Genomic DNA, 115,343 nt, shown 5'->3' with positions numbered 1-115,343 from the left:
GGTCGGCGCGGAACACCGCCGCCGAGAGGTTGGCCTGCACGGTGTGCAGGCCGGCGCGGAACGCGGCCGTCGCCGAGGGGTCGACGAGCGCATCGAGATCGGCGGGGGTGCCGTCGGTCAGGACGCGTGACAGCGAGGTGAGCATGTCCCGCACGCCGGCGGTTCGCTGTTCCAGATAGATGTTCGTCGTGGTCTCCGACGTCGTCGGCGATGCTCCCGGACTCGACGGCGACGTGGTCGACGATTCGCCCCCGCACGCCGACAACCCCAGTGCGACAACGATGATGACGATCACGCACGGCAACGCGGGATGGCGGATCGTTCCGCGACGACGATCGGCGCGGCGACGGGTCACCTCGGAACTGCTCAGTACCGACGACCGGCGTTGAACGGCCCGGCGTCGTCGATCGGCACGACCTTCACCGGAACCCCGAAGGTCGAGGCGTGAATCACGTAACCGTCGCCCACGTACATCCCGACGTGGTGGGCATCGGAGTAATAGATGATGAGGTCGCCGGGCTGCAGATCCTGCCGCGCCACCGCCGTCCCCGAGGCCATCTGCGCCTCACTGGAACGCGGCAGCGTCTTGCCGGCCTGCTTGTACGCCCAGACCATCAGTCCCGAACAGTCGAACGAGTTGGGACCGGTCGCACCCCACACATACGGATCACCGATACGCGTCAGCGCGGCCTGTACGGCCACCAGCGCCGGGGAGGTGCCCCGCGGGATCGCGGCCGGGTCGAAGTCGAATCGGGGGCCGGCCAACGCGGCGAGTTGCTTGCCGGTCATCGACTGATAGATGACCCGGATCTGCGCCGCCTGCAACTGCAGTTCGGCCTGACGCTTCTGCAGGTCACCACGGACCCGCTCGGCCTCGGTGACGGCCTGGGTGGCCGTCGCCGCGGTGGCGTTGGCCTCGTCGCGGGCCGACACCGTCTGCGCCCGGGTCTTCTTCAGAGTCGCGAGTTGGGCCGCGGTCTGCCTGGAGACCATTTCCAGCCCCGACATCTGATCGAGCAGGGACTGCGGCGAATCGCTGGTCAGCACCGCGTAGAGGCGATTGGAGCGGCCACCCATATAACTGACCCGGATCAGCGAGTCGAAGCGCTGCTGCACCGACGACAACGTCGCCTCGGACCGATCCAAGGTCGTCTGGGCTGCTGCGGCGGCCTGGCGGGACTGCACGACGATGCGTCGCTGCTTGTCGTACTCGATCTGTGCGTTGTGCATGGCCTCGGCCGACTTCTCGGCCTCCTGGCTCAGCGCCCGGTACCGGGTCAGCAACTGATCGGCGGTCTGCGGTTGCGCGGCGGCCTCCGGCACACCGACCAACCCACCGAGCTGCGCCATGGCGATCACGACCGCCGCGAGGACGGTCGTGAGGACCCATCGGGCCGATCCCATCACGCCGCTCGTCGATCCCGCTCTCACGGTTGTCACCACACTCCCTTGCTACCCCGTCGCTCGGCCACATCCCGATAGGTGGACGTCATCCCCCGCCGACGACAGGCTCGGGCGAATCGCGCTGTGCGCGATCCGCCCGATACATGTTCACACGTCCAACCGGTACGTGGACTCAGTACCGCCGAACTCCCACCAGCGACCACTCCTTGACCGATGCCTTCTGCACCGGCACGCCGTAGGTCGAGGCGTGGATGAACTGGCCGTTGCCGATGTAGAGACCCGCGTGTCCGCCACCGTTGAAGATGAGGACGTCACCGGGCTGGGCGTCGGCGTAGTTCACCGCACGGCCACCGCCGAGCTGGCCGTAGCTGTCACGCGGGAGGGTCTTCCCGGCCTGCTGGTAGGACCAGTAGACGAGACCCGAGCAGTCAAAGGCGTTGGGTCCGGCTGCGCCGTAACTGTACGGGGCACCGATCTTGGTTTCCGCGGCCTGGACAGCCTTCTGTCCCGCGGTCAGCTGCGGGGTGATGATTCCGCCGCCGCCGGGCCGGAACTGGCTGGGAACCTGGTTCTGGTCGACGCCGGGCAGCGTGAACTTCCCCAGGTTCGGGATCTCGATGGTGGCGCTGGGCGCCGGAGCCGGTGCGGCCAGGGCCGGACCGGCGGCGACAGCAAGCGAGCCGACGGTCAACGAGCCCGCGATCATCGCCTTCTTGGCGACGCCTCCGCGATTCGGCTGTTCCAAACGATGTTTGGCCACGAAAGAGGTTCTCCTTTTGTTCTCCCCTGACCGCCTACCGAGTTAGCTGTCGGGTTCGGGCCGAGAGAATGGCCCTACACACCCGGGCACAGCCGTGCCCAGGGCGCGATTCACCCCAATCCGGATTGCTCCGAAAACGTGTGGTTCCCCGGTTCGCCCGTCGGGCGATTGAGCGGTGATCTCCGCAGACCACTTCTGTTGAAGTAGGACGCTCCGCGAAGGTCTCGGAAAGGTTACGAAATCGGATGCGTGTCTGTCCACTAGGGGACAAAGTGCCCTTGCCGCCCGGAAATTCACCCCGCGCGCAGAATCGTCAACCCCGGCCGCGAATCAGGCCCACACGCTGGGCCGATGCCCGCCCTTGCCGATCGTGCAGCCTCGGTGCTCGCCATCGAAGCAGCCATGAACACATCGATGGCCGAACCGATCTCGGCGTCGGCGATCGCGTGCCCGCCGCCCCCGTTCACCGCCACCAGAACCGACCCGTCGTCGCTGGTCGCAGGGGTGATGAGGACGTTCATCATGCAGCCGTCACACGCGGTGCGGCGACCTGGACAACTACTGCAGTCGATGTACATCTGTGATCTCCATCTCATTTGCGGTCTCTGGCCGTGTCGACGCCGGATTCCCCACGCGGACACCCCGAGTCATGCCTCGGGGGTCATGTCTCGGGGGCCACGTCTCGCGTGACGCCGTTGCGCCGTGCGATCCGCCATCGGGAACACACGCTAGAGATGACCACCGACAGTTTTCGCCGATGCCGCGATCGACGACGACGTCGGCCCGTGGAGAGGAGTCCTTGTCGGTGGTGCGAACTAGTGTTCGCGCCGTGGTGGGAGATCCCGTTCAGTTGTCCTTCGCCGACCTGATGACCGCGGCCGGCCGCGGTGGTGATGATGTGGCCGCCGACCCGACCTTCGGCGAGGAGTCCTTGTTCGACACGACGTTCGTGGTCGTGGACCTCGAGACGACCGGCGGTGATCCCGCCCGCGACGCGATCACCGAGATCGGCGCGGTCAAGGTCCGCGGCGGTGAGGTGATCGGGGAGTTCGCCACCCTGGTCGATCCCGAGCGGTCGATCCCACCCAAGATCGTCGCGCTGACCGGGATCACCGAGGCGATGGTCTACGACGCCCCGCGTATCCCCGAGGTGCTGTCGTCCTTCATCGAATTCGCCCGCGGGTGCCTCCTGGTCGCGCACAACGCGCGCTTCGACACCGGCTTCCTCCGGCACAACGCCACCCGCCTCGGGCGGGAGTGGCCGTTCGTCACCAGCCTGTGCACCGTCCGACTGGCACGTCGCGTCCTCACCCGCGACGAGGCACCGACGGTGGGGCTGGGTGCGCTGGCGGAGTTGTTCGACGTGTCGGTCCGGCCCACACACCGGGCACTCGACGACGCGCGCGCCACCGTGGAGGTGCTCCATCACCTCCTCGAGCGAATCGGGAATCAGGGCGTGCGAACCTACGGCGACCTGACGGCCTACCTGCCGCGCGGGAACCCCCGGCTGCGGGCCAAACGGCATCTGGCCGACGCCCTCCCCGCCCGACCCGGGGTGTACCTGTTTCGCGGACCCTCTGACGAGGTCCTCTATGTCGGGACCGCGACCGATCTGCGCCGGCGGGTGATGTCGTACTTCACCGGTTCGGACCCGCGGGCCCGGATCGGCGAGATGGTCTCGTTGGCCACCCGGGTCGATCACGTCGAGTGCGCCCACGCGCTCGAGGCGGGGGTGCGAGAGTTGCGGCTCATCGCCGCCCACACGCCGGCCTACAACCGGCGCTCGACGCAGCCGCACCGCGGCTGGTGGATCACGCTGACGGCGGAGCGCTTTCCGCGGTTACAGATCAGCCGCACCGCCACCGACGATGCGGTCGGTCCGATCCCCAACCGCACCCGCGCATCCGAGATCGCCGATCTGATGTCCCGGGCATCGGGCCTGCGCACCTGTCGGACGCGGCTGCCCGCGTCCGCCGGCCATCACTGGTGCCGAACCGCCGCCGACGGTGGCGACCTCATCGGCGGGTGTGCGGCGGCATCCGAGGGCCCCCTGACCCTGCCGGACTACCTGCCCCGGGTGCAGGCCACACACGACCTGATGACCGGCCGCACCGTGGCCTTGCTGGATTCGATGGTGGCCGAACTCGACCGGCTCACCGACGCCCAGATGTTCGAGACCGCCGCGCGGCACCGTGATCGGGTCGCCGCGACCATCGAGGTGCTGGCGCGCACCCAACGCCTGGCGTCGCTGTGTCGCGTCGCCGAGATCGTCGTCGCCCGACCCGACGATGCCCGCGGGTGGGAGCTGGCGGTGATCCGGCACGGTCGACTCGCGTCGGCCGGCATCGCCCGACGCGGGGTGGCCCCGATGCCGGTGATCGACGTGCTGACCGCGTCGGCGGAGACGGTCATCCCCGCCGACGGTCCGCTGACGGGGGCCTCGCCCGAGGAGGCCGCCCTGCTCTACCGGTGGATCAGCGAACCGGGGGCGCGCATCGTCACCACCAGTGAGCCGCTGTGGCTACCCGCCGGTTCCGCCCAGGGCCGCACGAGGTGGGCGGCGTGTGCCCGGCATGCCGCGGAATCCGGTGGCCGTCGGCGGTCGCGTCCCGTGCCCGCCCGGACCCCGGTACCGGCCCCGCCGGTACGCCGGACGGCGTCCCCGACGTCCGGCGCCATCCCGGCACCACCGGCCCGGCGCTCCCGAACACCGATGGACCCGAACACCGATGGACCCCGGAGCACTGACGGGTCCCCAGAAATGCTGATGGGCGGAAACAGTGACCGGCCGGAACACTAGGCTGATCCCATGATCACCGCCATCGTCCTGATCCACGCCGATGTCCATCAGATCCCGGAGACGGCGCAGGCCGTCGCGGACATCGCCGGAGTCGCCGAAGTGTACTCGTGCGCGGGCGATGTGGATCTGATCGCCAAGATCAAGGTGCGCGACCACGCCGAGATCGCCGACGTGGTGACGGGACGGATCAATCGGCTGCCGGGGGTCACCCACACCGCCACCCACATCGCGTTCCGCAGTTACTCCAGTTCCGAGGTCGAGGGCGGGTTCTCCATCGGCGAGGAGTGAACGTCTCCGGGTGCGCGTGAGCCCACCGACCCCGGCTCGCCCTACTACTTCTCCGCGAGTTCGCCGGACAGCGTGGCCCAGCGATCCAGCAGCGCGGCCGCCGCACCCGAATCGATCGTCTGGGCCGCCCGCGCGATCGCCTGCGCCATCGCGGCCCGCAGCCCGGCATCGTCGAAGGGTTCGGTCATCTCCGCCGACACGATCGCGCCCGCCGCGTTCAGCAGGACGGCGTCGCGGACCGGTCCGTGCTCACCGGCGAACAATTCGCGGGCGATGCCGGCGTTGACGGTGGCGTCGCCGCCCTGCAGTGCCGACAGTTCGACGAGGTCGATTCCCCACTCCCGCGGATCGAGGGTCAGTTGGATCACGCGTCCGCCGACGACCTGCCACACCGTGGACGTGGTGGTCGTGGTCAGTTCGTCGAGCCCGTCGTCGCCACGCACCACGAGCACCGTCGCATCGCGTTCGGCGAACGCCTGCGCGAGGACACCGGCGAGATCGGCGAACGCGCATCCGATGAGTCCGCGGCTCGGCCGGGCCGGGTTGGTGAGCGGCCCGAGCACATTGAAGACAGTGGGGATGCCGATCTCGCGCCGCGGCGGACCGGTGAATCGGAAGGCCGGATGGAACACCGGCGCAAAACAGAACCCGATGCCGATCTCGTCGACACACCGGGCCACCTGATCCGCTCCGAGTCCGATGGTCACCCCGAGCGCCTCGAGGACGTCGGCACCACCACTCTTCGACGACGCCGCGCGGTTGCCGTGTTTGACCACCGCGACCCCGGCTGCGGCGATGACGATGGCGGTCATCGTCGAGATGTTCACGGTGTGGGAGCGATCGCCGCCCGTGCCGACCACGTCGATGGCCGGTCGCGTCACGTGCACGGGCACGGCGTGCTCGAGCATCGCCGCGGCCAGCCCCCGCAACTCCGCGGGCGCGGCGCCTTTCATCTTGACGCCCACACCGAACGCCGCGATCTGTGCTCCGGTCGCGCCGTCGGTCATGATCTCGTTCATCGCCCATGCCGCCTCGTCGGCGCTCAGATCGATGCCGTCGGTGACCCGGCCGAGAATCTGCGGCCACGTGTGGGTTTGCGCGCTTTTCACGTCAAGCACTCTATGGCATGTGCTCGGACGCCCTCAGCCGGTCGCGGCGGGTGAGCGCATCTCGCTCGGCAACCCGAATGCGTCTCCGGCGACGGACCGGTGATCCCCATCGGACCACACCCACCGACCGACCTACCCCGTCGACCGAATCACCTACTGCCGAATTGCCTACTGCCGTTGCAGCACCTGCCAACCGACCACCGTGCCGCCGTGTCGCGCACCGAGACTCGCCATTCGGGATCGCTCCTGGGACAGGTGCAGCGCGTCGAGCAACTGCGCACGCGCGAGGACCACGATCTCCGACCCGGACCGCATGACGACGGAGGCGGTGACCGTCGCCAGATCGGCTGCGTCCGGCCGGGTTCGGGCGTAGCCGTCCTGTGCGGCCAGCGCCACGGCCTGCGTCACGCGGTCATGGGGCAGCACGACGAGGTGTCGCACCACCGCCTGTTCCTCCGGCCGCCACGCCGAGGCCTCGAGCACCGCCGAGCTCGACGCGGCGTCGTCGACCGAGACGGCCACCACCACCAGATCGGCGTCGTCGATCCGCAGGCCCGGCGCCGGGCCGCGGCGGCCGAATCGTGTTGCCATGCGCTGCAATCGGGTCGGCTCGATCGGACGCCCGTTGACGTCTCGCGGGCCGCTCGCGGCGTCGTCGTCGAATGAGGGGGTCATCCCTCGAGCAAACCACGTCCCGGGCACCCCCACGGACACGCCGACGGGTCGGTGACGACATGCCCCGACCAGCGAGAAGAGAAAAAGTTCCGACCAATCTCGGACCCAAGTGGTCACCGCGTACTACGAACCGTCATACTTCACTCTGTGACTAGCGCTGTAGGTACCTCGGGAACGGCCATCACCGCGCGCGTGCACTCACTCAACCGCCCCAACATGGTGAGTGTCGGCACGATCGTGTGGCTGTCCAGTGAGCTGATGTTCTTCGCTGGCCTCTTCGCGATGTATTTCGTCGCGCGAGCCAATGCCAATCCGGAGCAGGGCTGGCCGCCGGAACCGACCGAGTTGAACCTCGCGCTCGCGATCCCGGTGACCACCGTCCTGATCCTGTCGTCGGTGACCTGCCAGATGGGCGTGTTCGCCGCCGAGCGTGGCGACGTCTTCGGCCTGCGGCGCTGGTATGTCCTCACCTTCCTGATGGGCGCCTTCTTCGTCTGCGGCCAGGGCTACGAGTACTACCACCTGGTGCACGAGGGAACGACGCTCTCCTCGAGCGCGTACGGCTCCGTCTTCTATATGGCGACCGGCTTCCACGGACTCCACGTGATCGGCGGTCTGGTGGCCTTTATCTTCCTGCTGATCCGCACCAAGTTGTCGAAGTTCACCCCCGCGCAGGCAACCGCGGCGATCGTCGTGTCGTATTACTGGCACTTCGTCGACATCGTGTGGATCGCCCTGTTCGTCACGATCTACTTCATCCGATGATCCGCCGAGTCGACGGTCGTCGAGAAGACTCCGATCTTCACGCGGGATGACCCCCGCACAGCCCAGAGTCCGTCCGCTAGTAGAGAGACCAAGATGAGTTCATCTCCACCGCGATCGTCGGATAGCGACGCAGCAGACGCCGTCGACACGGTCGCGTCGTCGACTCCGTCGCCGACCGCGGCACGCAAGGCGAAATCGCGACGCAAGCTGCGTCGGCGTGCCAGCGGCACGCTCCTGCTGCTCGCCGGCCTGTTCATGGCCGGCATGATCGCGTCGCTGCTGACACCGAAGCCGCAGGTTGCCACCGCCGACGTCGACAACGCCGCGCTGATCACGGCCGGCAAGCAGCTGTACGAGACCTCGTGTGTGACCTGCCACGGCGCGAACCTGCAGGGCGTGCCCGACCGCGGTCCGTCGCTGCTCGGTGTCGGTGACGCCGCCGTGTACTTCCAGGTGTCCTCCGGTCGTATGCCCGCCGCTCGCGGTGAGGCCCAGGCGCTGCGCAAGCCGCCGAAGTTCACCACCGCGCAGATCGACCAGCTCGGCGCATTCGTGCAGTCGCAGGGCGGTGGCCCGACCGTGATGTACGAGCACAACCCGGACGGTTCGATCAAGACCGAGAACGGCGTGCGCGTCATCGCACAGGAATCGCTGCGTGGTGACAACCTCGGCCAGGGTGGCGAATTGTTCCGTCTCAACTGCGCCTCCTGCCACAACTTCACCGGTCGTGGTGGTGCGTTGTCCGGCGGTAAGTTCGCTCCCCCGCTCGACGGCGTGAAGGAACAGCAGATCTACACGGCCATGCTGACCGGCCCGCAGAACATGCCGAAGTTCTCCAACCGCCAACTCTCGACGGAGGAGAAGGAGAACATCATCGGCTTCATCAAGTACGTCACCGAGTCCAAGCCGCAGGGTGGCTTCGGCATCGGCGGATTCGGCCCGGTCAGCGAGGGCATGGTGATGTGGTTTGTCGGTGTCGTGGCAATTGTCGCCGCCGCGATGTGGATGGGATCTCGAGCATGAGCGCCAGCGGCAAGGACGTCCCCACCAAGGACGAACTCGATCAGATGAGCAATGACGATCTCGTCAAGCTCGGCACCAACCTCGACGGGGTGGAGATCATCCACCGCGGCGAGCGCTATCCCGAGCCGGGCACCGGCGTCGAGAAGCGCGCCGAGCGGCAGGTCGCCATCTGGCTGACCATCGCCGGGATCTCGGCCGTGGCCTGCTTCGTGATCTTCTGCTTCAACCACTGGCAGTTCGTCATGCCCAACGAGCCGAATTACTGGTGGTACACCCTCAACACGCCGTTGCTGGGCATCACCTTCGGCCTGTCGATCCTCGCGATCGGCGTCGCCCTGGTGCTGATCACCAAGAAGTTCCTGCCGTCGGAGATCTCGGTGCAGGACCGTCACGACGGTCCGGGTTCCAGTGACGTCGACAAGGCGACCATCGTCGCCGAGCTCAAGGACACCGGGACCACCTCCACCCTGGGTCGTCGCAAGATGATCATCGGCAGCGGCATCTTCGCCTTCGGTGCTCTGGCACTCACCGGCACCGTCGCCGCGCTCGGCGGGTTCATCAAGAATCCGTGGGCCAAGCGTGACGACGCACCGCTGTGGAACTCCGGCTGGTCGCCGATCTACAACTCCAAGACCGACCCGAACGAGACGGTGTTCCTGCGCCGCGACGTCGGTGATCCGCTGCGGGTCGCCCTGGTGCGTCCCGAGGATCTGGACTCGGGCGCGATGGAGACCGTCTTCCCGTGGCGCGTGTCCGACGGTCTCGGTGAGACCGAAGAGTCCCGCCACAAGCTGATCTGGGGTCTGCGTTACGTCAGCAACCCGGTCATGTTGATCCGTCTGCGTCCCGCCGACGCCGTCAGCGTGATCAAGCGCAAGGGGCAGGAGAGCTTCAACTACGGCGATTACTTCGCCTATACGAAGGTCTGCAGCCACCTCGGATGCCCGACGTCGCTCTACGAGCAGCGCACCAACCGCATCCTCTGCCCCTGCCACCAGTCGCAGTTCAATGCCCTCGACTCCGCCAAGCCGGTCTTCGGACCCGCGGCCCGGGCGCTGGCGCAGCTGCCGATCACGGTGAATGATCAGGGCTATATGGTCGCCAACGCCGCCATCAACCGCGGCAACTACATCGAACCCGTCGGACCGGCATTCTGGGAGCGTGACTCATGACCATCGCCGACCGCATGGCAACGCAGGCCGAAGAGGTCGACTCGCGGTATCACCTCGCCGCGGGCATGCGTCGCCAGATCAACAAGGTCTTCCCGACGCACTGGTCGTTCCTGCTCGGTGAGGTCGCGCTCTACAGCTTCATCATCCTGCTGCTGTCGGGTGTGTACCTGACCCTGTTCTTCGACCCGTCGATGAGTGAGGTCATCTACCAGGGCGACTACGAACCCCTCAAGGGCGTGATGATGACGCGCGCCTACGAGACGACGCTGAACATCTCGTTCGAGGTGCGTGGCGGCCTGTTCGTCCGGCAGATCCATCACTGGGCGGCCCTGCTGTTCGCCGCGTCGATCATCATCCACATGGCGCGCATCTTCTTCACCGGTGCGTTCCGTCGGCCCCGTGAGGCCAACTGGATCATCGGCTGCCTGCTGCTGATCCTGGCGATGTTCGAGGGATTCTTCGGCTACTCACTGCCCGACGACCTGCTCTCCGGCACCGGCGTCCGCGCCGCCATGAGTGGCATCGTGCTCGGTCTTCCGTTGGTGGGCACCTGGATTCACTGGGCGTTGTTCGGTGGTCAGTTCCCCGGCGAGATCATCATCCCGCGCCTGTACGTGCTGCACATCCTGCTGTTCCCGGGCATCATCCTGGCGCTGATCGGTGCTCACCTGGCGCTGGTCTGGTACCAGAAGCACACTCAGTTCCCCGGCCCCGGCCGCACCGAGAAGAACGTCGTCGGCGTGCGCATCATGCCGGTGTTCGCCGCCAAGGGTGGCGCGATGTTCGCGATGGTCACCGGCATCCTGGCGATCATGGCCGGTATCTTCCAGATCAATCCGGTGTGGGTTCTCGGCCCGTACAACCCGGCGCAGGTCTCGGCAGGTTCACAGCCCGACATCTACATGATGTGGACCGACGGTCTGGTACGTCTGATACCCGCGTGGGAACTCTATCTGGGCCACTACACAATTCCGTCGGTGTTCTGGACGGTCGTGGTCATCACGCTCATGTTCGTCGGGATGTTCGCCTACCCGTGGATCGAGAAGCGCCTGACCGGCGACGATGCGCACCACAATCTGTTGCAGCGTCCGCGTGACACCCCGGTCCGCACCGGTATCGGAGCGATGGCGTTCTCCTTCTACATCCTGCTCACGCTGATGTGTATGAACGACATCATCGCGTTGAAGTTCCATGTCTCCGTCAACGCGGTCACCTGGTTCGGGCGTATCGGCATGATCGTCATTCCGCCACTCGCCTACTTCATCGCCTACCGGTGGGCACTGGCGTTGCAACGCAGCGACCGTGCGGTGCTGGCCCACGGCATCGAGACCGGCATCATCAAGCGCCTGCCGCAGGGCGAGTACATCGAACTGCATCAGCCGCTCGGCCCGGTCGACAGCCATGGTCACCCGATCCCGTTGCCGTACGAGGGCGCCGCGGTCCCGAAGCGGATGAACAAGCTCGGTTCCGCCGGTGCACCGGGCACGGGTTCGATCCTGACGGCCGATCCGCCGGAGCAGCAGACCCGCAACATCGCCCACGAGCACGAGCAGGAAATCGCCGAGACCAAGGCCCTGCGCGAACTCCAGGCCAAGGGCGGCAATCCGCTCGAGGACTAGTCCAGGGCGAGAATCGCGCCCGCACAATCGAATACCGAGGTCCCCGCTGGGACGCCCACCTGCTACAGGTACATCCGGGCGTCTGAGCGGGGACCTTCTCGTCGGCGTTCGCCACGCCCCTCCCCTCCCCCACCCACTACCTCCACGACGGCACACCTGCCGATACGGTGAACCCATGCCCCGCATTCCACTCGGTCGCCGGCAGAGCCGCGCGGTGAGCCGCCAGATCCGCAAGGTCACCCGCGGCATGGGTTCACTCGACTCCGCGATCTACGACTCGATCGCCGGATCGCCGAGTCCGCTGCTCGATGCGACGATGCCACCGCTGACCCACGCCGCCGACCACAGCAAGCTCTGGTTCGCGATCGCGGTGGCCATGGGTCTCAGCGGCCGACCGAACCTGCAACGCGGCGCGGTCCGCGGAGTGGGTTCGCTGGCGGTGACCAGCGTGTTGACCAACCAGTTCGCCAAACGTGTTCGGCGACGCCCACGTCCCTCGTCGTCGCTGGTTCCGGTCCCACGACGAGGACGGTCGATACCCCGGTCGAATTCGCTGCCCTCGGGACACTCGGCGAGTGCCGCGGCCTTCGCCACCGGGGTCGCCATCGAGAGCCCCGTTGCGGGTCTGGCCTTGTCCGCGTTGGCCGGGCTCGTCGGACTGTCGCGGGTGGCCACCGGCGCGCACTACCCCGGTGATGTCGCGATCGGACTCGGCATCGGCGCGGCGGTGGCGACCGCCGGAGCGCAGGTCGCCCCACCGATCGTGCGCCGGCGCATTTCCATTCCGGCGCCGACCACCGTCGACGGACCTTCGATCGGCGACGGCACCGGCGTCACCGTGCTGGTGAACCCATCTTCCGGGCAGGGGTCCGGCGAACAGATCTGCCGCCGCATCGTCGACGAACTCCCGGGGGCCGCCATCGTCGATCTCTCCACCCTCGACGATTACGCCGCGGCCGCCCATCGCGCGGCGGAGTCCGCGCAGGTCCTGGCTGTCGTGGGTGGCGACGGTACCGTCGCCACCGTCGCGTCCGCGGCGCTGACAGCCGACATCCCGCTTGCGGTGTTCGCCGCGGGAACCTTCAACCACTTCGCCCGCGACATCGGCACTCCCACCGCCGACGACACCCTCGCCGCGATGCGCGACGGGCGCATCTGCCGCGTGGACGCCGCCCGCCTCAACGACGACCGGGTCATTCTCAACACCGCGTCGATCGGGGCCTATCCGCATTTCGTCCGCACCCGCCAGCGCGTCGAGAGCCGCACCGGCAAGGCGATGGGCTCGGTCATCGCCGCCGTGCACGTGCTCCGGCATTCCCGCCCACAACGTATCCGCGTCAACAACGAGGACCTCGACGTCACCCTCTTCCTGCTGGGCAGCTCGATGTACGGGTCGTCGGGATTCGCACCGGCCCGCCGTGAACGCCTCGACGACGGTCTCCTCGATGTCCGGTTCCTCGTCGCCGGGCCCCGCTTCGCCTTCCTGCGCGTCGTCTACGGTCTACTGACCGGACGTCTGCAGCGATCACAGGCCTACCGGGAGATGCAGGTTCCCGAGTTCACCTTCACCGCCGATGAGCCCGTGGTGATCGCGCACGACGGCGAAATCGGCGAGTCGTACGACGAGGCCACGATCACCGTCTTCTACCGCGCACTGCAGATCTACGGATCGAGCATCACCCCTCGCTGACAGTGCCCACCCCCGACACTGACAGCGCTCTGTCCGACGTTGACAGCGCTCTGTCCGACGTTGACAGCGCTCTCGAATGCGTTGACAGCGCCGTCTTGGAAGTCAGGTGAGAGCGCCGTTGATGTGGAACGCGCTCAACGTTCATGGCGGGTGCACCAGACAACACAACAGCCGCATCCCCACGCGGGGAATGCGGCTGTATGTAGCAGCTTTCAGTGCTTCTCGGTCAGTGCTTTTCCGGGCCGACGTGGTACTCGAACACCAGGCCACAGGCGCTGCCGATGATGCAGGCGGCCGCGAAAATGGCCAGCCAGATGTTGCCGGTGGCGAAGGCGATCGCAAACATCGCGGCCGAACCGGCGATGAGGATCGGCCACCACGAGTGCGGACTGAAGAAACCGAGTTCGCCTGCGCCGTCCTCGATCTCGGCATCCTCGTAGTCTTCCGGACGGATCTCGACGCGACGGGCGACGAACCGGAAGTACGTGCCCGCGATCAGCGTCAAACCACCACTGAAGAACATGGCGACCACACCGACCCACTCGACGCCACGCGAGGTGAACACTGTGCACAGCGTGTAGATGATGGCGGCGAGGAAGAAGAACGCCGTGAGCAGCTCGAAGAGCCTCGCTTCAACCTTCATTGGACGTCACGCTCCTTGAGGGGTGCAGCCGGGGATACGGGTGTTGTTCGGGTCGCCGGTGGCGGTGGCGGTGCCATTACTCTTGCGACGGGTGTCGAACGGGACGGTCACCACGGACTCGGGCTGCTGGCAGATCGCCTGCAGCGCTTCACCGTTGGTGGCGTCCGGATTCGTGTCGCGGTAGCGCAGGTACCGCTCGAAATCGGCCGGCGAGACCGCGCGGACCTCGAAGTTCATCATCGAGTGGTAGGTGCCGCACATTTCCGCACAACGCCCGACGAAGGCGCCCTCACGTTCGATCTTCTCGATCTGGAAGACGTTGTCGGTGTGGTTCTGCTCGGGGAAGGGCATCACGTCGCGCTTGAACAGGAACTCGGGGACCCAGAACGAGTGCACGACGTCCGCGGCGGCCAGTTCGAACTGGATACGCTGATCGGTCGGCAGCACCAGCACCGGGATCGTGGTCGAGGTACCGAGCGTCTCGATCTTGTCGAACCGCAGGTAGTTACGGATGTCGTCGTCACGTCCGCCGGCCGGACCCGGAAGGGGCTCGCCGTGATGGGTGTTCTCCTGCAGCTGCAGATCAAACGGACTGCCCAGCGCACTGGGGAACTCGGTGCGTTGGCCACCCAACTCGGCTTCGCGGTAACCGAACTTCCAATTCCACTGGAAGGCGGTTACATCGACGACGACCTTCGGATCGTCGGTCTTCTTCTCGACCTGGTTCTGCACGATCACGGTGAAGTAGAACAGGACCGCGATGATGACGAAGGGAATGGCGGTGTAGGTCAGTTCCAGCGGCACGTTGTAGGCCGTCTGCCGCGGGAACTCGTCCTTACCGTCCTTGTGGCGATGGAAGGTGATGGTCCAGAAGATCAGGGCCCACACCAGGATGCCCATCAGCAACGCGGCGATGACCGACCACGTCCACAGCTTGCGCATCACCTCGGCCTCGGGGGTCACACCGACCGGCCAGCCAAACCGCACGATCTCCTCGCCGCTGCATCCCGTCATCAACAGCGCGCCGACGGCGAGGATCGCGACGATCCCGAGCCGCTTCACCGTCCGCGACGCGGACGAAACACGTCGGGCCGGGGGCCGTCCACCGTGTGCCAATTTCACGCCTTCCTGCTCGCTCGTCGCGACGGGACGTCGGACGAGTCGCATGCCACATGACCTGCCTGGACGCGCCACATCCGCCGACTCCCGGCCCGATCGGCCGAACGCCCACGGACACCACGATTCCCACCGTGGCCGCGCCCATGTACTACGCAGCGTAGACCAACTCCCGGGAACTTTTTCGGTTGGGGTGGATCAGCGCGTCGAATTCCGCAACCCCGCCCCCAGAAGGCCTGTTCGCGTGGGATTCTGCGCACCGGCCGGGCCATGCGATCCGGCCCCTCCGGCACCGATACGGCATACTCGGACGCGGCCGGGACGCCGTGCGCCCGGAACCGTTCCATCGAGTGACAAAGGGTGACGTATCTGGTGTGTGGCTTGCTTGGTCTGCTGACCTCCGACGGTTCGGCGGCCACCGCCGTCGACCTCATCGCAACGGCCTCGCACTGCATGCGCCACCGCGGCCCCGACGAGCCGGGCACCTGGCACGACGACGATCTCGTCCTCGGGTTCAATCGACTGTCGATCATCGACATCGAGCACTCCCATCAACCGCTGCGGTGGGGGCCGCCGGAGAATCCCGAGCGCTACGCCCTCGTGTTCAACGGGGAGATCTACAACTACCTCGAGATCCGCGCCGAACTGGCCGCCGACGAGCACGCCGTCTTCCACACCGAAGGTGACGGCGAGGCCATCGTCGCCGCATTCCATTACTGGGGACCCGACGCCGTCCGGCGCCTACGCGGCATGTTCGCGTTCGCGATCTGGGACACCGAGACCCGCACCCTGTTTCTCGCACGCGACCCGTTCGGCATCAAACCCATGTTCCTCGCGACCGGGCCCGGCGGCACCGCCTTCGGCAGCGAGAAGAAGAGCGTCCTCGAACTCCTCGACCGGCTCGCCCTCCCCCACGATCTCGACCCCCGCGCGCTCGAGCACTACACCGTGCTGCAATACGTTCCCGAACCGGAAACCCTGCACGCCGGCATCCGCCGGCTCGAGTCCGGCTGTCATGCGACCCTCCGGCCAGGGCAGCCACCCTCGGTCACCCGCTACTTCGCACCGCAGTTCACCGTGCGCCCGTTCACCCACGCCGACCGCCAGAAGCGCTACGACGAGATCGCCGACGTCCTCGCCGACTCGGTGGCCAAGCACATGCGCGCCGACGTCACCGTCGGCTCGTTCCTGTCCGGCGGCATCGACTCCACCGCCATCGCGGCCCTAGCGATCCGCCACAATCCCGACCTGATCACCTTCACCACCGGATTCGAGCGCGACGGCTACTCCGAGGTCGACGTCGCCGTCGAATCGGCCGAGGCGATCGGCGCACGCCACATCGTCAAGGTCGTCGACGAGAACGAATTCATCGCCGCCCTCCCCAAGATCGTCTGGTACCTCGACGATCCCGTCGCCGACCCCGCCCTGGTGCCCCTGTACTTTGTCGCCGCCGAGGCGCGCAAACACGTCAAGGTGGTGCTCTCCGGCGAAGGCGCCGACGAACTCTTCGGCGGCTACACCATCTACAAGGAACCACTGTCGCTGGCGACATTCGACAAACTCCCGGGCTCTCTGCGCCGACTCGCCGGACGGGTCTCCGACCGGATCCCCGAGGGCACCCGCGGCAAGAGTCTGCTGCACCGCGGTTCACTGACCCTCGAGGACCGCTACTACGGCAACGCCCGCAGCTTCGACGACGCGCGCCTGCGTGCCGTGCTCAAGGAGTACCGTCCCGAATGGACCCACACCGACGTCACGGCACCCATCTACGCCCGCAGCCAGGGGTGGGACCCCGTCGCCCGGATGCAGCACATCGACCTGTTCACCTGGCTGCGCGGCGACATCCTGGTCAAGGCCGACAAGATGACCATGGCCAACTCGCTCGAACTGCGCGTGCCATTCCTCGACCCCGAGGTGTTCAAGATCGCCGAGGCACTGCCCTTCGACGAGAAGATCTCCCACGGCACCACCAAATACGCACTGCGCAAGGCGCTCGAACAGATCGTCCCGCCGCATGTGCTGCACCGCAAGAAACTCGGCTTCCCCGTGCCCATCCGCCACTGGCTGGCCGGTGGCCAGATGTACGACTGGGCCCGCGACACCATCACCACCTCACAGACCGAGCACCTGCTCAACAAGCCCGCCATCCTGGCGATGCTCGACGAGCACCGCGACGGCGTCGTCGACAACAGCCGACGCCTCTGGACCCTGCTGATGTTCATGGTGTGGCACGCGATCTTCGTCGAAAAGACCCTCGTCCCCGACATCACCGATCGGACGTACCCGGTGAGATTGTAATTTGGCGCCGGCTCCGCCGGCGCGTGCCCGGCGGGCCAAAGCACCACGTCTTCCTCCTCATCGCATCGTCGCTTCGCTCCTCGCTCTTCGTCGTGCAGACGTGGCGCGCCCGCCGGGCGTGGTCGTCCAGATGAGTGCCGGGTGGGCGCTGGCTAGTTCGGCACCCGCCGCGGGCGTGGTGAGCGGGTTTGCGAGGACTCACCACGACGAAAACCTTTGAGCGACACGCACAATCGGCCCACCTCGCGAGTCCGCGCCGGCAACGAGCCAGTCGCGTCGGGTCTGCACGACGAAGAGCGGGCGAAGCCGCCGCGTTGAGCTCCGTCGAAATGATGCGCTGAGGAGGAAGACCCGACGCCAAAGCCTGGCGTGTTGGCGGCGCGGACTCTAGAAAACAGCAGCGATTTCTTTGGCCGCCTCAGCCCCGTAGGCGCCTTCGATGCGCGCGATGGCCGCGTCGTGATCCCAGTTCCAGTCCTGCGTGGACACCGTCTCCAGGACGAGCACCGCGACCATCGAACCGAGTTGCGCGGCGCGTTCGAAGCCGAGTCCCTTGCTCACCGCGGTGAGGAAGCCCGCGCGGAAGCCGTCGCCGACGCCGGTCGGATCGACCTTGGCGGTCTCCGGGACCACGGGGACGTGAATGCGACTGCCGTCGCGCTCGATGATCTCGACGCCGCCGGCGCCGAGGGTGGTGATGCGGGTGCCGACCATCTCCGCGACCCGATCCTCGGTGAGTCCGGTCTTCTCGCGCAGCAGTCCCCACTCGTACTCGTTGGTGAACAGGTACGTCGCGCCGTCGATGAGGGTGCGGGCGGCCTCGCCGTCGAGACGCGCGAGCTGCTGCGACGGATCGGCGGCGAACGGGATGCCCAGGTCGCGGCATTCGGCGGTGTGGGCGACCATCGCCTCGGGGTCGTCGGCGCCGATCAGGACGAGGTCGGGTGTCGCGGTCTGCGCGATCACGTCGGCCAGCGCGATCTCGCGGGCCTCACTCATCGCCCCCGCATAGAAGAAGGCGAGCTGCGCCATGGCCTCATCGGTGGTGCAGGTGAATCGGGCCGTCTGATGCTGATCGGACACGCGCACGGCCTGGCAGTCGACGCCGCGCTTCTCGAGCCATTCGCGGTAGTCGGCGAAGTCGGCGCCGACCGCACCGATGAGGACCGGTGCGCCACCGAGTTCTCCCATCGCATAGCAGATGTTGCCCGCCACACCGCCGCGACGAACCACGAGATCCTCGGCGAGGAAGCTCAACGAGATGTGATCGAGGTGATCACCGAGCAGTTGCTCGGAGAACTTGCCGGGGAACTTCATCAGATGGTCGGTCGCGATCGAGCCACACACAAAGATGCTCACGGGTCAGATCAGCCCTTCATTCGGTCCACGTTCAACGACCCTTCACGCTACCGACCGGACCGTCGACGCAAACGACCGCATCCCCACCCGATCCATTCGGGTGGGGATGCGGTCGTGATCGCTCGAGTCGGCGGGGCTCAGTTGAAGGAGTCGCCGCAGGCGCAGCTGCCGGTCGCGTTCGGGTTATCGATGGTGAAACCCTGCTTCTCGATGGTGTCGACGAAGTCGATGGTCGCTCCCTGGACATACGGGGCGCTCATCCGGTCGACGGCGAGGGTGACGCCGGCGAAGTCGGCGGTGAGGTCACCGTCGAGGCTGCGGTCGTCGAAGAACAGTTGGTACCGCAGGCCGGCGCAACCGCCGGGCTGGACGGCGATCCGCAGCGACAGATCGTCGCGACCCTCCTGATCGAGCAGTGCCTTGGCCTTCGAGGCGGCGGCGTCGGTCAGGATGACCCCCGTGTCGGTCACGGCGCCGGATTCGTTCTGCACGGTCATCGATGCTCCTCAGTGCTTGTCAGTACCCGTCTGAAGTACTTGCTCTCATGTATTTCTCGAGGCCGGCCACCACGGTCGCCGGTTCCTTCGGGGCTGGTCCGTCCGAACACCCCCGCGCACGTACGCGGGACGCACGTTTACACGCTTACGCCATCAACGGTACCTTGTCGCCCGGTATTCCCGCCGGAGGCGAGTGGTTCACCGGCAACACCGCGGCCCTGAGCTCAATCCCATGCCTCGGCGATCGTGGTGACCATCGACTCGAGTTGATGATCGGCATCGTCCATCGCGAGCTGCACCGAACCGGCATGATCGACGATGGCGTACGCGGCCGCGATCCCGGCACCCGCGATCTCCTCGGCGCTCAGCGCCACCTGTCCCGCGACGACGACGGTCGGGACCCCCGCGGCCTGTGCCGAGGAGGTCAGCGCCGAGACGACCTTGCCCTTCAGCGTCTGCGAATCGAACTTCCCTTCCCCGGTGATCAGGAGATCGGCTCGCGCCATGTCCCCATCACGGTCGGTGGCCTCGGCGACCACCGACGCACCCGAGATCCGCCGACCGCCCAGCGCCAGGAGCGCGGCACCCAACCCACCGGCGGCGCCGGCACCCTCCTGCGCGCTGATGTCGCGACCCGCCATGGTCGCCAGCACCCGGTTCCACTGGGTCATGCGTTCCTCGAGTCGCGACAGGGCGTCGGCGTCGGCGCCCTTCTGCGGGCCGAACACCGCGACCGCACCGCTCGGACCGAGCAAGGGATTCTCCACGTCGGAGGCCGCGACGATGTCGACGTCGGCACATCGGGCCTTCGCCTGCGCCGGACCGCCGAGGGCGTCGATGAGTCCGCGTCCGCCGTCACTGCTCGCGCTGCCGCCGAGTCCGACGACGATCGAGGTGGCACCGGCGGTCAAGGCGGCATCGACGAGTTGTCCGACCCCGACGGTGTCGGCGGCCAATGCGGTGCGGGGGGTCGGCGCACCACCGAGTTGATGCAGGCCGCATGCCTGGGCGCATTCGATGTAGGCGACCGGCCGCTGCGGGTCACGATCATCGAGCAGCCACTGCGCGCTCACCGCCGCACCCAGCGGGCCGGGGACGGTCTCGGTGTGCACGGTTCCGAAGCGATCGGCGAGCACCGCGACGAAGCCGGGGCCACCGTCGGATTGGGGTGCGTGGACGAGGTCGTCGTCGGGGCGCGACGCCGACCATCCCCGGGCGATGGCGTCGGCCGCGGCCACCGCGGTGAGGGTGTTTCCGAAGGAGTCCGGTGCGATCAGGATGCGCATCGCGCCCCCCGCCCGCCGATGTGGAATGCCCATGCCGCCATGCGCGGCAAGTATAGGGAGGTCTGCGCATCGCGGCAGCGCGGATCACCTACGCTCGAAGTGTGAAGCTGCCATGGAAGAAGGACGATTCCGCGCCGGCGTCCGGTGCCGACGAGGCGTCGGATGTCGATGATGCGACGGGTTCGGTGGATCTCGCCAAGTCCGAGCGGGGCAGCGCGTACACACCGGGTAAGGGGCGGCCGACGCCCTCACGCAAGCAGGCGCAGGGACGTCGACGCGGACCGGTGGCGCCCCCGCCGACGACCCGCGCCGAGGCCCGCGCCCGCAAGAAAGAGCTCAAGAGCTCGATGAGCAAGGAAGAGAAGAAGGCGGTGGCCGCCGACCGTCGGGCGCAGCGTCTCGAGCAGCGCGAGAAGATGATGGCCGGCGACGAGCGGTATCTGATGCCGCGCGACAAGGGTGACGTGCGCCGCTACACCCGCAACATCGTCGATTCCCGGCGCAATTTCGCCGGGTTGTTCATGCCCTTCGCGATCGTGCTGATCGTCGTCATGTTCGTGCCGTCGATCGCGGTGTACTCGACCTTCCTGCTGGTCGCCTTCGTCGTGCTGATGGCGATCGACGGCGTGATCCTGGGCCGGCTGGTCAGCAAGCGGGTGCGCGAACGCTACCCCGACAGCACCGACGGCGGCCTCAAGCTCGGCTGGTATGCGTTCACCCGCGCGATGCAGCTGCGTCAGATGCGGGCACCCAAGCCGCAGGTGTCCGTCGGCGACGAGGTCTGACGGTCTCAGATGGCCACATCGGGGACACGCACCCTCGTCCTGGGCGGCGTGCGGTCGGGCAAGTCGACCTTTGGCGAGTCACTGCTCCGCGCAGCCGACCGGGTCAGCTACATCGCCACGGGTCCGACCCTGACCTCGGACGCCGAGTGGACGGCTCGGGTCGAACGGCACCGCGCCCGCCGCGACGCGCGCTACACCACCGTCGAGACCACCTCGCTCGCCGAGCACCTGCACGCGAATCCCGACGGCGCCACCCTCGTCGACGACCTCGGCAACTGGCTCGCCGCTCGGCTGGATGCGACGCAGGCCTGGTCGGCACCGGTTGCCCCGGACCGGGCGGCCGAGACCGCCTACCTGTGCGCCGGGATCGCCGCGCATCGTGGCGATCTGGTGCTCATCAGCTCCGAGGTCGGCATGTCCCCGGTGGCCCCGACGCCGGCCGGGCGCCTGTTCCAGGACGAGTTGGGTGCTCTCAACGAGGCGGTGGCCCGGGTCTGCGACCGCGTGGTGCTGGTGGTCGCGGGCCGCGTCGTCGAGCTCGCCGTTCCGCCGACGGTGTCCGCTCCCGCCCCGGTGCCGGCGACAGCCACCCCACCGACAGCGCCCGAATCGTCGTTGACAGCGCCCGAAACGTCGTTGACAGCGCCCGAAACCCCGTTGACAGCGCCCGCGATTCCACTGACAGCGCTCGATCCGACCGACGCCGAGGTCTTCTCGGCGATCGCCCCGCCCGATGAGGATGTCGCCGAGGCGGCCCGGGCCCGTCAGCGGGACCTCACCAAACCGGTCGGATCGCTGGGCCGCATGGAGGAACTCGGGGTGTGGATCTCGGCGTGCCAGGGGGTGTGCCCGCCACGGGCGATCGAGGCACCGTCGGTGGTCGTGTTCGCCGGCGACCACGGCGTCGCCCGGTCCGGTGGGGTGTCGGCCTACCCGCCGGAGGTCACCGCGCAGATGGTCGCCAACATCGCCGGCGGGGGCGCCGCCGTCAACGTCCTCGCCCGCCGATGCGGTGCCCACGTGCGCGTGGTCGACATGGCGGTGGACGCCGACACCGCACCCGAGGTCTCGACCTACAAGGTGCGCCGTTCGAGCAACGATCTCCGTATCACCGATGCCCTGACGGTCACCGAGGCGCGGACCGCGATCGCCGCCGGACGCGCCATCGCCGACGACCTCGTCGACTCCGGCACGGATCTGCTCATCGCCGGCGACATGGGTATCGGCAACACGACGCCGTCGGCGGTCATCATCGGCACGCTGACCCGGCACGAGCCGGTCGAGGTGGTCGGCCGCGGCACCGGCATCGACGATGAGGGCTGGATGCGCAAGACGGCCGCGATCCGCGACGGGATGCGCCGCGGGCGCAGGCACCGCAGCGATCCCCTGGCTCTGGTCGCGGCGGTCGGCGGTGCCGACATCGCCGCGATGGCCGGCTTCCTCGCGCAGGCCGCCAAACGGCGCACCCCGGTGATCCTCGACGGCGTGGTGGTCACCGCCGCGGCGCTGATCGCGATCGAGATGGCGCCGGGCGCCACCCGGTGGTGGCTGGCCGGACACCGGTCGGCCGAACCGGCGCATTCGATCGCGTTGGAGTACCTCGACCTCGAACCGCTGATGGAGTTGTCGATGCGACTCGGCGAGGGTACCGGCGCGTTGACCGCACTGCCCACGGTGATCTCGGCGGTCGACGTCATGCGCTCCATGTCGACGTTCGGCGAGGCCGGGGTATCCGGCGCCGACGCCGCGGGTCCGGATACCGACGCCGGCGACGCCAGCCCGGATTCGACTGCGCCGCAGCCGATACCGACCAGCTGAGCGACTCGCCGATGCTCACCGTGCGCGGCGTCGTCGTCGCCTTCTCGTGGCTGACCGTGCTGCCGGTGCCGCATCGTTGGACACCCTCCGATCCGGACCGCGCGACCGGGCGGGCGGTGATGGCCGCAGTACCCGTGGTCGGCATGGCCCTCGGCGCGCTCGTCAGCGCACTCGCGTGGGGTCTGTCGCACACCGACGCACCACCCGCACTCATCGGAATCCTCGTGGTGGCCGCACTGGCCCTGCTGACCCGAGGGATGCACGTCGACGGTCTGGCCGACACCGCCGACGGCCTCGGCTGCTACGGACCGCCGGAGCGGGTCGCCGAGGTCATGCGCTCGGGTTCGGTGGGACCGTTCGGGGTGGTGACGCTCATCGTGGTGATCGCCGCCGAGATCGTCGGATTCGCCACACTCACCGCCGAAGGCCGTTGGTGGGAGCTGGCTTTCGCGATCACCCTGGGGCGGGTCGCCGCGGTGATCGCCACCCGCCGGTCGTTGCCGCCGGCCCATGAGAACGGTTTCGGATCGATGGTGGCGGGCACTCAGCGAGTGTCAGTCGCTCTCTGGTCGATCATCGCCGTCGGGGCAGGCGTGATACTCGGCGGGTGCACGACCGAGGCGTCGGGATTCTCGATGTCGGGATTCTCCCTGTCTGGATTTTCGATGACGGGAGCCACCCAACTCGGCGTCATCACGCTCGTCGCACTCGCCGTGACCTGGGTGTTCTCCGCCCACTGTGCGCGGCGGATGGGTGGCATCACCGGCGACGTGCTCGGTGCGGTCATCGAGATCGGCACCGCGGTCACGCTCGTCGGCATACTCCTCTGACCGCACCCCGCCCCTCGGCCGTCGGCGACCTCAGGCGTCGGCGCGGGCGTTCAGTTCGTACGAGTTCGCACCGTCGAGCGCCTCACGGATGATGTCGGCATGCCCGGCATGCCGCGCGACCTCGGTCATCAGATGGTCGAAAACCCAACGGGCATTCCATGAGTCGAGATCGTCGGGGAACCACGGCGCCTCGGGTACCGGAACCCGCGTGTCCAGGTCGATCCCCGCGACCCGCGCGGGCACCGAGTCGAGAACCCGGTCGTAGATCGTCAGGACCTCGTCCAGGGTCAGTTCGGGAAGTTCGGCGCCGCCGAAGAACCCGTCACCCAATCCCATCCGCTCGGACACCGAGACGATCACGTCCCGGGTCCGTGGTTGCGGTGCGATCTCGACGGCGTTGATCCATTGTTCGACGCCCTGGGCGATGTGGGTGAGCAACCCGAGGATCGACAGCGCGCTGGGCACCGGTGTCCGTCGCGACTGCTCGTCGGTGAGCCCGTGAGCGCTGGTCCGCAGTTGACCCATCTGCTGAACCAGGAACCGGGCGATGGCGTCGTGCTCGTCGGTGACGGGCGGGGCGAGAAAACCCATGATGTTCTCCTCTGATCGGGGCGATGCTGCCACCAGCATCGCGCGCATTGCGGACAATGTGCGTCCGCAATGCGCGCGAGGGAGAAATCCGGGGTGAAACGTCCGGCTCAGTGCCGGTGGGGCCCTGCGCTCAGCGCCGGTAGAGCTCCGTCATCCAGCCGTGGGTGTCGGCGAACTTTCCACGCTGGATGCCGGTGAGGGTGTCGCGCAGTGCGAGGGTCACCTCACCCGGTTGACCGTCGCCGATGGCGTAATCGTCGGTCTCGCTCTTGACGTGGCCGACGGGGGTGATCACGGCGGCGGTGCCGCAGGCGAACACCTCGGTGATGTCTCCGGAGGCCACGCCCTTGCGCAGTTCCTCGGTTGAGATCTTGCGTTCCTCGACGGCGAATCCGGCATCGATCGCCAGGGTCAGCAGCGATTCCCGGGTGATACCGGGCAGCAGCGATCCGGTGAGCTCCGGGGTGACCAGGCGCGCATCGGCACCGGAACCGAACACGAAGAACAGGTTCATGCCGCCCATCTCCTCGATGAAGCGGCGCTCGATGGCGTCGAGCCACACGACCTGATCGCATCCCTTGGCGGTGGCCTGCTGCTGGGCGAGGAAGCTCGCGGCGTAGTTTCCGCCGCACTTGGCGAAGCCGGTGCCGCCGGGCACCGCGCGGACGTACTCGGTGGACAGCCACACGCTGACGGGCCGGATGCCGCCGGAGAAGTAGGCGCCGGCCGGTGAGGCGATGACGCAGTACCGGTATTCCGACGACGGCGCGTTGACGCCGAGTCCGGCCTGCGAGGCGAACATGAACGGGCGGAGGTAGAGCGCCTCTTCGCCGCCGGCGGCGGGCACCCACTCGTTGTCGGCGTCGAGAAGTGCGCGCAGTGAGCCGAGGAAGTCCTCGACCGACAGCGGCGGCATCGCCAGCCGTTCTCCCGACCGCTGCAGACGCAGGCCGTTGGCCTCCGGCCGGAACGCGGCGATCGAGCCGTCGGGCTGCCGGTAGGCCTTGAGGCCCTCGAAGACCTCCTGCCCGTAATGCAGCACCATCGCCGACGGGTCGAGCGCGATCGGACCGTAGGGCGTCACCTTCGCGTTGTGCCACCCGCGGTCCACGTCGTAATCCACCATCACCATGTTGTCGGTGAAGTACTTGCCGAAACCGGGCGCGGCGAGAATGTCCGCGCGCTGCGACTCCGACACCGGATGGGGATGCTCGGTACGGGTGAACTGCAAGGTCATTGGCCAATGGTACCGCCGCCGGGCAACGTGTTTCTCCCCCGCCCGTCGCGTGCGGTGAGCGGACGCTACACGTGCGACGGCACGAACGGCGGGATGAGCACCTCGACGGGGAGCTCTCGCCCGCGCACGTCGACGACGATCTGCGCACCCTTGCCGACACCGGACGCGGTGTCGATCAGCGCGAGCGCGATGCCCTGTTTCAGGGTCGGGGAGAAGGTGCCGGACGTGCATTCTCCGATCACCTCGCCGCCGGGTCCGCCGAGCACCGCACATCCGGCCCGGGGCACGCCGCGACCGGTGGCGCGCAGACCGTAGAGCCGGCGTTTCGGTCCGGCTTCCTTCTCCGCCAATAGTGCTGCGCGACCGAAGAATTCGGGTTTGTCCCAGCCCACCGCCCAACTACACCGCGCCTGGATCGGGGTGATGTCCACGGACAGTTCGTGACCGTGCAGCGCATACCCCATCTCGGTGCGCAACGTGTCGCGGGCGCCGAGGCCGGCGGGCAGGCCACCGGCCGCGCTGACCTGACTCAGCAGGGCGTCGAACACCGCGCCGGCGTCGTCCCACCGCGGCAGGATCTCGTAGCCGCGTTCGCCGGTGTACCCGGTCCGGCACACCCGCACCGGGTAGGTGGCGTCGCCGGCGGACAGGCCGGCATCGGCGAAGGCCATGTACTCCATGTCGGTGGGCAGACCGACGGCGGCGAGCACCTCGGGACTCTTCGGTCCCTGCACCGCGAACACCGCGAAGTCGCGGTGCTGGTCGGTCACCGTCACCCCATCGGGGGCGACGGCCGTCAGCGCCGCCACCACCGACGCGGTGTTGGCGGCATTCGGCACCAGGAAAACCTCGTCGGGCCCGACGAGATAGGCGATCAGATCGTCGACGACGCCACCGGAATCGTTGCAGCACAACGTATATTGAGCCTTGCCCACGCCGATCTTGCCGAGGTCGTTGGTGAGCGTGGCGTTGACGAAGTCGGTGGCTCCGGGCCCGGCCACGAGCGCCTTGCCGAGGTGACTGACATCGAAGATGCCGACCGCCTCGCGCACCGCGGTGTGCTCGGCGACGGTGCCCGAATACGACACCGGCATGTCCCACCCACCGAACTCGGCGAAGGAGGCGCCGAGGGCCTGATGACGGTCTGCGATCGGTCCGGCCAGAAGCTCAGTCATGGCCTAGAACCTACCGCGTCCACCCGGACCCGCCGCAGCGTCCGTCAGCGCGGGAGTCCCTCATCCGGCGGCCGGCACACCGAAACCCTGCACTCCCTCGTCGTCGCCCAGATCGGCGGTGTGCAAGGTGATGCCGTCCGGCGGCTGATTGCCACCGACGGTGCTCACCCGATCGCCGTCGACCGCGACGACGATGTTGGTGTGCTGCCCCCACGGGCTCGGGTGGTCGTAGACGACGATGTCGCCGGGTTGCGGACGGTACTGCACGCCACGCCAGCGGCCGGAATCGCGCAGATAGTCCGTCAGCGTCGCCACACCCGGGATACGCCAGGAACCGGAGTTCGGATTGCGCAGCGGCACACCGGATTCGCGCATCACGGCACTGACGAAGTCGGCGCACCACGGTTCGTCGACGCCCTCGGAGAAGGTGGTCGCGGGCGCGTTCGCGTCGTATTCGCGGTGAACGGCCTCGATGATCGCGCGCCGCCGCGGGTCGAGCGCGGCGGTGTCGACGGCGGGGAAGGCGGGCCGGGCCGACGGCACCAGCCCCCCGACCGCCCGCGACAACGGATCGCCGTCACCGCCCACCGCCCGCACCCCGATCACCGCGGCCACGCAGGCGACGACGAGCAGCACGCCGATACCGAGGGCCCATCGCGTCCGCGACCGTGGCGAGTTCACCGCAGATCTCACCGTGCCGAGAATAGAAGGACGCGGTGACCCCGGCCGCAACCCTCCGACGCGCGAATGACGGGCCACCCGGGCGACGTCGCTGTGGCAATGTGGACCGGGTGAGCAAGAACGAGAACGTCGACCGCACGCGCGGCCCCCAGATCACCCTGACCACGTCGCTCGACAAGAAGGACGAGGCACTCGTCGTGGGCCTGTTGTCGGCCGCCGGCGATACCGACGACTCCCCCACATTGCTGCTGGCCGCCGACGTCCTCGACGACGCGCAGGCCGCCCAGATCAGCGCCGGGCTCGCGGCGCTCGGCGCGACCGGATCGCACGGCGAGGTCACCCGGATCGCCGCGCCGGAATCACTCGGGGTCTCCGTCGTCGTGGCCGTCGGCCTCGGCGACGAGGCGTCGGCCGACGATCCCGAGAAGGTGCGTCAGGCCGCCGGCGTGGTGGCCCGCGCCCTCGACGGTTTCGATCAGGTCGCCACCACCTTGGCCGCCGCCGACCTGCAGGCCGCGACCGAGGGCCTGTTCCTCGGCGCGTACCGCTTCGACGAGTTCCGCTCGGAGAAGTCGGCACCGAAGAAGCTGCCGCCCACCACCATCGACCTGCTCGTCGATTCCGCGTCCAAGACCGCGAAGGCCGATCTCGCGCACGCGCTCGCGGTGGCCGATTCGGTGGCGATCGCCCGCGACTTCGTCAACACCCCGCCGAGTCACCTGTATCCGGAGGAGTTCGCCGAACGCGCCCGCGCCCTCGGATCGAAGGCCGGCCTCAAGGTGGAGATCCTCGACTTCGACTCCCTGGAGAAGGGCGGCTACGGCGGCATCGTGGGTGTCGGCAAGGGCTCGTCGCGCCTGCCGCGCCTGGTCCGTCTCAGCCACACCGGCAAGAAGTCGGCCAAGAAGGTCGCCCTCGTCGGCAAGGGCATCACCTTCGACACCGGCGGCATCTCCATCAAACCGGCCGCCAACATGGATCAGATGACCTCCGACATGGGAGGTGCGGCCGCGGTGATCGCCGCGACCATCCTGGCCGCGCGCCTGGAGTTGCCGGTGTCGGTGACCGCGACGGTGCCGATGGCCGAGAACATGCCGTCGGGAACCGCGCAGCGCCCCGGAGACGTGCTCACCCAGTACGGCGGCATGACCGTGGAGGTCCTCAACACCGACGCCGAGGGCCGGCTGGTGCTGGCCGACGCGATGGTCCGCGCCGGCGAGGACGACCCCGATTATCTGATCGACACCGCCACCCTGACCGGGGCGCAGATGGTGGCCCTGGGCACCCGCACCCCCGGCGTGATGGGGACCGACGAGTTCCGCGATCGCGTGGCGACCCTGTCCCAGGAGGTCGGCGAGAACGCCTGGCCGATGCCGCTTCCGGCGGAACTGCGCGCCGATCTCAAGTCCCGTGTCGCCGACATCGCCAACGTCACCCCGGCCCGCTGGGGCGGCATGCTCGCGGCCGGACTCTTCCTCAAGGAGTTCGTGCCCGAGGGAGTGCAGTGGGCCCACATCGACATCGCCGGACCCGCTTTCAACACCGGCGGCCCCTGGGGATACACCCCCAAGGGTGGTACGGGCGTACCGGTTCGGACGATCGCACGGGTCCTCGAGGACATCGCCGAGAACGGCTGAGGCGGGGTCGCCGCGGGGCGCGGCGACAACAGGCCGGCCGTGGCGGCGGTCAACACACGGGCACCGAATGTTCGGACACGTCAGGACTGGCCGACCCTCGCCGGGTAGGGTTTAGCCGGAGGGCGGCCGACCACCCAGACGCCGCCCGGGACCGATGGCGCACACACCGTCGGCCCACCGGATCATCGGACCCACCGCGTCGAGTTCAGGAGTCAACAGCAATGGCCTTCTCCGTCCAAATGCCCGCCCTTGGTGAGAGTGTCACCGAGGGGACAGTCACCCGGTGGCTGAAGGAGGAAGGCGACACGGTCGAGGCCGACGAGCCCTTGCTGGAGGTCTCCACCGACAAGGTCGACACGGAGATCCCCGCCCCCGCATCGGGCGTGCTGACCAAGATCATCGCCCAGGAGGACGACGTCGTCGAGATCGGCGGCGAACTGGCGCTGATCGGTGAGGCCGGCGAGTCCGCGGGCGATTCCGACGACTCGGGCTCCGACGATTCGGGCTCCGAGGATTCGGCCGGGGGCGACGAGCCCACCGACGCCGGCGAACCCGAAGAAGCTGCCGAAGCACCGTCGACCGAGGCCGACGCCCCCGCCGAGAAGCCCGCCGCCACCGGCGGCAGCGGCGCCTCCGGAACCGATGTGGTGATGCCCGCCCTGGGCGAGTCGGTCACCGAGGGCACCGTGACCAACTGGCTCAAGGCCGTCGGCGACGAGGTCGCCGAAGACGAACCGCTGCTGGAGGTCTCGACCGACAAGGTCGACACCGAGATCCCGTCACCGGTGGCCGGCACGCTGCTGGAGATCTTCGCGCAGGAGGATGACGTCGTCGAGGTCGGCGGCAAGCTCGCGGTGATCGGCGATGCCTCCGCGGCCACCTCCGCTCCCGAGCCGGAACCCGAACCGGAACCCGAGCCCGAGCCGGAACCCGCGAAGGAAGAGGCCGCGCCGGCCCCGGCCAAGACGGAGGCCGAACCGGTCAAGGTCGAATCTGCTCCTCCCGCAGATGATTCCAATGATCTGCAGTCGACGCCGTATGTGACGCCGCTGGTGCGCAAGCTGGCCGCCGAGAACGACATCGACCTGTCGAGCCTCAAGGGCACTGGTGTCGGTGGTCGCATCCGCAAGCAGGATGTGCTCGCCGCGGCCGAGGCCAAGAAGGCGCCGGCCCCCGAACCCGAGGCGCCTGCCGCTCCGGCACCGGCAGCCGCTCCCGCCGCCGCCGCGCCGAAGGCGTCCCCGGAGGTCAACCCCGACCTCGCGGCGCTGCGCGGCACCACGCAGAAGATCAACCGGATTCGGCAGATCACCGCGAAGAAGACCCGCGAGTCGCTGCAGACGAGCGCGCAGCTCACCCAGGTCTTCGAGGTCGACATGACCAAGATCGTGACGCTGCGCAAGGCCGCGAAGGATTCGTTCAAGGCGTCCGAGGGGGTCAACCTCACCTTCCTGCCGTTCATCGCGAAGGCCGTCGTCGAGTCGCTCAAGCTGCATCCGAACGTCAACGCCTCCATCGACGAGGACAAGAAGGAGATCACCTACTACGACAAGGTGCATCTCGGTATCGCCGTGGACACCCCGCAGGGACTCCTGTCGCCGGTGATCCACAACGCCGACGATCTCTCGATCGCCGGGCTGGCCCGCGCCATCGCCGACATCGCCTCGCGTGCCCGCAGTAACGGTCTCAAGCCCGACGAGTTGGCCGGCGGCACGTTCACCATCACCAACATCGGCAGCCAGGGCGCCTTGTTCGACACCCCGATCCTGGTCCCGCCGCAGGCGGCGATGCTCGGCACCGGTGCGATCGTCAAGCGTCCGGTCGTCATCACCACCGACGGCTCGGAGTCGATCGCCGTGCGGTCGATGTCGTATCTGCCGCTGACCTACGATCACCGCCTCATCGACGGTGCCGACGCCGGTCGCTTCCTGACGACCATCAAGAAGCGACTCGAGGCCGGCGAGTTCGCCGCCGACCTCGGGCTCTAGGGCCACGATGCGGATTGCCCTCGCCGGAGCCTCGGGCCTGATCGGTTCGGCCCTGGCTCCGGCGCTGGAATCCGCCGGCCACACCGTCCGGCGACTGGTCCGGCGCGAGGCGTCCGAACCCGGCGAGTTCAGCTGGGACCCGGAGTCGTTCGGGGTGCCGGACGAAGCCCTCGACGGCGTCGATGCGGTGATCAGCCTCGGCGGTGTCGGGATCGGCAACGGCCGGTGGAGCGGGCGGTTCAAACAGGAGCTCCGCGACTCCCGGATCACCCCGACCCAGGTGATCGCCGAGGCCGTCCGCGACGCCGGCGTGCCGACCCTGATCTCCGCCAGCGCCACCGGTTTCTACGGTGACACCGGCGATCGGGTGGTCACCGAGGCCGACGGCGCCGGCTCCGGATTCCTCGCCGAGTTGACCACGGACTGGGAGAAGGCCGCCGTCGACAACGTCGGCGACGACACCCGGCTGGCGCTGTTGCGTACGGCGCCGGTCCTCGCCCGCAACGGCGGCATCCTGTCGCGCCTGCGGCCGCTGTTCAAGCTGGGGCTGGGCGGCACGATAGGCAATGGGCGGCAGTACTTTTCGTGGATCTCGCTGCTCGACGAGGTGCGTGCCATCACCTTCGTGCTCGAGTCGCAGATCAGCGGCCCGGTCAACCTGTGCGCGCCGTCGGCGGTGCATTTCGCCACCTTCGTCGACGCGCTGGGCTCCTCCGTACACCGTCCCACCCTGTTCGCGGTCCCGGCGTTCGCGGCGCGGGCGGTCGGTGGCGAGATGATCGAGGAAATGGTTCTGGCCTCCCAACGCGTTGCACCCGCTGTGCTGACCGATCACGACTTCGAATTCACCCATCCGACGATCGCCGCGGCCCTGGACTACGCCAATGGCCACTGACTTGACCCACCCGACCGACACCGCCGCACGCGCGACGTCGCTGGGCACCGATGTGCACGCGCAGACCACCTCCCCCACACCGGCATCGCGGCGGGCGTCGGTGCGGTCGGCGTCGACGCCGATCGAGGTCCGTCACCTGGGTGTGCTCGGCTACCGCGAGGCCTACGACCTGCAGCACCGGCTGGCCGCCGAGCGCGCCGCGGGCACCCTCGATCACGATCTGCTGCTGGTCCTGGAGCACCCCTCGATCTACACCGCGGGCAAGCGCACGGAGGACTCCGATCGCCCGACGAACGGCGCCGAGGTGATCGACGTCGACCGCGGCGGCCGGATCACCTGGCACGGTCCCGGACAACTCGTCGGATACCCGATCGTGAAGCTCGCCGAACCCCTCGACGTCGTCGAGTATGTGCGTCGGCTGGAGGCCGCGTTGATGACGGTCTGCGCCGACCGCGGCGTCACCACCACCCGGGTCGAGGGACGTTCCGGCGTCTGGGTGATCGACGGTCCCGACGTCGCGCCGGTGCCGGGCCGCAGCCCCGAACGCAAACTGGGTCAGATCGGCATCCGCGTCGCACGCGGTGTCGCGTTGCACGGATTCGCCCTCAACGTCGACCCCGATCTGAGCGCCTTCGACGCGATCGTCCCGTGCGGCATCGCCGACGCCGGGGTCACCTCGCTGTCGCGTGAATCTCCTCACCCGGTCACCGTCGCCGCGATCACCGACGAGGTGATCAGCGCGGTCATCGACGCGATCGACCGGCCCACGCCATCGGCCGCAGCCGGTGACGCTCGTACGCCGCGCGTAGGATCGGAGCAGTGACCGTGGCACCCGATACCCCCCAGTCCACCTCCCCCGGCGCGCCGCCCGAAGGCCGCAAACTGTTGCGCCTCGAGGTCCGCAACGCGCAGACCCCGATCGAACGCAAGCCGAGCTGGATCAAGACGCGGGCCACGATGGGCCCGGAGTACACCGAGCTCAAGGGGCTGGTGAAACGCGAAGGGCTGCACACGGTCTGCGAGGAAGCGGGCTGCCCCAACATCTTCGAATGCTGGGAGGACCGCGAGGCCACCTTCCTCATCGGCGGCGAGCAGTGCACCCGGCGTTGCGACTTCTGCCAGATCGACACGGGTAAACCCGCCGAACTCGATCGTGACGAACCGCGCCGCGTCGCGGAGAGCGTGCAGGCGATGGGTCTGCGGTATTCGACGATCACCGGTGTCGCGCGCGACGACCTGCCGGACGAGGGTGCGTGGCTCTACGCCGAGACGGTCCGAGCGATCCACCGGCTGAACCCGGGTACCGGCGTGGAGAATCTGATCCCCGATTTCCATGCGAAGCCCGATCTGCTCGCCGAGGTCTTCGACGCCCGTCCCGAGGTGCTCGCACACAACCTGGAGACCGTGCCGCGGATCTTCAAGCGGATCCGGCCGGCATTCCGCTACGAGCGGTCACTCGACGTCCTCACCCAGGCGCGTGACTTCGGTCTGGTCACCAAGTCCAATCTGATCCTCGGCATGGGCGAGACCCCCGAGGAGGTGCAGTCGGCGATCGTCGACCTGCACGAGGCGGGCTGCGACATCCTGACGATCACCCAGTACCTGCGTCCCTCGCCGCGGCATCATCCGGTCGAGCGGTGGGTCAAGCCGGAGGAGTTCGTCGATCACTCGGAGTTCGCCGAGGAGGTCGGGTTCGCCGGGGTGATGGCCGGTCCGCTGGTCCGCTCGTCCTACCGGGCCGGACGGCTCTACGCGCAGGCGATGGCCCACCACGGCCGGGAACTCTCCGATTCGCTCACGCACCTCGCCGCCGAGGGTTCGGCCAGCCAGGAGGCCTCGTCGCTGATGACCCGCCTGGCCCGCTGACGACTGTTCACCCCGAGTCGTGACCACGTGTCGGTGACGCCGGGTTCGGACGTATCCTGGAGGGCATGGCAAAGGCGCAGGCGGCGAGCAAAGAGGACAAGAAGGCCGCGAGGAAGGCCCGTAGGCAGGCAAGCAAGGAGCGCATCACGCAGCTCTGGCAGGCCTTCCAGATGCAGCGCAAGGAAGACAAACGGCTGATCCCGTACATGGTCGGCCTCTTCGTGGCGATCGTGGCGATCTTCGTGGTCATCGGCCTGCTGATCGGGTCACCGTGGTTGTTGATCCCGCTGGGCGTCGTGCTCGGCATCCTCGCCGCCTTCCTGCTCTTCGGACGACGCGTCCAGAAGACCGTGTACACCAAGGCCGAGGGCCAGCCCGGCGCGGCCGGATGGGCACTGTCCAACATGCGCGGCCAGTGGCGAGTCCAGCAGGCCGTCACCGGCACCTCACACCTCGACGCCGTGCACCGGGTGATCGGCAAGCCGGGTGTGATCCTGGTCGGCGAGGGCTCCCCCGCCCGCGTGAAGACCCTTCTCGGACAAGAGAAGAAGAAGGTGGCCCGCGTCGTCGGTGACACCCCGATCTACGAGATCATGGTCGGCAACGACGACGGTCAGGTGCCGCTGTCCAAGCTCGAACGTCACCTGAACAAGCTGCCCGGCAACATCGATCGCAAGCGGATGGAAACCCTCGAGGGCCGGCTGTCGGCGCTCGGCAGCCGCCAGCCGGGTCCGGGTATGCCCAAGGGGCCGATCCCGGGCAACGCCAAGGTGCGCAGCATGCAGCGCACCGCGCGTCGCCGGGGCGCCTGAGCGTTCACCCACCCCTCGGCGGGCCCCGCAGTGAGAGATGACCGGATCGGCGCACCGATCCGGCACCTCCCGCGTCAACGCGTGTGCACCATCGCGGTGCCGGTGGCGCGGTCGTGCAGGGCGCGGCCGTTGTAGTCGTTCATGAGCGCGGGCACCAGGAACACGATCAGCACCTGACGCGCCAGGGCCCGGATCGGCCCGACCGACGCGACCGGCACGGTGCCGGCCACCTCGTCGGCCATCCGGTCGGGTCCGTGATCGACGCGGGCCACCCGGATCCCCACGGCGAACTGGCCGGGGGTGAATCCGAAGAGCGTCACCGAGACCACGCCGATGACGAACCAGACCGCGAGGACCGCCAGGCCGAGGTTGGGTGAGCCGAAACTCACGAACAGCAGGGCCAGTCCACCGCCGATCAGCCAGTCGATGAGCAGTGCGAGGGTGCGCGGCCAGCCCCCGACCAGGGAACCCGGCCCGGCCTCGGGCAGCCCGAGATCGGCACCGCGGTACTCGAGATCGACGGGCCGGCTGGACTGAGGACCCGACAACCACGATCCGGTGGCGCGTCCCATCAGCAGATCACCTCCGCCGGTGGCGTCGACGAGGTGATGGGGCGGGAACAGAACTCCGGGTCGTGCATGAGTCCCATGGTAGAGGCCTGATTGTGGGCCCGGCCGCCGCGCCCGATCCCGCCCGGGGTTGGTCCGCGAGGGCAATGAGGGGGATCCCTTTCGCCCCGTGTGGTCGATACGGAATAGTTGCACTGGGTACGACGCCCCGACCGCCAGATCCGCGTAACACACGAGAAACATGGCTTTGACGTACGGGCAACGTCACGTCCATACGGTTCAGGCTGAGATCCGCTGTCGCCTCTCGAAAGCGGACCAGGCGTGTCAGGTCACGCTCACGCGGCCTGACCCCGACAACATGAAGGAGTCACCGCACGGTGTACAGCAGCAACGAAGAACTTCTCGAGGGCATCAAGTCGTCGGGTGTCGAGTACGTCGACATCCGCTTCTGCGACCTGCCCGGTGTGATGCAGCACTTCTCGATTCCCGCCTCGGCGTTCGACGAGTCGGTGTTCGAGGACGGTCTGGCGTTCGACGGATCGTCGGTCCGCGGCTTCCAGTCGATCGACGAGTCGGACATGATGCTGCTGCCCGACCCGGCCACCGCGCGGATCGATCCGTTCCGCAAGGCCAAGACGATGAACGTCAGCTTCTTCGTCCACGACCCGTTCACCCGCGAGGCCTACAGCCGCGACCCGCGTAACGTCGCCCGCAAGGCCGAGGACTACCTCGCCTCCACCGGCATCGCCGACACCTGCTTCTTCGGTGCCGAGGCCGAGTTCTACATCTTCGACTCGGTGGCCTTCGACTCGCAGATGAACGGCACCTTCTACGAGGTCGAGTCCGAGTCGGGCTGGTGGAACTCCGGTTCGCCGACCGACCCGGACGGCAGCCCGAACCTCGGCTACAAGGTCCGCCCCAAGGGCGGGTACTTCCCGGTGGCCCCCTACGACCATTACGTCGATCTGCGCGACGAGATGTCGACCAACCTGACCAACGCGGGCTTCGAGCTCGAGCGCGGTCACCACGAGGTCGGCACCGGCGGCCAGGCCGAGATCAACTACAAGTTCAACACGCTGCTGCACGCGGCCGACGATGTGCTGCTGTTCAAGTACATCATCAAGAACACCGCGTACGCCAACGGCAAGACGGTCACCTTCATGCCGAAGCCGCTCTTCGGTGACAACGGCTCGGGCATGCACGCCCACCAGTCGCTGTGGAAGGACGGCAAGCCGCTGTTCCACGACGAGGCCGGCTACGCGGGCCTGTCGGACCTGGCGCGGTACTACATCGGCGGCATCCTGCACCACGCCCCGTCGCTGCTGGCCTTCACCAACCCGACGGTGAACTCCTACAAGCGTCTGGTGCCCGGCTACGAGGCCCCGATCAACCTGGTCTACAGCCAGCGCAACCGCAGCGCCTGCGTGCGTATCCCGATCACCGGCAACAACCCGAAGGCCAAGCGCCTCGAGTTCCGTTGCCCGGACAGCTCGGGTAACCCGTACCTGGCCTTCGCGGCGATGATGATGGCCGGTCTCGACGGCATCAAGAACAAGATCGAGCCGCACGAGCCCGTCGACAAGGACCTCTACGAGCTTCCGCCGGAGGAGGCCAAGGGCATCCCGCAGGCCCCGACCTCGCTGTCGGCGGTCATCGACAAGCTCGAAGAGGATCACGAATACCTCACCGCCGGTGGCGTATTCACCGAGGACCTCATCGAGACCTGGATCGCGCTCAAGCGCGAGAACGAGATCGAGCCGGTGCAGATCCGTCCGCATCCGTATGAGTTCGCGCTCTACTACGACTGCTGACACGGCTGGTCGGTGACCCCGACCGCACGCACGGAATCGAATGGCCCACCGGCATTGCCGGTGGGCCATTCGGCATCCGGGTGCGAGAAAATCGTCAAAATCCAGACCGTTACGTCAATTGTGTGTGAAGGATCCCACGCGGGACCTTTTCCTCTCACGCAATCACAGCGCAGGCCGTAACCTTTCCCACATGTCCCGTATGCTTTTTGTTGAAGACTTGGCTCCCGGTGATCGCATCAGCGTGGACGGCGTTACCGCCGTCGTGCGCAAGCAGGTCCCGCATGGAACCGACGAGCGCCTCGTCGAACTCGTCCACAGCTCCGATGATCGCGAGCAATTCGTTCTCAAGACCGGCTCGAAAGTCGAAGTTCTCTGACGAATTCGCCGGCATTTCGCACACGCCGAGTTCTCCCACAGAACATGACGAGACCGTCTTAGGATGAGGCCATGATCCGCATACTCATCCGCACCCTCGTGTATCTGATCTCGGCGGCCATCGGATTGTTGGTCGCCACCGCGGTGCTCGACGATATGACGATCCACTGGGCCGGATTTCTGCTCGCCCTGGTTATTTTTGCTGCGGCACAACTGATTCTGGGACCGTTCATCACCAAGTTCGTCGCCAAGAACGCCGAGGCATTGCTCGGTGGGGTCGGGCTGGTATCCACCTTCGTCGCGCTGCTGTTGACGCAGTTGCTTCCCGTCAGTGACGGCATCTCGATCACCGGCATCCCCACCTGGATCGCCGCCACCGTCATCGTGTGGCTGGTGACCGCGCTCGCGACGCTCTTCGTTCCCTTCCTGCTCGCGAAGGCCGGCATCCGCGAAGCCCGCGAGGACGCGGCCGACGCCAAGAACTGACCACCACTCACCCGCGGCCTCCGATCGGCGCAACGATCCCCAGTGGTTCGACGCGCCGAAGCCGTCGACGGGGCATCCAGGTTGCCCATGCGACCAGTGCCGCGCAGGCGAGCAGCACCGCGGCGCCGGTCCACGCCGCCGCCGACATCCCGCTCACATACGCGGCACGTGCCGCGTCCAGCACTGTTGCGGCGTCGCCGGGCAGCAGCGAATGAGACTGGGCGACGGCACCGGCGAGACTGTCCGCCGCCGCCCCCGATCCGTCCGCGGAGGGGAACGCCGACCGATACACCGCGCTGACGACACTACCGAGCACCGCGATACCGAGCGCGCCGCCGAGTTCGCTGGTGGTCTCCAAGAGCCCGGCCGTGGCACCTGCGCGTTCCTTCGGGGCGAGACCGACGACGTGATCGGCCACCACCGACGTCGTTGCGACGATCCCCGAGGCGAGCAACGCCGATCCGACGAGCGCCGTGATCAAGGTGTGGGTGCCGGAGAATGCGAGCACCACATATCCCCCAGTCCCCACGAGTAATCCGCTGATCATCACCACGGGCCTTCCCGTGCGTGCGGCGGCGCTCACCGCGACCGGCGCGGCGACGGCAACCGCCACCGTCGGCAGCACACTCCACATCGCGGCGCGCAGCGGACTGTAGCCGAGCACCGACTGCAGATACTGGGTGACGATCACCGAGTTGCCGAGCAGTGCGAACATGCACACCAGATTCGTCGTGACCGACACCGCGAACCGTCGTTGCGCCAGAAGCCCGAGATCGAGCATCGGTACCCTCAGACGCTGCTGGCGAACAACGAAGGCACACAATGCCATCACACCGACGACCAGCATCAGGCCACGCTGTGGTGACCAGCCTTTCGCGGCGAACTCCTTGAGCGCGTACACCGTCGGCAGCACACCGGCCAGCGCCAGCACCGCGCTGGGCAGGTCGACGTGCCGCCCGGCCACCGCCGTCACCCCGGGCAGCACGAACGGCGCCACGATCAGCAGCAGCGCCATCACCGGCAGGTTGATCAGGAACACCGATCCCCACCAGAAGTGCTCGAGGAGCAGTCCGGAGATGATGGGTCCGACCGCCACTCCGCCCGCCAGCACGGCATTCCAGGTCGCGATGGCCTTGGCCCGGCGCGCGTCGTCGCCGTCGAAGACGTACTTGATGAGGGCCAGCGTGGTGGGCATGAGCGTGGCACCCGACACCGCCAGGACGGCGCGCGCACCGATGAGCATCGCCGGCGAGGAGGCTGTCGCCGCGAGGACGGAGGCGGCGCCGAATCCCGCTGCGCCCCACATCAACAGCCGTCGGTGCCCGATCCGATCGGCCACCGACCCCATGGTCAGCAGAAGCCCGGCGAGAACGAAGCCGTAGACATCGAAGATCCAGAGTTGCTGCACGGGAGACGGATTGAGGTCGGCCGCGATGTAGGGCACGGCGAAGAACAGCACCGAGACATCCATCGAGACGATCAGCATCGGCAGGCAGAGGATCACCACCGACAGCCACGGGGAACGAGAGGACATGAGAACAACTCCTTTCTGCGTATGACACATACTGTTTATGTCATATCCAGATGATAGGAGCTATCTGCGTACAGCACAAGCAATTAGTACGATGGGCGTATGCCCTCACCCGACGACGCGGACGTCGCCGCATCCCTCCCGAGATCGATCGCAGCGTTGTGGGGTCGTTCGGTTTCGACGACCAAACGCGGCCCCAGACCGGCGCTGACCGTCCGCGACATCGCCCGCGCCGCGGTGTCGGTCGCCGACGATCGGGGATGGGAGGCGGTGTCGATGAAGGCCATTGCCGACGCCGTCGGGCTGAGCACCATGGCGTTGTATCGCTACGTCGACAGCAAGGCCGACATCATCGACCTGCTCGTCGACGAGGCATACGGCCCCGCCGACGACGCCCTGGGCACTCGCGGAACCTGGCGCGAGCGCATCGGCGAGTGGGCCATGACGGCTGCGGCGGACCTACGACGACGGCCCTGGCTCACCGAGATCCCGATGTCGCGGCCACCGGTGGGCCCCAACGTCCTGTCCTGGACCGAGGCCGGCATCCGCTGCTTCGACGGCACAGCGCTCTCGGGTCAGCACAAGATGAACGCGCTCCTGGTCGTCGACGGTTTCGTACGTCAGACCCTCCGGCAGGCGACACAGATGGGCCTGCTCGGCAGCGCCCGTCCGGAGTCCACGTCGGCGATGAGCTATGAGGAGATGGTCATCCACCTCATCGACGGCACCCACTATCCCGCGCTGCTCGGTGCGGTGAGCGACGCCCGACTGACCGACGACAACGACGACTTCGTGACCGAGCAACTCGAATTCGGGCTCGAGGTCATTCTGGACGGACTGGCACGCACGATCGAGCGCGCGTGAGCCATCCACCAAACGGTCAGCCGCGATCGGCCGCCAGATCGGCGAAGAGCGCCTGATTGTGGCCGAACGCCCCGATCGCCTCGTCGACGAGACGGTCGACGCCGTCGGCATCGAGGGGCAGCGCGTCAAGGCTGTCCCGGTAGGAATCCTTGTAGCGCTTGAGCTTGTCGATGTCGAAGGCGTAGAAGGTCAGCGCGGCGTCGTCGACGCCGTAATGCTGCCGCATCCGGTGCGCGACGACCTGTCCCCCGCTCAGATCGCCGAGATAGCGGGTGTAATGGTGGGCGACGTAACGAGCCGGGTCGGCAACGGTGGCCTCGATGGCCGACACATAGGCCGCCACCGCCGGCGACGGTGTGAGTGCATCGACGTCCACACCCAGGGCGGCGAGGTCGGCCGTCAGCCGGGGCACGCGTCGGAGCTTCTCGTCACGGACCGCGTCGGCCACCGCGTCACCCGCGAGCCGATCCCCGACGTCCTCCAGAGCGCGATAGACGAACAGCAGTTGCTGCGCCAGCCCGGCGTACGCATCGACATCGAGCCGGCCCGACATCAGGTCGTCGATGAACGGGGAACTCTCGGCCTGCTCATGTGCCACTGCGGTGGCCGCACGCAGCCGCGCGGACACCGTGGCCGGGGGGACCGTGGCGGGGGGATCGGAAATCGACGTCATGATGCACCTTTGATACCACCCTGGGCACGACGGAGGGAAGGTGTGGCAAACCTGATCACACCCACCAGCCCCGCGCGGGCGGTCAGGAGGCCACCAGGGTGACCACCACTCCTCGATGATCCGACCCCGACACCGAGAAGGTCCGCACCGAGGTCGCGATGAATCCGCGCACGATCACGTGATCGATCGCCGCGAGGGGGCGGTCACCGAATCGATCGGTCGGGAAGGTCGGGCGCCATCCGGCCCCGGCCTGGGAGGTGGTGTCGGCGAACCCGTCGGTCAACAGGTCCCGATACTGCACGTGATCCCAGGTTGCGTTGACATCGCCGGCCACGATCACCGGGCCGTCGGGCAGCGCCTGCAACTGATCCTTGAGCAGACCCATGTCCTGCACCCAGTCGCCGGCATGCCCGCTCAACGGCGCCGGCGTGTGCACCGCCAGCACCCTCGTCGACGGCGCTCCCGGGACGGGCGTACGCGCGGACAGATTGTTGAGCACCATGTTGGGGATGCGCTGCTCGTCGGTGAGCGGCCGACTGCTGAGCAGCACGGTGCCGGCGGCCTGCGGTCCTGGGATCGCGTACTCATACCGGAGTCGCCCCGCCAGCGCACTTGCGCGGACCCGGTCGAGTGCCTCCGGGGTGACCTCCTGCAAGGAGACGAGGTCGGCGTCGGCGGCGGCCGCGGCGACATCGTCGACGTTGCCACCGCCGAACTGGAGATTCGCGGTGACCACGGTGAAGCGGTCACCCGCCGGGGCGGTCTGGGACACCCAGAGCGGCCCCTGGGTGAAGCACAGCACCGTGATCGCGACGACCGTCAGCGCCAGCGCCATCCACCGTCGCAGCACGAGGAAGAGCACGAACGCCGCCACGCCGGTCACGATCGTCAGCGGCACCAGGGCGGTGGCGTAGATCGCGTAGGTGCCCCGCGAGGTGAAGAAGTGCAGGAATGCGCCGACGGCGGTGACCGCGAGCAGCACCCATCCGATAATGATCGCGACGAAGGCGAGCAGTCTGCGCACCCTCAGGCCCCGAAGACCTTGCGCACCACGTTCTTTGCCCGGCGGGTCACCCGCAGGTAGTTCTCCAGGAACTCCGCCGCCTGGTCCTCCGGCCAGCCGGCCGCAAAGGCGATCTGCCGCAACTGCTTTCCGGGGGCCGGCAGTTGATCGACCGGTTTACCACGCACCAGGACCAGTGCGTTGCGGGCCTTGGTCGCGGTCAGCCACGCCTGTTTGAGCGTCGCGACGTCGTTCTCCCCCAACAGTTCCGCCGATCCGATCGCGTCGAGGGTCTGCAGCGTCGAGGTGTTGTGCAGCGACGCGTATCGGTGGGCGTAACGCAGCTGCATGAGCTGCACGGTCCACTCGACGTCGGCCAGTCCCCCGCGTCCGAGTTTGGTGTGGGTGGCCGGGTCGGCGCCGCGCGGCAGCCGCTCGGAGTCGACGCGGGCCTTGATCCGTCGGATCTCACGCACCGCCGCCGACGACACCCCGCCGGCCGGGTACCGGATCCGGTCGGCCATGTGCAGAAAGTCGATGCCGAGTTGATTGTCGCCGGCCACCTGGTGGGCCCGCAGCAATGCCTGGATCTCCCACGGCTGGGCCCACTGCTCGTAGTACGCCTCGTACGCCGTCAGGGTGCGCACCACCGGCCCGTTGCGTCCCTCGGGACGCAGACCGGTGTCGACCACCAGAGGCGGATCCTGGCTGGGCGAACCCAGCATCGACCGGACCCGTTCGGCGATGCCCTGCGCCCACCGCACCGCGACCTGCTCGTCGGCGCCGGGTTTGGGCTGGCAGACGAACAGCACGTCGGCATCGGAGCCGTAGCCGAGCTCCAGCCCGCCCAGGCGTCCCATCCCGATGACGGCGATGAGTGCCGGCGCCTCCTCGCCGCGCTCCGCCTCGGAGGCGTTGGTGGCCACGGTCAGCGCCGCGTTGAGGACCGCCGCCCAGATGCTCGAGAGGGCATGGCAGACCTGCGGCACATCCATCATCCCGAGGACGTCGGCCGAGGCGATGCGGGCGAGTTCGGCGCGGCGGTGCGACCGCGCCGCGGCGACCGCACGTTGCAGATCGGTCTGCCGCACCGCGGAGGCGACGAGGCCCTTGGCCACATCCTCGGGGCGGGTCTCGCAGAGTTTGGGCCCGTTGGCCCCGTCGGAGTAGAGGTGGATGACCTCCGGCGAGCGCATCAGCAGATTCGCGATGAACTCGGAGGTCCCCAACACCTTCATCAGGCGTTCGGCGACCACACCGTCGTCGCGGAGCAACCGCAGGAACCAGTCGTTGTCCATCTCCTCGCAGAGGCGGCGGTAGTTGAGCAGTCCGGCGTCGGGGTCCGGGGTGTCGCCGATGTGCTCGAGGAGTTGCGGCAGGATCAGCAACTGCACCTGACCGCGTCGCCCCGGCGCCGACGCGAGGGCCCGGATGTGGCTGAGCGCCCGCTCGGGCTGGGCGTATCCCAGCGCGGCCAGACGCCGCTCGGCGGATTTGTCGCTGAGCGTCAGTTCCTCGGGGTTGAAGCGGGTCGCGGCCTCCAACAGCGGCCGGTAGAAGAGTTTCTGGTGGAGGCGACGCACCCGCAGCGCCTGGTGTTTGATCTGGCGACGTAACACCGCCGTGGCGTCCAGGTCACCTTCGCGGCGGATGTGGGCGGCTCGCGCGAGCCACCGCATGCCCTCGTCGTCGTCGAACTCGGGCAGCAGATGGGTCCGCGTCATCTTCTGCAGCTGCAGCCGATGCTCGAGGAGCCGCAGGAACTGGTACGACGCGATGAGGTTGGCCCCGTCGTCGCGTCCCACGTAGCCACCGGCGGTCAGCGCCTCCAGAGCGTCGACGGTGGCGCGGACGCGGAGCTTCTCGTTGACCCGGCCGTGCACCATCTGCAGCAGCTGCACGGCGAACTCGACGTCGCGCAGGCTGCCGCTGCCGAGCTTCAGGTTGCGTTCGCGTTCGTCTTCGGGCACGAGTTCCTCGACGCGCCGGCGCATTGCCTGCACCTCGTGGACGAAGTCGTCACGCTCGGCCGCCTGCCAGACGAGGGGGTTGATCGCCTCGAAGTACGCGTTGGCCAGTTCCATGTCGCCGGTCATCGGACGGGCCTTGAGCTGGGCCTGGAACTCCCACGTCTTGGCCCACCGGTCGTAGTAGGCGATGTGTGATTCGAGCGTGCGGGTCAGTGCGCCGGCCTTGCCCTCGGGACGCAGTGCCGCGTCGACCTCGAAGAACGCGAGCGATCCGACCCGCATCAGCTCACCGGCGATGCGGGCCGAGCGGCCGTCGGCGGGTTCGCTGACGAACACCACGTCGACGTCGCTGACGTAATTCAGTTCGCGCGCACCGCATTTGCCCATCGCGATGACCCCGAGCCGAACGGTCAACGGTGCGTCACCGCACACCTCCCGGATGGCCACGGCCAGTGCGGTGGTCAATGCCGCGTCGGCGAGATCGGCCAGGAACGCTCCGACCTCGGGGAACCACATGACCTGCTCGTCCTCGACGGTGGAGGCGACGTCGTGCGCGGCGAGCTGCAGGATCAGGTCACGGTAGGCCAGCCGCATCGCCACGACCGCCTTGGGCCCACTGAACCCGGCCCGAAAGACCTTGTTGCCCTTCTCGAGCTCACCCTGTTCGGCCACCGCGTCGACCGACGCCAGCATCGAGGAGTAGATCTCGTCGAGGCTCGGCAGCGTGTCGGAGATGAGTGTGCGCCACGACGACGGCTCGGCGACGAGGTGATCGCCGAGGGCGTCGGAGGAACCGAGAATCCCGAAGAGCCGCCCTCGAAACCCCTTGTCCGCCCGCAGCAAGGCGTCGATCTCATCCCAGTCGCCCGGCGCGGCGGCGGCACGGAGCCGGGTCAGCGCACGCAGGGCCAGATCGGCGTCGGGCGCGCGGGACAGCGCCCAGAGCAGATCGATCGACGTCTCCGAATCCCATCCCAGCTCGGCCAGGTCGGCGGGCGCGGACGAGTTGAGCAGACCCAACCGCCCGGCGCTGGGGACGGCACCTCGACCGTGGAGCGATGTCACCCCACGAAAGTAACGCCCCGCACGCCGGACTCCGACGCCGGTCCCCCTTCAGCGTGTCTGCCGGACCGCGTGCCGGGATGCCCGATGTGTCGGGTGCGCCGGAGTTACAGCGGCAGGTAGTTCTTCAGCTCGAACGGGGTGACCAGGCTGCGGTAGTTGGTCCATTCGGTCCACTTGTTGCGCAGGAAGTACTCGAAGACGTGCTCGCCGAGGGCTTCGGCGACCAGTTCGGAGGATTCCATCGCCTGCAGTGCGTCGGCGAGGCTGCCGGGCAGTTCCTTGTATCCCATGGCGCGACGCTCTGCCGGGGTCAGCGCCCAGACGTCGTCCTCGGCCTCGTCGGGGAGTTCGTAATCCTCGGCGATGCCCTTGAGTCCGGCGGCGAGCAGGACCGCGAAGGTGAGGTAGGGGTTGCAGGCCGAGTCGGGGCTGCGCACCTCGACGCGCCGCGACGACGCCTTGTTGGGGGTGTAGAGCGGCAGGCGGATCAGCGCTGACCGGTTGGCGCCGCCCCAGGTGGCCGCGGTGGGGGCCTCACCGCCGTGGATGAGGCGCTTGTAGCTGTTCACCCACTGATTGGTGACCGCGCTGATCTCGGCGGCGTGATGCAGGATGCCGGCGATGAACTTCTTGCCGGTGTCGGAGAGCTGCATCGGGTCGTCGGGGTTGTGGAACGCGTTGGTCTCGCCCTCGAACAGGCTCATGTGGGTGTGCATCGCCGAGCCCGGGTGATCGCTGAACGGCTTGGGCATGAACGTCGCCCAGGTGCCCTCATCGATGGCGACCTCTTTGATGACGTAGCGGAAGGTCATCACGTTATCGGCCATCGAGAGCGCGTCGGCGTAGCGCAGATCGATCTCCTGTTGGCCGGGTGCGCCCTCGTGGTGGGAGAACTCCACCGAGATGCCCATCGATTCGAGCGCCTCGATGGCATGTCGACGGAAGTTGGGCGCCGCGTCGTGAACGGCCTGATCGAAGTAACCGCCCGAATCCGCCGGGGTGGGCACGCTGCCGTCCAGCGGCGCGTCCTTGAGGAGGAAGAACTCGATCTCGGGATGGACGTAGCAACTGAATCCGAGATCGGCGGCCTTGTTCAACTGCCGGCGCAGCACGTGCCGGGAATCCGCCCAGCTCGGGGTGCCGTCGGGCATCGCGATGTCACAGAACATGCGTGCGGAGTGATGCCGGCCGGCCGAGGTGGTCCAGGGCAGGATCTGGAAGGTCGACGGATCCGGCTTGGCGATGGTGTCGGCCTCCGACACCCGCGAGAACCCTTCGATGGCCGAGCCGTCGAACCCGATTCCCTCGGAGAACGCTCCCTCGAGCTCTGCCGGCGCAATGGCGACGGACTTGAGATATCCCAGAACGTCGGTGAACCATAGCCTCACGAATCGGATGTCGCGCTCTTCGAGGGTCCGGAGCACGAATTCCTTTTGGCGATCCATGACCGCCGACATTAGGGATCCCCTGTTAAATCCGTGTTACGTTCACAAGTCGAACGCAACATCCTGCAACTTTCGACATCTCGTCTCACGATTCGGACAACTGCTCTCCCATCGTGGACACACGGCCTGGCGGTCGTGGACCACCGCCCTGGCCGTCGTGGACCACGGCCGGGGGGGCGATCCGCCCGGCCGATCAGCTCGTGATTCGCGTCGGTCGCCGACGCGCCGATGTGACCAAACCCATAGTCGACGGCGCCCTGTGGGTGAACATCCGATGGGACAATGGGGTGTCCCACCCGCCCGGGTACCTGCCGACGCAGGACTCGAGGAAGAAAAGAGACAACGATGTCCGACGTTTCCATCTACGGTGCGTCCGCACCGGCCACTCCCGCAGATTCCGGCGCCGCACCCGCGCGCCGTCGAGTCACCCGCGTTCATCACCTCGCCCAGATGAAGGCCGAGGGTGAGAAATGGTCGATGCTCACCGCCTACGACTACTCCACCGCACGCATCTTCGACGACGCCGAGATCCCGGTCCTGCTCGTCGGCGACTCGGCGGCCAACGTCGTCCTCGGTTACGACACCACGATCCCGGTCAGCACCGACGAACTCATCCCGCTGGCCCGCGCCGTGGTCCGCGGCGCACCGCATGCCCTCGTCGTCGCCGACCTCCCCTTCGGCAGCTACGAGGCCGGCCCGCAGCAGGCCCTCGAGACCGCGGTGCGCTTCTTCAAGGAGACCGGCTGCCACGCAGTCAAACTCGAGGGCGGCGAACGCGTCGCCGATCAGATCGCCACCCTGACCGCCGCCGTCATCCCGGTGATGGCCCACATCGGGTTCACCCCGCAGAGCGTCAACGGACTCGGCGGTTTCCGCGTCCAGGGCCGCGGCGACGCCGCCGATCAGACCATCGCCGACGCCATCGCAGTACAGGAGGCCGGAGCCTTCGCCGTCGTCATGGAGATGGTCCCGGCCGACCTCGCCGGCCAGATCACCCGCAAGCTCACCATCCCCACCGTGGGTATCGGCGCGGGCAACGAGACCGACGCACAGGTCCTCGTCTGGCAGGACATGGCCGGGTTCACCCACGGCCGCACCGCCAGGTTCGTCAAGCGCTTCGCCGACGTCGGCGGTGAACTCCGTTCGGCCGCAGCCGAATACGCCGATGAGGTGCGCCGCGGAGTCTTCCCCGGCCCCGAGCACAGCTACTGAGTTCCCCGATACCACCATGACGATGCCCGCCGTGATCGGCGGGCATCGTCATGTCGCGTTGGGCGATCTTCGGGGATTACTCAGCGGGTGGACAACCACTGACGCAGGCCGGGTTCGAGCGCAGGATTCTCCAGCAGATGCGGATGCAATTGCGGCGCGTTGTTGGCCATGTGGACCAGCACGTGTCGAGGGGTCTGCGGGTCACGTGCCATCCGGACATCGCCCGGCAACGCGGCCGGAGCCGACGGTGCCGGCGTCGCATGCGGGACCGGAGCAGGAGCCGGGCCCGGTGCACCTGACGACGCGGGAGGCGGGGGCGGCGGCGGTGGCGGCGCGGCTCCGATGGGCGGCCCCGCCGACGGCGCCGGGGCGGGCGGCATCTGACCGTACGGAGACACCGGCGGCATCATCCCCGGCTGCATCGAGCCGGGCGGCATCGCATTCGGGGGCATCCCGTTCGGTGACATCCCGTTCGGGGGCATCCCGTTCGGTGACATCCCGTTCGGGGGCAGCCCGTTGGGCGGCATCGAGTTCTGGTTTCCGGGTCCTTGCAGCGCCCGAAGTTGGCGCGCCACCATTTCCCGGTTCTGCCACAGCCACTTCCCGGCCGCGATCGCCACGATCAGGACGATGATCGCGACTATGTAGCCGATGCTTCCGGAGATGGAGATACCGCCGCCGCGGCGGCGGGCCAGGACGTCGACCGCTGCCGGTCCGGCCAGATGGATGTGTTCGATCATCGGCGACTGGTGATCCCTTCCGCGCCTCGTTTCCGTTAGCGCATCGCACGTTACGGCAGTCCGGCGCCCACACCCGGTTCGTCCGACCGGTTTCATCCGGTCGGACGAACTCACGCCGCACCGGACGTACGACCAGGACGTCGGTCGGCGCGCGATGAGTCGCACATCGATGCCCTAGGGTCGAGACATGCGCGAGTTCTATCCGGAGATCGAGCCCTATGCGTCGGGCATCTGGGCACCACGGACGGTCAGCAAATCTATTGGGAGACCTCCGGTAACCCGGACGGCAAGCCGGTGGTGTTCGTCCACGGTGGTCCGGGTGGCGGGACCGCGCCGGATCAACGCCGGTTCTTCGACCCGGCCAGGTACCGGATCGTGCTGTTCGATCAGCGTGGATGCGGAAAGTCGCGACCCCACATCGCCGACGGTGCCGACCTCGCCGTCAACACCACCCCCGGACTCATCGCCGACATGGAGGCGTTGCGCGGGCACCTGGGCATCGACCGCTGGCAGATCTTCGGCGGCTCGTGGGGCTCCACACTGGGCCTGGCCTACGCCCAAACCCATCCCGATCGCGTCACCGAACTCGTCCTGCGCGGCATCTTCCTGCTGCGCCGCAGCGAGATCGACTGGTACTACAACGGCGGCGCCGCCCACATCTACCCCGACGAGTGGGAGTCCTACCTCGCCCCGATCCCGGAGGCCGAACGCGACGGTGATCTCGTCGCCGCATATCACCGACTGCTCACCTCCGAGGATCGGAGCGTTGCGGCGACCGCCGCGCGGGCCTGGACCGGATGGGAACAGGCGACGAGTTACCTGGTACCCAAGCCGGCGGAGGCGGCCGCGGCCAAGGAGGACGCCGGCCCGCGGTTCGACATCGCCTTCGCCGCCATCGAGAACCACTACTTCGTGCACCACGGTTTCCTCGACGACGGACAACTGCTGCGCGACATCGGTCGCATCGCCGACATCCCGGCCGTGATCGTGCAGGGTCGCTACGACGTGGTGTGCCCCATGCGCAGTGCGTGGGATCTGCACCGGGCGTGGCCGTCGGCGACGCTGCACATCGTCGACGACGCCGGACATGCCTCTTTTGAACCGGGGATTCGCCATCATCTGATCGAGGCGACGGACGACTTCGCCGATCGCTGAGCCTGCGACGGCGACCACGATCCACCGCATAGACTTCGGATATATCCGTTTTCTCGACAGGAGGACCCGTGGCCGCTGAGCAGGTCGAAGTAGAGCTGAAGTTCGACGTCGAGGCCGGCATCGTCGCCCCCGATCTGCGGGCTCTGCCGGGAGTGGTCAGTGCACGCACACCCGAGACCTTCACCCTCGACGCCACCTACTTCGACACCGACAACCTCGATCTGGCGGGCAACCGGATCACCATGCGCCGCCGCACCGGCGGGCACGACAGTGGGTGGCATCTCAAGCGGCCCACAAACATTCCCGGTGCCCGCAAGGAACTGCGGATCGGATTCGACGAGGCCCCCGCCGACGGTGACATCCCCGACGCACTGATGCTCCCGGTGCTCGCCCTCACCCGCCACCGCAGCCTCATCCCGGTCGCGGTCATCTCGACCACCCGCACCATCACCACGCTGCTCGGCGTCGACGACGTCGAACTCGCGGAGTTCGCCGAGGATCACGTCACCGCCCGGTCACTGCTCCCCGGCGGCGACATCCAGCAGTGGTCGGAGTGGGAGTTCGAACTCCTCGCCGGCGGCACCCCACGACTGTTGAAGGCCGCCCACAAGCACCTCCGCGCGGCGGGCGCACACGAGCCGTCGAGTGCGTCGAAACTCGCGCGGGCGATCGGCTCCACCCCGGTCCACTCCGAGCCGCGGCTCGGAAAGCGCCCCACCGCACTGGAACTGGTCGTCACCGACCTCGCGATTCATCGCAACGCGTTGATCGCCTACGATCCCGAGGTGCGCGTCGACGCCTACGACGCGGTCCACCAGATGCGGGTGGCCACCCGCCGCATCCGCAGCATCCTCAGCGGATTCCCCACCGTGCTCGACCCGGACCGCACCGCCCACCTCAACGACGAATTGCAGCTGCTCGCACGGATTCTGGGCGAGGCCCGGGATTCCGAGGTCCAACTGGAGATCGACACGAACCTGCTGCGTGGGCTCGAACCGTCCGAAACCCTGGCGGCCGCACTCACCGACACCGAATCGGCCATCCACGATCGGGCGATCCGGGCCGCCCACGCCGCGATGAACTCCCAGCGGTACTTCACACTCCTCGACGACATCGACGCCCTGATCACCGACCCGCCGGCCGGCCCGGACGCCGACATACCCGCATCGTCGGCAGTCGGTGCCGCGATTACCAAGAACCGCAAGAAGATTCGGAAGGCGCAGGCCGAGTTGGCCTCGCTCACCGAGGGTTCGCACGAATGGCAGGAGCAACTGCACGTGATCCGCAAGCGGGCCAAGAAGCTGCGCTATGCCACCGATGCCGGAGAACCGCTGCAGATCAAGAAGTATCAAAAGGTTGCCGCTGTCGCGAAGAAGATCCAGTCGGCACTCGGCGATTACAACGACACCCGCATCAACCGCGCCCGGCTGAGCGAGATCGTCGACACCACCACCACGCTCAGCGGGCGGGACATGTTCCTCCTGGGCCGGATCGACACGCTCCAGGAGGCCGCGGGCGAACGTGCCCTGGCCGCGTATCGCACGGCCGCGAAAGCGCTGTAGCGCAACGACTCCGCGTCAGACGACCGGCGCGAACCCGACGGTGCGGCGCGTCGGATCGGCGGTGGTGAGCCGCACCGTGATGCGCGTGGCCTGCGGCGGCGTACCGTCGCAGCGCGCCATCACGGCCGGGTCGTCGATGAAGATGCGCGCAGGCTTCTTCGCTTCCGCGGCGGACAGCACGACCGCATCGAATCGGTCACCGACGCGGTCGGCGAGCACCATCGCCTCGGCCAGGTCGATGCTCTCCCGGTCGGCGGCCGAGCCGAGGGCGTCGGCCGACCGCAGCACCTTGGGCAGGGCGGGGAGCGCGCGGATCACCCAGTCGGGCACCGGTTTTCCGGCGGTGACCGCCAGGCACACCTCGGTCGCAAACCGGTCCCCGAGGCGGCGGAGCGGAGCGGTGACGTGTGCGTAGACCCCGCCGATCGCCGCGTGCACCATGGACTCCGGGGCCGCGTCGGTCGTTTCGGATCCGGTCAGGGCGAGGTATCCCGACCCGCGCATGAGTCCGCCCGCGTGGGACATGAGCGCGAGGGTCGTCGGCTCGTCGGGCGGCAGCGACGCCAGGAATTCGCCCGGAGTCGCCTCCGACGGCCACGGAACACGCAGGGCCGCGGCGGTGGCACGAAGGTCGGTGACCGATTCGGCCGGTGCGGGCGGCAGGGTGCGCAGCAATCCCACGCCGTGGGCGGCCATGATCTGTCCGGCGCTCATCCCCGTCAACAGTGAGACCTGTGAGTTCCACATGTCCGCCGCGGTGTGCGGAGCGAGCCGCAGACTCCACCCGGCGGCGTCGCGCACCACTTCCTGATCGGGCAGGTCGAGTTCGATCGCACCGCGCGACAACGCAACCCGACGGCGCAGCTCGCCGAATCGCGGCAGGTCGACGATGGAGGGATGCAGCGCCCCTGCGGCGGCGTCGGCGGTGACCTGCTCGTAGTCGAGTCGGGCCACCGACCGCACGGTCGCGCGTCGGACGTCGACATCGGTGACCTCACCCGCTCCGGCCACCGCGATGGTCCACAGCACTGCCGGCCGCGTCACCTCCGGCAGCAGCGAACCACTGCCCTCCGACAACACCCGTGGGTGCAGCGGCACCGATCGGTCCGGAAAGTAGATCGTGGAGCCGCGGCGGCGGCTTTCCTGATCGAGCGCCCCCTCCGGCTCGATCAGGGCCGCGACGTCGGCGATCGCGTAGCGGACGACGAAGCCGTCACCGACGGCCTCGATGTGGACCGCCTGATCGAGATCCATCGAGCCGGGAGGATCGATCGTGACGAAGGGGATATGCGTGTCGTCGGTGCGTTCGTCGGCGTGCCGGTCGACCGCGTTCTCCGCCTCGTCGAGTGCGGCCTCGCCGTAATCCTCGGAGACACCCAGTTCGCCGCGGATCGCGTCGAAATCGATATCCGGCGCGGAGAATCTGCGTTGCACTCCCCGACCCTAACCGCGGCGCCGCGCCGGTTCCACGGAATCCGGCGTACGCCATCTCGTTGACGACGCTGCCTCCCTCGTTGCCGGCGCTCTCGTGTTCGGCGACAGCACCTATCAGTCCCCGATTGCGCCCGGCGTATCCTGTACGGGCGAACGAGTCGGCCGGGCGGCCGCGGCGCATGGGACGACCAGTCACTGGAAACGCCAGGCGCCGAGGAAAGTCCGGACTCCACAGAGCAGGGTGGTTGTCAACGGCAACCCGGGGTGACCCGCGGGACAGTGCCACAGAGAACAGACCGCCGACCGCGAGGTCGGTAAGGGTGAAACGGTGCGGTAAGAGCGCACCAGCGATGCGGGTGACCGCGTCGGCTCGGTAAACCCCACCCGGAGCAAGGCCGAAGCACGGACCGCAGGGTGCGTGTGCGCGGGTGTTACGAGGGCTGCTCGCCCCAGCCCGCGGGTGGGCCGCTTGAGGTACCCGGCGACGGAGTGCCCAGATGGATGGTCGCCGCCGACCTATGGTCGGAACAGGATCCGGCTTACACGCCGACTCGTTCGCCCTTCCCCGAGCCGCCGCTGCGCCGATTCTGGGCGCCGTCAACGACATGGCGAGCGCCGTCGACAACATGGCGAGCGCCGTCAGTGCAGAACCGAGCGCCGTGAGTGCAGAACCGAGCGCCGTCAGCGCAGATGGGCGGTCTCGTTGACCGACCGCACAACCGCACCACCGTCCGGGAAGAACTCCGTCACCGACACCGACGCGAGGTCGAGGTGCAATCGGAAGAGCAACTGTGGGCCGACGTCGAGCGCATGCCGCAGCAGTGACTTGATCGGCGTCACGTGCGACACCACCACCACGGTCTGACCGGGGAACTGTCCGAGTAGCCGTTCTTTGGCGGCGATGACACGCTCGGCGGTCTGGGTGAAACTCTCGCCTCCCGGTGCGGGCACCGACGAATCGCCGAGCCACCGCGCGTGGATCTCCGGGTCACGGGCCTTGGCCTCGGAGAACGTCAGGCCCTCCCACGTGCCGAAGTCGTTCTCGACGAAGCCCTCGTCGACGATGACCTCACCGCCGACGCGATCGACGATGGCCTGCGCGGTCGCCCGCGTCCGCTCCAGCGGCGAACTGATGACAGCGGCCACCTCGGATTCCAGCGCGATGCGTTCGGCGGCACCGGCGGCCTGGGCGACGCCCAGCCCGGTCAGTGCCGGATTACCCCGCCCCGAGTAGCGGCGCTCAACCGACAACGGCGTCTGTCCATGCCGCACCAGCACCAGGCGGGTGGGTGCGGCCATCTGTCCCTGCCAGGAGGGAGCGCTCACCGGCCGGGTGCTCACAGACCGGATTCGTGGGTACGGATGAGGATCGCACCGCACTCCTCACACCGGATCACCTCGTCGGGATCGGCGGCACCGATCGCCGACAACGTGCCGCGGTCGAGCTCCATCCGACAGGCACCACAGCGCCGCGCCCGCAGCAGACCGGCACCGACCTTGCCCGCGGCCCGCTGGCGGTCATAGATCGGCATCAGTTCGGTGGGCACCTCGGCACCGATGTCGGCGCGCCGGGCGTCGAGGGCCTCCCGATCGGCGGTCACCGTGGCGAGCGCCTCCTCGCGCCGACCCTGCAGGGCCGCGAGCTCGGTCTCGAGATGCGCCACGGTCGCCGAGGCGCGCTCCTGCTCCGCGACCACGGCCTCCTGCCGTTCCATCAGCTCCAGCAGATCGTCCTCGAGCACCTGCCGGCGACGTCCGAGCCCGGTCAGCTCGTGTTGCAACTCCGAGAGCGCCTTGGGGGCGAGGCCTCCGGCGGTCAACAACGCCGAATCCTTCTGCTCCCGATCCCGCATACCGGTGATCTCGCTGTCCATCTTGCGATAGTCCCGATCGAGGTCCTCGGCGGAGATCTCCGCGCGCACCAGATCGTCGCGGGCGGCGTCGATGCCGCGAGTCGCCTCGGCGATCTCGGCATCCTCGGGCAGATTGCGGGCGCGGTGGTCGAGCCGCGCCAGTCCGGCGTCGACATCGGCCAACTCGAGCAGGAGTCGTTGCCGGGCGGCATCGACCTTCATCGGGTGTCTCCTTGTGTCATGGAAGTTGTGTCATGGACGTTGTGTCATGGGTGCGGTGTGTCATGGGTGCGGTGTGTCATGGATGCGGCGTGTCATGGACGTGGCAGCCTCCCCGGGCCGCCCTCGTCTGTCTGGGTGAACGTTCACGCTACGCGCCGCGACGTCACGGTGCGCAAACGGTGAACGGATCCGTGGGAGTGGTGTACACCTCGACCGCCGATCCGGTGGCCGCGGCGATCAGTGTGGCGGCCTGAGCACACCACGGGAATTCGGTGGCCCAGTGTCCTGCGTCGATGAGCACCGGCCCACCGGCGCGCAGCGACTCGTCGACAGGATGGTGCCGGAGATCGCCGGTGAGATACGCATCGACGCCCGCGCGGCGCACCGCGTCGAGCAAGGAGTCGCCGGCGCCACCGCACACCGCGACGGTCTCGATCCGGCGGTCGGGGTCACCGGTGGCCCGCACACCCCACGGCGTGCCCAACACCCGGGCGGCGTCGGCGGCGAACTCCCCGACCGTCGTCGGCTTCGGTAGTCGCCCGATCCGTCCGAGTCCGAGTTCAGAAGGCAGTGACGCCATTTCGATGACGTCGAAGGCGGGTTCCTCGTACGGGTGCGCCGCACGCAGGGCGGTGAGCACCGCGGCCCGCAGACCCCGGCGCGCCACCATCTCCACCCGTGCCTCGTCGACACGCTCGCGCACCCCGATCTCACCGATCGTCGGATTCGCCCCGTCGCGCGCCTCGAACTGCCCGACGCCGACCACCGTCCACGCGCAGTCGCGGTAATCGCCGATCTGTCCGGCGCCGGCGGCGAACATCGCCTCGCTGACCTGTTCGGCATTGCCCTCGGGCACCATCACCACCCACTTGTCGAGGCGAGCAACGGGTTCGGCGTCGACGGGCCGGGTGTCGAGGAGACCCAGGGCGTCGGCGAGCGCGTCGGAGACACCGGGGCGAGCCTTGTCGGCGTTGGTGTGGGCGGTGAACAGCGCGATCCCGGCTCGGATCAGGCGGTGCACGATGCGGCCCTTGGCGGTGTCGGCAGCCACCGATTCGACGCCGCGCAGCAGCAGCGGATGGTGCGCGAGAATCATGTCGTATCCGCCGACGACCGCCGCATCGACGACGTCGTCGGTGACGTCGACGCATACCAGGATCCGACCCGCTGATTCGGCGCGGTCCCCGCACACCAGACCGACGGCGTCCCATGTCTCGGCCAGATGTGGTGGATAGGCCGCCTCGAGCACCTCGACGACCGCACCGACCGTCACCGGCACATCCTCATGAATGGCCAACGGAGATCTCCTCTCGCGCCCGCTCCAACGCCGTGACGAGACGGTCGACCTGGTCGGCCGGCCGCACCGCCAACCGCACATGGTCGTCGCCGAGACCGACGAAATTCGCAGCGCTTCGCACCGCAATACCGTTGTTGCGCAACGACTCCCGGATGGCGAATGCGTGCGGTAGCTCGATCAGGACGAAGGGCGCCGACGGCGGGGCACTCACCGACACCCCGATCTCGTCGAGCCGCCGCACCAGATGGTCACGCTCGGCGCGAACCGCGATGGCCTGCTCGGCGCAGAACCGCACCCCCTGCTCGGACACACACGCGGCCAACGCGGCCAGCGCCGGCGATGACAACGGCCAGGCCCGCCGCCCCGATTGCAGGCGGGCCAGCAGGTCCGGCGCACCCAGCAGATAACCGGCCCGCAGCCCCGCCAGCCCGAAGGTCTTGGTGACACTGCGGACGACGATCACGTCGTCGAACCGACGATGCGCCAGGGACTGGGGTTCGGTGCGCCCGCTGACCGGGTCGATGGTCAGGTCGGCGAAGGCCTCGTCGACGACGAGCACCCGACCCGGACGACGCAGCCCCGCCAGCCCGTCGGCGTCGTGCAGCATCGACGTCGGGTTGGTCGGATTGCCGACGACCACCAGGTCCGCATCGGGGGGAATGCGGGACGCGACGTCGGCATCGATCGGTTGCGCCGGGTCGATCACGACCTGCGTCACCGCGATCCCCGCGGCACGCAGCACCAATTCGGGTTCGGTGAACGACGGCTGCAGGAGTGCGGCGTGGCGCACGCCGAGTTTCGGCAACAGCTCGAAGCCGTCGGCGGCACCGGCCAGCAGCATCACCTCGTCGGTGGCACGTCCGTGCACATTCGCGATCGCCGCGCAGGTCCGCGCGCTCGCCGCGTGCGACGGGTATCGGGCCAGGTCATCGAGGGTGACCCCGATCGCCGACCGCACGAACGACGGCGCCGGGCCGCGGACGTTGACGGCGAAGTCGAGCATGCCGTCGCCGGCCTCCTGATCGCCGTGGCGGTCGAGTGCGTGCAGCCCCGATGTCATACCGTCAGAGACTACGTGCACCATGGACGGGTGATGTCCCGGCCAGACCCAGAGTCGTCCACCACCGAGCGACCCACGACCACCGAGCCCTGCCATGCCGCAGAACCACCGAGCGCTGCAGGGTCTCCGAGCGCTGCGGGGTCACCGAACCCTGCCGACCCGGGTACCGTCCTGCTCGTCGACCTCGACGGCACGATCACCGACAGTTTCACCGGGATCGCCAACAGCTTCCGACATGCACTCGCCGAGGTCGGTGCGCCACCGCCACCCGAGAGTGTGGTCGCCGGCGTGGCCGGCCCCCCGATGATCGACACACTGATGGCGCTCGGTCTCGACGAGGAGACCGCCGATGCGGCGATGCGCGCCTATCGTGCGCGCTACACCGACGTCGGCTGGCTGGAGAATGCGGTCTTCGACGGTATGGCGCAACTGTTGGCCGACCTGTACGCCGCCGGACGCACACTGGCCGTCGCGACGTCGAAGAACCAGAACACCGCGCGGGCCATCCTGGATCACTTCGGGCTCTCCGCCAACTTCCGGGTGATCGCCGGTGCCAGCGATGACGGCACCCGGCGTCACAAGTCCGACGTGATCGCCCATGCGCTGGCACAATTGGGCATACCGCTCGACCCGCAGACACACCGACCGCAGCAACCGGCGGTGATGATCGGCGACAGATCCCACGATGTGGAAGGTGCTGCCGGATTCGGCATCCCGACCGTCATCGTGGGCTGGGGGTATGCCCTGCCCGGCGAGCGCGACGCTGCCTCTTGGAGCGTCGAGTCGATGGAAGATCTGCGCGAGGTACTCGGTGTCTGACCTACTCCACGTCTGTTTCGTCTGTACCGGCAACATCTGCCGTTCCCCGATGGGACAGAATATTTTCGCCCAGTCGCTACTCGACGCCGGCCTGTCCGACCGCGTCGAGGTGAGCAGCTGCGGAACCAGCGGCTGGCATGTCGGCGAGGCCGCCGACAACCGTGCCCGGACCGAACTGCTCGCCCACGGCTACCCCGACGGTCACGTCGCCGCCCAGCTGGGCCCGGAGCACATCGATGCGGACCTGTTCGTCGCCGCCGACGCCGGGCACGTGAAGGAACTCGAACGTAAACGGCTCGGCGATCGGACCCGACTGCTGCGAAGTTTCGACCCGGCGGCACCCGCCGACGATCTCGATCTGTCCGATCCGTACTACGGCACACCGGAGGATTTCGCGGTCACCCGCAGCCAGATCGAGGCGGCGATGCCCGGACTCCTCGACTGGGTCCGGGACCGCCTGGGCGACTGAGGCGCCCGGCGATCAGGCCGTTCGTGCGTGCTCGGCGACCCGTTCCGAGAGGGTGAGGTCGTGCACGAACCGCATCTTCTCGACGACCGGTTCGGCCAGCACGAACGGATACAGGCCACTGTGCCCCATCGATCGATTGATCTGGTTGAACGCCCAGATCGTCGGTAACCAGCATGCGATGAGCCGGTCGAAATCCGCGACGTCGGCGGGCGTCTCGTCGAGTGCTGCCTCCGACGGCGCCATCGCGAAGCGCGCCGCGGTGTCGAGGGTGTCGCGGATGTGCAGGTAATGCGCGAATGTCTCGGCGAAATCCTCCCGCGGATGCATCGTCGCGTACCCGGACACGTGACTCGCCGACCAGTCGCGCGGAGCACCTCGGGAGTGGTGACGACGCAGCGCGGCGTCGTAGTCGGCATCGGGATCACCGAACAGCCGCCGGAACTCGGCCGCCCGGGCCGGATCGGGGGCCTCGTCGACGAGCACCATCTGGTAGTAGTGCCCCAGCTCGTGGCGAAAGTGTCCGATCACCGTGCGGTAGCGCTCGGCCAGTTCGACGCGCTGACGTTCCCGATGCACCGGATACCCTTCGGCCAGATCGAGGGTGATCACACCGGCGCAGTGCCCGGTGATCACCGACACATCTCGGCTCGACAGGAGGTCGAAGGCGAGTCCGGAACGCGGATCGTCGGCGCGCGCGACGATCGGCAGGCCCAGTTCGGACAGTTCCCAGATGACTCGGCGCTTGGCGGTTTCGACCTGCCCGAAGACCGCCACCGCGCGGATGTCCTCGTCGCGGGGGCGGGTCCGGGTGAGCCGACAGGACGCGCACAAGGCGCTGCGATGATCCTTCGGCACCAACCAATTGCATTGCGCACGAACACTGTTGGCGCATCGACGAACACTCGTCCCAGCGATGACGGCGTGCCCGGAACCATCGAGCAGCACCATCGTGCCGGCGGCCGGCCAGAATCCCAGCGCGCTCCCGCAGTGCAGACACAGACTGTTCTCGAACGTCAGGCGCTGGCCGCACCGCCGGCAGAGAAAGTCACGCATTGGAACAGCTTAGTAGCGGCGTCGCACGAATCCGGGCACAACGCGCGGACCGCTTCTCGGTACCGTTGAACCATGCGCGCACTACGTAGCATTCGGCCGGGGTGGATCGCCCTGTCGATCGTCGTGGTGGCGTTTGCGGCGGCCTGTTTCATGCTGCTGGCACCCTGGCAGCTCGGCAAGAACACGGCGACCTCGGAACGCAATGACCTGATCAAGTCCGCGGTGGCCATCGATCCGGTGCCGATCAGCGAGCTCGCCCCGCCCGGTGCGCCGTTCGCCCCGAAGACCGAGTGGCGCGAAGTCACCGTCACCGGGTCATTTCTGACCGACAAGCAGGCACTGGTCCGGCTGCGGTCGGTGGAGGAGCGGCCGGCCATCGAGGTGCTGACACCCTTCCGCGTCGCCGGGAGTGATCGTGTCCTCGTCGTCGACCGCGGATATGTCCGACCCGACCAGAGTTCCACCCCGGTCATCCCGCCGCCGCCGGCCGGCGAGACGACGATCACCGCGCGTATCCGCGCCGCCGAGGGCACCTCCGACGGGCGGGGCGCCCGGGTCGAGGGCGGCGCGCTGACGGTGTACACGATCGATCCGGCGCAGCTGTCGGCGGCGACCGGGACCGCCATGGACCCGTTCTATCTGATGTTGTCGCCCGGTCAGCCGGGCGCGCTCGGTGATATCGGACTGCCGCAGCTCGATTCGGGTCCGTACCTCTCCTACGGCCTGCAGTGGCTGGCGTTCGGAATCATGGCACCGCTGGGCGCCGGCTACTTCATCTTCTCCGAGATCCGGCAGCGGCGCCGGGCCGCGGCGGCGCAGGCGGCTGCCGCCCAGCCGCCGGCAGCGGGCCCCGACCCCGACCGTCCCGACGCGACGCCGACACCACTCGGCGATCGGCCGCAGCCGGCTGCACCGCTCACGCCGCCACCCCTGTCGCGCTCCGAACGTCGCAAACAGTTGCGCGCCGAGTTGCGTTCCGCCGCAGGCGCACCGGCAGCGGACCCCGCACCCTTCGACGACACCGCTCCGGTCGGTATCGGCGCCGGACCCGACACCGAACACGCCACCGGGACCGTCCGCGACAAACTCACCGAACGCTACGGCGGCTGAGCGACTCTGCTGCTCGCACCCGGGTCCACGCGAGCGCCGCGGCGACGATCACCGCACCCACCTGCACCCGACGCGACAGCCGCACCGCCGCAGCCAGATCGGCGGTCGTCGGCGGGTGTCCGTCGCCGAGCACCGGCCGCTGCTCGACGCGGTGCGGGTAGACGGTACGCCCGCCGAGCCGCAGACCCAGCGCCCCCGCGAACGCCGCCTCCACCACCCCGGCATTGGGACTCGGATGCGCCGACGCGTCACGCCGCCAGGTTCGCACCGCGCCCGCACGATCGGGACCGATGAGCGCGACGAGCATCCCCGACACGCGCGCCGGTAGCAGGTTCAGCGCATCGTCGACGCGGGCCGAACACCACCCGAACCGCCGGTATCGATCGTTGCGGTAGCCGACCATTGCGTCGAGGGTGTTCGCGGTGCGGTACCCGACGATGCCCGGAACACCGGCGAGCGCTCCCCACACCAACGGGCCGACCGTCGCATCCGAGGTGTTCTCGGCGACCGATTCGGTGGCGGCCCGGCAGATCCCGGCCGCGTCGAGCGCGTCGGGGTCACGCGCACACAGACTCGGGACCAGGCCGCGGGCACCGGCGAGGTCGTCGTCGTCGAGCGCGTCGACCACCTGCGTGCCGACGCGGGTCAGGGTGGTTCCGCCGAGCGCCGCCCAGGTGGCCGTCGCGGTGAGCACGACCCGCACCACCGGGCGGTCGGCCACCAGCACACCCGCACCGGCGCCTGCCGCCACGGCCGCGCCGACGCACAGTGCGCAGTGCACCACCCCGGCGGTGCGGGTGTCGGCGTAGGTCGCCGATTCCAGGGAGGCCGCCAGACCGCCGAGTCCGGCGACGGGATGGAACCCACGGGGATCGCCGACGGCACGATCGAGGAGATAACCGAGCACCAGGCCGCTCGGCGACGGCCGGAACGCCCGCATCAGTCGGCGGAGGCGACGAGTGTGCGCGTGGCACCGCGTACCAGCAGCGCCTCGCTGTCGGCGATCATGGTGAGGTCGTGGTCGGTTCCGTAATCGCGCCGCACGGACTCGATCATCGAGGGTGGATAGATCGGTATCTGCCCGTCGGCGTGCGGAATGGGGACGGTGTCGATCCACCCCAACGCGTGCGGGTCCACCGGTCCCGGCGACTCGCCCGGATCGTCCATCCGCTCCACCGGGGAGATGTCGGGTCCCGCGATCACCGACCCCGCGCTGCAGCCGATGTACGGAAGTCCCTCGCGCACACGGCCGTCCAGGATCTGTTCGGCACCCGCCCGCCGCAGCGCCCACAGCAGCGCGAAGGTGTTGCCGCCGGCCACGTACACCGCGTCGGTCCGCTCGATCGTCGCGGCGAATTCGGCCTGCTCCTGCTTCGCCCCGGACAGATCGACGACCGTCGCGCCCAGCCGGACAAGTCGGTCGCGTTCCGGTTTCGCCCAGGAGGGGTCGGCGTAGGGGATCTTGGCGTCGTCGATGTAGCCGATCGTCAACTGCGACAGAGACTTTCCCGTGGTGTCGGCGAGAAACCCGGGGACCGCACCGAAGCCCCAGGACAGCAGCAGCAGATTCACCTGCGCCACGCTACTACGCCAGCGGATACACTTCGGATTCTCATGGCACACGCACGTCCGGTCCCGATCGCCGGCACCTACCCGATCGACACCGGCACCGCCGAGTTGGCGCCGGACCCGATCTCCGGCGGATGGCTGCTGCAGATCAACGGCGCGCATTCCTCACACATCGATCCCGACGATCCGACGGTGCTCGACTTCGAGTATCTGCGGCAGATGGCCGCGGTCATCGACGATCGGTTCGACACCGGGGACCGCGTGCGCGTGCTTCATCTCGGTGGCGCGGCGTGTGCCCTGGCGCGTTACCTCGCCGACCGGTATCCGGAGTCCCGGCACGTCGCCGTGGAGGTCGACGCCGAACTGGCCCGGCTGGTCCGCGAATGGTTCGAGCTGCCGAGGGCGCCGCGGCTGCGCATCCGGGTCGGTGACGCCCGTGCGGTCACCGAGTCGCTGCAGCCGCGGACCCGCGACGTCGTCGTCCGCGATGCCTTTGCCGGCGACCGCACCCCGGCCCATCTGGCCACCGTCGAGTTCGTGGCCGCGGTCGCCGAGGTCCTCACCCCGGATGGGCTCTACCTGGCCAACTGCGGTGACGGTCGTGACCTGACGCTCGTCCGCGCCGACGTCGCGGCGGTCGCGGAGGTATTCGGCCACGTGATGCTCGTCGGCGACCCCGCCATGCTCAAGGGCCGACGCACCGGCAACGTCGTGGTGGTCGGCTCCCGTACCCCGGTGGAGCCGTCGGCGGCCCTGGTTCGCCGGCTGCTCAGCGATCCCCTTCCGGCCCGGGTGATCGCGGGCGAACAGGCCCGCGCGTTCGGCCGCGGCGCCCGGCACGACCCATAACCGTCGACTGGGCGCCCTATCCCGTCGAGTGGGCGCTCTATCCCGTCGAGTGGGCGCTCTATCCCGTCGACTGGGCGCCCTATCCCGTCGAGTGGGCGCTCTATCCCGTCGAGTGGGCGCTCTATCCCGTCGAGTGGGCGCTCTATCCCGTCGAGTGGGCTCAGATCACGTAGTCCATGCGGTCGAGGATCGCCGTCCCGAGGTTCTGATCGCCGATCACGGTGACCCGTTCCCGGTCGGCCGAGGTGCGTCCCCCGGCCAGGCGCGCCAGATCCGCGGCCTCCAGGCGCAGCGTGACGTCGGCGGAATCGTCACCACCGTCGAACGAATCCACCAGCCCCGCACGCCCGTTCACCGCGACCCGGATCGTGCGCGCGGCCGGCCCGGTGATGTCGAAGACCACCGTCGTACCGTCGGGTGCGCCGGCACGTTTGCCGACGACGAAGGGCAGCGACGCGGAGATCTCGTCGAGCACCCAGGCCGTCGCCGCCTCGTCGGGCGCCCCACCGATCGTCGCGTCGCGCAGGTCCACTTCGTGAATCCAGCAGTCGAACACCCGGATGCGCATGAATCGGCCGTAGGTGTCGGGGCCTGCCGGGGTGAGCGCGTCGGCGTCGAACTCCGCCTGGGTCATCGCCGTCAGCGCCGCGGTGCGGGCGGCGATCACCTCGTCGAATGCCTCGAGTACCTGTGCGCGTGACTGCGTGCGGAAGTGCTCGACCCACTTCTCGTTCAGTTCGCCGATCGGATTGCGAACGTGATCGCGGTCGGCGAGCCCGTCCGGCGCGGTCACATCGCGGCCGTCGAGCATGCTCTCGGTGCCGACGATGTGAGCGATGATGTCGGCGTTGGTCCAGCCCGGAAGAATCGACGGCGCCGACCACTGCGCGTCGTCGAGGTCGGCGGCGAGTGCTCGCAGTGCCGCCCACTCACCGATCAGCGCCGGGACGAGGTCGGTGGCCGGCAGTGTGGTGGTGGGCATCATGTCTCCGCTCATGGGGCTGGTGGGAATGTCGGGCTGACGATGTGACGCTACGCCCCACGGCGTGGCCGATGCAGGCCGTCGCGCGGATCACCCGGTCCCGCAGCCCTGTCCCCCATTCGGGTGACCTGGGACTACTCGCGGTCCGACTGCCGGTCATGCCCTAGTCTGAGACGCGTGTACGGGAGTCACCGAGGGTTGCCGCGAATCGCCATGCTGCGTGCCCTCACGGCCGTCACGCTCATTCTCGGTGTCGTGCTCGGACTGCTCGGTGTCGCCTCGCCGGCATCCGCGGTGACGCCCGGATGTGGCGGCAACCGCGTCCCCAGCGCGGACACCACACACACCACCCGGGTGGGTGGTGTGACGCGGACCTATCGGGTGCATGTGCCCCGCGGATACACCGGACGCAGTTCCTTCCCGTTGGTCCTCGCCTTCTACGGTCACGGCGAGAAGTCACCGAAGTTCGAGCGCTACACCGGGCTTTCGGATCTGCCCGCGATCGTCATCTATCCGGACGCCACCATCGGTACCGACTCCACCACGTCGTGGCAGGGTGCCCCGTATTCCTCGCCCAAGGCCGACGACGTGGCCTTCACCTCGACGATGCTGCGCGAGATCCGCGCGAGCTTCTGCGTCGACCGCAACCGGACCTTCGCGGTCGGGCGGTCCAACGGCGGCGGACTGGTGTCCATGCTGACGTGCCGACTGTCCGGGGAATTCGCCGCCTACGCGATCGTCAACGGCGCCTACTACGACCAGACCTGGCGGGCCTGCCCGGGTGGACGCACCGGCGCCGGCGCACCTCCGTTGTCGGTCATCGACTTTCACGGAACCTCCGACCCGATCATCCACTACGACGGTGGCGTCCGCTTCGGTGAGCGCTACACACCGATCCCCGACGTCCTCACCGCGTGGTCCCGGCGAAACGCGTGTCTACCGGCTCCGGTGCAGGCCCCCCTCAGTGCGACCACCACGATCGTCGACTACCCGCTCTGCGCCGCCCTCGGCCACGAGATCGTGCACTACCGGATCACCGGGGCCGGCCACGGCTGGCCCGGCGCACGACTGGCCACCGCCACCGGACCGGGAACGAAAGTCGCTGCCACCCAGCTGATCTGGCAGTTCTTTGGCCGGCACCCGCGGACGGCATGAGCCGATGAGCACCGACGACCGAGCCATCTCGGATCGATCCGGGACCACCCTGGGGCCCTACTCCATCGGGGAACTGCTCGGGCGTGGCGGCATGGGGCAGGTGTATCGGGCCACCGACAACCGCAAGGGCCGGGTCGTCGCCCTCAAACTCCTCAATCCGGATCTCGTCGACAACGACACCTTTCGTGACCGATTCGAACGCGAGTCACGCGTCGCGGCCAAGCTCAACGATCCGCATGTCGTCCCCATCCACGACTGGGGCGAGATCGACGGACTGCTCTACATCGACATGCGGTTGGTCAACGGAACCGATCTGCGCGGCATCCTCAATCGTGAAGGGGCACTGCCACCGACCCGCGCGGTGGCCATCCTCGCCCAGGCCGCCGAGGCCCTCGATGCCGCCCACGCCGATGGCCTCGTGCATCGTGACGTCAAACCCGACAACATCCTCGTCGACACCCGCGACTTCGCCTACCTCGCCGATTTCGGTCTGGCACAAGCCGATACCGACACCCGACTGACAACTGCCGGCGCCGCGATCGGGTCGTTCGCCTACATGGCACCCGAACGGTTCGGCCCGGGCGAGGTCGGCGCCGCCGGCGACGTGTACGCCCTGGCCTGTGTCCTCTACGAAACGCTCTCCGGCTCACAGCCTTTCGCGTCGGCGACCACCTTCGAACAGCTCATCGCCGCACACCTGAACCAGGACCCACCACAGTTGGGATCACCGATCGACCCGGTCATCGCGCGCGGCATGGCCAAGGAACCGGGTGCCCGCTTCCCGACCGCCGGGGCGCTGATCGACGCCGCGCGCGCCGCCTACGAGGGTGCCACCGGGCATCACCGGATCTCCCGGCCGACGATCCTGCCCGCCGGTCCCGTTGTCGGCGGCGGCACCGGCATGACCCCGTTCGGCATGACCCCGTCCGGACCGGACTCGCCGGGAAAGACCCCGTCCGGCCGCTCGGCACCGTCGACCCGCGGTCCGGCACCGTCACCGGCCGGGCGTCCCGCTCAGGGCGGCCAGGCGCCCGGCCCGGTTCAACTCAACAAACCGAGCACACCCGTCGCAGGCGCCTACGCGTCGGCACCCCCGACCGCCCCACCGCAGGCCGCCCCGTCCCAACCCTTCCCGTCGCAGCCGTTTGCGCCGCAACCACAGCCGACCCCGAGCGGACACTTCGCCACCCAATCGGCCCCATACGCTCCGACCGGGCACTACACCTATCCGGCGCCGGCCGCCCCACCACGCCGCACCTCACCGGTGCTGATCATCCTGATCATCATCGCGCTGCTGCTCGTGGCCGGAATCGGGATCGGCGCGTGGGCGCTGGTACGAGGATCGGATTCCGGGGGCGGCGCCGACACCCAGGTGCCCGGCGCGGCCGGGACGACGACGCAACCGGCGATCACCACCGTGGCACCCACGACGCCGGCCGCGACCACCGCACCGACGACGATCGCTCCCACCACCGCCACCCCCACGACCGCGGCCCCCACCGGACGGGCCGCCTTCGATCTCGGGTTGTCGACGCCGATCAGCACCCCCGCCTGCGACGGCACCGGCATCGTCGTCGTCGGCAACGCCGTCAACGAGGCGACGTGGGCCAGCGAGGTGCAGGGTTACCTGGACGCCTATCCCGGCTCGAGTTACCTGCGCACCGACCAGTCGTGCTCGTCGCTGCGTCGTCGCGACGACAACGGCAACGTCATCTACGCCGTCTATCAGGTGGCCGGCCGGACGATCGACGACATCTGCCGACTGCGCAACCAGCTCGGCGGACAGTCCTACGGCAAGTGGCTCGACAACACCACCGACCCGACCACCAACATCCCCGCGGCCCAGTGCGGCGGCTGACGGGTCGGCACCGACGGTGATCGCAGAGGCCGAATGCGGACAGTGATCGTCCGCGATCTGGGGCACCATGGATTCCATGTTGGAAACCTCGGCCCGATTGCTGCACCTGCTGTCCCTACTGCAGATGCGGCAGGAATGGTCGGGGCAGGAGCTCGCCGACCGCCTCGACATCACCACCCGCACCGTCCGCCGCGACGTCGACAAACTCCGTGAACTCGGCTATCCGGTCGATGCGACGGTCGGCGTCGGCGGCGGCTACCGGCTGGGTGCCGGGGCGGAGATGCCACCGCTGCTGCTCGACGATCAGGAGGTCCTCGCCGTCGCGCTCGGTCTCGACGCGGTGACCACCGGACCGGTGGCCGACATGGCCGAGGCCTCGGCGGGCGCGTTGAGCAAACTCCGGCAGGTGATGCCGTCGCGCCTGCGTCACCGGCTGGACGCGTTGTCGTTGGAAGCCGTTCCGCGCCAACCCGGTCCGGGCGCGGTGACGGCCGAGACACTGACCGACATCGCCACCACCTGCCATCGGCGCGAGCGGCTGCGCTTCGATTATCGCCGTGGCGACGGCACCGAGTCCCGGCGCGATGTGGAGCCCTACCGGTTGGTGCGCAACGGGATGCGCTGGTATCTGGTGGCCTTCGATCCCGACCGTGACGACTGGCGGTCCTTCCGGGTGGATCGGATGGAACCCAAGACGCCGACCGGACCCCGGTTTTCGCCTCGTGAACTCCCCGACGGCGGCGCCGCGGAGTTCTTGGAACGCAGCATCGGGTCGGTGTACCGGAAGGCCTCGGCCCGGGTCCGCATCCACGCCCCACTCGCCGAGGTGGCACCGATGATGTCGGAAGCGTGGGGCACCCTCGAGTCCGCCGACGAGACGACGTGCGAACTCCGGGTCTTCTCCACGTCACTGGCCTCCATCGCACGCTGGATGCATGCCTTCGACGCCGACTTCTCGGTGATCGAGCCCGATGCGCTGCGGGTCGAGTTGGGTGCCGTCGCCGACCATCACGAGAAGCTGGCGGCACGATACCGTCGCGCGTGCGGAGGGTCGTCGTGACCTTTTCGTGACCGACGCCGGCGGACCCGTTGCGACTACGCCACGAGTCGCGTCGGCCGATTCCGCAGCCCGCACATCGCACCTACGTTGGCCTCATGAGGCTCTTGGTCACCGGCGCAACCGGTTACGTCGGATCACGACTCGTGTGCACGCTGCTCGCGGCCGGGCACGACGTCGTCGTGACCTCGCGGAACACCGATCGGCTGGCGCGATTCGACTGGTTCGACGACGTCACCGCGGTGTCGATGGATGCCGACGACGCCGACTCGGTGTCGCGTGCCCTGAGCAGGGCAGGTGACCTCGACGCGATCTACTACCTGGTGCACGGCATCGGTCGCTCCGACTTCGCCGACGCCGACCGTCGGGCGGCCTCCCACGTCGCCGCGGCCGCCCGGGACGCGGGCGTGGGTCGCATCATCTATCTGGGCGGTTTCGTCCCCGACGGCGAGAAGCTCTCGGCGCACCTGCGCAGCCGCGCCGACGCCGGCGAGGCGCTGCGCGTCGACGGCGGCGCCGACCTCGTCTGGTTACGGGCCGCGGTCATCGTCGGCGCGGGTTCCACGTCGTTCGAGATCATCCGGTACGTCGGCGATCGTCTGGCGGTCATCCCGGAACCCTCGTGGACCCGAAACCCCATGGACCCCATCTCGATTCGCGATGTGCTGCACTACCTGTCGGCGGCCTGCGACCCGGGCCTGCCACCCGGCGACTACGACATCGCCGGGCCCGACTCCTGCCAGTACCGGTCGGTGCTCGACGCCTACCTCGACTCCATCCGGATGCCGCGCGTGCGCTTCTCGGTGCCGTTCGTGGGCACGCGACTCGTCGGGAAGGTGGCCGGCGTGCTGGTGCCCATCCCGTCGTCGCTCACCGAGGAACTCATCACCTCGCTCGATCACCCGATGCGTGCCGCCGAACATCGCATTCGCGACCTGGTACCCGATCCCGCCGGTGGCCTGACGCCGATGCGCGACGCCGTGCGTGCGGCGGTCTCGTCGCCGGCCCCGCGATCGGTGTGCGCCCTGCGCGATCCGCACCATCTGGCGACCACCGACCCGTCCTGGGCCGGCGGCGACGTGCCCCGGTTGCGTCGACGCATCGCCGGGGCGATCACCTCGGCTGCCGGCACCGCGGGTCGACTCGGACGCACTCTGCTGCCAGTCTGACGACGTGGACTCACACGCCCGACTCACCGCCGCCTACCGCGCGCTCACCGCCGACGGCGAGACGACCGCACCGACACATCAACGCCGACGACGCCGGATCGTCGCCGGCGTACTCGTGGTCGGCGCCGTGCTGCTGGGGTTCTCGCTGTCGGCAACGCCGGGCGACGCCTCGTTCTACCCACTGACCATCGCGTTGGGCGTGGTGTGGGTGATCGGTGGTGTCCTCGGCGGCCCGCTACGGGCCGGCCGATTCGCCGTCAACGGAACCGCCGACATACGCACCGCCGCCGGTCTCGGCGTCCTCGTCGGTGTCGCGGTCGGCGTGTGCTTCGTCGCCGGCGCCTTCTTCACCCGCCTCATCCCCCCGCTCAACGACCTGATCGGGCAGGTGCTGGCCTTCGCTGACAGCGGCAACCTCGCCCTCGTCGCGGTCATCACCCTGGGCAACGGGGTCGCCGAGGAACTGTTCTTCCGGGGCGCGGTGTTCACCGCCGCCATCCCCCATCGACCGATCATCACCTCGACGGTGATCTACGTGGCGGCCACCCTGGCCAGCGGCAACGTGATGCTCGGGTTCGCCGCCATCATCCTGGGGACCGTGTGCGCGGTCCTGCGACGCGCCACCGGTGGCGTTCTCGCCCCCGTGTGCACACACGTCGTGTGGTCGACGATCGTGCTGTTCGCGCTGCCGCCGATCGTCGGGTGACACCTATCCGATGCCGCCGACCGCGGGTTTGGGTGTCACGCACCTCACCGGCTACATTCATGTGTTGGTACGGCACTCGCCGACCGACCCGCGCGTATAGCTCAGCGGTAGAGCTCTGGTCTTACACACCAGCGGTCAGGGGTTCGAATCCCTTTGCGCGCACCAGTGTTTACGCAGTTCAGAGCGCCAGGCGGCCAACTCAGAGCGAAGCGAAAACCCCCGAAGTTGCCAAGAACTTGCCAGCACGAACAAGTCGACGAGGTGCCGTGGAATTCACAGTTGGAGTCGAGTACTACTCACGCAATCCCGACCTCGACCATGTCGAAGCACTCTTGGACGACGCCACCGGCAGGGCGCCGGATGTCCCGCTGCCCGACATCACGCTGATCCTCACCAACGACCTGGCCGCGAGCGTCCGCGACAGGACGGGGTCAACCACGTATTCGAGCATGCATCGAGGAGACTCGGTGACCGCCGCGAAGACCCTCAACCTCGACGACGGGTGCTGCATTCTGCTCAACGGCCGGTTGGTCGATATCGAGGCCCAGACCGTCACGTACGGAGCGGCAACCGGCGACGCCGCCCGGATCGTGGCCCACGAGTTGATGCACGCCGCGGTGACGTTCCGCGGCGAGGACAGGCTTCTCTCCAGCCCGTCGGGCATCGTCTGGAGTGCCGCGCGCATGGTGTCCGAACACCGCGTGGAACGCGCGTTGTGCGATACGGGGTGGGTCCAGGACTTCGATTACGTGGACGCCGCCGTGAGCTTGCTGCAGGAGATCGCCGCGCCCCCGTTGCAGCGGCTGACGATGGGACTCCCGTCGGCTGTCAGCCCGACCTCGTGGCCCCGATTTACAGAGGCACTCGCGTACGCTGCGGCGATGCCTCGCGGTATCGACTCAGATCCCGAGTGGCGATCGCTATCGCATCGGGTCGAGGGCACCACCCTGCTGGCTGTTCTTCGGGAGCTGCCCGACGCCTCGCAGACGCTGGCCGAGGAGGTCGAACGTGCTGCGGTCATGCGACTGGTTGAGGCTCTCGAACGCGCGACAGGCGCGGCCTCGGCGTAGGCGTCACCGAACCCCGTCGCGCACCTGGTAGACGCGTTGCTTCGACAGTCGCGCGACTGACGCGATGCGCGGGCCGGTGGCGCCGGCGTCGAATGCGGCCCGCACGAGGCCGTCGGGGCCGGCGAGTTCTTCGTCGAGCGCTGCGATCGCAGCAGTGTGCTCGTCCCGCTTGTGCCGGTTTGCTGCGATCCTTTCGAGTGCCTCGTGTTCATCCACGCGAAGTAGTCTAGCAGATTTGCCCCGCTTAGACTTGCGCGTCGCTGGGCAAGCGCGCTAGACTAGCGTTACAAGTTCAGAGGGGCCGGGACGGAAAACAAACCCTTACACGGCGGCAAACAGCATCCCCCTCGCCGACATGTGGATGGCAGCCCCTCTGAACTTTCACCCACCCTCATCGAAAGGCCCGACATGACCACCACCGCCCTCGCCGCCCAACTCGACATCACCGACACCGAGGACTTCGACCTCGACGGCGCCCTCGCCGACATCAACGGCAGCTTCGGCCCGTTCGGCCGGCACGCCCGCCTCGACGACGAGGAGATCGAGATGGCCTGGGAACTCATCGAAGCCCACCGAATCTGACCCCCGCACCGCCCCGGCCCCGAAAGGGGCGGGGCGGCCACCCCCCGCCCCCAGGAGTCCCCCCAACATGGACAGTGACCTGATCGCAGCCGCCCAACGTCGCCTCTCACGCGCCGACGCGCAACTCGGCGCATCAACCCGCATCCTGATGCGGCACCTCGGTGACGACGCCCTGAGCGCCTTGCTGGCCGACTACGCGGACGCTATCGAGTGCCGCCACCTCATCACCGAACTCGTCGATAACCTCGAAGGGGCACACCAATGACGAACGGCGACAACATCCGTCGAGCACTCGAATCAGCAGACGCCAACGGACAGTTCGGCCCGGTCCTCGCGTTCACGCTCTTCTTCCCGCACTTCCTCGACGTGACGACGACAGACGCAGTCCGCAACGCGATGCCGGAACTCGGAGCGGTCGCCGCCGAGGAGAGCCTGACCGAGTTCATCGTGCGCCGCGGCGAAGTGATCGACGCGATGGTCGGCCGAACCCTTCAACTTCCACCAGTCCTCGCAGCGCCAGGAGTGGCGTGGCTGCTGCTCGACTCAGCCGATCCCGACCAGCGAACGATCGTCACCGTGGTGCGCCGGCCCCAGTCACCCGACGAGGTCCCTGGGTTGGATCACTGGCGCGTGCTCGCCGTCGGCGCCCCAGTCGAACCCGAGGACATCGACCTCTGACGAGACGGCCGCACGCGAAGTGCACTGCCCACGAACATCGTTGCCGCAGTGGGGCCGACCACCCGAGCTCCCGACGTCGCCCACTCCCAACACTCGCCGCGAACTGGGCACCCCACGCACAGCGCCTTCACCGCCTGCTCACGCTCAGCCTGGCTTCGGAATCCGGCGTCTGAGTACGAGATGTCAGGGTCGAACAGTCGGGGCCGGGCGACGCACGACGCACCCCGAAGATCGGCCGATCCCTGCAGGATGTGCGAAATGAGGTCGACAACGTCGAGACTTCGGTGCGTCACTTCACGTACCTGCGCATTCTGCGGCGCCGTTCCTGGTCAGACTTCGCCAAGACCTCATCCGCATTCGTGTTCCCGTACACGTTCACCGTCGTTGACCCGGCCTGCCACGCAGACCGCGCAATGTCGTTCACCGCATCCAACAGATCCTTCTTCGTCGCGGCATCAGTGCCCTGCTTGCGGTTGTCCTGGTCGTACTGCGAGATCGCCTGCAACAGAGTCGGAGTCGAGTCGAGGCCGAAAATCCCCAACGCGGACGACAACTGCCCACCCAACGCGGTCGACGCCACCGACCCCGCCCGCTTCCCCAGGCTGGTGGTGGCCGTCGAGTTGTCCCACGACCCCAGCAGTCCCGGGTGATCCTTCAGGAACGCATCGATGCCCTGCTGTAGCGCGTTGTCGGTGTAGCCGCCGGCGGTGCCCGAGATGGTGGAGTCCACCTTGAACCGGTCCTGCTGCGTGGTGGCGGCTGGAGTTGCCGAGGGTGTCACCGTCGACGGAGTCACAGTTGTGGGGGTCGGAGTTTCCGTCGTCGGGGTGACTGTGGTTTGCGGTGTGGCCTCCGGATTGGTGACCGTCACCGGCACCGTGCCCTCCGGAGTAGTCGGCACCGCCCCCGCACGCTGAATCCCCGCACGCAACTTCTCCTCATCCTCACGGCCGAAGTTCTGCCCCGCACCCGACCCCCACGGGGAGCCGCCGTTCTCGTTGAAGATCTTCGCCGCGATCTCGGCCTGCTGCTGCGGGGTGGCCTCACCGGCAGACGGCGCGTACTTCTCGCCGCCGTTGGCTTTCCACGTGCCCAACGCGATCTGGAACAGGCCGGAGGCTTCGTTACCACCAGAGTTGGCGTCCTGCACCTGCTGCACAATGTCCGGATCCCCACCGGACTCCCGCTTGATGAGCTTCGCCCACTCCGGATCGGTGGATGTCCACGTACCGTCCGGATTCTGCTGCAGGGGGATAGTGTCCACCGACGACGCAGTAGCTGAGGGGGTGGCGGTGTCGACGGGTGTGGTGGTCGGCACCGTCGACGTCGAGCCGCCCCCCATGCTGGCGGGCCAGTTCTCCACCCACACCGGTGTCACCCCCGCCTTCTTCGCATCATCCGCACTGTTGTACTTCGACCCGCCACCGGAGTTGCCCCACGACGCGGAGCCACCCGACGACGAGATGCCTGATCCGATCGGCGTCGACGACCCCATCGACGGTGTCCCCGTGGATGGCACCGCCCCCGCAGTCCCCGACGGGTCACCCTCCATCGGCAGATGCATCTGATTCGGCAGCGAGTCCGCCCCGGACGCGTCACCCCCGTACTTGCCGGGCGTCCCCTCCGGCCCGGTGTGCTCCACATTCGTACCCGCAATCGTGCTGGCGGCGTGCGTGTCCGACCACCCGATGGACACGTCGTTCGGGCCACCCATCCCCGACAGGAAACCCCGCGCCTGCAGGAACGCCCCCATCCCGCCGGTCGCCGTGCGCTCCCCCGTTCCCGGGTCACCCTTCCCGACAGCGAGATTCGCGATCGAGGACGCCGCGCCGGAACAGTCCGTGTTCCACCCGTTACCCCAGCCACCCCACACGTAGCCGGAGTTCACGATGTTCTTCGCCGCAGCGAGGACATCGCTGATCACACCACCACCGGCGAACCCATCCGCGAGGGCGCCGCGCATCACGTTCGCACCCGAGTTGATCGCCAGCAGGATCGGCAGAATGCCCGCCACATCGCCCGGCGGAACCCAATACTCGTCGCGGGACACCCGGGCCCGGGCACGCCCACCCCACACCGCAGTGATCGAGTCCGAGGTGCCGTTACCGGGCCCGGATAGTTGCTTGCCGTGTGGTGCGATGCGCCGCAACAGCCCGAGGTTTCGGCGGGTGGCGTTCGCGTTCACGATGAAGCTACCGGGCTGCCCGACGTTCTGCGTTGAGCCTTGTTGCCCGCCGCCGGCGAACCGCGCCAGCTGCATGAGTCCGCCGTTGCGGTAGGCGGGGATCATGCCCCCCACCCACAAACCGAGCGCCGAACTGACAACACCGCGGACTGAGGAGGGGATCATGTTGAGGATGGCGTTGCCGATCGCGCCGGCCATCGACTGGATGCCGTCGACGATGCCCTGGATGATCGACTTGCCCGCGTTGACGAGCCATGATCCGGCGGACGAGAAGAATCCGACGATCTTGTCTTTCATGCCGGTCACGGCGTTGAGGACGGCGTCGATGCCGTTGGTGAAGCCGTCGCGGACGGTGTTCCACAGGTTGGTGACCGAACCAATCACCGATGATGCGAGGCTGTCGAAGAACCCGATGACCTGCCCGACGAACCCACTGATGGCGCCGATCACATTCGACACGAACCCGGAGATGGCACCCCACATGTTGGACACCCACCCGGAGATGGTGCCCCACACGGTGGATGCGAGGTTCGCGAACCATCCGATGGCCGACGACACAAACCCCGCGACCGCTCCCGCGATGGTGGTGAGCAACCCGACGAAGAAGTTGAACACCCCGGACACCACACCCCACCACGCGGAGATGATCGCGCCGATCGCCGCGAACGCCGGAGATATGACCGTGTTCCAGAACCACATGACCGCGCCACCGACGGCCTGGAAGATCGTCACCCACCCCTGGAACACGAGCTGTACCACCGCCCACACCCCGGAGATGATGGAACCGATGACGGAGAATGCGGGTTGGATGGCGTTCTGCCACAGCCACGTTGCAGCGGTGCCGACGGCCCGGAATGCGGCCTGCAGAATCCCGAACTTCAGGGCGAGTCCGATGATGATGCCGATGGGTCCGGTGAGGACGGCGAGGAGGATCTTCCAGTGGTCGGCCACCCATCCCACGACTGCACCGATGGCACGTAGCCCGGATTCGAGGACGGGCCACACCGCATCCCACGCCGCCTTGATGCCATTCCACACGGCGGAGAAGGTGGCTTTGATGCCGTTCCAGATGGCGTCCCAGATGCGGCGGCCGGTCTCGGTCTTCGTGAAGAACAAGGCGAGGCCGGCGGCCAAGGCCGCGATCGCGACGATGATGAGGCCGATCGGGGATGCGGTGAACGCGAGGTTGAGGAGCATCCACGCGACCTGGACGCCCCTGATGATCGACGTGACCACGCTGAAGATGCGGAACGCAGCGATCGCGGCGACGACAGCGGCCGCGATCACACCGAGGACCGGGGCCAGTGGCGTGAGCATCTGCACCAGGCCCTGCACCACGGGCAGCACAGCCGCGATAGCTGAGATCACCCCGGACACGATCGGTATCAGCGTGGCGAAGTAGGCACTTACGAACTGGCCGATGGCTGCCGCGATCTGAGTGATGATCGGCGACAGCGCGGCGAAAAGTTGCTGGATTGGGCCAACGAGCGGAGCGAGCCCGGTCAACGCTGCCGACAGCCCTTGCCCTATGGCCTGCAGGACCGGGGACAATGCGGTGGCGAGTGACCCGATGATCGGTCCGAGGATCTGCACGACCTGAGCGATGATCTGCCCGAGGATCGGCATCACCGGCGCCAACGCACCCGCGATGGAGTTGATCGCCGCACCCAACGGAGCCATCGCGGGGGCGATCGAGTTCAAGCCGACACCGATCATGCCGATCAGATGGTTGATGGCCGGCGCGATCTGCGTGATGAGTCCGGCGATGGCGGGGGCGATGGTGGTGCCGATGATCCCGGCGACGTTCATCAGGATCGGCAGAATACTGCCTACGGCGGCTTGCATCGCGCCGAAGTAGCCGACGAGAGCGGCGCGCCCCTCTCCGGCGGAGAAGAATGCGTTGACCTCACGCAGCCTGTCAGTGATTCCGGCCATGGCGTTGCCGTTCCCGACCTCGGCGGCCGCCGACCCCACCGCCGCGAGAATCCCACCCACCTGCTGCAACACAGCCCCGAACTGGCGCGCCACCTCCACCGCATCGAGGAAGAACCGCGAGATCTGACCCGAGTTGTTCGCCTCCACCAGCATGGTCGACAGAGAGCGGGTCGCCCCACCGATCCCGTCAGTCAGCGGCGAGAACGCCGTCGCCGCACCCGCGCCGATCGCCGCCAGCCCCGGAACCAGATTCCCCAGTGCCGCACCGAAATTGGCAGCCATGTTAGACGACCCCGCAAGGATGTCCTGCAACGTGGCGACACCGGTGGTGGAGTTCGCGAACCGCAACGCACTGTTGGCGCCCTCGTTGAAGCCATCAGCCACCGTAAGCATCGATGCCCGCACCGCCGGCATCATCTGCGTCCCCAGCGTGGAGATCTTCGCTCCCAGACCCGCGAACAACGAATCCTGCACCGCCAGTTGGGCACCGGAGTCTTTCCACGCCTTGTTGATGCCCTGGATCGACTTCACGAAGCCTTGGGCCTGCGGCGACAGTTTCGCCATCGCCTCGTTGAACTTCTCCGCATTCGCCGGGTCGAACGCGTTCGTCAACGCATCCCCCACCCCGGAGAACGCGACCTTCAACGTGGCCGCCGCGGCGATCATCGCGGTCATCCCCGCGACACCGGCGCCCGCGCCGGCCGCCCCCACACTCGCGATGGCCGCCCCCAACGCCACCACCGTCGGCAACGACCCCGCAATCCCGACGGTCGCGGCACCAGCCATCGCCCCGAACTTCGCGACCGTCTTCGTCACATCGAGAGCCTTCGACCCCACCTTCGACAAGGCCCCGAGGAGACTGTTGTTGCCGCTGCCGGACATGGATCGGGTGAGTCGGCTGATGCCGTTCTGGTCGACGTCCACCCGCACCCGCAGAGGGTTGGACAGCAGCCACGCCTGTAACGCAGAGTGAGCGGCCCGGAGATCGCCCTGCAGCGAGGACGTGTCGACGTCCATCCGCACCTTCAGTGGGTTGGCGTCCAGCCACTGCTGGAGTTTGGCGTGCGCGGTGCGGATCGCGGTCGCCATGGACGTGATGTCGCCGTTGTTGACTTCGAGTTTGACGTTCAACGCGTCGGCGAACGCCTGATTCAGGCGGGCGCGGGCCGCGTTCACCGACGCCTGGTCGAGGTCGACCTTCACTTCGGCCTTCAACCCGTTCGCCAGGGCCGTGCTGGTGCGTTGCGCAGCCACCCGGATGCGTTGGAATGCGTTCTCCCACTCGCGTGCCGTTTGCCCGGCCCGCAACGACGCGCGGCGTTGGATCTGGTCGAACTCGCGTTGAACCTCACGTGACGCGAGTTGGACCGCCGCCGTGAGGCGGGTGCGGAGTTCGGTGTCGATGTTGCCGAAATCCAGTTCGGCTTCGACCCGAGCCTCGGCCCAAGGTGCTGTCAACGCGGCGGCCTTCCACAGACGCCCGGCCCACGGCCAGCAGCACTACCCCACAGGGTAGGACCGGCCACTGACGATGTCGTGAAGGCACAGCGATCGACCGGATTTCTCCGTGGTCACCGTCATGCCATCTGGCCGCCTCGCGCCGCCTTCTCTCCCTCTTCGAAGTGGCCGGCGGTCCGTGACGTCTGTGCACGTCGGAGTCGGTAATCGGCGTCGGTCGGCAGAGGTCGCAGAACAACGAGAACTGCTGGAACACTACACAGTGTCACAGCAGCATCCTGTTGTCCCACAACACGATTCGGCATCTAAGGGGTGGACGACATGTGCTGGAGCGGCTACCGTCACTCACGCACGACAACAGAAACCCCCGACGCATCCCGCCAAGAACGCCGCCGAGGGTTTCATGCACCACATCCCGAGATCAGGAGACACGATGCACAGCGACCCTACCGACCCCACCCCCGCAAGCGTCTACGAACTCATGGCCGAACGTGCCGCAATCGTTGCCACGAGCCACAACCAAGCCCTTTCCGACGTCCTCCTCGATGTCGTGTTCCTGCTGCGTGAGGCACGCACACTCGACGGGCTGACACCGTCCGACGCCCGCACCGTCGGCGTCACCCTGCTGATTGACCTCGTGTACCGCGGTGTCGACGGCCTGTGGTGGCGCGCGCAACGCATCCACGCGGTCGGCAATCAGGTCTTCGACCAGCCGACCGAAGCGCTCGACGCGCACGCGAAGGCCACCGCCCTGATCCTCGGAGTTGCGGCATGAGCGACTACATCACCGACTGGGCGACCCACCTCTACGCCGAAGGTAAGACGCGTCGCACCGTGCAAGACCGCGTCGGAACCATGCGCCGAGTCGAACGCGACACCGGCACGACCCTGATCGACGCCACCACCGGCGACCTCGCGGAATGGCTGGGCCGATCAGACCGCGCGTCGGTCACTCGCAGCGTCTTCCACTCACACCTGATGACCTTCTACCGGTGGGCCAACGCGACGGGCCGCCGCGAAGACAACCCGATGACTGCGATCAGACCCGCGAAACGTCCAGTGGCACAACCACGACCAATCGCCACGGACCAGTTCGACGCCCTGGTCGACACTCCAGCCCTCACCACACGCAGATCGCGGCCCAACCTGGTAGCCGACGTCAAGGCGATGCTGCTCCTCGCGGGGCTCGCCGGCCTACGCGTCGCCGAGATCGCGCGCTTCGAAGCCCGCAGCCTCGACGTCGCGACCCGCACACTCCGCGTCCGCGGAAAGGGCGGAGCGATCTATGTGCTCCCTGCCCACCCGCTGATCATCGAACACGCGGCACTCATGCCACGGACCGGCTACTGGTTTCCGTCGCAGCGGCGCCGCCACATCGGTGGCCGTGAGGTGAGTGAGCGTCTACGAATGCACATGCTGCGCAACCATGTTGACGCGACGGCTCACCAGTTGCGGCACACGTTCGCAACTCGACTACTCGAGGCCGGCGCGGATCTGCGTACGGTTCAGGAACTCCTGCGGCATTCGTCGTTACAGACCACGGCCATCTACACGCGCGTGACCGACGATCGGAAGCGTCAGGCGGTGGAGTCGCTATGACCGCCCCGATCATGGTGCACCTCGACGCGTGGCGTGTGTGGCAGCACGCCCAGCGCCTGTCCCTGGTGACGATCACCGAACGCATCCGGGTTGTGGCGCTGTTCGGTGCCGAGATGGACGTCGAACCGGCGCGCAGCTGCGACGGCGACATCGTCGGATGGCTTCACTCGCACCCCGAGTGGTCCGACTCGACTGTCACGACCTACCACTCGTATCTGTCGTCCTGGTTCAAGTGGCTGCAGGTCACCGACCGACGGGAAGACAACCCGATGATGAAGGTGGGGACCCCGCACTACCCGGATCGGCAGCCGCGGCCCGTCTCCGATGACGACGTGGTGCGCCTGCTCTCGACGCGCATGTGGCGCTCAACGCGCGTGATGATCCTCCTCGCACTACTGGCCGGACTTCGGGTGTCCGAGATCGCACGAGTCCGGGGTGAGGATGTCGACGCAGGCGCGGGCGTCCTGTGGGTGAAGGGAAAGGGCCGCAAGGTGCGGTCGATACCGCTGCACCCCACGCTGATCGAGGCGGCGTCGACGATGCCGGCCAAGGGTTACTGGTTCCCGATGCGCGGACATCCGCACACCCCGATGCACGGGAAGTCGGTGTCGGATGTGGTCAGCAGGACAATGCGGAGGGCCGAGGTGCCGGGGACGCCGCACTGCCTGCGGCACTGGTATGCGACGACCCTCCTCGATGACGGCGCGGACCTCCGAACGGTTCAGGAGTTGATGCGACACAAGACGATCCAGTCGACGGCGGTGTATACGAAGGTTCCGGACGCTCGTCGGAAGTCGGCGGTGGCGCGGCTGGATCCGTTGCGGTCGGTCACTGGGGCGGAGCACCGCGTCTATGTTCCCTCCGCGGTGGGGACGTCATGATCGCTGTATTGCGGAGGACTCGGAGACGCCCTCACGCGGAACCGTGCGATGCCGTCGAGTGGACTCCGGGGACAGACGATGAGTCACTGGCGGCGCGGGCGAAGTTGCCTCTCGTGGAACGCGTCGCCGCGATCAACCCCGACACGCTACCGCCCTTGTCGGACACCCAGGTTGCAGCGTTCGCCGACGCCTGGCTGTCGAGGTAGTCCCACCTTCAGGCTCCGAACATCTCCGCGGTGAGGTGTTCAGAGCGCTGACAATCGAGCGCTCGCCGCACCTGCTGTGCTGACCACCGCTCACTCCCCGACCCGGTCCGGATCCCGTCGGCCATCAACCCGGCGGCGATCTGACGGAGACTGCGACCCTGCGACGCCTCGGTGATCACCCGCCGCAGCACCTCATCCGGCAGCTTCGTCGGCTTCCCCAGCTGAACCCCGGCAGCCTTACGGGTCGCCAGCGCCTCACGCGTCCGTTGGGAGATCATGCCGCGCTCAAGTTCGGCGAACGTCATCGTCATGTGCGCGGCCGCGCGACCCTGGGGCGTCGAGGTGTCCAACGCCATGTCGCACGTGACGACCTGCCACCCTTCGCGCGCGGACAGGTCGAGAAGGCCGGCCGCGTCCGACATCGACCGTGACAGTCGGTCGAGCTTCGCGGCCACGAGGATCGCGGCCTCTCGGTTGCGGACCTTGGCGAGGGCGTTGGACAGTCCTGGTCGCTTGTCGGGTGCGATACCGCCGGAGACGTCGTCGACGTGCCATCCGGTGATGGTCCAGCCTTGGCGGTCGGCCTCGGCTTGGATCGCGGCGCGCTGGGCGGCGAGTCCGGCACCGGACTGCATCTGTTCGTCGGTTGAGACGCGCACATAGGCGACGGCGGTGTTCGCTGGTGCGGATGCGGCCTTGCGGCGTCGGCGGCCGGGGATCGCGGTGGTCATACCCAAGAGTGTAACACTGACGGTCGTCACCGTTACATGGTTCCGCCGTCAGTGTTACTCCGAGTGCATGACGAGACGTCACCGACTGCCGGTGATCGCCCGCAACGCCAGGATCGCCCCCTCAATGCGCAAGGCCTCCGCGGCAGTCGCCGAAACCTCGCCCGACTCCACCGCCACGAGCACCCGTTCCAGGTGATCGGCGACCGCCGCCGCATCCGCGAGACGTTGCGCGGGCGGCCCGGAGAACGCCGCCGACAACGCCTCGGCCGCGACGGCCCGAAGTTCCTCACTCACAACGGACACAATCGCAGACCTACCCATGGCCGACCAGCATCCACGGCCCGGTGTGGTCGAATCTGCGGTGCACGTAGTGTTCGATGCCCTGCTCGGCGAACACCGCGGCCAACGCCTCGACAGGTTCGCGATCCTCGACGATCTCGTGATCACCGAAGCTGATGCGCCACAGGGAGTAGTTGATGGTCATCGGATACCTCCGGTCGGGGTGTAGGCGCCAGGCACGTCGAGATGGGTCCGCGACGGCGCAGTCTGGTGGGTCGCCAGGTGGTCGTAGGCCGCGACAGCAGCAGGCCCGGACGGCCACCCCTCGCCTGGCATCCGCAGGAGCGTCCCAACGAATCCGACGATCGCCGTGGTGGCTCCGCCGCATGGATGCAGCGAGGAATCGTCGAGCCAGTACCGTTCCCCTGCCATCCAGGCGTCGATCGTGGCCGCGAGGTCGCTGTGGGTGCCCCACACCTGCCATCGGGCACTCTTGTGGTCCCATGCGTGGAGCTGACCGTTGATCTGGGCGACGGCACGCCCTTCGCTCGTGTAGCACTGCTCACGCACGAAGACCTCGGCGACCGAGCCGGGATCGTTCACGGGATCGGGTAGTGCGTTCTGATCCCCGCGACGCGACCAAGCCGGTGGTGGGGCCAATGGGTCGACCTTGTCGGGTGTGGTAGTCGGCGTCTTGTAGAACGTGGAGAGCACTTCGCGTGCAGCCTCTTCGAGCGCGTCGAGGCGTCCGACGGGTCGGTCGGTCGGCCACCCGCACTGGGCGGAGTACTCGGCGAGGCGTGTGCGGAGTTCGGTGGTGGTCAGGGGCTGATGGGTGCCGTATCGGGTGCGTCGGACGGGCCGGCCGTCGGAGGAGGTGATGCCTGCGGTTTCGGCCCAGGCGGCAGCCACGGGCCACGGACGGAAGCGTGCCACCACCTCCGGTCCTGGGATCTCGGTGGCGGCGACCGGTGCGGAGTCGGGTTCGGGGGTGCGTCGGAAGATGCTCATCAGCGCAGACTTTCCGGGTCGAAGAGGGAGGGCGCGAGCGCGGCGCCTGCGGTGAGTTCGAATCGGTCGACCACATCGGTGCCGTGCAAGTGGGCACCGACGAGTGTGGTGAGCGCTGAACGCAGGACCGCGAACATCGCGCGTTCCCCCACGAGTTCGGCTGCGGTGTCGATGAGTTCGTTCACCTGGGTTCGGGAGTTGGTGATCGCGAGGTCGCGGGCGAGGGCGTCGGCGACCTTCACGAGGTCGTAGGAACGTTGGGTGTTCATCGGTTGTCTCCTTCGGGCGCGGGCAGTTGAGGTTGTTCGGGTTGGGCGTCGATCGCGGCCACCATCTCCGTCAGACAGGCGATGTCGCGATCCAACTGGGTTTCGGATCGGATGGTCACTACCGGGGCGTTGTCGAGGCCGTGGAGGCGGACGAGGCTGTCACAGATGCCGCGCGCGGCCGATAGCAGTTGTGCGCGTCCGACTTCGCGGCCTTCGTCGGCGTCGTCGAGGGCGTCCATCGCGCGCCGCAACAGGCCTTCGTAGCGGTCGGTCATCAGTTCGCGGTACTGGGTGGCGTTCTCCGTTTCGACGCGGTCGAGGGATCGGGTGATGGCCCGGTACACGGCCGCCCGGTCGTAGTAGCCGAGTCGTTCGGCGATGTCGTCGAGGGTGTGGCCGTGGGTGCGGAGGTGGACGGCTTGGGTGGCTCGTTCGCGGTCGGTGATCCGTTGGGGGCCTGAGCTGTCACAGGGATCGGTGTTGTTCGACCCAGAGTTGTTCATACGGCGTCCTCGGTGGGGATGTCGCCGGCGCATCGGACGGACCAGGCGTTGCGGGCGGCGTCGGCCAGCGACACCCGCATGTCGTAGTCACTCGCTCGGGTTTCGATTTCCTCGAGCATCGGCGCGACGATGCTCTCGGCGAGGGTCTCGCAGGCTGCGGCGAGAACAAGCATCAGGTGGTCGGTGTCGCGGATATCGGAGAACAGTTCCGACAGGATCTCTTTGGCTGGCAGACCGCGGGACACGAGATCGAATGCGAGACGGGCTCCCCAGAGGGACTTGGCGTCGAGTGACGGTAGGCCCATCACGCCGGTGAGGTTGCCGGCTTCGTCGGTGGCCGGTAGCGCGCCGACGGTATCCATCCACGGTTCGCCGATGCGGGCGTGGTCGCGTTCGGCGTCGGCCTGGGTGCGCATGTCGGCCAGGCGCTGAGGTTGGGTGTCGCGGGATTGTTCGAGGTGCGCGATGAGTTGGCGGAGGTCGGTGGCGATTGTCGCCGGGTCGTCGGTCACGGGTTTGGCTCCTTGATGTTGAGGATGGTTCGGGCGGGTGGGTTGGTGAGGTAGTCGATGGCGCGTTGGAGTGCGTCGGGTGGGTGTCGGCCGATGAGTTCGCGGTTGCAGGGGCTGCAGAGGAGTCCGCGGACTTCTCCGGTCTGGTGGTTGTGGTCGACGGCGAGGCGTCGGGTTTTGCCGGTGGCTCGTCGGCAGATGGCGCAGCGGCCGCCTTGGGCGGCGAGGAGTGCGTCGTATTGGCCGGGTGCGAGTCCGTAGGTGTTCTGGATGTGGCGTTGGTGCTGGCGGGCTGCGTCGGCTCTGAGTTTGTTGCGGTGGTGGGTGTAGCAGCGGGGGCCGGGGAATCGGGCGTCGCGGTTGAGTCCGTCGGCGCAGTCTTTGCAGCGTCGTGGTTCGGTCATCACGCACCCGACCTGACGACGGTTCGGAAGGCCTGTCTCAGTCGCAGAGTCTCATCCCGGGCCACCCTAAGGGTGGTGGCCCCGGTGAGACTGAGACGATCGGGTGAGATTTTCGTGAGACTGGTTTGAGACTGGTGGATCATGGTTGGCCGCCCATCTGCTGGCGGCCGAGTTCGGTTCCGATGAACAGTGCGCGCTTCTCGCTGCCCACGTTTCGTACATATCCCTTGTCCTGCAGCACTTTCAGAGCTCGGAACACGGATGCGCGGCTGGTCTCGGACAGTTCGACGAGGGCGCTGGTGGACAGTCCTGCAGCCGTGGGGGCAGTCTCAAGGGCGTCCCAAACTTTAGTCTCACTGGCCGTGAGATTTTGGGCTCCAGTCTCACTGTCGTTTGAGACTGCAACGAGGGTGCGACGTGCGGTTTCTCCGACGCCCGGCATGAGGTGCTGAGACACCGTGTGTGGGACCATCCGGAACTGGTGCTCGCACCCTGACGGGGCGTCTTTGTGCTTCTCGCACTTGACCTTCGCGAGCAGATCAGCGCCTTCCATGCGGAGGTCGGACCACACGCCGCCATCCCACGCGGTGGAGCCGCGCGGGCTTGAGCTGTTGCGTCCGGCGTGGTGGATGGCGAACACGGTGCAGCCGGCCGCCTCCTGGATTCGCTCGGCCGCGGCGATCGCACGACCCTGTTCGGTCGCACTGTTCTCCTCAAGTCCGAGAGTGCACTTCGCGCGGGTGTCGAGGACGACCAGGCCGGCGCCAACGTCGCGGGCGAGGTCGCACGCCTCGGATACGTCGGCGATGTCGCCGAGTTGGACGGGGCACGGCAGGATGTAGAGCTGTTCGTCGAGGCGTTCGGGGTCGTAGCCGCTGAGTTCGCACCAGCCGAGGATGCGGGCTCGCAGGCCTGATGCTCCTTCGGCCGCGACGTAGACGACCTTCTCCGCTGTGGGGACGCGGTGGCTTTCGAAGTTCTCTCCGAGTGCGAGGGCACAACTCATGGCGATCGCGGCGAAGGTCTTGTAACTGCCTGCAGTGGCGGACAGCTGAGCCAGGGTGTTTCGGTAGAGGAGTCCGTCGACGAGAGGTGTCGGTGGTCGTATGTCGGCGAGTTGGGCAACCGTGAGGAGTCGATCGCGCAGCGGCTCCCGGTGGACGACAGACAGTCGTGCGGGCTCGTCGGTGATGGGTGGTAGGTCTGCGTACGGGTCGGGTGCGGTCATGCGATCACCCGCTTTGCCCACGGGTTCGCGACCAACCACGCCCGGCGCTGGGCGACAGCACGGCCGACCTCACCCCACGGTTTCGCGTCGGCGACGACCAGCGCAGCAGACTTCCGCGCACGCTTCTCGGCGAGCGCGTCGAGTTCCCGGATCAGACAGTCACGGACACCGGCGGTCAGTAGGGCCACGAAGCGATCCCGGTCGATCCCCTCGGGCAGTTCGATTCCGTGGAGTTGGTAGCGCAGGCTGTTCGCGTCGTCGTACGAGAGTGGCGACGCGTCGTCACTGAAATTGTCGGTGCCGCCGATATACTGGTCGTGGCTGGTCTGGGCGGCTGGTTGAGAGTCGAGTTCGAGTGGGCACCCTGTTGGAGCGGGGTGCCCATTCTCGTTGTAGGGCATGGGGTCCGGGTCCTGTCGTGAAGGTGTCGGCCCGGCCCACGGCCAGCGGCGCTGTATACATTTGTGCGCGTTCAGTTTTCGATGCAGAGTTCGCGGATGACGTGCGCCGAAGGAACTCGGGTGCGTCGGCCTACGCGGATTGCCGTGGAAGAGGCCCTCAGATGCTCGTAGGCGGTGAGACGATGCACCCCGTACAGGGTCGCGTACTGGTCAACCGAGATCGTCGGGGCGGCGAGGAGCGCTGAGAGCGCGTCGGCAGCAGCACCCTCAATTCGGGGCGGATCGTCGATGCCGAGGATCTCGCGGATAGCGCGCGACGGAACTCGTCGGCTTCGGCCGATCTGGATGACGGGGAACAGGTCGCCGGCTGCCCTGTAGCAAGCGGTGGCGCTGTAACCGAGGAGGTCTGAGGTCTGGGGGATGGTGATCGCGAGTTGTGATCTGACAGCAGTGGTTGCGCGGGCGAGACCGTCCGCGCAAGGGACCGTAATCGGCATGCGTGTCGAGTTTCTGCCTCAGCTCAAGACTGCGTCCGGCCCACGGGATCCCATCTGAGACCGCCGATCCATTCGGGAGGCTTTCGAATCCGATCGGCCCAGCGACTGCAATCTGTGCCACGCAATCGACCCGCGCGGCGTGAAAACGACTCTAGCGAAGCTGCGCATACAATCCCAACATGACGCGCCGAGCGCAGCCCATCAACAAGCACACCGCCGCAAACGGCACCGTGTCCTACTGGTTCCAGATCGACGTCGGCACCCGGCCCGACGGCTCCCGCAACCGACAACGCTTCACCTACCGCACCATGGCCGAAGCGCGCCGCGAATACCGCCGCATCTCCACCGAAGTCGCAGCAGGTACTTACGTTGCGCGACAGACGATCACACTCGACGAGTTCCTCACCGGGTGGCTCGACGGACGCCGCGACATCCGGCCCGTGACCCTCGCCGGATACCGACACGCACTCAAACCCGTGATCGAGCGTCTCGGCGGGGTCCAGCTGCAACACCTGACCAAGACGCACATCGACGATCTGGTTGAGTGGCGCATGAACTCCGGGCGCGCACCCACCAAGCGACTGTCGGACGGCAGCCGCGCGATCGTCGCGTTCGTCGGCACTCAGCCCGACGGCGTCAGTTACGCCGACGTCGCACTCGAGTTCGGGGAGAGTGGCGCGAAAGCTCTCGACAGACTCCTGGCCGGCGGTCACGTCGAACGCCCCAGCCGCGGCCGCTACCTGCTGCCCGCAGCCTCCGAGACCACCCAGACCGGGGTCAGCGCCCGCACTGTGGTCACGATGCTGGTGCAGCTGTCCGCCGCCCTCGATGACGCGATGGCCCAGGGGTTCGTCGTCCGCAACGTCGCGCGCCTCGTCGACCGACCCAAGATCGTAGACCGCGAGATGAAGACATGGACTGACGAACAGGCCGAACAGTTCCGAAGCCATGTGGAGCAGGACCGCCTGTATCCGCTGTGGCTGCTGTCGCTATATGGGCTGCGTCGCTCCGAGGTACTGGGTCTGCGGTGGGACGCCGTCGACTTCTATGCCGGGACTGTCGCAGTCGTTGCTGGCCGCGTTGTCGTCGCCGGACAGGGCACCGTGACCGGCGACCCGAAGTCCCGCCGATCTCGGCGCGTGCTCCCGATGCCGCCCGAGGTGATCACCGCGCTACGTGCGTTCAAGGCCAAGCAGGCCGCCGAACGCCTCATCATCGGCCCCGGTTGGCCCGACACGGGATTGGTCGGCGTCAACGCTGACGGCTCCCCCATCCGGCCCGAGACCTACTCGGCGGAGTTCTCGCGTCAGGCCAAGGAGGCAGGCGTGCCGGCGATCCGCCTGCACGATGCGCGGCACACGGCGGCGAGCCTGATGCTCGACCGCGGGAATCCGCCGCTCGTCGTCGCGAAGTGGTTGGGTCATGACCCGGCGTTGACGATGCGCGTGTACGGGCACGTCTACGACGACGCCCTACAGTCTGCAGGTGCCTCGATGTTCTCCCCGAAGGCCGGCGACTCGGCGCGCTGAGGTGTTCGATAAACCCCCGGAACTTGCCAAGAACTTGCCAACAGGTGCACGAACTGGCTGCTACGAGACCGACCAACGGACCTAGATTCCCGCAGGTGAAACGGCAGAACAGCGACTCTAGCGACACCCCGCATAAGGTGTCGGTTTCCTCTTACACACCAGCGGTCAGGGGTTCGAATCCCTTTGCGCGCACCACGATCGACACAAGCCCGGGCCGATCACGGACAGGGGCCGAGGATCGCCACGACGCCGAACCCCACCGATAACCTCCGACCGCTGCCGTTCACCGTGGCAATGAGCCGACGGGCCTCCTACATGCCAACCACCATGCGGCTGCTGGTGTAGCGCCGCACCTACCCACCGGACGCATCGACGAGGCGACCGCCTTCGCCGGCGGCACCGTCAGACGCGTGAACCGCAACCGTCGACGCCCCCGGGTCGCCACCGTCGCCGATCCCGCCACCTGATCGTCGGCTCACGGTTGCGGCGGGTCGGGTCCAACCGGTGGGCGCACGCCGCATTCCGCATCGAGAGTCTGCTCAACACACCACTATTCGTGGGTTCCGAGGGTCTTCATGTCGGAGCTGTGGCTCGCCCACGACGGGGAGAACCGCTATCGCGGGGTGTTCGAATGGCCGGGGCGGACGTGGCGAAGGCCCATGTCGGTGCACTCTGGTGGTCTCTGGAACTCGTCAGCAATCGGCGACAGCATCCGTTCTCGGATCGACGAGGGCCGGCGCGACGACACACCCCTCCCGGGACACCGCACCCGTCGGCGAGTCCATGGTGGTGTCCGGTGGCCGGACCTTGACCCAGGAGACCCGGTGTTTGACACTTGCGGACATGTTTGTGATACGGGGCACATGCCTGACCGGCTTCCTCGAGGAAGCCACCGCCCTCGGCGCAGACGGGCAGACGCTGCTCCGCAGCGCGGGCATCCCGCCCGGTGCGGTCGGTGATTTCGACTCGTTCATCACCTATGTCGCGATGATCCAGGTACTCGAGGCGGCCGCACAGACAACGGGCGCCGCCGACTTCGGACGGCGAATGGCACACCGCCAGGGCATCGAGATCCTCGGCCCGGTCGGTGTCGCGGCACGCACCACCCGCACCGTGGCCGAGGCATTGCACGTATTCGAGAACTACCTGGCCGCCTACAGCCCCGCGATCACCATCGAGGTCACCGCACATCCGTCCACCGAGACCACGTTCATGGAGTTCCGGCTACTCATTCCCGATCCCCCGCCGCACCGGCAGGCCATGGAGATGTCTCTCGGTGTGGCCCTACGCGTGCTCCGATTCCTGCTGGGGTCGACGTATTCCCCACTGAGCGTGCACATCCCGCACGAGCCACTGGGTTCCCGTTCGGACTATTTGCGCGAGTTCGGTTGCACGCCAAGATTTTCCGAGACCAAGGCGGGCTTCACCCTGCAGTCCGCGGACCTGGCACGCCCTCTGGTCGCCGACGAGACGGCCCACCTGGCCATGTTGGGATACCTGACCACCGTGATCGGCCGACAGGACCGCCACGTGAGTTCCGCGGTCCGCGATCTCGTCCGGCAACTCCTCCCCACCGGTGCGGCCACCCTCGAGGTCACCGCACGACAGTTCCATCTGCATCCCAAGACACTGCAGCGACGCCTGGCCACCGAAGGCCACACCTTTGCCGGCATCGTCGACGGCGTCCGTCGCGAACTCGCCGAACGTTGGCTCCGGGACACCGACATGACGGTGACGCATCTCGCTCACGAATTGGGTTATTCCGAACAGAGCGTCCTGTCACGATCCTGCCGCCGATGGTTCGGGATGGGCCCGGCCGAGTTCCGCGCCGGGCACCGACTCGACCCCAAGAGCGCAATGAACCGTGCCCCAGGTCACAAGCCTGTCCTCTCCGGTCAAGAATCTGTCGTCTGAGGTCAAGAGATCGCCGCGAATGACCGGCATGGTGTTCATCACAGCCCAACACGCAGTGAAAGGAACACCACAATGACTGCTCCCACCACCCGCCCGGTTCCCGGGCCCGCCACCACCATGTCCGGCGCCCTGCTGCCCGTCATGCCTTTGCCCCAGGGTGAACTGCTGACCGTCAACACCGAGCAGAGCCCGCTGATCCGCGACTCCCTCGGACCGGGCGTGCACTTCAAGCCACTGCGCCTGGATCTCGAACGCGGCGAGTGGGTCGTGCTGGCCACTTTCGCGCCCGGTACCTCGATCCCGCCGCACTATCACACCGGCACCGTCGACGGATACACCCTTTCGGGCTGCTGGTACTACTCCGAGTACCCCGACCAGCCGCAGACCGCCGGGTCCTACCTGTACGAGCCCGGCGCCTCCGCCCACAGCCTGACCTGCCCGGCGACCAACACCGAAGACACCGTCGTGCTCTTCTCCATCACCGGCGCCAACGTCAACTTCAACGAGGACGGCAGCTTCCACTCCGTCCTCGACGCCGCCCTCATCGCGCACCCCACCGGCGCCCTGTCCGAAGCCCAGGATCTCGGCCCGATCAACTACATCACCGGTGGCTTCGCCGGCTACACCGTCGAGGAGGTCTGATGCGCGCGGTGGGTATGCAGGATTCCCGACTGACGGTCACCGAGATCGCTGAACCCACACCCGGCCCGGGTGAGGTGCTCGTCGACGTGCTGGCCTGCGGTATCTGCGGCAGTGACCTGCACTGCGCGGCTCACGGCCCCGAATTCAACAAGGCCACCCACGGCGCGGCGGGCGTCGAACTGCTCGATTTGTCCAGGCCGGTGGTGTTCGGTCACGAGTTCGTCGCCCGGGTGTCCGCCTACGGTCCCGACACCCAGCAGAACATCCCCGTCGGAGCGCGCGTCGTGTCGATGCCGATCCTGCGGCGCGAGCAGCCGGTCATGCTGGGCTTCGCCGGAGCCGAGGCCCCCGGGGCCTATGCGGAAAAGATGGTGCTCAGCGAGCCGCTGCTGATCCAGGTCCCCGACCACGTCGACACCGACATCGCCGCTCTGACCGAACCGCTGGCGGTCGCCTATCGCGCGGTGAACCACGCCGGCGTCACCGAGAACACGGTGCCGCTCGTCGTCGGTTGCGGCCCCATCGGCCTCACCGTGATCGCGGTTCTGAAGATGAAGGGCATCGGCCCGATCGTCGCGGCCGACTTCTCGCCGGAGCGACGTGCACTGGCAACCCGCCTCGGTGCCGACATCGTCGTCGACCCGGCCGAGCAGTCTCCGTACGAAGCGCTGCACGCTGCGGCGGCCACCGATGACCAGGCCCGGATGGCCGCTCCGACCGCAGTCCTCGGGCAACTGCCGCTGCGTCCCACCGTTGCCTTCGAGTGCGTCGGCGCGCCGGGACTGATCCAGCAGATCATCTCCGGCATTCCGGCCGGCTCGCGCATCGTGGTCGTCGGGATCGCGATGGGCTCCGACAGCTTCGAACCCGGCCACGGGATCCTGAAGGAACTCGACATTCAGTTCTCGCTGTACTACAGCCCGGTGGAGTTCGCCGAGACCTTCGCCCATCTCGCGGCCGGCGACTTCGACGTCGCGCCGCTGCTGAGCGACACCGTCGGGCTCGACGGCGTCGCCGATGCCTTCGAACGTCTGCGAACCAACCCGCACGACGCGAAGATTCTCGTCGATCCGACCCGCTGAGCACATCGGGCCAGTCGTGTCCGTACCGTCGCGACTCAGGCGACGGTACGGACACGCTTTGCGCCCCTGCACACATGCGGCGGGTGGAGGCGAACGGTGATCTGAGGTCTGCCGACCGAATGCGAGTCTGCACAGCAAAGCGATCACACTCTTCGCGCCGGGTGCCTTGACCCTGGCATCGCACCGAAAGTGACAAGCCAAGCGGGCCGTGACTACTACAGCGTGTCGACCTCGCCGTCTGTACGCTCCCACGCTCCGACGATCAGGGCGTCGATCTGCTGTTCGTCCAGGTTCATGTAGGCCATTGTCGGCAGTACCGGCGCAGCGAGCCCGACCGAACGCGCCGAGTCGGCGACCGCTCCCCGTAGGTACCCGAAGAGATACTCGGCTCCCCAGCCGGTCAGCATGTCGCGTAATTCGTGCTCGGCGGGCGCACTGCTGTCGTTGCCCAGATGGAATCGCACCTCACAGTCCTGCAGTGACACCATCTGATCGTCGACGACCTGAACAGCACCCCGAACTCGCACAGTCGGATGGTCCCGACCGTCGCCCTTGTCGGAGGTCTTGACAGACAGTGCGACGCTGACTCCGTCCGGCTGGTCATCCTCGGCAGTGACCACGATGAACTCCGTGCCGAAGGGCGCGGGGGTGTTGTCGTCGGCCCACCGACGAATGACCGAACGGCAATGCCAACGAATATTCGCGCCGGTTACCCGATCCTGGAGAGAACCCATCACGCGAACTTGCCCACTCGTCGCGGGCGCACGACGTCTGACGATTCGTCGACAAACCCGTCCTCCGCGTCGTAGAGCAGCCGGTTCGAGGGCATGAATCCGCGCACCAGACTCTGCTCGTACTCCGCCTCGATCTCACTGCAATGCACCACCCGCATATCGAGAGCCGCTTTGCACTGTGTGAGGTACTGGCGGATATCGGACAGCCGCGGGTTACTGTCCAGGCGTTCCATCCTGGACACGGTGCTGTGGTCGACGCCCATCAATGCGGCCAGTCGGCGCTGGCTGAGTCCGGCTGCCTCACGAGCTTCCACCAACTCGCGCTTGAACTGGACCTCGGCCCGAGCAGAGCGCCGTGCTGCAAGCCGCTTGACCGACAAGATCATGCGCACTCCTTTGATCCGTTCGATGTCGCCAGTGTTGCACAGTGTGCACCATGTGTCCGTCAGAGAGTGCGAAATAGCAGGTCACGGTCCCGGCACCATCTCACGACGACGTCCATCGCCTGACGCACATGTTTGGTCTGCTTGTCGCTGGACCTCGGTGTCGCACCACGGCCGACGCGCTCGCGCATCTCACGTGCCGTCTTGAACCCCAGAAAGGCCGCAAGCAAGACTCTGTCGATCTCCGGCTCAGCGAAATAGAGGCGGTACTCGCGGCTGCCGCGCTCGCTTCGCCGCGCGATCCCGGTCGCCTGAGTTCGCCCAGCCACGGTTTGTTGAGTCGATGGATCCGTTCCCCGATCGGAGCGTCGTAGTCCGCCTCCCCGAGACCGTCTACGGTCGCGGCCTCCATCAACGCATCGAGCAACTCGAGCGCGTCGACTTCGAATGGAGTTTCGTCGTCGGGATCGGCGGGGTTCCGCTCCGCCTCGAGGGTCGCTCTGACCGCCTCGTACGGGTCAGTGGTGCGCCATTCGCAGTACCCAGCTTCCGCTCGCGAGGGTGCCCCTCGACGAATCACGACATCACTCGCTCACCACCGGGGCGATCCGACCACCGAAGAGCCCACCGAGTTCCGCGCGTCCTCGTCACAGTCGCACGGTAACGCCGAGGTGTGACAGTCGGCCGACGTCCCGTGTCCTGGCGATCCCCACGTCCCCCGCCCGAATGAACCGGCGCGAGCCCGAAGCCACGGCAAACACGCCACGTCGGACCATTACCCTCGCGAAATCGGTCTCAGGTGTCTTTAATCATCTGCATGGAGTCCGCACAGACACGTCGTGGCCGGGGTCGCCACGCCCGGATCGTGGTCGCAGTTCTTTCCGTCATCGTCGGCCTGACGACCGCATGCTCGGTGAGTGGTACGCCCGTCGCGGCCGGGCCCGCCATCGACGGCTTCGTCACCGGCGTCACCGCGATCAACGATTCCGGGGCGAGTTCGTCGACGGTCACCGGCACCCTGAGCGGCGGCGACGACGCGGGCCCCAAGCTGACGCTCCGGGACAACGTCACCGCCGTCAACGGTGGTTCGTTGCTGCAGGACACCACCTCGACGGCGCCGATCCAGTCGATGCGCATCGCTCTGGAGGCCAAGCGCAACGGGCAGCCCACCGGAGCGCCGGCACCGGGATACACCGAGGTGAAACTGGGGTCGGCCACCTCCAACGCGTCGGTGGTGATGACCTTGGCACAGACTTTGCCGTCGGAGGACTTCGCCTTCTACTTCGCCGGCGTCGACGCATCCGGCAATCAGGGACCGTTGGTACGCCAGGAGGTCAAGGCCATCAAGGTGGGCACCGGTGCCGTGCAGGTGACCGCGTCCTGGGACGTCGACAGCGACCTGGACCTGATCCTCGTCGAGCCGTCGGGCAGCAAGATCTACTTCAACGAGAAGACCTCGTCGAGCGGCGGTGAACTCGATCTCGACTCCAACGCCGACTGCGATATCGACGGCAAGCGCAACGAGAACATCACCTACCCGCAGGCCGCGTCGGGCACCTACACGGTGTACGTCAACCTGTACGCGTCGTGCGGCACGTCCTCGACGAACTACGTGGTGACGGTCAGCGTGGGTGGGCAGGCACCGCAGACCTATACGGGCAATCTCTCGACCCCGAACCGGACCGCCGACACCTCCGAGATCCACGAGGTCACCACCTTCCAGGTCGGCTGAACCACACTCCGTCCCGCACGCCGCGTCGACGCGCGGACGTGCCGTCTGCGACAGTGCGGTCGAATGACCACCCGGGAAATCCGCGACATCGGTTGGGTATCGTGACGTCGACATCGCGGATGGCGCACCAAAGGGGGTCTGGTTGAACGCGAGCACGGGCGGGACTGTCGGCGGCTACCGACTCGTCGCGCCCATCCGCGCCGACGCCCTCGGCCAGGTGTTCATCGCCGACCACTCCGCACCGCCGCGGCGTGAGGTCTTGCGGATTCTCGCAATCGACACCCGCACCCCGGAGGCGCCGTCGCAGTTCGCCCACCGGGCACGAGCGATGCAGGGTGTCATCCATCCCGGCCTGGCCGGAGTCCTGCAGTTCGGCGTCGACGCCGGCCGGGCGTGGCTGACCAGCCGTTACGTCGACGGCCATCTCCTCACCGGCGACCGACGGACCGACGCGCAGGCGCTCGCGATCGCAGACCTGATCGCCGACGCCCTCGACCATGCCCACCGTCGTCACCTGGTCCACGGGGACCTCGCGCCGAATCAGATCCTGCTCGCCTCCGACGTCGCGGCCGGGTCGCCCGGCAGCGCCGTCCTGCTCGACCTCGGCGTGATCGGCCTCACCGGACGTCCCACACTCGATCCGCTGGCGGGAACCGCGATCTACACGGCACCGGAGGTCATCGGCGGGCAGACCGCCGGCCCGGCCTCCGACCAGTACTCACTCGCCTGCATCCTCTACCAATTGCTCACGGGTACAGCACCTTTCATCGGATCATCGGATGCGGAGGTGATCGACGGCCACCTCCATCGGCCGGCACCGCCGCTGAGCACCCACCGGCCCGACCTCGCTGCCGCCGACCGGGTGTTCGGGCACGCCCTCGACAAGGCACCCACCCGCCGCTATCCGGACTGCCGGTCGTTCGTCGCCAGTGTCGCTGCGGTACTCGGCGGTTCCGGCGCGGCGGCGCCTTCCGTTGCACCCGAGGCGGCACCGTCTCTGCGTGGACGTGGCCAGTCATCGACGCCCGCACCCGCGCCCACGCCGGAGGCGGCACTCGTGCCACCGCCATCCGCGCCCGCACCGAGACACATCACGGAGCCGGCCTCCACGGCGCCGGGCGCCGTATCAGGGGCAACCATCACTCCGCCGACCGGTCCTGCCGCGTCGCCTCCCACGCTGGTGCCCACCGACACGACGCCTCCACCACCGGTGCCGTCGGCGTTCACCGAACCTCCGCGTACGCCCGCGACCGCGCCGCCGGCGAGCGAACCGCCGCCGACCTCCGCGTCGTCGCAAGCCCTCTTCGCCGCTGCGGCGACACCATCGGGGACGACCTCGCCCGAGGCGCTACCCCCGCCCGCCGACCGCTCACCCGGCCCGGAGCGTCTCGGCCACACCTATCCCGGCAGCGCAGCCCCGACGGCACCGAACCCCGACGCCGCCACACCCACGCCGCGCCGTCGGCCGCGACGCGCACTGGCGATCGGCCTCGGCGTCCTGGCCGCGGTGCTCGTCGCGGCCATCGCCGTGGGCGCCACCCTGCTGGTCCTCGGCGACGGCTCCGGTGACCTGACCCAGGTGACGGCCACGACGCTGTCGACCGGACACGGCACCACGTGCACCATCCGCGACAAGCAGGCCTACTGCTGGGGTGATGCGGCGGACGGCAAACTCGGGACCGGTGCCACCTCACCGGCGATGACGCCGGTGAAGGTCGAGGGACTGACCAACGTCACCGCCATCGCGGTGGGCTGGACGTCGGTGTGCGCGGTGGCCGACGGTTCACTGTACTGCTGGGGCGGCAACGCCGACGGCCAACTCGGTGACGGCAGCGTTACCGACCACCCGACCCCGACCAAGGTCCGGGGTCTGACCCACGTCACATCGGTCACGGTCGGCTCCGACGTCAGCCTGTCGGGCAACGACATTGCCACGACGTCGACGGTCTGCGCGGTCGCCGACGGCGGCGCGTACTGCTGGGGCGCCAACACCCATGGCCAGATCGGCAACGGCACCACCGACCCCAGCAATGTCCCGACCAAGGTCCGGGGCATCTCCGATGTCACCGCGATGACCACCGATTCCGCCCAGACCTGCGCGTTGACCCGCCCGGGGGACGTGTACTGCTGGGGCGACAATCGGCAGGGCCAGTTGGGCGACGGCACGATGACCGATCAGCGGTCCCCGGTCCGTATTCCGAACGTGTCGTCGGCGACCGACGTCGCCACGGCGGTCGGCACCACGTGCGCGGTCAGCGACGCCGCCCTGTGGTGCTGGGGCAACAACACCTACGGCCAGATCGGCGACGGGACACGACGACTCACGCGCGTGCCGACACAGGTGGCCGGGATATCGAATGTCCGCAGCGTCGCCCTGGGAGGCCAGACCATCTGCGCCACCACCGACGACGCACCGTATTGCTGGGGCAACAACAACAGCAACGCGGCGGTGAAGGACCCGCGCGGGTACCTGCTGACACCGACCAAGGTCACCGGCATCACCGGAACGGCGACAGCGGTGACGACGGCGGCCGCGACGACCTGCGCCGCCACCGAGGAGTCGGTGTACTGCTGGGGCTACAACCAGGACGGTGAGGCCGGTATCGGTTCCGCCGACTACATCGAGTCGCCGACCGAGGTCGCGTTCTGATGCGGGCCGACACGCTGCGCTCGGTGGTGCGGCCCTCGCCGGTGGTGCGGACTGAGGGGATCCGGTAGAGATGGCGCAACTGGAGATCGGCAGCTCCTTCGCGGGCTACCACGTCCTGGACAAACTGGGTTCCGGCGGCATGGGGGCGGTGTATCTCGTCGAGCACCCGCACCTGCTGCGCCGCGAAGCCCTCAAGATCATCTCCCTGTCCGTCAGCGACAACACCGAGTTCCACCAGCGCTTCGTCAACGAGGCCCGCACGGTGGCGATGCTGAACCATCCCGGGATCGTCGCCATCCACCACTACGGCGTCACCGACGACGCCCCGTGGTTCACCATGACCTACGTCGACGGCACCGACCTGACCCACGGCGGGCTACCCGACACCGATGTCGCCACCATCGCCACCCGGGCGTCGGCCGCGCTGGATTACGCCCACCGCCACCAGGTCATCCATCGCGACATCAAACCCGCCAACATCATCTGCACCCGCGAACCCGACGGCAGCATCGACCAGGTCGTCCTGCTCGATTTCGGCATCGCCAAACTCGCCGACTCTACCCGGATGACCGCCACCCACGCGTTCATCGGCACACTCGCCTACGCCGCGCCCGAGATCATCGACGGCCACCCCGCCGGACCGGCATCCGATCAGTACTCGCTGGCCTGCACCATCTACGAACTCCTCACCGGCCGTGCGCCTTTCGACGCGCCCACCCCGTCGGCCATGATGGCTGCCCTGCTCGCCAAACCCGCGCCGCCGATCTCGACCCTGCGTCCGGACCTCGCGGCCCTCGACCCGATCTTCGAGCGGGCCCTGGCCAAAGACCCGACGCAGCGCTACCCCGACTGCGCCGCCCTCGCCGGCGAACTCACCACGGTCCTGGCCGCCTCGTCCGGTCAGGGTCCCGCAGCCGACTCCGTCCCACTCACCTCGGGCACCTTCGGCGCATCGGTGGCCGCGTCGCCCGTACCCGATGCACCCGCACCCGGTCTGATCGACGGCAACGCCCCGACCGTCGAATCGCGTGACCGGTCGCCGCATCGTCGACGCAACTGGCTCCTGGCGGCGGCCGCCCTGATCGTGGTGGCCGTCCTCGCCGTGGCCGCCACCGTGTGGGCGACGCACCGGTCCGATTCGTCGCCGGTGGACGCGGTGGCCGCTCCGTCGTTCACCGACATCTCCGTCGGGGTCTTCGTGTCCTGCGCCATCCGGGACCGGGAGGCGTACTGCTGGGGACAGAACGATCACGGCCAGTTGGGCGACGGCTCCAACAGCAACCAGACGACGCCCACCAAGGTGGTCGGCATCACCGATGTCACCGACATCTCGGCCAGCGGCAGCAGCGTCTGCGCGGTGGCCTCCGGTGAGGCGTATTGCTGGGGAACCCTGGACAACATCCGGACCCCCACCAAGGTCCCGGGCATCAGCGACGTCACCGACATCTCCACCAACGGGTCGAGTTTCTGCGCCATCGCCGGCAGCTTCCTGTACTGCTGGGGCACCAACACCGAGGGGTAACTCGGCGACGGCACCACGACCGCGCGCACCGCACCCACCAAGGTCGAGTCACTGCAATCGGTCACCGATGTGTCCGTGGGCGACGAGACGACGTGCGCCATCGCCGACAGCGACGCGTACTGCTTCGGACACAACGAGCAGGGACAGATCGGCGACGGCACGCGGGTCAACAGGCTCACCCCGACCCCGGTGAAGGATTTCACCTATCCGGCGGCGATATCGTCCGGCGACACCTTCGACGACGGGACGACCTGTGCGCGCCGATCCGACGATGCCGCGTATTGCTGGGGGGACAACACGTCCGGGGCCATCGGCGACGGCACGACGACCACTCGGCTCACCCCGGTGACGGTGTTGCCGGACACCTTGTCGGTCGTGACCGGCTACGGGGCGACCTGCGCGATCACCACCGCACGAACCCTCAAGTGCTGGGGAGACTCCCGCGGGCCGCGAGGCTTCGACGATCAGCTGACCCCCGCCGATGTCCCGGGTCTGAAGAATGTGACAGCGGTGTCGATCACCAGCGGAACCTCCTGCGCCATCGCCGACGACGACATCTACTGCTGGGGACTCAACAGCTACGGCGAGATCGGCAACGGAACCACCGACTCCGTACGGACGCCGACGAAGGTCACCTTCTCCTGACGCGGGATCATCCATTCGTGATCAACCTGTAGCCCCCCTCGAATTGCAACATAAGTGACTGATGTAGTTCAGTGGGACTATTGTGACTAAAGTTTTCAGACCTCGCCCCACAGTCGGCGGCTATCGTCGCCGCCGGACCCTGCGTCGTATCGGCGTGGCCACGCTCGGCGCGTCGGCGGCCATCGCCTTCCTCGGAGCGGGAACGGCCTCGGCCGACCCGATCGACGACATCGCCGGCGCTATCGCCGGGCAACTGCCCAACTCGTCGTCGGAGCTCGGTGGGCTTCAGGATCTGCTCCCCGCGATCCCCGGGCTGGGCGATCTGCTGCGCCCCGACGGCGCACCCGGAACCACACGTTGCACCTCGGTCATCCAGATCGGTGACTCCACCTCGGTCGGCGTCGATGACACCTCCCACGTCCCCACCGCCGCCGACACCCTCTCGGCACAGTACAAGCGCGTGGGTGCGACGACGGTCGAGCTCGACGCCGACGGTGGCCGCTCGATCGTGGAGAAGCTCAACGGACGCCCGAACGCCGACGACGCCGTGGCCGCCCATCTGGCCAAGGGACAGCAGGGCTGCTGGGTGATCGCGATGGGTGTCAATGACGCCGCCAACATCGCGGTCGGCAGTTCGGTGGACGCCGATGCACGAATCGACCGCATCATGGGTCAGCTCCAGGGCCGGCCGGTGCTGTGGCCGACGGTCGCCACCTCCGACCCGAGCAATCAGGCCTACGACGCCGCGGCGATGACGTCGTTCAACAATGCGTTGCGTCGGGCGTCGGTGCGGTATGCGAACCTGGCCGTCTACGACTGGGCGGCGGTCGCCCAGCCGGGCTGGTTCGCCGACGGCATCCACTACACCGCCGCCGGTACCGCCGAACGCAACCGTCGCTTCGCCGACGCGCTGGCCACCGCTTTCCCTCCCGGAACAGGTGCCACACCGACGGTGAAATGGGTCGCGGGCTGAGTCCTCGAGACCCTTGCGGATGCAAAGGACCTCCGCATCGAAAACCTTTGTGACACACTCTGATTTCGCGAATCGGACAGACCTTCACCCGTCCGGACGACAGTCCCGTGACGGCGCTGTGGAATTGTCGGCGGACATGGCTACACTGATCGGCTGGTGCACCCTTTCGGCGCACCTGGACACAGTTGTCACCCCCGCCCGCCTCCAGAACGAAGCCGCAGTCTGCCCGTATGCCACGTCCCACCCACAAGGGGTCCACGTACCTCCCCGCACTCGACGGCCTCCGCGCGCTCGCGGTCGGCTTCGTCGTGCTCTACCACCTCCACGTCCCGGGATTCTCCAGCGGACTGCTGGGCGTCGGGGTGTTCTTCACCCTCAGTGGATTCCTGATCACGTCGCTGTTGCTGGCGACGCGGGCACGCACCGGCGGCTTCGAACTCAAACGTTTCTGGCTCGCACGTGCGCGCCGACTCATCCCGGCGGTGTTGCTCGTCCTGGGCACCTCGCTGATCGCGGCCGCGATCGCGATGCCCGACAAACTCGCGAAGTTCTCCTGGCAGGCGCTCTCGGCCCTGTTCTACGTCAACAACTGGTACAACATCGGATCGTCGGACTCCTACTTCGACAGGTTCAGCGGACCGGGCCCGTTCGATCACCTCTGGTCGCTGTCGATCGAGGAGCAGTTCTACCTGTTCTGGCCGCTGCTCCTGGGGCTGCTCCTGCTGGTCTTCAAGAAGCGGATCTGGGTCACCCTGGTGATCCTCGCCCTGGCGCTGGTCTCGTTCCTGCTGCTCAACGGCGTGGCGCACGCCGGCTTCGACAACACCCGCGCCTACGAGGGCACCGACACCCGCGCCGGCGGACTCCTCCTCGGAGCGGCGTTGGCGTTCTGGTGGCCGGCCCGCGCCCGGACGGTCAGCCACAATCAGCGCTGCACCATCGACGTGTTCGCACTGGCCGGACTGGGTCTGATGGTCTACCTGATCGCGACCACCCCCGACGGATCGCTGTCGCTGTATCAGAACGTCATCGCGCTCCTGTCGATCGCAACGGTCGCGGTCCTCATCGCCACGGTGGTACCGGAATCGCTGGTCGCGACGGTGCTGGCGATCCCACCACTGCGATGGATCGGTGAACGCTCCTACGGCATCTACCTCTGGCACATGCCGATCATCGCGTTCATGCCGGCGACCTTCCGGTCCGAGAAACCCGTGACCACCGGCATCATCGTCGTCGTCACGACGCTGATCCTGTCGTCACTGTCCTGGCGGTACGTCGAGGACCCGATCCGACGTCAGGGTTTCCGCAAGGCCTTCACCACTCCCCGCGATCCAGAAGACACACTCATGAACCACTTCCTGGCCTGGTTGATCGCCCTCACCACCCGCTTCACCGGATGGCTGGACGCCCTCCAGCAGCGCGTCGAAGCCCGCGCGGCGCAGACCGCGACACCGGAGATCGTGACCCCGGACACCGCCGGTCCCCTCGCGCAGGCCACGTCGTCGACCGCACCGGAGACGGTCCCGGCGACGTCGGGCTGGCAACTCGGCGTGCCCGGCGACACCGCGCCCGAACCGGCCGACGTCAGCACCGGCGAGAACTCACCCACCGGAGACCCCACACCGGCCGAGGCACCCGATCCGATGGAGGTCGAAACGCTCTCGTCCGCGGACATGCCCATCGACGTCGAAGCCGCACTCGACGAGGGCTACCTCTCGGCCACCGAGACCGTCGAAACCCCGGCCGTCTCGCTCACCAAGGCCGAACCCGACGCACCGGCAGACGAAGCACCAACGGACGACGACGCCACCGCCGAGATTCCGGTGGCCCGCGCCGCCGCCGATGCGGACCTCGAGGAGACCGCGACCGTCGATGACGCAGCCGTCGATGACGATGCCACGATCGAGATTCCCATCATGCGGGTTGTCGACACCCCGGACTCGATGAGCAGTGAGCCGAGCAGCGCGGCCGATCACGCCCCGTCTGACACCGGCGAAACCCTCGGCGGTTCCGAACCGACACCCGCGGTCGGACCGACCGACGCCGACACGGTCCAGATCCCGGTCGCCATCGACGTGGAGGCCGCGCTGGACGCCACCGATTTCGTGGCGAACGAGCAGCCGGTGAACGACGCCCCCGTTCTCGAAAGCCCGGTTCACGAGAGCCCGGTTCACGAAAGCCCGGCCTCCCCGGCCGACGCCGAGACCGCCCGCATCCCGGTCGCGCCACCCCGACCCGGTCAGCCGCCGCATGGTCCGCACGGCCCGGCTCCGTCGACACCGAGTCTGCGGCGACGTCGCCGGCAGTCGCATCTGATCATCTCGATCGTCGTGGTCGCCGCGCTGGCGGTCGGCGGACTCGTCGCGCTCGGCGGACTGCATGCCGACACCCCGGATTCGCTGGACAATGCGTCCCTGGCCGAGGATCTCCCGACGACGCCGTCGACCCGACCGGCCGGGCCACTGCTGCCGGTCACCCAACGCCGCACCAGCTGCACGACGGTGATCCACATCGGTGACTCGACATCGATCGGTATGAACGACCCCGACAACCTGCCCAACCCCGCCGACCGGATCGCCGGACGGTACCGGGCAGTCGGTGCGAAGAACGTCATCACCGACATCCAGGGCGCCCGGTCGAGCCTCGAACTGGTCAACGGCGAGCCGAACGCGGTGACCGCGATCCAGGGTCACCTGGCGCGCGGCGAACGTGGCTGCTGGGTGATGGCGATGGGAATCAACGACACCGCCAATGTGGAGGTCGGCGGCCAGGGACCGGTCGACATGCGCATCGACCGGCTGCTCGGCCCCCTGAAAGACGAGCAGGTGCTCTGGCCGACGGTGATCACCAGCCCGTTGAACCAGAATCCGGCGTACAACAATGCCGCCATGCAGCGGTTCAACAAGGCGCTGCTCCGCGCCTGCAAGCGCTACCCGAACCTGCGTCTGTACAACTGGGCCGCCGAGGCGCGTCCCGACTGGTTCAGCGACGGCATCCACTACACCCCGGCCGGCTACATCCAGCGCGCCTACCGATTCTCGATCGCCTTGGCGTCGGTGTTCCCGGCCACCGACGCACCGCCTCAGGGATGCCTACTCGAGTCGTCGGGCGTGCAGACGATCCCGCCGTCGCCGACACCGCGTCCCGCACCGACCAGCCCGCAGACCGCAACGCCGCCCCGCCAGGGCTGACCCACCGGGTTGCGTCGCGAGCGAAACCCACTGTCCCCCATTAGGATCACCCATGAACGGGGCCTGTCCCCCGCGTGATCGACAGGGCCGGAAGCCGATGATGTCGCGAAGGTCGCAGCGGTCTACACTTTGACCGGCCGCTGCCGCGAACCAACCCTCGTCTCGAACCACCCAACGCCGACGTGTCCCCGGGGGCCACACCCATCAACGATTTCCTGCTCGCCCTGCTCACCGTGGTCAATCGTCTCGTGTCCTGGTTGACCGGCGTACAGGCACGTCATCTGGCCCGGCGCACCGAGGCCGCCACGGTCACCGGCACCTCGGAGCCGGTCGTCACCGCTCCCGCCGCCGAACAGGCCCATGAGCTCGTCGGAGCCGGTGTCGGACCCGCCATCAGCGGATATCCCCCGCCGCCGGTCCCATCGACGTCGCTCGTCGACGACGATGAGTCGGACCCGGCAGTCGATTTCACGACTGCCGACGATCCGGCGCCCACCACCGAGCCGGACGCCACCGAACCTGACACCACCGAGCCGGACACCACCGCGTCGCCCACCACCGACGCGGAATCAGCACCGACGCTCGAACGCGACGACGCCATCGGGGTCCCCGACACAGCGCCGTCGGTAGGCGATCCGGACGCGGCAACGCCTGCGAGTGATCCGGCCGATCGTTGCGCCCACGATGATTCTCAGGGCGAGCTGTCCACGCCCGGGAGCGACGTCGCCGACGACCACGCCGACACTCACACCGACGCCGACGCCGACGCCGACGCCGACTCGGATGAAACCCCGGCCGACGACACCGGCCCCGAGACGGATGCTCGGGTGGAAGTCCCGATGCTCGCAGTCGCCGCCGAGGCCACCGACGACGACCACATCACCGCCGACCACATCACCGACGACATCACCGCCGACGAGGCCGACGAGGCCGCCGACGAGGCCGAGGTCGACGCCTCGGATTCCCGGGTCGGAAACGTCGCCGAACCAGCCGACGACCTGGCCCCGATCCCGGCGCCGATCCCGATGATGCGACAGCGACGCCGAGAGTTGATGCCGCCCCTCGGTGCCCGACCGGACACGCCCGTCCCGGACTCGCCGCTCGCCGCCACCGCCGTGGAAGCCGACGCCGCCACCGAACCCTTCCCCGTCCACGTCGACGAGCCGGCCACACCCGCCGCGGCCGTCGCCGCCGAGACCGAGCCGGCCCCGCCCACCCCCGTGGCGCCGGGTCGCATCCGGCATGCGCTCGCCCTCGACGGTCTGCGGGGTATCGCGGTGCTGTCGGTGGCCGTGTATCACTTCTACGGACCCGCGATGCCCGGTGGATATCTCGGCGTCGACATCTTCTTCGTCCTGTCCGGGTTCCTCATCACCTCGCTGTTGGTGCGCGAGCGCGGCGCCACCCACGCCACCTCCCTGTCGCGGTTCTGGCAACGGCGAGCGCGACGCATCCTGCCCGCGGCGATCACCGTCCTGGTGATCTGCACGGCGGTCGCCGGCCTGATGGGCGGTGACGTCGCCGTCGCACTGGTCAATCAGTTCCTCGGGTCGGCGTTCTTCGTCAACAACTGGGTACAGATCGCCCAGTCGCACAGCTACTTCGCCGACACCTCACCGCAGATCTTCATGCACTATTGGTCGCTGGCAATCGAGGAGCAGTTCTACCTCGTCTGGCCGTTGGCGTTCATCGCGATGCTGTGGCTGCTCCGGCGCGCTCGACTGCGGACACGGCTGCGCACCATGGCGGTGGTCGCGGCCGGCCTCGCGTCGGCGTCGGTGGCGGCGATGGTGCTGCTCTACGACCCGAGCACCGACCCGAGCCGCGTCTACTTCGGCAGCGACACCCACTCCTTCGGGCTGCTCATCGGCGTGGTGCTGGCGCTGCTGGTCACCACACCCGACGCCGACGCCCACGACTCGTGGCCGCGACGGGTCGGTGCCCGTGCGGCGACCGTGATCGGGTGGACCCTCGCACCGTTGGCCTTTGTCGGACTCGTCGTCCTGTTGTTCACGCTTCCCGACACGGCGCCGATCACCTATCGCGGCGGCCTGGTGGCGGCGAGCATCCTCACCGCCTGTGTCGTCCACAACGCCATCCGCGACACCGGACCGGTGGCGGCGTTGCTGCGCATCCGGGTCCTGCGGTGGCTGGGCGAGCGGTCGTTCAGCCTGTACCTGTGGCATTGGCCGGTCGTGGTGTTCCTGCGGCAATGGCTCGACGGCGGCAACGCCCGCGCCCACGAGGCGTGGCCCGACTGGGCGATCGGCATCCTCGCCGGCGTGGTCACCCTGGTCCTGTCCGAGATGTCCTACCGCTGGATCGAGACACCGTTCCGACGCCGCGGTTTCCGTGGCGTGCTTGCCGGCCTCGGTTCGTCGGAACGCGTTCCGTCCCTCGCCGCCGCGATGGCCGCGTCGATGGCCGTGGTGCTCTTCGCCGGCGTGTCCCTGGGGACCAGCCCGGCCAAGTCGCAGTTGGAGACCCAACTCGAAGAGCTCGCCCGACTCCAGCAACAAGCGAATCTTGTTGCACAGCAACAACCTCCACCGCGTCCGACGCCTGTCGCCCCGACCCTGCCGGCCGGTCGGGACATCACCGGCATCGGCGACTCGGTGATGCTCGCCTCGTCGCAGGCCCTGATCGCCCGATTCCCCGGGATCTACATCGACGCGCAGGTCTCCCGCCACTATTCCGGCGGCGAGGGCGTCATCCAGAATCTCGCCGCCACCCGAGCGCTACGCAAGTACGTGGTCCTCGGATTCGGCACCAACGGGCAGGCGTTCGACGGTCAACTCGACCGCATCCTGAAAGAGATCGGGCCCGGCCACAAGATCATCCTGCTGGTTCCGTTCGGTCCCGTCGACGGCATCCCCCAGGCGGCGCAACAGGTCCTGCGCTACGCACCGCGACACGCCGACGTCTTCCTCGCGCCGTGGTGCCAGGCGGCCGCCGCGCACCCGGAGAATCTCGGGCCCGACGACGTCCACCCGATCGGGCCGGGCACCTGGATGTATGCCGACGCCGTGACCGCCGGTCTACGTCAGGCGGTCACCGGGCAGCGGGATCGCTCGATCTCCTGCCCGATCTGAGTCCGGTCGACGCCCGGACCCGCCGACCGGTCAGCCGGTCACCCACCGGGTCGACGGGGTGGCGCCCGCACCGGGTGGATAAGCGACCGACAAGGCATCGGCGAACCCGCGGTTGCGCTCGGCGGTTCCGGCCGCGGTGTAGTGGATACCGTCGCCACCGAAGTCGTCGGCACCGGCGTGTCCGGCCCAGTCGTAGACGGCGAGATTGCCGTATCGGGTGGTCGCATCGCGCAGCGCGGTGTTGAAGGTGGCCATCGCGGCCGCACCGAAGGCCTGGTTGCTCGGGTGGGATGAGGTCACCGTCGGCCACAGCACCGGCTGGCCCTGCAGTTGCGTCATGATGCGATCGATCCGTTCGGCGGCCCCGATCCCGCCACCGGCGATGGCACCGGCATCGTTGACACCCATCGCGATGACCCAGCATCCGCGCTCACCGGCGGCGAGACGCGATGCGACGGCGTGTTCGGCGTCGGGTGACGGTCCGCCCACGACGGCCCGGCCGCTCACCGCGTCGACCGTGACCTTGGTGGCACCGATCCGGCGGTATTGCGCGGTCGCGGTGTCCCCGGCGGTGGGCAGCATCGCCGCATTGTCGGCGGCCACCGATGTCGAGTCACCGATCTGGATCACCGTCGTACACCGTGAGGTGCCCTCGCCCCGCTGTGTGATTCCCTCCGGCGTGGTTCCCTGCAGGGTCCCGAGGAGCCCGTCGACCACGCCCGGCAGATCCTGCAGACCCGGCAGATCCGTCGTCGACGACCCGCTCGGCAGCTGGGTGAGAATCCCGGAGAGGTCATCGAGCGGCTCGGCGCCGGCAGGTCCGGTGCCGAGCACGGCCAGCGCGACGCCGGCACCGATCGCACCGAGACCACCCCTGGCGATGATCCGGTGACGAGTGAACTGAGAACGGAAAAATTTCATCACAACAGTCACACTGAACTACACCAGTCACTTCTGTCGCAACACCTGGCGGGCTACGAGTTGGTCAAGAACCGAGGAGATCCGGACCGGACGGAACCGGGACGCCCGAGCCCGGGATCAACCCAGCGTCGCGAGGGCGCGGTCCCAGACCGCCTCGGTGCGCGCCTCCCCCGGCCCGACGACGTCGGCGAACACGATCCGTCCGTCCGCGTCGACCACGAAGGTGCCGCGATCGGCGTATCCACGCTCGGCGCTGAACACCCCGTAGGCCCGCGCGACGGCACCGTGCGGCCAGAAGTCCGAGAGGATCGGGAAGAGAAATCCCTGCGTGGACGACCACACCTTGTGTGTCGGTGGCGGCCCGACCGACACGGCAACCGTGGTGAGGTCGTCATTGCTGAACTGCGGGAGATGGTCGCGGATGTAGCCGAGTTCGCCCTGGCAGGTCCCGGTGAACGCCAACGGGAAGAACACGATCAGCACCGAGCGACCCTCACCGAGCAGTCGCGACAGCGACACCCGCTGATTGTTCTGATCACGCAGTTCGAAGTCCGGTGCGAGATCACCGACCTCCAGGGGAACACGCCGGTCTCCGACCGCGACGTCGGAGGCCAGGCTGTCGGCGTCGTGGACGGCCGGATCGCTCATTGCCGCTTGCCGGCCCGCGACTTCGGCTGTACCAGACGAGAACCCGACCAGTCACCCAGACTCACCACGTTGGTCTGCGTCAGTCCGGCAGTCGGGGCGGCCTCGGCGATCTCGCTCGGGTCGACGTAACCGGTATTGCCGGTCTTCGGCGAGAACACCCAGACGTACCCGTCGTCGGCGAGTGGGGTGATGGCATCCATCAACCGGTCCACCAGGTCACCGTCATCGTCACGCCACCACAACACCACCACGTCGATGACGTCGTCGGCGTCCTCATCGAGCATCTCGGCGTCGATGGCGTCCTCGATGTCGGCCCGCAGGTCGTCGTCGGTGTCGGTGTCCCAACCCAGTTCCTGGACCACCATGCCGGGGTCGAACCCCAGCTTCTGTGCACTGCTGCCGTCGGAGCCAGTGCTCCCTGAGGCGGCTACCACCGCGCGAGACCTCCTGAGGTGTGAGTGTGTGCCTGTCGGCTGTTTGGAAACAGCGTAGTGCACCAAGGGGTGGTTCACCGAGATGAATTCGCGGACACGGCGATTTCCTCGCGCCCGCCACGCGTCCGGGTCAGCGGGTCGGCGTCGGCGTCGCGGCGGCGCTCGGCGCGCCGGACAAGCCCGGCGGCGTGGGCAGATACTCGGCGCACACCGTCAGCACGGACTGCTTGTCACGCGTCCAGGTATCGGCAATCGGGTTGAGGCCCACCAACTCCCGACGGGCGATCGCCTGGCCGAGTCGATCCGAACTGGCGAGGAAGGCGTTGACGGGGTCGGTCACCGTCGCCGGAATCGACGCCGCGACCTCCGCCCGGATCTGATCGGCACCGGCGATGAGACTGGCCCGCGCCCGGTCGTCGAGATCGCCGACACGATCGTAGGACTGCACGTCGTTGAGCTTGTCGACGAAGGTGTTGTAGCCGCGGACCATCACCACCATCGACGACATCGCCTGACGGCACAGCGCCACCGTCGACTCGCGTTGCGCGGCCGCCGCCGACGCGGACTGCTCCGACGAATACAGGGAGACCTCGTCGGAGTCGGCGCCCGGCGAGCCCGGGACCGTCGTCGCACAGGCACCCACCATCAGCAGAGCACCCGAGCAGACGCACGCCACGACCAGACGCACCGGCCGCGACGCACCCGGGTGAACCCGTTGATGGCGCACAGCCTCTCCTTACTCGTCGGTAATCGAAGTCGAACGCTACCGCAGGTCAGTGGGTTCATGCCGAAACCCACGCAGCCGGTGCCAACCGAACCGTCATGGGGCACGATGGGAAACGGATTCCGTCAGCGTCGACAACCATTCGCCGCGCGGAGCCCGCGTGTCATCGACTGCCGGGCACCACCCCGTCCCGGCCCCGATCGAGGAGTAGGCATCACCGTGACCGAACAGGCAGAGACGACCGAGCGTGCAGCGACGACCGAGCAGGCGACCACGGACGTCAGTGCGACCAATGGCGTGGCGGCCTCCGGAGGGCCGCAGGGACCCCGCGTGCGTGTCATCCGCGAGGGTGTCGCCTCGTATCTGCCCGACATCGACCCCGACGAGACCAGTGAATGGCTGGAGTCCTTCGACAAGCTCGTCGAAGAACAGGGCCCGGCCCGCGCCCGCTACCTGATGCTGCGCCTCCTCGAGCGCGCCGGCGAGAGCCGCGTCGCCATCCCGTCGCTGACCTCCACCGACTATGTCAACTCCATCCCGACCGAGAGCGAGCCGTGGTTCCCCGGCGACGAGCAGGTGGAACGCAGCTTCCGCAATTTCCTGCGCTGGAACGCCGCGATCATGGTGCATCGCGCCCAGCGTCCGGGTGTCGGCGTCGGCGGCCACATCTCGACGTACGCGTCGTCGGCCGCCCTCTACGAGGTCGGTTTCAACCACTTCTTCCGCGGGATCGATCACGCCGGCGGTGGCGATCAGATCTTCATCCAGGGACACGCCTCCCCCGGCATCTATGCGCGGGCCTTTCTCGAGGGCCGCATCGGCCCCGAGCGGATGGACGGTTTCCGGCAGGAACACAGCCACGCCGGCGAGGGCGGCGGACTGCCGTCGTATCCGCATCCCCGGCTGATGCCCGACTTCTGGCAGTTCCCGACGGTCTCGATGGGCCTCGGCCCGATGAACGCGATCTATCAGGCCCGGTTCAACCACTACCTGCACGATCGCGGCATCAAGGACACCGCCGACCAGCATGTCTGGGCGTTCCTCGGCGACGGTGAGATGGACGAGACCGAATCGCGCGGCTTCGCCAGCTTCGCGGCCACCGAGGGCCTGGACAACCTCACCTTCGTCATCAACTGCAACCTGCAGCGCCTGGACGGACCGGTCCGCGGCAACGGCAAGATCATCCAGGAACTCGAGTCCTTCTTCCGTGGCGCCGGCTGGAACGTCATCAAGGTCATCTGGGGTCGCGAGTGGGACGCGCTCCTGCACGCCGACCGCGACGGCGCCCTGGTCAACCTGATGAACACCACCCCCGACGGCGACTTCCAGGGCTACAAGGCCAACGACGGCGCGTTCGTCCGTGAGCATTTCTTCAACCGCGATCCGCGCACGAAGGAACTCGTCAAGAACATGAGCGACGCCGACATCTGGAAGCTCAAGCGCGGCGGCCACGATTACCGCAAGATCCACGCCGCCTACGCCGCGGCGATGGCCCACAAGGGGCAGCCGACGGTGATCCTGGCCCACACCATCAAGGGCTACACGCTCGGCAAACACTTCGAGGGCCGCAACGCGACCCACCAGATGAAGAAGCTGACCCTCGACGATCTCAAGGCCTTCCGCGACTCGACCCGCATCCCGATCAGCGACGCCGAGCTCGAGAAGGATCCCTACCTGCCGCCGTACTACCACCCCGGGATGGACGCCCCGGAGATCGAGTACATGCTCGACCGGCGCAAGCAGCTCGGCGGCTTCCTGCCGGTGCGCCGCACCAAGGCCAAGGCGCTGAAACCCGACGTCAGCGGCGCACTGAAGACCGCGGCCAAGGGTTCCGGCAAACAGCAGGTGGCGACCACCATGGCACTGGTCCGGATCTTCAAGGAGTTGTTGCGCGACAAGCAGATCGGCAAGCGGATCGTGCCGATCATCCCCGACGAGGCCCGCACCTTCGGGATGGACTCGTGGTTCCCGACGCTCAAGATCTACAACCGCAACGGACAGCTCTACACCTCGGTCGACGCCGAACTGATGCTCGCCTACAAGGAGAGCTCCGAGGGTCAGATCCTGCACGAGGGCATCAACGAGGCCGGTTCGGCCGGATCGTTCACCGCGGTCGGCACGTCGTATGCCACCCACGACGAGCCGATGATCCCGCTCTACATCTTCTATTCGATGTTCGGGTTCCAGCGCACCGGCGACAGCTTCTGGGCGGCCGGGGATCAGATGGCCCGCGGCTTCGTCATCGGCGCCACCGCGGGGCGGACCACCCTGACAGGTGAGGGACTGCAGCACGCCGATGGGCATTCGCCGCTGCTGGCGGCCACCAACCCGGCCGTCGTCGCCTACGATCCGGCGTTCGCGTTCGAACTCGGCCACATCATCGCCGACGGCCTGAAGCGGATGTACGGCGAGCAGCCGGAGAACATCTTCTACTACATCACCGTCTACAACGAGCCGATCAGTCAGCCGGCCGAACCCGAGGATCTCGACGTCGAGGGCGTCCTCAAGGGCATCTACAAGTTCGCCCCGGCACCGGAGGGCAAGCAGTACCCGGCCAACATCCTGGTCTCCGGCGTGACGATGCCCGACGCCCTCAAGGCGCAGGGGATGCTCGCCGAGGACTGGAACGTCGGCGCCGCGGTGTACTCGGTGACGTCGTGGTCCGAACTCGCCCGCGACGGTGTCGAGGTCGACAAGGCCGCGGTCCGCAACCCCGCCGACGACCCCGGCCAAGCCTACGTCACCAAGGTCCTCGGGCAGTCCGACGGTCCGTTCGTCGCGGTCAGCGACTACATGCGGGGCGTCCAGGACCAGATCCGCGCCTACGTGCCGGGCACCTATCTGACGCTGGGCACCGACGGCTTCGGCTTCTCCGACACCCGTCCGGCCGCCCGGCGGGTGTTCAACGTCGACGCCGAGTCGATCGTGGTCGGCGTGCTGGTCGCGTTGGCCCGCGACGGCCACATCGACACCTCGGTGGCCGCGCAGGCCGCGGAGAAGTACAAGATCACCGACGTGACCGCCGCGCAGGTGTCCTTCGCCGACACCGGCAGCGCATAGGTCTCCACCGAACGAAACCCTCGACGCGCCGCGGTGCGGGCCGGTGCCCTCACCGCGGCGTCGTCTCGACGCGGGCGGTTCTCGCTGACGCTGCTCGTCCACATCCACGCCCACGCTGCACAGACCGCGCCGACGAGCGGTGACCGCGCCGACGAACACCACCCGCGTCCGCGAGGCGATCGGCGATGAGTCGTGGCCGCCACCGCCTACATTGAAGAGATGTCCGACGCGCGCGCGAACCAGACGCCCCCACCGACCGACGTCTTCGGTGAGCGTGGCGCCCACGTTCCGGCACCGGCGACCGTGCACGACGCCCTGCCCGACACCCTGCTGCGTCGGGTCAAGCAGTACAGCGGCCGCCTCGCGACCGAGGCCGTGCACTCGATGCAGGATCAGCTCCCCTATTTCGCCGATCTCGACGCCGCACAACGCGCCAGCGTGCAACTCGTGGTGCAGACCGCGGTGGTCAACTTCGTCGAGTGGATTCAGGATCCCGAGGGCAACGTCAAGTTCACCGTGCAGGCCTTCCAGGTGGTCCCGCAGGACCTCGCCCGCCGGATCACGCTGCTGCAGACCGTCGAGATGGTCCGCGTGGCGATGGAGTTCTTCGAGAAATGGCTCCCGCTGCTGGCCCGCAACGACGCCCAACTGCGCGCCCTGACCGAGTCGGTGTTGCGCTACGGGCGCGAGATCGGCTTCGCCGCGGCCGCGATCTACGCCTCGGCGGCCGAGTCGCGCGGTGCTTGGGATTCCCGGCTCGAAGCCCTCGTCGTCGACGCGGTGATCCGCGGCGACACCGGTCCGCAGCTGATGTCGCGGGCCGCGGCACTCAACTGGGATTCGGATGCGCCGGCGACGGTGATCATCGGCGCGCCGCCACCCGAACAGAACGTCTCGGTGCCGCTGGCCATTCACAACACCGCCAAAGCCCATGAGCGAGCGGCACTTTCGGTGGTTCAGGGCAGCACCCTGGTGACCATCGTGAGCGGTACGATCCGGCCGACCGACGGGTTCACGACCGCCCTGCTCGAGCATTTCGCCGACAGTCCCGTCGTCATCGGCCCCACCATGCCCAATCTCGGAACGGCCCACACCAGTGCCACCGAGGCGATGGCCGGTATCGCCGCCGTCGTCGGATGGCCGGGGGCCCCGCGGCCGGTGCACAGTCTCGAATTGCTTCCCGAGCGGGCCCTCAACGGCGACGCGTCGGCCACCGCCACGCTCATCGACACCCTGGTTCGCCCGCTCACCCACGGCGGCGCCGTCCTCAACACAACCCTCGAGGCGTACCTCGACTCCGGGGGTTCGGTCGAGGCCTGCGCGCGCGAACTGTACATCCATCCAAATACTGTCCGGTACCGACTGAAGAAAATTGCAGAAGTCACAGGACGTGATCCAACTAACCCTCGCGACGGGTACGTCTTACGTGTCGCCGCAACGGTGGGTCGTTTGACACACTTCAGGAACGAATCATCGTCTGCAGCCACTTGAGAAACTTTTGTCACACGCCTGTTTCCACATTTCTGCTGGCAGACGCCCAAAGGACACGTTCGTGTAACGAATCTCAGAGTGATGACGATGCGGGTGGCGCACCGGTCACCTTTGTGGGAACCCTACAAATCCTTGTTCTGAGGTTCATAAACCTCTACACCGCCATCGGGCGGTCAAACAGTGTTCTCTGGTCACGTGCTCACGATGCTTGCGCCCGGTCAGGGCTCTCAGACTCCCGGCATGTTGACTCCTTGGGTCGAGCTTCCCGGTGTGCGAGACCAGCTCGCCACCTGGTCGAAGCTGATCCGTCTGGACCTGCTCCGCCTCGGCACCACGGCCACCGCGGAGGAGATCACCGACACCGCGGTGACGCAGCCGCTGGTGGTCACCGCGGCGCTGCTCGCCTACGAGGAGTACCGCAAGCGCGGCGAACTCCCCGCCGACGCCGTGATCGCCGGCCACTCGGTCGGTGAACTGGCCGCCGCGGCCATCACCGGTGTCATCAGCCCCGACGAGGCCGTGAAGCTGGCCGCCATCCGCGGCGGCGAGATGGCCAAGGCATGCGCACTCGAGGACACCACCATGGCCGCGGTGCTCGGTGGTGACGAGCAGGAGGTGCTCGCCCGCCTCGACGAGCTGTCGCTGGTCCCGGCCAACCGGAATGCGGCCGGGCAGATCGTCGCCGCCGGCCGGGCCGCCGCGATCGACGAGTTGATCGCCGCCCCGCCGGAGAACGCCCGTACCCGCAAGCTCGCGGTCGCCGGCGCCTTCCACACACACTTCATGGCACCCGCCCAGGACGCGGTGGCCGAGGCCGCCGCCGCCATCACCCCCGCCGACCCCGACCGGACCCTGCTGTCGAACTCCGACGGCCGCCCGGTCACCGACGGCGCCGACGCCCTGGCCAAGCTGGTCGCCCAGGTCACCCGCCCGGTGCGGTGGGATCTGTGCTCGGCGTATCTGCGCGAGAACGGCGTGTCCGCTCTCGTGGAACTGCCGCCCGCCGGCGCGCTCGCCGGCATCGCCAAGCGTGAACTGAAGGGCACTCCCACCGTCGCGTGGAAGGCACCCGAGGACATCGAGAAGGTCATCGAACTTGGATAGCGGTCGCGGCTGACCGCGACCCCCGGAAATCCGGCTTCGTGCCGGATGTCCAAGCAACGTGTGAGTGCGTCGTGCACGCATGGTGCTCCGGAGTTACACATCACTTTCGAATTCAGAAGGGATCCACCCACGTGGCTGCCACCCAGGAACAACTCATCGCCGGCATCGCCGAAATCATCGAGGAAGTGACCGGCATCGAGCCGTCCGAGGTGACGATGGACAAGTCGTTCGTCGATGACCTGGACATCGACTCGCTGTCGATGGTCGAGATCGCCGTGCAGACCGAGGACAAGTACGGCGTGAAGATCCCCGATGAGGACCTCGCGGGCCTGCGCACCGTCGGCGACGCCGTCGGCTACATCCAGAAGCTCGAGGCCGAGAACCCCGAAGCCGCTGCTGCCATCCAGGCCCAGATCGAGGCAGAACAGAACTCGTGAGCTCGCCTTCCCTCCGCGAGTACTCCACGCTGGGCGGGAACTTCCCGAGTGTGGTGGTCACCTC

At 67.8% G+C, this 115,343-nt stretch carries 107 protein-coding genes, 1 tRNA gene, 1 other RNA gene, 1 pseudogene and 1 riboswitch (2 of these 111 running past the window's edge); of the genes and pseudogenes, 58 read left to right on the top strand and 52 right to left on the bottom strand.

The features are described from left to right. The 4 genes from ABLE94_RS03320 to ABLE94_RS03305 all read right to left on the bottom strand — a co-directional run. On the bottom strand, positions 1-355 hold the beginning of the coding sequence (locus ABLE94_RS03320) for a peptidase MA family metallohydrolase (RefSeq protein ID WP_348804114.1). 1,076 nt of this gene lie to the left of the window's left edge; the window shows 355 of its 1,431 coding nt (coding positions 1-355); the start codon lies at positions 353-355; its stop codon lies beyond the left edge, outside the window. Positions 356-366: 11 nt separating this feature from the next. After that, complete coding sequence (locus ABLE94_RS03315; RefSeq protein WP_348804260.1) at positions 367-1,404, bottom strand: C40 family peptidase; 1,038 nt, start codon at positions 1,402-1,404, stop codon at positions 367-369. Between the two features lie 172 nt (positions 1,405-1,576). Continuing rightward, positions 1,577-2,164, bottom strand: coding sequence for a C40 family peptidase (locus tag ABLE94_RS03310; RefSeq protein WP_348804115.1), 588 nt, complete (start codon positions 2,162-2,164; stop codon positions 1,577-1,579). 16 nt (positions 2,165-2,180) lie between these two features. After that, positions 2,181-2,349: riboswitch (cyclic di-AMP (ydaO/yuaA leader) on the bottom strand. Between the two features lie 108 nt (positions 2,350-2,457). Then, positions 2,458-2,688 (bottom strand): hypothetical protein, encoded by a 231-nt coding sequence (locus ABLE94_RS03305; RefSeq protein ID WP_348804116.1) that lies wholly within the window; start codon positions 2,686-2,688, stop codon positions 2,458-2,460. Positions 2,689-2,993: 305 nt separating this feature from the next. Here ABLE94_RS03305 and ABLE94_RS03300 point away from each other — a divergent pair, with 305 nt between their 5' ends. Continuing rightward, on the top strand, positions 2,994-4,964 hold the full coding sequence (locus ABLE94_RS03300) for a DEDD exonuclease domain-containing protein (RefSeq protein ID WP_425476123.1): 1,971 nt from the start codon (positions 2,994-2,996) through the stop codon (positions 4,962-4,964). 9 nt (positions 4,965-4,973) lie between these two features. Further along, positions 4,974-5,252: an Lrp/AsnC family transcriptional regulator gene (locus tag ABLE94_RS03295; RefSeq protein WP_348804118.1), complete on the top strand. Its 279-nt coding sequence runs from the start codon at positions 4,974-4,976 to the stop codon at positions 5,250-5,252. A 44-nt stretch (positions 5,253-5,296) separates the two neighbouring features. Here ABLE94_RS03295 and trpD read toward each other — a convergent pair whose 3' ends face one another. Together trpD and ABLE94_RS03285 are read right to left on the bottom strand one after the other, a co-directional pair. Beyond that, positions 5,297-6,361 (bottom strand): anthranilate phosphoribosyltransferase, encoded by a 1,065-nt coding sequence (gene trpD / locus ABLE94_RS03290; RefSeq protein WP_348804119.1) that lies wholly within the window; start codon positions 6,359-6,361, stop codon positions 5,297-5,299. Between the two features lie 168 nt (positions 6,362-6,529). Beyond that, positions 6,530-7,036, bottom strand: coding sequence for a hypothetical protein (locus ABLE94_RS03285; protein ID WP_348804120.1), 507 nt, complete (start codon positions 7,034-7,036; stop codon positions 6,530-6,532). 147 nt (positions 7,037-7,183) lie between these two features. Here ABLE94_RS03285 and ctaE point away from each other — a divergent pair, with 147 nt between their 5' ends. The 5 genes from ctaE to ABLE94_RS03260 all read left to right on the top strand — a co-directional run bounded on the left by ctaE (position 7,184) and on the right by ABLE94_RS03260 (position 13,305). After that, complete coding sequence (gene ctaE / locus ABLE94_RS03280) at positions 7,184-7,801, top strand: aa3-type cytochrome oxidase subunit III (RefSeq protein ID WP_348804121.1); 618 nt, start codon at positions 7,184-7,186, stop codon at positions 7,799-7,801. A 93-nt stretch (positions 7,802-7,894) separates the two neighbouring features. After that, entirely contained in the window at positions 7,895-8,824 is a 930-nt protein-coding gene (gene qcrC / locus ABLE94_RS03275; RefSeq protein ID WP_348804122.1) for a cytochrome bc1 complex diheme cytochrome c subunit, read from the top strand. Next, positions 8,821-9,996 carry a cytochrome bc1 complex Rieske iron-sulfur subunit gene (gene qcrA / locus ABLE94_RS03270; protein WP_348804123.1) on the top strand — a complete coding sequence of 392 codons (1,176 nt, stop codon included), beginning with the start codon at positions 8,821-8,823 and terminating at the stop codon, positions 9,994-9,996. The genes qcrC and qcrA overlap by 4 nt, the downstream gene beginning before the upstream one ends. Further along, entirely contained in the window at positions 9,993-11,615 is a 1,623-nt protein-coding gene (gene qcrB, locus ABLE94_RS03265) for a cytochrome bc1 complex cytochrome b subunit (RefSeq protein WP_348808051.1), read from the top strand. The genes qcrA and qcrB overlap by 4 nt, the downstream gene beginning before the upstream one ends. A gap of 175 nt (positions 11,616-11,790) precedes the next feature. Then, positions 11,791-13,305: a bifunctional phosphatase PAP2/diacylglycerol kinase family protein gene (locus ABLE94_RS03260; protein ID WP_348808050.1), complete on the top strand. Its 1,515-nt coding sequence runs from the start codon at positions 11,791-11,793 to the stop codon at positions 13,303-13,305. 226 nt (positions 13,306-13,531) lie between these two features. Here ABLE94_RS03260 and ABLE94_RS03255 read toward each other — a convergent pair whose 3' ends face one another. Both ABLE94_RS03255 and ctaC read right to left on the bottom strand, forming a co-directional pair. Further along, on the bottom strand, positions 13,532-13,948 hold the full coding sequence (locus ABLE94_RS03255; RefSeq protein WP_348804126.1) for a cytochrome c oxidase subunit 4: 417 nt from the start codon (positions 13,946-13,948) through the stop codon (positions 13,532-13,534). A 6-nt stretch (positions 13,949-13,954) separates the two neighbouring features. Continuing rightward, the gene (gene ctaC, locus ABLE94_RS03250; protein ID WP_348808049.1) at positions 13,955-15,070 is read right to left on the bottom strand and encodes an aa3-type cytochrome oxidase subunit II; all 1,116 of its coding nucleotides are present in this window, start codon (positions 15,068-15,070) and stop codon (positions 13,955-13,957) included. 366 nt (positions 15,071-15,436) lie between these two features. On the opposite strand from ctaC, the gene asnB reads away from it, so the two are divergent. Beyond that, positions 15,437-17,362, top strand: coding sequence for an asparagine synthase (glutamine-hydrolyzing) (asnB, locus tag ABLE94_RS03245; protein WP_348808101.1), 1,926 nt, complete (start codon positions 15,437-15,439; stop codon positions 17,360-17,362). A gap of 387 nt (positions 17,363-17,749) precedes the next feature. Here asnB and ABLE94_RS03240 read toward each other — a convergent pair whose 3' ends face one another. From ABLE94_RS03240 to ABLE94_RS03230, 3 genes are all read right to left on the bottom strand, one after another. Continuing rightward, positions 17,750-18,721: a carbohydrate kinase family protein gene (locus ABLE94_RS03240; protein WP_348804128.1), complete on the bottom strand. Its 972-nt coding sequence runs from the start codon at positions 18,719-18,721 to the stop codon at positions 17,750-17,752. A gap of 137 nt (positions 18,722-18,858) precedes the next feature. After that, on the bottom strand, positions 18,859-19,218 hold the full coding sequence (locus ABLE94_RS03235; RefSeq protein ID WP_348804129.1) for a HesB/IscA family protein: 360 nt from the start codon (positions 19,216-19,218) through the stop codon (positions 18,859-18,861). A gap of 224 nt (positions 19,219-19,442) precedes the next feature. Then, on the bottom strand, positions 19,443-20,504 hold the full coding sequence (locus ABLE94_RS03230) for a glycerate kinase family protein (RefSeq protein ID WP_348804130.1): 1,062 nt from the start codon (positions 20,502-20,504) through the stop codon (positions 19,443-19,445). A 101-nt stretch (positions 20,505-20,605) separates the two neighbouring features. On the opposite strand from ABLE94_RS03230, the gene ABLE94_RS03225 reads away from it, so the two are divergent. From ABLE94_RS03225 to ABLE94_RS03215, 3 genes are read left to right on the top strand one after another with little or no spacing between them, the layout of a single operon-like run. Next, positions 20,606-21,289, top strand: a complete 684-nt coding sequence (locus ABLE94_RS03225) for a DUF3043 domain-containing protein (RefSeq protein ID WP_348804131.1) — start codon at positions 20,606-20,608, stop codon at positions 21,287-21,289. Positions 21,290-21,298: 9 nt separating this feature from the next. Then, positions 21,299-23,107: a nicotinate-nucleotide--dimethylbenzimidazole phosphoribosyltransferase gene (gene cobT, locus ABLE94_RS03220; protein ID WP_348804132.1), complete on the top strand. Its 1,809-nt coding sequence runs from the start codon at positions 21,299-21,301 to the stop codon at positions 23,105-23,107. 11 nt (positions 23,108-23,118) lie between these two features. Next, a complete protein-coding gene (locus ABLE94_RS03215) occupies positions 23,119-23,937 on the top strand; it encodes an adenosylcobinamide-GDP ribazoletransferase (protein ID WP_348804133.1) in 819 nt (272 codons plus the stop codon). Positions 23,938-23,967: 30 nt separating this feature from the next. Here ABLE94_RS03215 and ABLE94_RS03210 read toward each other — a convergent pair whose 3' ends face one another. The 4 genes from ABLE94_RS03210 to ABLE94_RS03195 form a co-directional block, all read right to left on the bottom strand. Next, positions 23,968-24,528 (bottom strand): mycothiol transferase, encoded by a 561-nt coding sequence (locus tag ABLE94_RS03210; RefSeq protein WP_348804134.1) that lies wholly within the window; start codon positions 24,526-24,528, stop codon positions 23,968-23,970. Positions 24,529-24,658: 130 nt separating this feature from the next. Beyond that, positions 24,659-25,765, bottom strand: coding sequence for a branched-chain amino acid aminotransferase (locus ABLE94_RS03205; protein WP_348804135.1), 1,107 nt, complete (start codon positions 25,763-25,765; stop codon positions 24,659-24,661). A gap of 65 nt (positions 25,766-25,830) precedes the next feature. After that, positions 25,831-26,940, bottom strand: a complete 1,110-nt coding sequence (gene gcvT, locus ABLE94_RS03200) for a glycine cleavage system aminomethyltransferase GcvT (RefSeq protein ID WP_348808048.1) — start codon at positions 26,938-26,940, stop codon at positions 25,831-25,833. 60 nt (positions 26,941-27,000) lie between these two features. Next, the gene (locus ABLE94_RS03195) at positions 27,001-27,573 is read right to left on the bottom strand and encodes a CHAP domain-containing protein (protein ID WP_425476132.1); all 573 of its coding nucleotides are present in this window, start codon (positions 27,571-27,573) and stop codon (positions 27,001-27,003) included. A gap of 158 nt (positions 27,574-27,731) precedes the next feature. Between ABLE94_RS03195 and ABLE94_RS03190 the strand changes: the two genes are divergently transcribed. From ABLE94_RS03190 to ABLE94_RS03165, 6 genes are all read left to right on the top strand, one after another. Further along, positions 27,732-29,258 carry a leucyl aminopeptidase gene (locus ABLE94_RS03190; protein WP_348804138.1) on the top strand — a complete coding sequence of 509 codons (1,527 nt, stop codon included), beginning with the start codon at positions 27,732-27,734 and terminating at the stop codon, positions 29,256-29,258. A gap of 221 nt (positions 29,259-29,479) precedes the next feature. Continuing rightward, the gene (gene sucB / locus ABLE94_RS03185) at positions 29,480-31,246 is read left to right on the top strand and encodes a 2-oxoglutarate dehydrogenase, E2 component, dihydrolipoamide succinyltransferase (protein WP_348804139.1); all 1,767 of its coding nucleotides are present in this window, start codon (positions 29,480-29,482) and stop codon (positions 31,244-31,246) included. 7 nt (positions 31,247-31,253) lie between these two features. After that, the gene (locus ABLE94_RS03180) at positions 31,254-32,141 is read left to right on the top strand and encodes a TIGR01777 family oxidoreductase (protein ID WP_348804140.1); all 888 of its coding nucleotides are present in this window, start codon (positions 31,254-31,256) and stop codon (positions 32,139-32,141) included. Then, positions 32,131-32,964, top strand: a complete 834-nt coding sequence (gene lipB / locus ABLE94_RS03175) for a lipoyl(octanoyl) transferase LipB (protein WP_348804141.1) — start codon at positions 32,131-32,133, stop codon at positions 32,962-32,964. Before ABLE94_RS03180 ends, lipB begins: the two co-directional genes overlap by 11 nt. Beyond that, positions 32,961-34,007 (top strand): lipoyl synthase, encoded by a 1,047-nt coding sequence (gene lipA, locus ABLE94_RS03170; RefSeq protein ID WP_348804142.1) that lies wholly within the window; start codon positions 32,961-32,963, stop codon positions 34,005-34,007. The genes lipB and lipA overlap by 4 nt, the downstream gene beginning before the upstream one ends. A 65-nt stretch (positions 34,008-34,072) precedes the next feature. Continuing rightward, positions 34,073-34,819: a DUF4191 domain-containing protein gene (locus ABLE94_RS03165; RefSeq protein WP_348804143.1), complete on the top strand. Its 747-nt coding sequence runs from the start codon at positions 34,073-34,075 to the stop codon at positions 34,817-34,819. A gap of 74 nt (positions 34,820-34,893) precedes the next feature. Here ABLE94_RS03165 and ABLE94_RS03160 read toward each other — a convergent pair whose 3' ends face one another. After that, positions 34,894-35,391, bottom strand: coding sequence for an RDD family protein (locus ABLE94_RS03160; protein ID WP_348804144.1), 498 nt, complete (start codon positions 35,389-35,391; stop codon positions 34,894-34,896). Between the two features lie 374 nt (positions 35,392-35,765). Here ABLE94_RS03160 and glnA (ABLE94_RS03155) point away from each other — a divergent pair, with 374 nt between their 5' ends. The 3 genes from glnA (ABLE94_RS03155) to ABLE94_RS03145 all read left to right on the top strand — a co-directional run bounded on the left by glnA (ABLE94_RS03155) (position 35,766) and on the right by ABLE94_RS03145 (position 38,060). After that, on the top strand, positions 35,766-37,199 hold the full coding sequence (gene glnA, locus ABLE94_RS03155; protein WP_348804145.1) for a type I glutamate--ammonia ligase: 1,434 nt from the start codon (positions 35,766-35,768) through the stop codon (positions 37,197-37,199). 190 nt (positions 37,200-37,389) lie between these two features. Further along, positions 37,390-37,575, top strand: a complete 186-nt coding sequence (locus ABLE94_RS03150; RefSeq protein ID WP_348804146.1) for a hypothetical protein — start codon at positions 37,390-37,392, stop codon at positions 37,573-37,575. A 71-nt stretch (positions 37,576-37,646) separates the two neighbouring features. After that, complete coding sequence (locus ABLE94_RS03145; protein WP_348808047.1) at positions 37,647-38,060, top strand: hypothetical protein; 414 nt, start codon at positions 37,647-37,649, stop codon at positions 38,058-38,060. Positions 38,061-38,067: 7 nt separating this feature from the next. Here ABLE94_RS03145 and ABLE94_RS03140 read toward each other — a convergent pair whose 3' ends face one another. After that, positions 38,068-39,594: an MFS transporter gene (locus ABLE94_RS03140; RefSeq protein WP_348804148.1), complete on the bottom strand. Its 1,527-nt coding sequence runs from the start codon at positions 39,592-39,594 to the stop codon at positions 38,068-38,070. Between the two features lie 99 nt (positions 39,595-39,693). Between ABLE94_RS03140 and ABLE94_RS03135 the strand changes: the two genes are divergently transcribed. Beyond that, a complete protein-coding gene (locus tag ABLE94_RS03135; RefSeq protein ID WP_348804149.1) occupies positions 39,694-40,455 on the top strand; it encodes a TetR/AcrR family transcriptional regulator in 762 nt (253 codons plus the stop codon). 16 nt (positions 40,456-40,471) lie between these two features. On the opposite strand, the gene ABLE94_RS03130 is transcribed toward ABLE94_RS03135, so the two are convergent. The 4 genes from ABLE94_RS03130 to glnA (ABLE94_RS03115) all read right to left on the bottom strand — a co-directional run bounded on the left by ABLE94_RS03130 (position 40,472) and on the right by glnA (ABLE94_RS03115) (position 46,611). Continuing rightward, complete coding sequence (locus ABLE94_RS03130) at positions 40,472-41,128, bottom strand: biliverdin-producing heme oxygenase (RefSeq protein ID WP_348808046.1); 657 nt, start codon at positions 41,126-41,128, stop codon at positions 40,472-40,474. Between the two features lie 82 nt (positions 41,129-41,210). Beyond that, positions 41,211-42,152, bottom strand: a complete 942-nt coding sequence (locus ABLE94_RS03125) for an endonuclease/exonuclease/phosphatase family protein (protein ID WP_348808045.1) — start codon at positions 42,150-42,152, stop codon at positions 41,211-41,213. 2 nt (positions 42,153-42,154) lie between these two features. Continuing rightward, complete coding sequence (locus tag ABLE94_RS03120; protein WP_348804152.1) at positions 42,155-45,166, bottom strand: bifunctional [glutamine synthetase] adenylyltransferase/[glutamine synthetase]-adenylyl-L-tyrosine phosphorylase; 3,012 nt, start codon at positions 45,164-45,166, stop codon at positions 42,155-42,157. A gap of 104 nt (positions 45,167-45,270) precedes the next feature. Continuing rightward, the gene (gene glnA / locus ABLE94_RS03115) at positions 45,271-46,611 is read right to left on the bottom strand and encodes a type I glutamate--ammonia ligase (protein ID WP_348804153.1); all 1,341 of its coding nucleotides are present in this window, start codon (positions 46,609-46,611) and stop codon (positions 45,271-45,273) included. 345 nt (positions 46,612-46,956) lie between these two features. On the opposite strand from glnA (ABLE94_RS03115), the gene panB reads away from it, so the two are divergent. Continuing rightward, a complete protein-coding gene (gene panB, locus ABLE94_RS03110; protein WP_348804154.1) occupies positions 46,957-47,823 on the top strand; it encodes a 3-methyl-2-oxobutanoate hydroxymethyltransferase in 867 nt (288 codons plus the stop codon). 80 nt (positions 47,824-47,903) lie between these two features. Here the strand turns inward: panB and ABLE94_RS03105 are convergent, their stop codons facing one another. Beyond that, positions 47,904-48,563, bottom strand: a complete 660-nt coding sequence (locus ABLE94_RS03105; RefSeq protein WP_348804155.1) for a variant leucine-rich repeat-containing protein — start codon at positions 48,561-48,563, stop codon at positions 47,904-47,906. Between the two features lie 187 nt (positions 48,564-48,750). Here ABLE94_RS03105 and pip point away from each other — a divergent pair. Together pip and ABLE94_RS03095 are read left to right on the top strand one after the other, a co-directional pair. Then, positions 48,751-49,718, top strand: a pseudogene (gene pip, locus ABLE94_RS03100) (prolyl aminopeptidase). Positions 49,719-49,786: 68 nt separating this feature from the next. After that, positions 49,787-51,280: a CYTH and CHAD domain-containing protein gene (locus tag ABLE94_RS03095; protein ID WP_348804157.1), complete on the top strand. Its 1,494-nt coding sequence runs from the start codon at positions 49,787-49,789 to the stop codon at positions 51,278-51,280. Positions 51,281-51,295: 15 nt separating this feature from the next. Here the strand turns inward: ABLE94_RS03095 and ABLE94_RS03090 are convergent, their stop codons facing one another. Continuing rightward, the gene (locus tag ABLE94_RS03090) at positions 51,296-52,714 is read right to left on the bottom strand and encodes an RNB domain-containing ribonuclease (protein ID WP_348804158.1); all 1,419 of its coding nucleotides are present in this window, start codon (positions 52,712-52,714) and stop codon (positions 51,296-51,298) included. A gap of 154 nt (positions 52,715-52,868) precedes the next feature. On the opposite strand from ABLE94_RS03090, the gene rnpB reads away from it, so the two are divergent. Continuing rightward, positions 52,869-53,272, top strand: an RNA gene (gene rnpB, locus ABLE94_RS03085) — RNase P RNA component class A. A 123-nt stretch (positions 53,273-53,395) separates the two neighbouring features. On the opposite strand, the gene ABLE94_RS03080 is transcribed toward rnpB, so the two are convergent. From ABLE94_RS03080 to cobC, 4 genes are all read right to left on the bottom strand, one after another. After that, the gene (locus tag ABLE94_RS03080) at positions 53,396-54,013 is read right to left on the bottom strand and encodes a histidine phosphatase family protein (RefSeq protein WP_348804262.1); all 618 of its coding nucleotides are present in this window, start codon (positions 54,011-54,013) and stop codon (positions 53,396-53,398) included. A 38-nt stretch (positions 54,014-54,051) separates the two neighbouring features. After that, complete coding sequence (locus ABLE94_RS03075; protein WP_348804159.1) at positions 54,052-54,789, bottom strand: zinc ribbon domain-containing protein; 738 nt, start codon at positions 54,787-54,789, stop codon at positions 54,052-54,054. Between the two features lie 163 nt (positions 54,790-54,952). Beyond that, positions 54,953-56,086 carry a Nif3-like dinuclear metal center hexameric protein gene (locus ABLE94_RS03070; protein WP_348804160.1) on the bottom strand — a complete coding sequence of 378 codons (1,134 nt, stop codon included), beginning with the start codon at positions 56,084-56,086 and terminating at the stop codon, positions 54,953-54,955. Continuing rightward, positions 56,073-57,146, bottom strand: a complete 1,074-nt coding sequence (cobC, locus tag ABLE94_RS03065) for an Rv2231c family histidinol phosphate aminotransferase CobC (RefSeq protein WP_484494644.1) — start codon at positions 57,144-57,146, stop codon at positions 56,073-56,075. Before cobC ends, ABLE94_RS03070 begins: the two co-directional genes overlap by 14 nt. A gap of 33 nt (positions 57,147-57,179) precedes the next feature. On the opposite strand from cobC, the gene ABLE94_RS03060 reads away from it, so the two are divergent. Further along, complete coding sequence (locus ABLE94_RS03060) at positions 57,180-57,965, top strand: HAD hydrolase-like protein (RefSeq protein WP_348804162.1); 786 nt, start codon at positions 57,180-57,182, stop codon at positions 57,963-57,965. Further along, the gene (locus tag ABLE94_RS03055; protein ID WP_348804163.1) at positions 57,958-58,434 is read left to right on the top strand and encodes a low molecular weight protein-tyrosine-phosphatase; all 477 of its coding nucleotides are present in this window, start codon (positions 57,958-57,960) and stop codon (positions 58,432-58,434) included. Before ABLE94_RS03060 ends, ABLE94_RS03055 begins: the two co-directional genes overlap by 8 nt. A 12-nt stretch (positions 58,435-58,446) precedes the next feature. Here the strand turns inward: ABLE94_RS03055 and ABLE94_RS03050 are convergent, their stop codons facing one another. Further along, a complete protein-coding gene (locus ABLE94_RS03050; RefSeq protein WP_348804164.1) occupies positions 58,447-59,487 on the bottom strand; it encodes a zinc-binding metallopeptidase family protein in 1,041 nt (346 codons plus the stop codon). A gap of 72 nt (positions 59,488-59,559) precedes the next feature. On the opposite strand from ABLE94_RS03050, the gene ABLE94_RS03045 reads away from it, so the two are divergent. After that, complete coding sequence (locus ABLE94_RS03045; protein WP_348804165.1) at positions 59,560-60,597, top strand: SURF1 family cytochrome oxidase biogenesis protein; 1,038 nt, start codon at positions 59,560-59,562, stop codon at positions 60,595-60,597. Here ABLE94_RS03045 and ABLE94_RS03040 read toward each other — a convergent pair. Both ABLE94_RS03040 and ABLE94_RS03035 read right to left on the bottom strand, forming a co-directional pair. Beyond that, entirely contained in the window at positions 60,575-61,537 is a 963-nt protein-coding gene (locus tag ABLE94_RS03040) for a cobalamin biosynthesis protein (RefSeq protein ID WP_348804166.1), read from the bottom strand. The two genes, ABLE94_RS03045 and ABLE94_RS03040, sit on opposite strands and share 23 nt — an antisense overlap. Beyond that, positions 61,537-62,178, bottom strand: a complete 642-nt coding sequence (locus tag ABLE94_RS03035) for a Type 1 glutamine amidotransferase-like domain-containing protein (RefSeq protein WP_348804167.1) — start codon at positions 62,176-62,178, stop codon at positions 61,537-61,539. The genes ABLE94_RS03040 and ABLE94_RS03035 overlap by 1 nt, the downstream gene beginning before the upstream one ends. A gap of 33 nt (positions 62,179-62,211) precedes the next feature. On the opposite strand from ABLE94_RS03035, the gene ABLE94_RS03030 reads away from it, so the two are divergent. Further along, entirely contained in the window at positions 62,212-63,015 is an 804-nt protein-coding gene (locus tag ABLE94_RS03030; protein WP_348804168.1) for a spermidine synthase, read from the top strand. Positions 63,016-63,175: 160 nt separating this feature from the next. Here the strand turns inward: ABLE94_RS03030 and ABLE94_RS03025 are convergent, their stop codons facing one another. Continuing rightward, entirely contained in the window at positions 63,176-63,997 is an 822-nt protein-coding gene (locus ABLE94_RS03025) for a maleylpyruvate isomerase family mycothiol-dependent enzyme (RefSeq protein WP_348804263.1), read from the bottom strand. Positions 63,998-64,174: 177 nt separating this feature from the next. On the opposite strand from ABLE94_RS03025, the gene ABLE94_RS03020 reads away from it, so the two are divergent. The 7 genes from ABLE94_RS03020 (at position 64,175) to ABLE94_RS02990 (ending at position 71,012) form a co-directional block, all read left to right on the top strand. Continuing rightward, positions 64,175-65,152, top strand: a complete 978-nt coding sequence (locus tag ABLE94_RS03020) for a CE1 family esterase (RefSeq protein ID WP_348804169.1) — start codon at positions 64,175-64,177, stop codon at positions 65,150-65,152. Between the two features lie 4 nt (positions 65,153-65,156). Next, positions 65,157-67,010, top strand: coding sequence for a serine/threonine-protein kinase (locus tag ABLE94_RS03015; RefSeq protein ID WP_348804170.1), 1,854 nt, complete (start codon positions 65,157-65,159; stop codon positions 67,008-67,010). Between the two features lie 76 nt (positions 67,011-67,086). Continuing rightward, positions 67,087-68,070, top strand: a complete 984-nt coding sequence (locus ABLE94_RS03010) for a helix-turn-helix transcriptional regulator (protein ID WP_348804171.1) — start codon at positions 67,087-67,089, stop codon at positions 68,068-68,070. 95 nt (positions 68,071-68,165) lie between these two features. Continuing rightward, the gene (locus ABLE94_RS03005; RefSeq protein WP_348804172.1) at positions 68,166-69,236 is read left to right on the top strand and encodes an NAD(P)H-binding protein; all 1,071 of its coding nucleotides are present in this window, start codon (positions 68,166-68,168) and stop codon (positions 69,234-69,236) included. Between the two features lie 4 nt (positions 69,237-69,240). Beyond that, on the top strand, positions 69,241-69,942 hold the full coding sequence (locus tag ABLE94_RS03000) for a CPBP family intramembrane glutamic endopeptidase (protein ID WP_348804173.1): 702 nt from the start codon (positions 69,241-69,243) through the stop codon (positions 69,940-69,942). A gap of 90 nt (positions 69,943-70,032) precedes the next feature. Beyond that, positions 70,033-70,107 (top strand) — tRNA-Val (locus ABLE94_RS02995). 101 nt (positions 70,108-70,208) lie between these two features. Next, positions 70,209-71,012, top strand: coding sequence for a hypothetical protein (locus ABLE94_RS02990; RefSeq protein ID WP_348808044.1), 804 nt, complete (start codon positions 70,209-70,211; stop codon positions 71,010-71,012). A gap of 3 nt (positions 71,013-71,015) precedes the next feature. Here the strand turns inward: ABLE94_RS02990 and ABLE94_RS02985 are convergent, their stop codons facing one another. After that, on the bottom strand, positions 71,016-71,228 hold the full coding sequence (locus tag ABLE94_RS02985; protein ID WP_348808043.1) for a hypothetical protein: 213 nt from the start codon (positions 71,226-71,228) through the stop codon (positions 71,016-71,018). Between the two features lie 192 nt (positions 71,229-71,420). On the opposite strand from ABLE94_RS02985, the gene ABLE94_RS02980 reads away from it, so the two are divergent. The 3 genes from ABLE94_RS02980 to ABLE94_RS02970 all read left to right on the top strand — a co-directional run bounded on the left by ABLE94_RS02980 (position 71,421) and on the right by ABLE94_RS02970 (position 72,272). Further along, the gene (locus ABLE94_RS02980) at positions 71,421-71,594 is read left to right on the top strand and encodes a hypothetical protein (protein ID WP_348808042.1); all 174 of its coding nucleotides are present in this window, start codon (positions 71,421-71,423) and stop codon (positions 71,592-71,594) included. A gap of 67 nt (positions 71,595-71,661) precedes the next feature. Continuing rightward, the gene (locus tag ABLE94_RS02975) at positions 71,662-71,859 is read left to right on the top strand and encodes a hypothetical protein (RefSeq protein WP_348808041.1); all 198 of its coding nucleotides are present in this window, start codon (positions 71,662-71,664) and stop codon (positions 71,857-71,859) included. Continuing rightward, positions 71,856-72,272: a hypothetical protein gene (locus ABLE94_RS02970; RefSeq protein WP_348808040.1), complete on the top strand. Its 417-nt coding sequence runs from the start codon at positions 71,856-71,858 to the stop codon at positions 72,270-72,272. Before ABLE94_RS02975 ends, ABLE94_RS02970 begins: the two co-directional genes overlap by 4 nt. Here the strand turns inward: ABLE94_RS02970 and ABLE94_RS26390 are convergent. Then, positions 72,215-72,565 (bottom strand): WhiB family transcriptional regulator, encoded by a 351-nt coding sequence (locus tag ABLE94_RS26390; RefSeq protein ID WP_425476122.1) that lies wholly within the window; start codon positions 72,563-72,565, stop codon positions 72,215-72,217. The two genes, ABLE94_RS02970 and ABLE94_RS26390, sit on opposite strands and share 58 nt — an antisense overlap. Next, positions 72,562-77,850, bottom strand: coding sequence for a transglycosylase family protein (locus tag ABLE94_RS02965; RefSeq protein ID WP_348808039.1), 5,289 nt, complete (start codon positions 77,848-77,850; stop codon positions 72,562-72,564). Before ABLE94_RS02965 ends, ABLE94_RS26390 begins: the two co-directional genes overlap by 4 nt. A 433-nt stretch (positions 77,851-78,283) precedes the next feature. On the opposite strand from ABLE94_RS02965, the gene ABLE94_RS02960 reads away from it, so the two are divergent. Genes ABLE94_RS02960 through ABLE94_RS02950 form a run of 3 tightly spaced genes read left to right on the top strand, consistent with a single transcriptional unit; the run spans position 78,284 to position 80,330 of the window. Continuing rightward, positions 78,284-78,625, top strand: a complete 342-nt coding sequence (locus ABLE94_RS02960; RefSeq protein ID WP_348808038.1) for a hypothetical protein — start codon at positions 78,284-78,286, stop codon at positions 78,623-78,625. After that, positions 78,622-79,449 (top strand): tyrosine-type recombinase/integrase, encoded by an 828-nt coding sequence (locus tag ABLE94_RS02955; RefSeq protein WP_348808037.1) that lies wholly within the window; start codon positions 78,622-78,624, stop codon positions 79,447-79,449. The genes ABLE94_RS02960 and ABLE94_RS02955 overlap by 4 nt, the downstream gene beginning before the upstream one ends. Then, positions 79,446-80,330, top strand: a complete 885-nt coding sequence (locus ABLE94_RS02950; protein ID WP_348808036.1) for a tyrosine-type recombinase/integrase — start codon at positions 79,446-79,448, stop codon at positions 80,328-80,330. Before ABLE94_RS02955 ends, ABLE94_RS02950 begins: the two co-directional genes overlap by 4 nt. Positions 80,331-80,544: 214 nt before the next feature. Here the strand turns inward: ABLE94_RS02950 and ABLE94_RS02945 are convergent, their stop codons facing one another. From ABLE94_RS02945 to ABLE94_RS02895, 11 genes are all read right to left on the bottom strand, one after another. Then, entirely contained in the window at positions 80,545-81,267 is a 723-nt protein-coding gene (locus ABLE94_RS02945) for a recombinase family protein (RefSeq protein WP_348808035.1), read from the bottom strand. A 78-nt stretch (positions 81,268-81,345) separates the two neighbouring features. Further along, a complete protein-coding gene (locus ABLE94_RS02940) occupies positions 81,346-81,561 on the bottom strand; it encodes a hypothetical protein (RefSeq protein ID WP_348808034.1) in 216 nt (71 codons plus the stop codon). A gap of 19 nt (positions 81,562-81,580) precedes the next feature. After that, positions 81,581-81,751, bottom strand: a complete 171-nt coding sequence (locus tag ABLE94_RS02935) for a hypothetical protein (protein WP_348808033.1) — start codon at positions 81,749-81,751, stop codon at positions 81,581-81,583. Further along, on the bottom strand, positions 81,748-82,557 hold the full coding sequence (locus ABLE94_RS02930; RefSeq protein WP_348808032.1) for a hypothetical protein: 810 nt from the start codon (positions 82,555-82,557) through the stop codon (positions 81,748-81,750). The genes ABLE94_RS02935 and ABLE94_RS02930 overlap by 4 nt, the downstream gene beginning before the upstream one ends. Beyond that, entirely contained in the window at positions 82,557-82,826 is a 270-nt protein-coding gene (locus tag ABLE94_RS02925) for a hypothetical protein (RefSeq protein WP_348808031.1), read from the bottom strand. Before ABLE94_RS02925 ends, ABLE94_RS02930 begins: the two co-directional genes overlap by 1 nt. After that, positions 82,823-83,329 carry a hypothetical protein gene (locus ABLE94_RS02920; protein WP_348808030.1) on the bottom strand — a complete coding sequence of 169 codons (507 nt, stop codon included), beginning with the start codon at positions 83,327-83,329 and terminating at the stop codon, positions 82,823-82,825. The genes ABLE94_RS02925 and ABLE94_RS02920 overlap by 4 nt, the downstream gene beginning before the upstream one ends. Further along, positions 83,326-83,841, bottom strand: coding sequence for a hypothetical protein (locus ABLE94_RS02915; protein WP_348808029.1), 516 nt, complete (start codon positions 83,839-83,841; stop codon positions 83,326-83,328). Before ABLE94_RS02915 ends, ABLE94_RS02920 begins: the two co-directional genes overlap by 4 nt. Then, positions 83,838-84,245, bottom strand: a complete 408-nt coding sequence (locus ABLE94_RS02910) for an endonuclease VII domain-containing protein (protein WP_348808028.1) — start codon at positions 84,243-84,245, stop codon at positions 83,838-83,840. Before ABLE94_RS02910 ends, ABLE94_RS02915 begins: the two co-directional genes overlap by 4 nt. A 139-nt stretch (positions 84,246-84,384) precedes the next feature. Continuing rightward, on the bottom strand, positions 84,385-85,473 hold the full coding sequence (locus tag ABLE94_RS02905) for an AAA family ATPase (protein WP_348808027.1): 1,089 nt from the start codon (positions 85,471-85,473) through the stop codon (positions 84,385-84,387). Then, complete coding sequence (locus tag ABLE94_RS02900) at positions 85,470-85,874, bottom strand: hypothetical protein (protein WP_348808026.1); 405 nt, start codon at positions 85,872-85,874, stop codon at positions 85,470-85,472. The genes ABLE94_RS02905 and ABLE94_RS02900 overlap by 4 nt, the downstream gene beginning before the upstream one ends. 71 nt (positions 85,875-85,945) lie before the next feature. Further along, positions 85,946-86,371 (bottom strand): hypothetical protein, encoded by a 426-nt coding sequence (locus tag ABLE94_RS02895; protein ID WP_348808025.1) that lies wholly within the window; start codon positions 86,369-86,371, stop codon positions 85,946-85,948. Positions 86,372-86,550: 179 nt separating this feature from the next. On the opposite strand from ABLE94_RS02895, the gene ABLE94_RS02890 reads away from it, so the two are divergent. Continuing rightward, on the top strand, positions 86,551-87,900 hold the full coding sequence (locus tag ABLE94_RS02890) for a site-specific integrase (protein ID WP_348808024.1): 1,350 nt from the start codon (positions 86,551-86,553) through the stop codon (positions 87,898-87,900). Positions 87,901-88,592: 692 nt separating this feature from the next. Here ABLE94_RS02890 and ABLE94_RS02885 read toward each other — a convergent pair. After that, positions 88,593-88,745 carry a hypothetical protein gene (locus ABLE94_RS02885; protein ID WP_348808023.1) on the bottom strand — a complete coding sequence of 51 codons (153 nt, stop codon included), beginning with the start codon at positions 88,743-88,745 and terminating at the stop codon, positions 88,593-88,595. Between ABLE94_RS02885 and ABLE94_RS02880 the strand changes: the two genes are divergently transcribed. The 3 genes from ABLE94_RS02880 to ABLE94_RS02870 all read left to right on the top strand — a co-directional run bounded on the left by ABLE94_RS02880 (position 88,744) and on the right by ABLE94_RS02870 (position 91,538). Then, on the top strand, positions 88,744-89,814 hold the full coding sequence (locus ABLE94_RS02880) for an AraC family transcriptional regulator (RefSeq protein ID WP_348808022.1): 1,071 nt from the start codon (positions 88,744-88,746) through the stop codon (positions 89,812-89,814). The two genes, ABLE94_RS02885 and ABLE94_RS02880, sit on opposite strands and share 2 nt — an antisense overlap. A 72-nt stretch (positions 89,815-89,886) precedes the next feature. Further along, complete coding sequence (locus tag ABLE94_RS02875) at positions 89,887-90,456, top strand: 2,4'-dihydroxyacetophenone dioxygenase family protein (RefSeq protein WP_348808021.1); 570 nt, start codon at positions 89,887-89,889, stop codon at positions 90,454-90,456. Beyond that, positions 90,456-91,538: a zinc-binding dehydrogenase gene (locus ABLE94_RS02870; RefSeq protein ID WP_348804176.1), complete on the top strand. Its 1,083-nt coding sequence runs from the start codon at positions 90,456-90,458 to the stop codon at positions 91,536-91,538. Before ABLE94_RS02875 ends, ABLE94_RS02870 begins: the two co-directional genes overlap by 1 nt. A 215-nt stretch (positions 91,539-91,753) precedes the next feature. Here ABLE94_RS02870 and ABLE94_RS02865 read toward each other — a convergent pair whose 3' ends face one another. Continuing rightward, a complete protein-coding gene (locus tag ABLE94_RS02865; protein WP_348804177.1) occupies positions 91,754-92,272 on the bottom strand; it encodes a hypothetical protein in 519 nt (172 codons plus the stop codon). Then, complete coding sequence (locus ABLE94_RS02860) at positions 92,272-92,658, bottom strand: helix-turn-helix domain-containing protein (protein WP_348804178.1); 387 nt, start codon at positions 92,656-92,658, stop codon at positions 92,272-92,274. The genes ABLE94_RS02865 and ABLE94_RS02860 overlap by 1 nt, the downstream gene beginning before the upstream one ends. Before the next feature lie 814 nt (positions 92,659-93,472). On the opposite strand from ABLE94_RS02860, the gene ABLE94_RS02855 reads away from it, so the two are divergent. The 7 genes from ABLE94_RS02855 to ABLE94_RS02825 all read left to right on the top strand — a co-directional run bounded on the left by ABLE94_RS02855 (position 93,473) and on the right by ABLE94_RS02825 (position 106,460). Continuing rightward, a complete protein-coding gene (locus tag ABLE94_RS02855) occupies positions 93,473-94,387 on the top strand; it encodes a YfaP family protein (protein WP_348804179.1) in 915 nt (304 codons plus the stop codon). A 142-nt stretch (positions 94,388-94,529) separates the two neighbouring features. Next, positions 94,530-97,037, top strand: a complete 2,508-nt coding sequence (locus ABLE94_RS02850; RefSeq protein ID WP_348808020.1) for a protein kinase domain-containing protein — start codon at positions 94,530-94,532, stop codon at positions 97,035-97,037. Between the two features lie 70 nt (positions 97,038-97,107). Continuing rightward, positions 97,108-98,559, top strand: coding sequence for a protein kinase domain-containing protein (locus tag ABLE94_RS02845; RefSeq protein WP_348808019.1), 1,452 nt, complete (start codon positions 97,108-97,110; stop codon positions 98,557-98,559). Between the two features lie 69 nt (positions 98,560-98,628). Continuing rightward, entirely contained in the window at positions 98,629-99,204 is a 576-nt protein-coding gene (locus ABLE94_RS02840; protein ID WP_348808018.1) for an RCC1 domain-containing protein, read from the top strand. A 154-nt stretch (positions 99,205-99,358) separates the two neighbouring features. Further along, entirely contained in the window at positions 99,359-100,177 is an 819-nt protein-coding gene (locus tag ABLE94_RS02835; protein ID WP_348804182.1) for an SGNH/GDSL hydrolase family protein, read from the top strand. 230 nt (positions 100,178-100,407) lie between these two features. Next, the gene (locus tag ABLE94_RS02830; protein WP_348808017.1) at positions 100,408-103,368 is read left to right on the top strand and encodes an acyltransferase family protein; all 2,961 of its coding nucleotides are present in this window, start codon (positions 100,408-100,410) and stop codon (positions 103,366-103,368) included. A gap of 182 nt (positions 103,369-103,550) precedes the next feature. Continuing rightward, positions 103,551-106,460, top strand: coding sequence for an acyltransferase family protein (locus ABLE94_RS02825; protein ID WP_348808016.1), 2,910 nt, complete (start codon positions 103,551-103,553; stop codon positions 106,458-106,460). 30 nt (positions 106,461-106,490) lie between these two features. On the opposite strand, the gene ABLE94_RS02820 is transcribed toward ABLE94_RS02825, so the two are convergent. The 4 genes from ABLE94_RS02820 to ABLE94_RS02805 form a co-directional block, all read right to left on the bottom strand. After that, the gene (locus ABLE94_RS02820; protein WP_348808015.1) at positions 106,491-107,381 is read right to left on the bottom strand and encodes an SGNH/GDSL hydrolase family protein; all 891 of its coding nucleotides are present in this window, start codon (positions 107,379-107,381) and stop codon (positions 106,491-106,493) included. A 117-nt stretch (positions 107,382-107,498) separates the two neighbouring features. Then, the gene (locus ABLE94_RS02815; RefSeq protein WP_348804186.1) at positions 107,499-108,029 is read right to left on the bottom strand and encodes a peroxiredoxin; all 531 of its coding nucleotides are present in this window, start codon (positions 108,027-108,029) and stop codon (positions 107,499-107,501) included. Further along, the gene (locus ABLE94_RS02810) at positions 108,026-108,463 is read right to left on the bottom strand and encodes a DUF3052 domain-containing protein (RefSeq protein ID WP_348804187.1); all 438 of its coding nucleotides are present in this window, start codon (positions 108,461-108,463) and stop codon (positions 108,026-108,028) included. Before ABLE94_RS02810 ends, ABLE94_RS02815 begins: the two co-directional genes overlap by 4 nt. Positions 108,464-108,593: 130 nt before the next feature. Continuing rightward, the gene (locus ABLE94_RS02805; RefSeq protein ID WP_348808014.1) at positions 108,594-109,190 is read right to left on the bottom strand and encodes an Rv2240c family protein; all 597 of its coding nucleotides are present in this window, start codon (positions 109,188-109,190) and stop codon (positions 108,594-108,596) included. Between the two features lie 294 nt (positions 109,191-109,484). Here ABLE94_RS02805 and aceE point away from each other — a divergent pair, with 294 nt between their 5' ends. From aceE to ABLE94_RS02780, 5 genes are all read left to right on the top strand, one after another. After that, positions 109,485-112,247, top strand: a complete 2,763-nt coding sequence (gene aceE / locus ABLE94_RS02800) for a pyruvate dehydrogenase (acetyl-transferring), homodimeric type (protein ID WP_425476131.1) — start codon at positions 109,485-109,487, stop codon at positions 112,245-112,247. A 219-nt stretch (positions 112,248-112,466) separates the two neighbouring features. Next, positions 112,467-113,738, top strand: coding sequence for a PucR family transcriptional regulator (locus ABLE94_RS02795; protein WP_348808012.1), 1,272 nt, complete (start codon positions 112,467-112,469; stop codon positions 113,736-113,738). Positions 113,739-113,933: 195 nt separating this feature from the next. After that, positions 113,934-114,842, top strand: coding sequence for an ACP S-malonyltransferase (locus ABLE94_RS02790; protein WP_348808011.1), 909 nt, complete (start codon positions 113,934-113,936; stop codon positions 114,840-114,842). A 131-nt stretch (positions 114,843-114,973) separates the two neighbouring features. After that, a complete protein-coding gene (gene acpM / locus ABLE94_RS02785; RefSeq protein WP_348804192.1) occupies positions 114,974-115,279 on the top strand; it encodes a meromycolate extension acyl carrier protein AcpM in 306 nt (101 codons plus the stop codon). After that, on the top strand, positions 115,276-115,343 hold the 5' end (the start) of the coding sequence (locus ABLE94_RS02780) for a KasA/KasB family beta-ketoacyl-ACP synthase (RefSeq protein ID WP_348808010.1). It continues 1,204 nt past the right edge of the window; only the first 68 of its 1,272 coding nucleotides appear in the window; it begins with the start codon at positions 115,276-115,278; its stop codon lies beyond the right edge, outside the window. The genes acpM and ABLE94_RS02780 overlap by 4 nt, the downstream gene beginning before the upstream one ends.

The organism is Gordonia sp. VNK1 (assembly GCF_040049135.1).
Lineage (GTDB): Bacteria > Actinomycetota > Actinomycetes > Mycobacteriales > Mycobacteriaceae > Gordonia > Gordonia oleivorans.
The sequence above is the reverse complement of the archived record's forward strand: the minus strand, read 5'-3'. Positions and strand labels throughout refer to the sequence as shown.

Excerpts from the sequence above, each read along its gene's own strand:
- ABLE94_RS03315 (WP_348804260.1), bottom strand. The coding sequence starts at position 1,404 with ATGGGATCGGCCCGATGGGTCCTCACGACCGTCCTCGCGGCGGTCGTG.
- ABLE94_RS03305 (WP_348804116.1), bottom strand. The coding sequence starts at position 2,688 with ATGATGAACGTCCTCATCACCCCTGCGACCAGCGACGACGGGTCGGTT.
- ABLE94_RS03295 (WP_348804118.1), top strand. The coding sequence starts at position 4,974 with ATGATCACCGCCATCGTCCTGATCCACGCCGATGTCCATCAGATCCCG.
- ABLE94_RS03285 (WP_348804120.1), bottom strand. The coding sequence starts at position 7,036 with ATGACCCCCTCATTCGACGACGACGCCGCGAGCGGCCCGCGAGACGTC.
- qcrC (WP_348804122.1), top strand. The coding sequence starts at position 7,895 with ATGAGTTCATCTCCACCGCGATCGTCGGATAGCGACGCAGCAGACGCC.
- qcrA (WP_348804123.1), top strand. The coding sequence starts at position 8,821 with ATGAGCGCCAGCGGCAAGGACGTCCCCACCAAGGACGAACTCGATCAG.
- qcrB (WP_348808051.1), top strand. The coding sequence starts at position 9,993 with ATGACCATCGCCGACCGCATGGCAACGCAGGCCGAAGAGGTCGACTCG.
- ABLE94_RS03260 (WP_348808050.1), top strand. The coding sequence starts at position 11,791 with ATGCCCCGCATTCCACTCGGTCGCCGGCAGAGCCGCGCGGTGAGCCGC.
- ABLE94_RS03255 (WP_348804126.1), bottom strand. The coding sequence starts at position 13,948 with ATGAAGGTTGAAGCGAGGCTCTTCGAGCTGCTCACGGCGTTCTTCTTC.
- ABLE94_RS03235 (WP_348804129.1), bottom strand. The coding sequence starts at position 19,218 with ATGACCGTGCAGAACGAATCCGGCGCCGTGACCGACACGGGGGTCATC.
- ABLE94_RS03230 (WP_348804130.1), bottom strand. The coding sequence starts at position 20,504 with ATGCGCATCCTGATCGCACCGGACTCCTTCGGAAACACCCTCACCGCG.
- cobT (WP_348804132.1), top strand. The coding sequence starts at position 21,299 with ATGGCCACATCGGGGACACGCACCCTCGTCCTGGGCGGCGTGCGGTCG.
- ABLE94_RS03215 (WP_348804133.1), top strand. The coding sequence starts at position 23,119 with ATGCTCACCGTGCGCGGCGTCGTCGTCGCCTTCTCGTGGCTGACCGTG.
- ABLE94_RS03210 (WP_348804134.1), bottom strand. The coding sequence starts at position 24,528 with ATGGGTTTTCTCGCCCCGCCCGTCACCGACGAGCACGACGCCATCGCC.
- ABLE94_RS03205 (WP_348804135.1), bottom strand. The coding sequence starts at position 25,765 with ATGACCTTGCAGTTCACCCGTACCGAGCATCCCCATCCGGTGTCGGAG.
- gcvT (WP_348808048.1), bottom strand. The coding sequence starts at position 26,940 with ATGACTGAGCTTCTGGCCGGACCGATCGCAGACCGTCATCAGGCCCTC.
- sucB (WP_348804139.1), top strand. The coding sequence starts at position 29,480 with ATGGCCTTCTCCGTCCAAATGCCCGCCCTTGGTGAGAGTGTCACCGAG.
- ABLE94_RS03180 (WP_348804140.1), top strand. The coding sequence starts at position 31,254 with ATGCGGATTGCCCTCGCCGGAGCCTCGGGCCTGATCGGTTCGGCCCTG.
- lipB (WP_348804141.1), top strand. The coding sequence starts at position 32,131 with ATGGCCACTGACTTGACCCACCCGACCGACACCGCCGCACGCGCGACG.
- ABLE94_RS03165 (WP_348804143.1), top strand. The coding sequence starts at position 34,073 with ATGGCAAAGGCGCAGGCGGCGAGCAAAGAGGACAAGAAGGCCGCGAGG.
- ABLE94_RS03160 (WP_348804144.1), bottom strand. The coding sequence starts at position 35,391 with ATGGGACGCGCCACCGGATCGTGGTTGTCGGGTCCTCAGTCCAGCCGG.
- ABLE94_RS03150 (WP_348804146.1), top strand. The coding sequence starts at position 37,390 with ATGTCCCGTATGCTTTTTGTTGAAGACTTGGCTCCCGGTGATCGCATC.
- ABLE94_RS03145 (WP_348808047.1), top strand. The coding sequence starts at position 37,647 with ATGATCCGCATACTCATCCGCACCCTCGTGTATCTGATCTCGGCGGCC.
- ABLE94_RS03140 (WP_348804148.1), bottom strand. The coding sequence starts at position 39,594 with ATGTCCTCTCGTTCCCCGTGGCTGTCGGTGGTGATCCTCTGCCTGCCG.
- ABLE94_RS03135 (WP_348804149.1), top strand. The coding sequence starts at position 39,694 with ATGCCCTCACCCGACGACGCGGACGTCGCCGCATCCCTCCCGAGATCG.
- ABLE94_RS03130 (WP_348808046.1), bottom strand. The coding sequence starts at position 41,128 with ATGACGTCGATTTCCGATCCCCCCGCCACGGTCCCCCCGGCCACGGTG.
- glnA (WP_348804153.1), bottom strand. The coding sequence starts at position 46,611 with ATGGATCGCCAAAAGGAATTCGTGCTCCGGACCCTCGAAGAGCGCGAC.
- panB (WP_348804154.1), top strand. The coding sequence starts at position 46,957 with ATGTCCGACGTTTCCATCTACGGTGCGTCCGCACCGGCCACTCCCGCA.
- ABLE94_RS03105 (WP_348804155.1), bottom strand. The coding sequence starts at position 48,563 with ATGATCGAACACATCCATCTGGCCGGACCGGCAGCGGTCGACGTCCTG.
- ABLE94_RS03080 (WP_348804262.1), bottom strand. The coding sequence starts at position 54,013 with ATGGCCGCACCCACCCGCCTGGTGCTGGTGCGGCATGGACAGACGCCG.
- ABLE94_RS03075 (WP_348804159.1), bottom strand. The coding sequence starts at position 54,789 with ATGAAGGTCGATGCCGCCCGGCAACGACTCCTGCTCGAGTTGGCCGAT.
- cobC (WP_484494644.1), bottom strand. The coding sequence starts at position 57,146 with ATGACATCGGGGCTGCACGCACTCGACCGCCACGGCGATCAGGAGGCC.
- ABLE94_RS03060 (WP_348804162.1), top strand. The coding sequence starts at position 57,180 with ATGTCCCGGCCAGACCCAGAGTCGTCCACCACCGAGCGACCCACGACC.
- ABLE94_RS03050 (WP_348804164.1), bottom strand. The coding sequence starts at position 59,487 with ATGCGTGACTTTCTCTGCCGGCGGTGCGGCCAGCGCCTGACGTTCGAG.
- ABLE94_RS03045 (WP_348804165.1), top strand. The coding sequence starts at position 59,560 with ATGCGCGCACTACGTAGCATTCGGCCGGGGTGGATCGCCCTGTCGATC.
- ABLE94_RS03040 (WP_348804166.1), bottom strand. The coding sequence starts at position 61,537 with ATGCGGGCGTTCCGGCCGTCGCCGAGCGGCCTGGTGCTCGGTTATCTC.
- ABLE94_RS03030 (WP_348804168.1), top strand. The coding sequence starts at position 62,212 with ATGGCACACGCACGTCCGGTCCCGATCGCCGGCACCTACCCGATCGAC.
- ABLE94_RS03025 (WP_348804263.1), bottom strand. The coding sequence starts at position 63,997 with ATGCCCACCACCACACTGCCGGCCACCGACCTCGTCCCGGCGCTGATC.
- ABLE94_RS03015 (WP_348804170.1), top strand. The coding sequence starts at position 65,157 with ATGAGCACCGACGACCGAGCCATCTCGGATCGATCCGGGACCACCCTG.
- ABLE94_RS03010 (WP_348804171.1), top strand. The coding sequence starts at position 67,087 with ATGTTGGAAACCTCGGCCCGATTGCTGCACCTGCTGTCCCTACTGCAG.
- ABLE94_RS03005 (WP_348804172.1), top strand. The coding sequence starts at position 68,166 with ATGAGGCTCTTGGTCACCGGCGCAACCGGTTACGTCGGATCACGACTC.
- ABLE94_RS02980 (WP_348808042.1), top strand. The coding sequence starts at position 71,421 with ATGACCACCACCGCCCTCGCCGCCCAACTCGACATCACCGACACCGAG.
- ABLE94_RS02975 (WP_348808041.1), top strand. The coding sequence starts at position 71,662 with ATGGACAGTGACCTGATCGCAGCCGCCCAACGTCGCCTCTCACGCGCC.
- ABLE94_RS02970 (WP_348808040.1), top strand. The coding sequence starts at position 71,856 with ATGACGAACGGCGACAACATCCGTCGAGCACTCGAATCAGCAGACGCC.
- ABLE94_RS02960 (WP_348808038.1), top strand. The coding sequence starts at position 78,284 with ATGCACAGCGACCCTACCGACCCCACCCCCGCAAGCGTCTACGAACTC.
- ABLE94_RS02955 (WP_348808037.1), top strand. The coding sequence starts at position 78,622 with ATGAGCGACTACATCACCGACTGGGCGACCCACCTCTACGCCGAAGGT.
- ABLE94_RS02950 (WP_348808036.1), top strand. The coding sequence starts at position 79,446 with ATGACCGCCCCGATCATGGTGCACCTCGACGCGTGGCGTGTGTGGCAG.
- ABLE94_RS02945 (WP_348808035.1), bottom strand. The coding sequence starts at position 81,267 with ATGACCACCGCGATCCCCGGCCGCCGACGCCGCAAGGCCGCATCCGCA.
- ABLE94_RS02935 (WP_348808033.1), bottom strand. The coding sequence starts at position 81,751 with ATGACCATCAACTACTCCCTGTGGCGCATCAGCTTCGGTGATCACGAG.
- ABLE94_RS02930 (WP_348808032.1), bottom strand. The coding sequence starts at position 82,557 with ATGAGCATCTTCCGACGCACCCCCGAACCCGACTCCGCACCGGTCGCC.
- ABLE94_RS02925 (WP_348808031.1), bottom strand. The coding sequence starts at position 82,826 with ATGAACACCCAACGTTCCTACGACCTCGTGAAGGTCGCCGACGCCCTC.
- ABLE94_RS02920 (WP_348808030.1), bottom strand. The coding sequence starts at position 83,329 with ATGAACAACTCTGGGTCGAACAACACCGATCCCTGTGACAGCTCAGGC.
- ABLE94_RS02910 (WP_348808028.1), bottom strand. The coding sequence starts at position 84,245 with ATGACCGAACCACGACGCTGCAAAGACTGCGCCGACGGACTCAACCGC.
- ABLE94_RS02905 (WP_348808027.1), bottom strand. The coding sequence starts at position 85,473 with ATGACCGCACCCGACCCGTACGCAGACCTACCACCCATCACCGACGAG.
- ABLE94_RS02900 (WP_348808026.1), bottom strand. The coding sequence starts at position 85,874 with ATGCCCTACAACGAGAATGGGCACCCCGCTCCAACAGGGTGCCCACTC.
- ABLE94_RS02895 (WP_348808025.1), bottom strand. The coding sequence starts at position 86,371 with ATGCCGATTACGGTCCCTTGCGCGGACGGTCTCGCCCGCGCAACCACT.
- ABLE94_RS02890 (WP_348808024.1), top strand. The coding sequence starts at position 86,551 with ATGACGCGCCGAGCGCAGCCCATCAACAAGCACACCGCCGCAAACGGC.
- ABLE94_RS02880 (WP_348808022.1), top strand. The coding sequence starts at position 88,744 with ATGTTTGTGATACGGGGCACATGCCTGACCGGCTTCCTCGAGGAAGCC.
- ABLE94_RS02885 (WP_348808023.1), bottom strand. The coding sequence starts at position 88,745 with ATGTCCGCAAGTGTCAAACACCGGGTCTCCTGGGTCAAGGTCCGGCCA.
- ABLE94_RS02875 (WP_348808021.1), top strand. The coding sequence starts at position 89,887 with ATGACTGCTCCCACCACCCGCCCGGTTCCCGGGCCCGCCACCACCATG.
- ABLE94_RS02870 (WP_348804176.1), top strand. The coding sequence starts at position 90,456 with ATGCGCGCGGTGGGTATGCAGGATTCCCGACTGACGGTCACCGAGATC.
- ABLE94_RS02865 (WP_348804177.1), bottom strand. The coding sequence starts at position 92,272 with ATGGGTTCTCTCCAGGATCGGGTAACCGGCGCGAATATTCGTTGGCAT.
- ABLE94_RS02860 (WP_348804178.1), bottom strand. The coding sequence starts at position 92,658 with ATGATCTTGTCGGTCAAGCGGCTTGCAGCACGGCGCTCTGCTCGGGCC.
- ABLE94_RS02855 (WP_348804179.1), top strand. The coding sequence starts at position 93,473 with ATGGAGTCCGCACAGACACGTCGTGGCCGGGGTCGCCACGCCCGGATC.
- ABLE94_RS02845 (WP_348808019.1), top strand. The coding sequence starts at position 97,108 with ATGGCGCAACTGGAGATCGGCAGCTCCTTCGCGGGCTACCACGTCCTG.
- ABLE94_RS02830 (WP_348808017.1), top strand. The coding sequence starts at position 100,408 with ATGCCACGTCCCACCCACAAGGGGTCCACGTACCTCCCCGCACTCGAC.
- ABLE94_RS02820 (WP_348808015.1), bottom strand. The coding sequence starts at position 107,381 with ATGAAATTTTTCCGTTCTCAGTTCACTCGTCACCGGATCATCGCCAGG.
- ABLE94_RS02815 (WP_348804186.1), bottom strand. The coding sequence starts at position 108,029 with ATGAGCGATCCGGCCGTCCACGACGCCGACAGCCTGGCCTCCGACGTC.
- ABLE94_RS02795 (WP_348808012.1), top strand. The coding sequence starts at position 112,467 with ATGTCCGACGCGCGCGCGAACCAGACGCCCCCACCGACCGACGTCTTC.